The sequence below is a fragment of the Streptomyces sp. NPDC012510 genome (assembly GCF_042955065.1).
GTDB lineage: Bacteria > Actinomycetota > Actinomycetes > Streptomycetales > Streptomycetaceae > Streptomyces.
This window is the reverse complement of the sequence record NZ_JBIBEN010000001.1, coordinates 307,128-419,502: the sequence shown is the minus strand read 5'-3', so window position 1 is coordinate 419,502 and position 112,375 is coordinate 307,128. Positions and strand designations below refer to the sequence as shown.

109 protein-coding genes and 4 pseudogenes (2 of these 113 only partly in view) are annotated in these 112,375 nt (G+C 70.5%); 47 read left to right on the top strand and 66 right to left on the bottom strand.

The window, feature by feature from the left end:
- The 8 genes from ACFY9I_RS01855 to ACFY9I_RS01820 all read right to left on the bottom strand — a co-directional run.
- A protein-coding gene (locus ACFY9I_RS01855) for a phosphatidylserine decarboxylase (RefSeq protein WP_390995166.1) crosses the window boundary here: on the bottom strand, window positions 1-455 show its 5' portion. 202 nt of this gene lie to the left of the window's left edge; only the first 455 of its 657 coding nucleotides appear in the window; its start codon is at window positions 453-455; the stop codon falls past the left edge of the window.
- 191 nt (window positions 456-646) lie between these two features.
- Window positions 647-1,888 carry an acyl-CoA dehydrogenase family protein gene (locus ACFY9I_RS01850; RefSeq protein ID WP_390995163.1) on the bottom strand — a complete coding sequence of 414 codons (1,242 nt, stop codon included), beginning with the start codon at window positions 1,886-1,888 and terminating at the stop codon, window positions 647-649.
- Window positions 1,889-1,890: 2 nt separating this feature from the next.
- Entirely contained in the window at window positions 1,891-2,403 is a 513-nt protein-coding gene (locus ACFY9I_RS01845) for a MaoC/PaaZ C-terminal domain-containing protein (protein ID WP_390995161.1), read from the bottom strand.
- Between the two features lie 15 nt (window positions 2,404-2,418).
- Window positions 2,419-3,393 carry an aldolase/citrate lyase family protein gene (locus ACFY9I_RS01840; protein WP_390995158.1) on the bottom strand — a complete coding sequence of 325 codons (975 nt, stop codon included), beginning with the start codon at window positions 3,391-3,393 and terminating at the stop codon, window positions 2,419-2,421.
- Window positions 3,390-5,465, bottom strand: coding sequence for a methylmalonyl-CoA mutase family protein (locus ACFY9I_RS01835; RefSeq protein ID WP_390995720.1), 2,076 nt, complete (start codon window positions 5,463-5,465; stop codon window positions 3,390-3,392). Before ACFY9I_RS01835 ends, ACFY9I_RS01840 begins: the two co-directional genes overlap by 4 nt.
- Before the next feature lie 93 nt (window positions 5,466-5,558).
- Window positions 5,559-6,896 carry a crotonyl-CoA carboxylase/reductase gene (gene ccrA / locus ACFY9I_RS01830; protein ID WP_390995717.1) on the bottom strand — a complete coding sequence of 446 codons (1,338 nt, stop codon included), beginning with the start codon at window positions 6,894-6,896 and terminating at the stop codon, window positions 5,559-5,561.
- Between the two features lie 435 nt (window positions 6,897-7,331).
- Window positions 7,332-8,141, bottom strand: coding sequence for a TetR family transcriptional regulator (locus ACFY9I_RS01825; RefSeq protein WP_390995157.1), 810 nt, complete (start codon window positions 8,139-8,141; stop codon window positions 7,332-7,334).
- Window positions 8,142-8,601: 460 nt separating this feature from the next.
- Window positions 8,602-10,416 (bottom strand): 3-hydroxybutyryl-CoA dehydrogenase, encoded by a 1,815-nt coding sequence (locus ACFY9I_RS01820; protein ID WP_390995155.1) that lies wholly within the window; start codon window positions 10,414-10,416, stop codon window positions 8,602-8,604.
- A gap of 372 nt (window positions 10,417-10,788) precedes the next feature.
- On the opposite strand from ACFY9I_RS01820, the gene ACFY9I_RS01815 reads away from it, so the two are divergent.
- On the top strand, window positions 10,789-11,364 hold the full coding sequence (locus ACFY9I_RS01815) for an adenylosuccinate lyase (protein ID WP_390995152.1): 576 nt from the start codon (window positions 10,789-10,791) through the stop codon (window positions 11,362-11,364).
- A gap of 71 nt (window positions 11,365-11,435) precedes the next feature.
- On the opposite strand, the gene ACFY9I_RS01810 is transcribed toward ACFY9I_RS01815, so the two are convergent.
- The 3 genes from ACFY9I_RS01810 to ACFY9I_RS01800 all read right to left on the bottom strand — a co-directional run bounded on the left by ACFY9I_RS01810 (window position 11,436) and on the right by ACFY9I_RS01800 (window position 14,784).
- Window positions 11,436-11,957, bottom strand: a complete 522-nt coding sequence (locus ACFY9I_RS01810; RefSeq protein WP_390995149.1) for a GNAT family N-acetyltransferase — start codon at window positions 11,955-11,957, stop codon at window positions 11,436-11,438.
- Window positions 11,958-12,023: 66 nt separating this feature from the next.
- A complete protein-coding gene (locus ACFY9I_RS01805; RefSeq protein ID WP_390995147.1) occupies window positions 12,024-13,595 on the bottom strand; it encodes an alpha/beta fold hydrolase in 1,572 nt (523 codons plus the stop codon).
- A 145-nt stretch (window positions 13,596-13,740) separates the two neighbouring features.
- On the bottom strand, window positions 13,741-14,784 hold the full coding sequence (locus ACFY9I_RS01800; protein WP_390995145.1) for an Rv2578c family radical SAM protein: 1,044 nt from the start codon (window positions 14,782-14,784) through the stop codon (window positions 13,741-13,743).
- A 209-nt stretch (window positions 14,785-14,993) separates the two neighbouring features.
- Between ACFY9I_RS01800 and ACFY9I_RS01795 the strand changes: the two genes are divergently transcribed.
- The 8 genes from ACFY9I_RS01795 to ACFY9I_RS01760 all read left to right on the top strand — a co-directional run bounded on the left by ACFY9I_RS01795 (window position 14,994) and on the right by ACFY9I_RS01760 (window position 24,605).
- On the top strand, window positions 14,994-15,437 hold the full coding sequence (locus tag ACFY9I_RS01795; protein ID WP_390995143.1) for an SRPBCC family protein: 444 nt from the start codon (window positions 14,994-14,996) through the stop codon (window positions 15,435-15,437).
- A 220-nt stretch (window positions 15,438-15,657) separates the two neighbouring features.
- Window positions 15,658-18,021 (top strand): MFS transporter, encoded by a 2,364-nt coding sequence (locus tag ACFY9I_RS01790; RefSeq protein WP_390995141.1) that lies wholly within the window; start codon window positions 15,658-15,660, stop codon window positions 18,019-18,021.
- A gap of 402 nt (window positions 18,022-18,423) precedes the next feature.
- A complete protein-coding gene (locus ACFY9I_RS01785) occupies window positions 18,424-19,257 on the top strand; it encodes a M55 family metallopeptidase (protein WP_390995139.1) in 834 nt (277 codons plus the stop codon).
- Complete coding sequence (locus tag ACFY9I_RS01780; RefSeq protein ID WP_390995136.1) at window positions 19,250-20,599, top strand: M20/M25/M40 family metallo-hydrolase; 1,350 nt, start codon at window positions 19,250-19,252, stop codon at window positions 20,597-20,599. The genes ACFY9I_RS01785 and ACFY9I_RS01780 overlap by 8 nt, the downstream gene beginning before the upstream one ends.
- A gap of 3 nt (window positions 20,600-20,602) precedes the next feature.
- Complete coding sequence (locus ACFY9I_RS01775) at window positions 20,603-22,609, top strand: LpqB family beta-propeller domain-containing protein (protein WP_390995134.1); 2,007 nt, start codon at window positions 20,603-20,605, stop codon at window positions 22,607-22,609.
- The gene (locus ACFY9I_RS01770; RefSeq protein WP_390995131.1) at window positions 22,606-23,571 is read left to right on the top strand and encodes an LD-carboxypeptidase; all 966 of its coding nucleotides are present in this window, start codon (window positions 22,606-22,608) and stop codon (window positions 23,569-23,571) included. Before ACFY9I_RS01775 ends, ACFY9I_RS01770 begins: the two co-directional genes overlap by 4 nt.
- An 88-nt stretch (window positions 23,572-23,659) precedes the next feature.
- Window positions 23,660-23,911, top strand: coding sequence for a lipopolysaccharide assembly protein LapA domain-containing protein (locus ACFY9I_RS01765; protein WP_390995128.1), 252 nt, complete (start codon window positions 23,660-23,662; stop codon window positions 23,909-23,911).
- A gap of 130 nt (window positions 23,912-24,041) precedes the next feature.
- Window positions 24,042-24,605, top strand: a complete 564-nt coding sequence (locus ACFY9I_RS01760) for a GNAT family N-acetyltransferase (protein WP_390995126.1) — start codon at window positions 24,042-24,044, stop codon at window positions 24,603-24,605.
- 126 nt (window positions 24,606-24,731) lie between these two features.
- Here the strand turns inward: ACFY9I_RS01760 and ACFY9I_RS01755 are convergent, their stop codons facing one another.
- A complete protein-coding gene (locus ACFY9I_RS01755) occupies window positions 24,732-25,085 on the bottom strand; it encodes a VOC family protein (protein WP_390995124.1) in 354 nt (117 codons plus the stop codon).
- A gap of 92 nt (window positions 25,086-25,177) precedes the next feature.
- On the opposite strand from ACFY9I_RS01755, the gene ACFY9I_RS01750 reads away from it, so the two are divergent.
- Entirely contained in the window at window positions 25,178-25,705 is a 528-nt protein-coding gene (locus ACFY9I_RS01750; protein WP_390995121.1) for a phage holin family protein, read from the top strand.
- A 211-nt stretch (window positions 25,706-25,916) separates the two neighbouring features.
- Here the strand turns inward: ACFY9I_RS01750 and ACFY9I_RS01745 are convergent, their stop codons facing one another.
- Entirely contained in the window at window positions 25,917-26,870 is a 954-nt protein-coding gene (locus ACFY9I_RS01745) for a TIGR03557 family F420-dependent LLM class oxidoreductase (RefSeq protein WP_390995119.1), read from the bottom strand.
- A gap of 266 nt (window positions 26,871-27,136) precedes the next feature.
- Here ACFY9I_RS01745 and ACFY9I_RS01740 point away from each other — a divergent pair, with 266 nt between their 5' ends.
- The 13 genes from ACFY9I_RS01740 to ACFY9I_RS01680 all read left to right on the top strand — a co-directional run bounded on the left by ACFY9I_RS01740 (window position 27,137) and on the right by ACFY9I_RS01680 (window position 37,010).
- Window positions 27,137-28,651 carry an FAD-dependent oxidoreductase gene (locus ACFY9I_RS01740; protein ID WP_390995116.1) on the top strand — a complete coding sequence of 505 codons (1,515 nt, stop codon included), beginning with the start codon at window positions 27,137-27,139 and terminating at the stop codon, window positions 28,649-28,651.
- The gene (locus tag ACFY9I_RS01735) at window positions 28,648-30,495 is read left to right on the top strand and encodes a transketolase (RefSeq protein WP_390995113.1); all 1,848 of its coding nucleotides are present in this window, start codon (window positions 28,648-28,650) and stop codon (window positions 30,493-30,495) included. The genes ACFY9I_RS01740 and ACFY9I_RS01735 overlap by 4 nt, the downstream gene beginning before the upstream one ends.
- Window positions 30,496-30,592: 97 nt before the next feature.
- Complete coding sequence (gene ligD / locus ACFY9I_RS01730; protein WP_390995714.1) at window positions 30,593-31,516, top strand: non-homologous end-joining DNA ligase; 924 nt, start codon at window positions 30,593-30,595, stop codon at window positions 31,514-31,516.
- Window positions 31,517-31,568: 52 nt separating this feature from the next.
- The gene (locus ACFY9I_RS01725; RefSeq protein WP_390995110.1) at window positions 31,569-31,934 is read left to right on the top strand and encodes a gas vesicle protein GvpO; all 366 of its coding nucleotides are present in this window, start codon (window positions 31,569-31,571) and stop codon (window positions 31,932-31,934) included.
- 46 nt (window positions 31,935-31,980) lie between these two features.
- Entirely contained in the window at window positions 31,981-32,406 is a 426-nt protein-coding gene (locus ACFY9I_RS01720) for a gas vesicle protein GvpJ (protein ID WP_390995108.1), read from the top strand.
- The gene (locus ACFY9I_RS01715; protein ID WP_390995107.1) at window positions 32,403-33,152 is read left to right on the top strand and encodes a GvpL/GvpF family gas vesicle protein; all 750 of its coding nucleotides are present in this window, start codon (window positions 32,403-32,405) and stop codon (window positions 33,150-33,152) included. Before ACFY9I_RS01720 ends, ACFY9I_RS01715 begins: the two co-directional genes overlap by 4 nt.
- A gap of 82 nt (window positions 33,153-33,234) precedes the next feature.
- The gene (locus tag ACFY9I_RS01710; RefSeq protein WP_390995104.1) at window positions 33,235-33,498 is read left to right on the top strand and encodes a gas vesicle protein GvpG; all 264 of its coding nucleotides are present in this window, start codon (window positions 33,235-33,237) and stop codon (window positions 33,496-33,498) included.
- Window positions 33,495-34,169, top strand: a complete 675-nt coding sequence (locus tag ACFY9I_RS01705; protein WP_390995102.1) for a DNA primase — start codon at window positions 33,495-33,497, stop codon at window positions 34,167-34,169. Before ACFY9I_RS01710 ends, ACFY9I_RS01705 begins: the two co-directional genes overlap by 4 nt.
- Window positions 34,162-35,430, top strand: a complete 1,269-nt coding sequence (locus tag ACFY9I_RS01700) for an SRPBCC family protein (RefSeq protein WP_390995099.1) — start codon at window positions 34,162-34,164, stop codon at window positions 35,428-35,430. Before ACFY9I_RS01705 ends, ACFY9I_RS01700 begins: the two co-directional genes overlap by 8 nt.
- Complete coding sequence (locus tag ACFY9I_RS01695; RefSeq protein ID WP_390995096.1) at window positions 35,427-35,789, top strand: gas vesicle protein GvpJ; 363 nt, start codon at window positions 35,427-35,429, stop codon at window positions 35,787-35,789. The genes ACFY9I_RS01700 and ACFY9I_RS01695 overlap by 4 nt, the downstream gene beginning before the upstream one ends.
- Entirely contained in the window at window positions 35,786-36,547 is a 762-nt protein-coding gene (locus ACFY9I_RS01690) for a GvpL/GvpF family gas vesicle protein (protein ID WP_390995093.1), read from the top strand. The genes ACFY9I_RS01695 and ACFY9I_RS01690 overlap by 4 nt, the downstream gene beginning before the upstream one ends.
- Window positions 36,544-36,732 (top strand): gas vesicle protein, encoded by a 189-nt coding sequence (locus ACFY9I_RS01685; RefSeq protein ID WP_257537891.1) that lies wholly within the window; start codon window positions 36,544-36,546, stop codon window positions 36,730-36,732. Before ACFY9I_RS01690 ends, ACFY9I_RS01685 begins: the two co-directional genes overlap by 4 nt.
- Window positions 36,729-37,010 carry a gas vesicle protein GvpK gene (locus ACFY9I_RS01680; RefSeq protein WP_390995090.1) on the top strand — a complete coding sequence of 94 codons (282 nt, stop codon included), beginning with the start codon at window positions 36,729-36,731 and terminating at the stop codon, window positions 37,008-37,010. Before ACFY9I_RS01685 ends, ACFY9I_RS01680 begins: the two co-directional genes overlap by 4 nt.
- A gap of 66 nt (window positions 37,011-37,076) precedes the next feature.
- Here the strand turns inward: ACFY9I_RS01680 and ACFY9I_RS01675 are convergent, their stop codons facing one another.
- From ACFY9I_RS01675 to ACFY9I_RS01665, 3 genes are all read right to left on the bottom strand, one after another.
- The gene (locus tag ACFY9I_RS01675) at window positions 37,077-37,247 is read right to left on the bottom strand and encodes a hydrophobic protein (protein ID WP_390995088.1); all 171 of its coding nucleotides are present in this window, start codon (window positions 37,245-37,247) and stop codon (window positions 37,077-37,079) included.
- Window positions 37,248-37,290: 43 nt separating this feature from the next.
- Complete coding sequence (locus ACFY9I_RS01670) at window positions 37,291-38,127, bottom strand: methyltransferase domain-containing protein (RefSeq protein ID WP_390995085.1); 837 nt, start codon at window positions 38,125-38,127, stop codon at window positions 37,291-37,293.
- Window positions 38,128-38,239: 112 nt separating this feature from the next.
- A complete protein-coding gene (locus ACFY9I_RS01665) occupies window positions 38,240-39,733 on the bottom strand; it encodes a phosphatase PAP2 family protein (RefSeq protein WP_390995082.1) in 1,494 nt (497 codons plus the stop codon).
- Between the two features lie 203 nt (window positions 39,734-39,936).
- Between ACFY9I_RS01665 and ACFY9I_RS01660 the strand changes: the two genes are divergently transcribed.
- A complete protein-coding gene (locus ACFY9I_RS01660; RefSeq protein ID WP_390995079.1) occupies window positions 39,937-41,556 on the top strand; it encodes an ATP-binding cassette domain-containing protein in 1,620 nt (539 codons plus the stop codon).
- A 303-nt stretch (window positions 41,557-41,859) separates the two neighbouring features.
- Here the strand turns inward: ACFY9I_RS01660 and ACFY9I_RS01655 are convergent, their stop codons facing one another.
- Window positions 41,860-42,981, bottom strand: coding sequence for a Vms1/Ankzf1 family peptidyl-tRNA hydrolase (locus ACFY9I_RS01655; RefSeq protein ID WP_390995076.1), 1,122 nt, complete (start codon window positions 42,979-42,981; stop codon window positions 41,860-41,862).
- Between the two features lie 56 nt (window positions 42,982-43,037).
- On the opposite strand from ACFY9I_RS01655, the gene ACFY9I_RS01650 reads away from it, so the two are divergent.
- Together ACFY9I_RS01650 and ACFY9I_RS01645 are read left to right on the top strand one after the other, a co-directional pair.
- Complete coding sequence (locus ACFY9I_RS01650; protein WP_390995073.1) at window positions 43,038-43,295, top strand: DUF6158 family protein; 258 nt, start codon at window positions 43,038-43,040, stop codon at window positions 43,293-43,295.
- Window positions 43,292-43,879, top strand: coding sequence for a TIGR03086 family metal-binding protein (locus ACFY9I_RS01645; RefSeq protein ID WP_390995070.1), 588 nt, complete (start codon window positions 43,292-43,294; stop codon window positions 43,877-43,879). Before ACFY9I_RS01650 ends, ACFY9I_RS01645 begins: the two co-directional genes overlap by 4 nt.
- Window positions 43,880-43,985: 106 nt before the next feature.
- Here the strand turns inward: ACFY9I_RS01645 and ACFY9I_RS01640 are convergent, their stop codons facing one another.
- From ACFY9I_RS01640 to ACFY9I_RS01615, 6 genes and pseudogenes are all read right to left on the bottom strand, one after another.
- Window positions 43,986-46,091, bottom strand: coding sequence for a catalase (locus ACFY9I_RS01640; RefSeq protein WP_390995067.1), 2,106 nt, complete (start codon window positions 46,089-46,091; stop codon window positions 43,986-43,988).
- Complete coding sequence (locus tag ACFY9I_RS01635) at window positions 46,091-46,633, bottom strand: DJ-1/PfpI/YhbO family deglycase/protease (protein WP_390995064.1); 543 nt, start codon at window positions 46,631-46,633, stop codon at window positions 46,091-46,093. The genes ACFY9I_RS01640 and ACFY9I_RS01635 overlap by 1 nt, the downstream gene beginning before the upstream one ends.
- 75 nt (window positions 46,634-46,708) lie before the next feature.
- On the bottom strand, window positions 46,709-46,978 hold the full coding sequence (locus ACFY9I_RS01630) for a hypothetical protein (RefSeq protein ID WP_390995711.1): 270 nt from the start codon (window positions 46,976-46,978) through the stop codon (window positions 46,709-46,711).
- Between the two features lie 261 nt (window positions 46,979-47,239).
- Window positions 47,240-47,680, bottom strand: a complete 441-nt coding sequence (locus ACFY9I_RS01625; protein WP_390995062.1) for a CBS domain-containing protein — start codon at window positions 47,678-47,680, stop codon at window positions 47,240-47,242.
- A gap of 90 nt (window positions 47,681-47,770) precedes the next feature.
- Window positions 47,771-48,217 (bottom strand): DUF2795 domain-containing protein, encoded by a 447-nt coding sequence (locus ACFY9I_RS01620; protein WP_390995060.1) that lies wholly within the window; start codon window positions 48,215-48,217, stop codon window positions 47,771-47,773.
- 423 nt (window positions 48,218-48,640) lie between these two features.
- Window positions 48,641-49,120: pseudogene (locus ACFY9I_RS01615) on the bottom strand (IS110 family transposase); the annotation flags it as partial.
- 342 nt (window positions 49,121-49,462) lie between these two features.
- On the opposite strand from ACFY9I_RS01615, the gene ACFY9I_RS01610 reads away from it, so the two are divergent.
- On the top strand, window positions 49,463-49,861 hold the full coding sequence (locus ACFY9I_RS01610) for a transposase family protein (RefSeq protein WP_390995708.1): 399 nt from the start codon (window positions 49,463-49,465) through the stop codon (window positions 49,859-49,861).
- A gap of 87 nt (window positions 49,862-49,948) precedes the next feature.
- On the opposite strand, the gene ACFY9I_RS01605 is transcribed toward ACFY9I_RS01610, so the two are convergent.
- The 7 genes from ACFY9I_RS01605 to ACFY9I_RS01575 all read right to left on the bottom strand — a co-directional run bounded on the left by ACFY9I_RS01605 (window position 49,949) and on the right by ACFY9I_RS01575 (window position 56,634).
- The gene (locus ACFY9I_RS01605; protein WP_390995705.1) at window positions 49,949-52,060 is read right to left on the bottom strand and encodes a SpoIIE family protein phosphatase; all 2,112 of its coding nucleotides are present in this window, start codon (window positions 52,058-52,060) and stop codon (window positions 49,949-49,951) included.
- A 207-nt stretch (window positions 52,061-52,267) separates the two neighbouring features.
- Window positions 52,268-52,567, bottom strand: coding sequence for an alpha/beta hydrolase fold domain-containing protein (locus ACFY9I_RS01600; RefSeq protein WP_390995702.1), 300 nt, complete (start codon window positions 52,565-52,567; stop codon window positions 52,268-52,270).
- Window positions 52,568-52,910: 343 nt separating this feature from the next.
- Complete coding sequence (locus ACFY9I_RS01595) at window positions 52,911-53,210, bottom strand: alpha-L-rhamnosidase C-terminal domain-containing protein (RefSeq protein ID WP_229914557.1); 300 nt, start codon at window positions 53,208-53,210, stop codon at window positions 52,911-52,913.
- Between the two features lie 28 nt (window positions 53,211-53,238).
- The gene (locus tag ACFY9I_RS01590) at window positions 53,239-53,853 is read right to left on the bottom strand and encodes a TetR family transcriptional regulator (RefSeq protein ID WP_390995057.1); all 615 of its coding nucleotides are present in this window, start codon (window positions 53,851-53,853) and stop codon (window positions 53,239-53,241) included.
- A gap of 68 nt (window positions 53,854-53,921) precedes the next feature.
- Window positions 53,922-54,803, bottom strand: a complete 882-nt coding sequence (locus ACFY9I_RS01585) for an SDR family NAD(P)-dependent oxidoreductase (RefSeq protein ID WP_390995053.1) — start codon at window positions 54,801-54,803, stop codon at window positions 53,922-53,924.
- Between the two features lie 6 nt (window positions 54,804-54,809).
- The gene (locus tag ACFY9I_RS01580) at window positions 54,810-55,694 is read right to left on the bottom strand and encodes a short-chain dehydrogenase/reductase (RefSeq protein WP_390995050.1); all 885 of its coding nucleotides are present in this window, start codon (window positions 55,692-55,694) and stop codon (window positions 54,810-54,812) included.
- A 37-nt stretch (window positions 55,695-55,731) separates the two neighbouring features.
- The gene (locus ACFY9I_RS01575; protein WP_390995047.1) at window positions 55,732-56,634 is read right to left on the bottom strand and encodes an alpha/beta fold hydrolase; all 903 of its coding nucleotides are present in this window, start codon (window positions 56,632-56,634) and stop codon (window positions 55,732-55,734) included.
- Window positions 56,635-56,916: 282 nt separating this feature from the next.
- On the opposite strand from ACFY9I_RS01575, the gene ACFY9I_RS01570 reads away from it, so the two are divergent.
- Window positions 56,917-57,570, top strand: coding sequence for an aldehyde dehydrogenase family protein (locus ACFY9I_RS01570; protein WP_390995044.1), 654 nt, complete (start codon window positions 56,917-56,919; stop codon window positions 57,568-57,570).
- Between the two features lie 283 nt (window positions 57,571-57,853).
- On the opposite strand, the gene ACFY9I_RS01565 is transcribed toward ACFY9I_RS01570, so the two are convergent.
- Window positions 57,854-58,810 (bottom strand): helix-turn-helix domain-containing protein, encoded by a 957-nt coding sequence (locus ACFY9I_RS01565; protein ID WP_390995041.1) that lies wholly within the window; start codon window positions 58,808-58,810, stop codon window positions 57,854-57,856.
- Window positions 58,811-58,959: 149 nt separating this feature from the next.
- On the opposite strand from ACFY9I_RS01565, the gene ACFY9I_RS01560 reads away from it, so the two are divergent.
- The gene (locus ACFY9I_RS01560; protein WP_046915892.1) at window positions 58,960-59,472 is read left to right on the top strand and encodes a 2,4'-dihydroxyacetophenone dioxygenase family protein; all 513 of its coding nucleotides are present in this window, start codon (window positions 58,960-58,962) and stop codon (window positions 59,470-59,472) included.
- Window positions 59,473-59,514: 42 nt separating this feature from the next.
- Here ACFY9I_RS01560 and ACFY9I_RS01555 read toward each other — a convergent pair whose 3' ends face one another.
- Window positions 59,515-59,691 (bottom strand): helix-turn-helix domain-containing protein, encoded by a 177-nt coding sequence (locus ACFY9I_RS01555; protein ID WP_390995699.1) that lies wholly within the window; start codon window positions 59,689-59,691, stop codon window positions 59,515-59,517.
- A gap of 217 nt (window positions 59,692-59,908) precedes the next feature.
- Between ACFY9I_RS01555 and ACFY9I_RS01550 the strand changes: the two are divergent.
- Together ACFY9I_RS01550 and ACFY9I_RS01545 are read left to right on the top strand one after the other, a co-directional pair.
- Window positions 59,909-60,598: pseudogene (locus ACFY9I_RS01550) on the top strand (metallophosphoesterase); the annotation flags it as partial.
- 326 nt (window positions 60,599-60,924) lie between these two features.
- A complete protein-coding gene (locus tag ACFY9I_RS01545; RefSeq protein WP_229913816.1) occupies window positions 60,925-61,125 on the top strand; it encodes a tautomerase family protein in 201 nt (66 codons plus the stop codon).
- 82 nt (window positions 61,126-61,207) lie between these two features.
- On the opposite strand, the gene ACFY9I_RS01540 is transcribed toward ACFY9I_RS01545, so the two are convergent.
- The gene (locus ACFY9I_RS01540; RefSeq protein ID WP_390995038.1) at window positions 61,208-61,795 is read right to left on the bottom strand and encodes a TetR family transcriptional regulator; all 588 of its coding nucleotides are present in this window, start codon (window positions 61,793-61,795) and stop codon (window positions 61,208-61,210) included.
- Between the two features lie 58 nt (window positions 61,796-61,853).
- On the opposite strand from ACFY9I_RS01540, the gene ACFY9I_RS01535 reads away from it, so the two are divergent.
- From ACFY9I_RS01535 to ACFY9I_RS01525, 3 genes and pseudogenes are all read left to right on the top strand, one after another.
- Window positions 61,854-62,798 carry a patatin-like phospholipase family protein gene (locus ACFY9I_RS01535; RefSeq protein WP_390995035.1) on the top strand — a complete coding sequence of 315 codons (945 nt, stop codon included), beginning with the start codon at window positions 61,854-61,856 and terminating at the stop codon, window positions 62,796-62,798.
- The gene (locus tag ACFY9I_RS01530) at window positions 62,795-64,246 is read left to right on the top strand and encodes an NAD(P)-binding domain-containing protein (RefSeq protein ID WP_390995032.1); all 1,452 of its coding nucleotides are present in this window, start codon (window positions 62,795-62,797) and stop codon (window positions 64,244-64,246) included. The genes ACFY9I_RS01535 and ACFY9I_RS01530 overlap by 4 nt, the downstream gene beginning before the upstream one ends.
- A gap of 236 nt (window positions 64,247-64,482) precedes the next feature.
- Window positions 64,483-64,773: pseudogene (locus tag ACFY9I_RS01525) on the top strand (IS1380 family transposase); the annotation flags it as partial.
- Window positions 64,774-64,984: 211 nt separating this feature from the next.
- Here the strand turns inward: ACFY9I_RS01525 and ACFY9I_RS01520 are convergent.
- From ACFY9I_RS01520 to ACFY9I_RS01475, 10 genes are all read right to left on the bottom strand, one after another.
- Window positions 64,985-65,326, bottom strand: a complete 342-nt coding sequence (locus ACFY9I_RS01520) for a hypothetical protein (protein WP_390995030.1) — start codon at window positions 65,324-65,326, stop codon at window positions 64,985-64,987.
- 280 nt (window positions 65,327-65,606) lie between these two features.
- A complete protein-coding gene (locus ACFY9I_RS01515; protein ID WP_390995028.1) occupies window positions 65,607-65,777 on the bottom strand; it encodes a hypothetical protein in 171 nt (56 codons plus the stop codon).
- 401 nt (window positions 65,778-66,178) lie between these two features.
- A complete protein-coding gene (locus tag ACFY9I_RS01510; RefSeq protein ID WP_390995025.1) occupies window positions 66,179-66,787 on the bottom strand; it encodes a biotin transporter BioY in 609 nt (202 codons plus the stop codon).
- Complete coding sequence (locus tag ACFY9I_RS01505) at window positions 66,784-67,716, bottom strand: HAD family hydrolase (protein WP_390995022.1); 933 nt, start codon at window positions 67,714-67,716, stop codon at window positions 66,784-66,786. The genes ACFY9I_RS01510 and ACFY9I_RS01505 overlap by 4 nt, the downstream gene beginning before the upstream one ends.
- On the bottom strand, window positions 67,697-69,172 hold the full coding sequence (locus tag ACFY9I_RS01500; protein WP_390995019.1) for a biotin carboxyl carrier protein: 1,476 nt from the start codon (window positions 69,170-69,172) through the stop codon (window positions 67,697-67,699). Before ACFY9I_RS01500 ends, ACFY9I_RS01505 begins: the two co-directional genes overlap by 20 nt.
- Entirely contained in the window at window positions 69,165-70,529 is a 1,365-nt protein-coding gene (locus tag ACFY9I_RS01495; protein ID WP_390995018.1) for an acetyl-CoA carboxylase biotin carboxylase subunit, read from the bottom strand. Before ACFY9I_RS01495 ends, ACFY9I_RS01500 begins: the two co-directional genes overlap by 8 nt.
- On the bottom strand, window positions 70,526-71,020 hold the full coding sequence (locus tag ACFY9I_RS01490; RefSeq protein WP_390995016.1) for a biotin/lipoyl-containing protein: 495 nt from the start codon (window positions 71,018-71,020) through the stop codon (window positions 70,526-70,528). Before ACFY9I_RS01490 ends, ACFY9I_RS01495 begins: the two co-directional genes overlap by 4 nt.
- A complete protein-coding gene (locus ACFY9I_RS01485; protein ID WP_390995014.1) occupies window positions 71,017-72,117 on the bottom strand; it encodes a PEP/pyruvate-binding domain-containing protein in 1,101 nt (366 codons plus the stop codon). The genes ACFY9I_RS01490 and ACFY9I_RS01485 overlap by 4 nt, the downstream gene beginning before the upstream one ends.
- A 17-nt stretch (window positions 72,118-72,134) precedes the next feature.
- Window positions 72,135-73,955, bottom strand: a complete 1,821-nt coding sequence (locus ACFY9I_RS01480) for a PEP-utilizing enzyme (protein ID WP_390995012.1) — start codon at window positions 73,953-73,955, stop codon at window positions 72,135-72,137.
- 60 nt (window positions 73,956-74,015) lie between these two features.
- Entirely contained in the window at window positions 74,016-76,091 is a 2,076-nt protein-coding gene (locus tag ACFY9I_RS01475; protein WP_390995010.1) for an acetoacetate--CoA ligase, read from the bottom strand.
- Window positions 76,092-76,211: 120 nt separating this feature from the next.
- On the opposite strand from ACFY9I_RS01475, the gene ACFY9I_RS01470 reads away from it, so the two are divergent.
- Window positions 76,212-77,024 carry an IclR family transcriptional regulator C-terminal domain-containing protein gene (locus ACFY9I_RS01470; RefSeq protein WP_046915482.1) on the top strand — a complete coding sequence of 271 codons (813 nt, stop codon included), beginning with the start codon at window positions 76,212-76,214 and terminating at the stop codon, window positions 77,022-77,024.
- Between the two features lie 57 nt (window positions 77,025-77,081).
- Here ACFY9I_RS01470 and ACFY9I_RS01465 read toward each other — a convergent pair whose 3' ends face one another.
- From ACFY9I_RS01465 to ACFY9I_RS01455, 3 genes are all read right to left on the bottom strand, one after another.
- Window positions 77,082-77,297 (bottom strand): helix-turn-helix domain-containing protein, encoded by a 216-nt coding sequence (locus tag ACFY9I_RS01465; RefSeq protein WP_390995008.1) that lies wholly within the window; start codon window positions 77,295-77,297, stop codon window positions 77,082-77,084.
- Window positions 77,298-77,320: 23 nt separating this feature from the next.
- Entirely contained in the window at window positions 77,321-77,842 is a 522-nt protein-coding gene (locus tag ACFY9I_RS01460; protein WP_390995006.1) for a hypothetical protein, read from the bottom strand.
- Window positions 77,843-78,322: 480 nt separating this feature from the next.
- Window positions 78,323-79,174 (bottom strand): oxidoreductase, encoded by an 852-nt coding sequence (locus ACFY9I_RS01455; RefSeq protein WP_390995004.1) that lies wholly within the window; start codon window positions 79,172-79,174, stop codon window positions 78,323-78,325.
- A 186-nt stretch (window positions 79,175-79,360) separates the two neighbouring features.
- On the opposite strand from ACFY9I_RS01455, the gene ACFY9I_RS01450 reads away from it, so the two are divergent.
- Window positions 79,361-80,362 (top strand): AraC family transcriptional regulator ligand-binding domain-containing protein, encoded by a 1,002-nt coding sequence (locus tag ACFY9I_RS01450; RefSeq protein ID WP_390995002.1) that lies wholly within the window; start codon window positions 79,361-79,363, stop codon window positions 80,360-80,362.
- 183 nt (window positions 80,363-80,545) lie between these two features.
- Here ACFY9I_RS01450 and ACFY9I_RS01445 read toward each other — a convergent pair whose 3' ends face one another.
- The 12 genes from ACFY9I_RS01445 to ACFY9I_RS01390 form a co-directional block, all read right to left on the bottom strand.
- Window positions 80,546-81,124 (bottom strand): WHG domain-containing protein, encoded by a 579-nt coding sequence (locus tag ACFY9I_RS01445; RefSeq protein WP_390995000.1) that lies wholly within the window; start codon window positions 81,122-81,124, stop codon window positions 80,546-80,548.
- Between the two features lie 141 nt (window positions 81,125-81,265).
- Window positions 81,266-82,246: an aldo/keto reductase gene (locus tag ACFY9I_RS01440; RefSeq protein ID WP_390994998.1), complete on the bottom strand. Its 981-nt coding sequence runs from the start codon at window positions 82,244-82,246 to the stop codon at window positions 81,266-81,268.
- A gap of 22 nt (window positions 82,247-82,268) precedes the next feature.
- On the bottom strand, window positions 82,269-83,096 hold the full coding sequence (locus tag ACFY9I_RS01435; RefSeq protein ID WP_390994996.1) for an MBL fold metallo-hydrolase: 828 nt from the start codon (window positions 83,094-83,096) through the stop codon (window positions 82,269-82,271).
- Window positions 83,097-83,288: 192 nt separating this feature from the next.
- A complete protein-coding gene (locus ACFY9I_RS01430; protein ID WP_390994993.1) occupies window positions 83,289-84,080 on the bottom strand; it encodes a zinc-binding dehydrogenase in 792 nt (263 codons plus the stop codon).
- 59 nt (window positions 84,081-84,139) lie between these two features.
- On the bottom strand, window positions 84,140-84,394 hold the full coding sequence (locus tag ACFY9I_RS01425) for an alcohol dehydrogenase catalytic domain-containing protein (RefSeq protein ID WP_390994990.1): 255 nt from the start codon (window positions 84,392-84,394) through the stop codon (window positions 84,140-84,142).
- A 98-nt stretch (window positions 84,395-84,492) separates the two neighbouring features.
- Window positions 84,493-85,512 carry an alcohol dehydrogenase catalytic domain-containing protein gene (locus ACFY9I_RS01420; RefSeq protein ID WP_390994987.1) on the bottom strand — a complete coding sequence of 340 codons (1,020 nt, stop codon included), beginning with the start codon at window positions 85,510-85,512 and terminating at the stop codon, window positions 84,493-84,495.
- 52 nt (window positions 85,513-85,564) lie between these two features.
- A complete protein-coding gene (locus ACFY9I_RS01415) occupies window positions 85,565-86,641 on the bottom strand; it encodes a hypothetical protein (RefSeq protein ID WP_390994984.1) in 1,077 nt (358 codons plus the stop codon).
- Complete coding sequence (locus ACFY9I_RS01410) at window positions 86,638-87,156, bottom strand: HtaA domain-containing protein (RefSeq protein ID WP_390994981.1); 519 nt, start codon at window positions 87,154-87,156, stop codon at window positions 86,638-86,640. The genes ACFY9I_RS01415 and ACFY9I_RS01410 overlap by 4 nt, the downstream gene beginning before the upstream one ends.
- Window positions 87,153-88,445 carry an FAD-dependent oxidoreductase gene (locus ACFY9I_RS01405; RefSeq protein ID WP_390994978.1) on the bottom strand — a complete coding sequence of 431 codons (1,293 nt, stop codon included), beginning with the start codon at window positions 88,443-88,445 and terminating at the stop codon, window positions 87,153-87,155. The genes ACFY9I_RS01410 and ACFY9I_RS01405 overlap by 4 nt, the downstream gene beginning before the upstream one ends.
- Window positions 88,446-88,451: 6 nt before the next feature.
- The gene (locus ACFY9I_RS01400; RefSeq protein WP_037673461.1) at window positions 88,452-88,775 is read right to left on the bottom strand and encodes a 2Fe-2S iron-sulfur cluster-binding protein; all 324 of its coding nucleotides are present in this window, start codon (window positions 88,773-88,775) and stop codon (window positions 88,452-88,454) included.
- A 5-nt stretch (window positions 88,776-88,780) separates the two neighbouring features.
- Window positions 88,781-90,043, bottom strand: coding sequence for a cytochrome P450 (locus tag ACFY9I_RS01395; protein ID WP_390994974.1), 1,263 nt, complete (start codon window positions 90,041-90,043; stop codon window positions 88,781-88,783).
- 31 nt (window positions 90,044-90,074) lie between these two features.
- Window positions 90,075-91,370: an alpha/beta fold hydrolase gene (locus ACFY9I_RS01390; protein ID WP_390994972.1), complete on the bottom strand. Its 1,296-nt coding sequence runs from the start codon at window positions 91,368-91,370 to the stop codon at window positions 90,075-90,077.
- A gap of 212 nt (window positions 91,371-91,582) precedes the next feature.
- Between ACFY9I_RS01390 and ACFY9I_RS01385 the strand changes: the two genes are divergently transcribed.
- Window positions 91,583-92,284 carry a TetR/AcrR family transcriptional regulator gene (locus tag ACFY9I_RS01385; protein ID WP_020276842.1) on the top strand — a complete coding sequence of 234 codons (702 nt, stop codon included), beginning with the start codon at window positions 91,583-91,585 and terminating at the stop codon, window positions 92,282-92,284.
- A 16-nt stretch (window positions 92,285-92,300) separates the two neighbouring features.
- Here ACFY9I_RS01385 and ACFY9I_RS01380 read toward each other — a convergent pair whose 3' ends face one another.
- The 4 genes from ACFY9I_RS01380 to ACFY9I_RS01365 form a co-directional block, all read right to left on the bottom strand.
- Entirely contained in the window at window positions 92,301-92,936 is a 636-nt protein-coding gene (locus ACFY9I_RS01380; protein ID WP_020276841.1) for a TetR/AcrR family transcriptional regulator, read from the bottom strand.
- 189 nt (window positions 92,937-93,125) lie between these two features.
- Entirely contained in the window at window positions 93,126-94,664 is a 1,539-nt protein-coding gene (locus ACFY9I_RS01375; protein WP_390995696.1) for a DHA2 family efflux MFS transporter permease subunit, read from the bottom strand.
- 743 nt (window positions 94,665-95,407) lie between these two features.
- Window positions 95,408-95,779 carry a Helicase associated domain protein gene (locus ACFY9I_RS01370; RefSeq protein WP_390994970.1) on the bottom strand — a complete coding sequence of 124 codons (372 nt, stop codon included), beginning with the start codon at window positions 95,777-95,779 and terminating at the stop codon, window positions 95,408-95,410.
- A gap of 182 nt (window positions 95,780-95,961) precedes the next feature.
- Complete coding sequence (locus ACFY9I_RS01365) at window positions 95,962-97,779, bottom strand: thiamine pyrophosphate-requiring protein (protein ID WP_390994968.1); 1,818 nt, start codon at window positions 97,777-97,779, stop codon at window positions 95,962-95,964.
- Between the two features lie 230 nt (window positions 97,780-98,009).
- Between ACFY9I_RS01365 and ACFY9I_RS01360 the strand changes: the two genes are divergently transcribed.
- On the top strand, window positions 98,010-98,804 hold the full coding sequence (locus ACFY9I_RS01360) for a SigB/SigF/SigG family RNA polymerase sigma factor (protein ID WP_390994966.1): 795 nt from the start codon (window positions 98,010-98,012) through the stop codon (window positions 98,802-98,804).
- Window positions 98,805-98,868: 64 nt separating this feature from the next.
- Here ACFY9I_RS01360 and ACFY9I_RS01355 read toward each other — a convergent pair whose 3' ends face one another.
- The gene (locus ACFY9I_RS01355; RefSeq protein WP_390994963.1) at window positions 98,869-99,978 is read right to left on the bottom strand and encodes a PAS domain-containing protein; all 1,110 of its coding nucleotides are present in this window, start codon (window positions 99,976-99,978) and stop codon (window positions 98,869-98,871) included.
- 111 nt (window positions 99,979-100,089) lie between these two features.
- Between ACFY9I_RS01355 and ACFY9I_RS01350 the strand changes: the two genes are divergently transcribed.
- From ACFY9I_RS01350 to ACFY9I_RS01335, 4 genes are all read left to right on the top strand, one after another.
- A complete protein-coding gene (locus ACFY9I_RS01350) occupies window positions 100,090-100,806 on the top strand; it encodes an ANTAR domain-containing protein (protein ID WP_390994961.1) in 717 nt (238 codons plus the stop codon).
- A gap of 197 nt (window positions 100,807-101,003) precedes the next feature.
- Window positions 101,004-101,789, top strand: a complete 786-nt coding sequence (locus ACFY9I_RS01345; RefSeq protein WP_390994958.1) for a hypothetical protein — start codon at window positions 101,004-101,006, stop codon at window positions 101,787-101,789.
- 325 nt (window positions 101,790-102,114) lie between these two features.
- Window positions 102,115-103,332: an aminotransferase class I/II-fold pyridoxal phosphate-dependent enzyme gene (locus ACFY9I_RS01340; RefSeq protein WP_390994956.1), complete on the top strand. Its 1,218-nt coding sequence runs from the start codon at window positions 102,115-102,117 to the stop codon at window positions 103,330-103,332.
- A 239-nt stretch (window positions 103,333-103,571) separates the two neighbouring features.
- Entirely contained in the window at window positions 103,572-104,696 is a 1,125-nt protein-coding gene (locus tag ACFY9I_RS01335) for an MBL fold metallo-hydrolase (protein ID WP_390994953.1), read from the top strand.
- Window positions 104,697-104,873: 177 nt separating this feature from the next.
- On the opposite strand, the gene ACFY9I_RS01330 is transcribed toward ACFY9I_RS01335, so the two are convergent.
- Both ACFY9I_RS01330 and ACFY9I_RS01325 read right to left on the bottom strand, forming a co-directional pair.
- Window positions 104,874-105,485: a VTT domain-containing protein gene (locus tag ACFY9I_RS01330; RefSeq protein ID WP_390994951.1), complete on the bottom strand. Its 612-nt coding sequence runs from the start codon at window positions 105,483-105,485 to the stop codon at window positions 104,874-104,876.
- A gap of 118 nt (window positions 105,486-105,603) precedes the next feature.
- Window positions 105,604-106,377, bottom strand: a complete 774-nt coding sequence (locus ACFY9I_RS01325) for an MBL fold metallo-hydrolase (RefSeq protein WP_390994949.1) — start codon at window positions 106,375-106,377, stop codon at window positions 105,604-105,606.
- 84 nt (window positions 106,378-106,461) lie between these two features.
- Between ACFY9I_RS01325 and ACFY9I_RS01320 the strand changes: the two genes are divergently transcribed.
- The 5 genes and pseudogenes from ACFY9I_RS01320 to dnaK all read left to right on the top strand — a co-directional run bounded on the left by ACFY9I_RS01320 (window position 106,462) and on the right by dnaK (window position 112,161).
- A complete protein-coding gene (locus ACFY9I_RS01320) occupies window positions 106,462-106,947 on the top strand; it encodes a hypothetical protein (RefSeq protein ID WP_390994947.1) in 486 nt (161 codons plus the stop codon).
- A 260-nt stretch (window positions 106,948-107,207) separates the two neighbouring features.
- Window positions 107,208-109,367 (top strand): alkaline phosphatase family protein, encoded by a 2,160-nt coding sequence (locus ACFY9I_RS01315; RefSeq protein WP_390994944.1) that lies wholly within the window; start codon window positions 107,208-107,210, stop codon window positions 109,365-109,367.
- A 31-nt stretch (window positions 109,368-109,398) separates the two neighbouring features.
- Window positions 109,399-109,705, top strand: a pseudogene (locus tag ACFY9I_RS01310) (hypothetical protein); the annotation flags it as partial.
- 77 nt (window positions 109,706-109,782) lie between these two features.
- On the top strand, window positions 109,783-110,208 hold the full coding sequence (locus ACFY9I_RS01305; RefSeq protein WP_390994941.1) for an OsmC family peroxiredoxin: 426 nt from the start codon (window positions 109,783-109,785) through the stop codon (window positions 110,206-110,208).
- A 93-nt stretch (window positions 110,209-110,301) separates the two neighbouring features.
- Entirely contained in the window at window positions 110,302-112,161 is a 1,860-nt protein-coding gene (gene dnaK / locus ACFY9I_RS01300) for a molecular chaperone DnaK (protein ID WP_390994938.1), read from the top strand.
- 45 nt (window positions 112,162-112,206) lie between these two features.
- On the opposite strand, the gene ACFY9I_RS01295 is transcribed toward dnaK, so the two are convergent.
- Window positions 112,207-112,375: the final stretch of a Scr1 family TA system antitoxin-like transcriptional regulator gene (locus ACFY9I_RS01295; RefSeq protein WP_390994936.1), read on the bottom strand. Its footprint extends 695 nt past the window's final position; the window shows 169 of its 864 coding nt (coding positions 696-864); the start codon falls outside the window, past its right edge; the stop codon is at window positions 112,207-112,209.

Below are 112,375 nucleotides of genomic sequence, written 5' to 3'. Positions count from 1 at the left end.
ATGTCACCGAGTTCGGTGTCGAAGTGCCAGACGACGCGCTCGTTGTTCTCGCTCTCCTTGTTGAACGCCGGTACGAACCCACCCGGGATGTGCTCCACGGACGTCACCGTGCCGGAGAGCGGCGCGCGGTTGACGTGGACGTTGAGCGGGCTCATGAAGATCGCGACGCGGGTGCGGCCGTCCTTCCACGGCATGATGCTCTGCACCACTCCGTCGGCGGGCGAGATGACCCGGCCCTGGGCGATCTCACGCTCGGGGTCGCGGAAGAACCACAGCATGCCCGCCGCCAGCGCGGTGGCGGGTACGGCCACGGCCCGCGCGGCGCCGGAGCGGCGCGAGCGGACGAGGCTGAGTGCTGCGGTGGCGACGGTCGGGAGAAGCCACGGCGATGCTCCGCGCGCGAGCCGTACGCCGGCGAGGCTGTCGCGAGGTGCAGAGGTTTGGCTGTGGGGCATGGATGACCTTCGTAGCGGACGATGCCGCGCAGTGACTGGGGACGGCGGCTTTCCGGGGATCGTACCGGTCGCGGACCGCAACTGGGCAAGCCAGGAAGCCGAGTCGACGGCCAAAGAGTGCTGACGGGGTGTGATCTTCTTCTCGAAGAAAACACCCCGAAATAGACAACCGACCCTTGACCAGACCTTGGCTAGCCCTGGAATCGATACTCTTCGAGCAGCCGACGACCGATGATCATTTTCTGGATTTCGGCGGTACCTTCACCGATCAGCAGCATCGGTGCCTCACGGTAGAGGCGCTCGATCTCGTACTCCTTGGAGAAGCCGTAACCGCCGTGGATCCGGAAAGCGTCCTCGACGACCTCTTTGCAGTATTCGGAGGCGAGGTACTTCGCCATCCCTGCTTCGAGGTCGTTTCGTTCGCCCGAGTCCTTTTTGCGAGCTGCGTTGACCATCATCGCATGAGCGGCCTCGACCTTGGTAGCCATCTCGGCCAGCTTGAACTGGATCGCCTGGTGCTGGGCGATCTGCTTGCCGAAAGTGTGGCGCTGCTGGGCGTACCGGACACCGAGTTCGAACGCACGCTGAGCGACGCCACAGCCACGGGCGGCCACATTCACCCGGCCGACCTCGACACCGTCCATCATTTGGTAAAACCCTCGGCCGGTGACGCCACCCAGTACACGATTGGCCGGAATACGTAGTCCGTCCATGATGAGTTCGGTCGTGTCGACGCCCTTGTAGCCCATCTTGTCGATCTTCCCGGGGATGGTCAGGCCGGGGCGGACCTCTCCGAAGCCGGGCTCCTTCTCGACGAGGAAGGTCGTCATCGACTTGTGAGGGGCCGTCCCCTCGGGGTGTCCTTCGTCACTTCGTACGAGAACGGCGACCAAGGTTGACGTTCCGCCGTTCGTCAGCCACATCTTCTGACCGTTCAGGACGTACTCTCCCCCACTCTCGGCTGCGCTCGAGCGGGAGGTGCCCCCATCCTCCTTGACCGCCTTCGATGTGATCGCCGATACATCCGAGCCGAGTCCCGGCTCCGACATGGAGAAGGCGCCCCGCACGTCACCGGCCGCCATCCTCGGCAGGAAGTGGTCCTTCTGTTCCTGCGTGCCGTGCTGCTTGATCATGTACGCCACGATGAAGTGCGTGTTGATGATCCCGGACACGGACATCCAGCCACGGGCGATCTCCTCCACGCACAGCGCGTACGTGAGGAGGGACTCGCCCAGACCGCCGTACTCCTCGGGGATCATCAGGCCGAAGAGGCCGAGTTCCTTGAGCCCGTCGACGATCGCTTGCGGGTACTCGTCGCGGTGCTCCAGCTCGGTCGCGACCGGGATGATCTCCTTGTCCACGAAATCGCGGACGGTGGAGAGGATCTCCTGCTGGACGTCCGTGAGCCCGTGGGTCTGGGCGAGTCGTGCCATGGCTACTTCTCCTGCTCCCTGAGCTGGGGGCGGCCCGGCTGCTCGCCGCCGCGCTCCTTGATGTAGGTCTCGGTGGGCACCATGACCTTGCGGCGGAAGACGCAGACCAGCGTGCCGTCCTGCTTGTAACCCTTGGTCTCGACGTGGACGATGCCGCGGTCGTTCTTCGACTTCGACGGCCACTTGTCGAGCACGGTCGTCTCGCCGTAGATCGTGTCACCGTGGAAGGTCGGCGCCACGTGCTTGAGCGACTCGATCTCCAGATTGGCGATCGCCTTGCCGGAGACGTCCGGCACGGACATGCCCAACAGCAGCGAGTAGATGTAGTTCCCCACCACCACGTTCCTGCCGAAGTCGGTCGTCTTCTCGGCGTAGTTGCCGTCCATGTGGAGCGGGTGATGGTTCATGGTGAGGAGACAGAAGAGATGGTCGTCGTACTCCGTGACCGTCTTCCCGGGCCAGTGCTTGTACACCGCCCCGACCTCGAACTCCTCGTATGTGCGTCCGAACTGCATCGTGCTCAGGGCTCCTCAGTCGACGGGAATCTCGAACTTCGACGTACGGGTCATGCCCGCCGCACGCCCCTTGCCGGAGACGACCAGGGCCATCTTCCGGCTGGCCTCGTCGATCATCTCGTCGCCGAGCATCGCCGAGCCCTTCCTGCCGCCCGCCTCGGACGTGTAGTAGTCGTACGCGTCCAGGATCAGCTCGGCGTGGTCGTAGTCCTCCTGCGACGGCGAGAAGATCTCGTTGGACGCCTCGACCTGGCCCGGGTGCAGCACCCACTTGCCGTCGAAGCCGAGGGCGGCGGCGCGCCGGGCGACCTCGCGGTAGCCGTCGATGTTGCGGATCTGCAGGTAGGGACCGTCGATCGCCTGGAGGTTGTTGGCGCGGGCGGCCATCAGGATCTTCATCAGGATGTAGTGGTAGGCGTCCGCCGGGTAGCCGGGCGGCTGCTCACCCACGACCAGCGACTTCATGTTGATCGACGCCATGAAGTCGGCCGGGCCGAAGATGATCGTCTCCACGCGCTGGGAAGCCGTCGCGATCTCGTTGACGTTGTTCAGGCCCTGCGCGTTCTCGATCTGCGCCTCGATGCCGATCTTGCCGACCTCGAAGCCCATCGTCTTCTCGATCTGGGTGAGGAGGAGATCGAGAGCGACGATCTGCTCGGCCGTCTGCACCTTCGGCAGCATGATGCAGTCGAGGTTCTGGCCGGCGCCCTCGACGACAGTCACGACATCGCGGTACGTCCACTCCGTCGTCCAGTCGTTGACGCGCACGACCCGCGTCTTGCCGGTCCAGTCGCCCTCGTTGAGGAACTTCACGATGGTGTGCCGCGCCTCGGGCTTGGCGAGCGGGGCGCAGGCGTCCTCCAGGTCGAGGAAGACCTGGTCCGCCGGGAGGCCCTGGGCCTTCTCCAGGAAGCGGGGGTTGCTTCCCGGCACCGCGAGGCAGGAGCGCCGCGGCCGGAGGCGGTTCACCTGAGGGGCAGGGCTGGTCATGCGGGGACCTCCGTGCTGATGAGGGAGTTGAGCTTGTTGGCCTTGCGGATCTCGTCGACGATACGGCCGATGATCCCGGTGATGTCGAAGTCCTTCGGGGTGAACACGGCGGCCACTCCGGCGGCCCTGAGCTGCGCCGCGTCCGCGTTCGGGATGATTCCGCCGGCGATCACCGGGATATCGCCGGCACCCGCCTCGCGCAGCCGCTCCAGCACGTCCGGGACGAGCTGGGCGTGCGAGCCGGAGAGGATGGAGAGGCCGACCGCGTGCACGTCCTCGGCGAGGGCCGCGTCCACGATCTGCTCCGGGGTGAGCCGGATGCCCTGATAGACCACCTCGAAGCCCGCGTCACGGGCCCGCACGGCGATCTGCTCGGCCCCGTTGGAGTGCCCGTCCAGGCCGGGCTTGCCGACCAGGAAGCGGAGCTTGCCGACGCCCAGGTCCTTCGCCGTCAGGTCCACCTTGCGGCGCACCTCCGCCATGACCGAGCCCTCCTCGGCGGAGACGGCCACCGGCGCCGACGAGACCCCGGTCGGCGCCCGGAACTCACCGAACACCTCACGCAGCGCCCCGGCCCACTCGCCCGTCGTGACGCCGGCGCGGGCGCACTCCAGGGTGGCCTCCATGAGGTTGTCGGTGCCCTTCGCGGACTCCTTCAGCCGCTCCAGCGCCTTGCACGGGCGCGGGTGGTTGAACGGCGGCTGGTAGCGCGTGTCGCGCCAGTTCCGGAGCGACCTGACGACCCGCGCCTCGACGGCCGGGTCCACCGTCTGGATCGCCGCGTCCAGGTCGGCGGTGAGTGGGTTCGGCTCCGTCGACTCGAAGACGTTGACGCCGACGATCTTCTCCTGGCCCGACTCGATCCGGGCCCGGCGCTCGGCGTGCGAGGAGACGAGCTGCGACTTGAGGTAGCCGGACTCGACGGCGGCCATCGCGCCGCCCATCTCCTGGATCCGCTCGATCTCGGCGAAGGACTCCTCGACCAACGTGGCCACCTTCGCCTCGATGACGTGCGAGCCCTCGAAGATGTCCTCGTACTCCAGCAGATCGCTCTCGTGCGCCAGCACCTGCTGGATCCGCAGCGACCACTGCTGGTCCCACGGCCGGGGCAGGCCCAGGGCCTCGTTCCAGGCCGGAAGCTGCACCGCCCTGGCCCGAGCGTCCTTGGAGAGGGTCACGGCCAGCATCTCCAGGACGATCCGCTGGACGTTGTTCTCCGGCTGTGCCTCGGTCAGGCCGAGGGAGTTGACCTGGACGCCGTACCGGAAGCGCCGGTGCTTGGGGTTCTCGATGCCGTACCGCTCGCGTGTGATCTGGTCCCAGATCCGCCCGAACGCCCGCATCTTGCACATCTCCTCGATGAAGCGGACGCCCGCGTTCACGAAGAAGGAGATACGGCCGACGACGTCACCCATGCGCTCCTGAGGCACCTGACCGGAGTCACGCACCGCGTCCAGCACCGCGATGGCCGTCGACATCGCGTACGCGATCTCCTGGACCGGCGTGGCCCCCGCCTCCTGCAGGTGGTAGCTGCAGATGTTGATCGGGTTCCACCTGGGGATGTGCGAGACCGTGTACGCGATCATGTCCGTCGTCAGCCGGAGCGAGGGTCCCGGCGGGAACACATGCGTGCCCCGCGACAGGTACTCCTTGACGATGTCGTTCTGGGTCGTGCCCTGGAGCTGGGTGATGTCGGCGCCCTGCTCCTCCGCGACGACCTGGTAGAGCGCCAGCAGCCACATGGCGGTGGCGTTGATGGTCATCGATGTGTTCATCTGCTCCAGCGGGATGTCCTGGAACAGCCTGCGCATGTCACCGAGGTGGGCCACCGGGACGCCGACCCGGCCGACCTCGCCGCGGGCGAGGATGTGGTCGGAGTCGTAGCCGGTCTGGGTCGGCAGGTCGAACGCGACCGACAGACCCGTCTGCCCTTTGGCGAGGTTGCGCCGGTACAGCTCGTTGGACGCCTCGGCCGTGGAGTGACCGGCGTACGTGCGCATCAGCCACGGCCGGTCCCTTTCCTTCTGCGGCTGCGCCTGGGAGCGCTCGGTGCCCGCGTCGACGTTCTTCAGTCCGCGGTCGCCGCGCTCCCTTGCCTTCGTCTCTTTCGACACGGGCGCGCTCTCAGGCGCAGCCACGGGCTGACGCTCACTCATCTTTGGACCTCAGATGTTCCGGAAGCGGTTGATGGCGTCGATGTGCTGGGCGCGCTTGTCGTGGTCGCGCACGCCGAGCCCTTCCTCGGGGGCGAGTGCGAGCACGCCGACCTTCCCCTGGTGGAGGTTGCGGTGCACGTCGTACGCCGCCTGCCCGGTCTCCTCCAGGGAGTAGACCTTCGACAGCGTCGGGTGGATCCTGCCCTTGGCGATGAGGCGGTTGGCCTCCCAGGCCTCGCGGTAGTTGGCGAAGTGGGAGCCGATGATCCGCTTCAGCGACATCCACAGGTAGCGGTTGTCGTACTCGTGCATGTAGCCCGAGGTCGAGGCGCAGGTGGTGATGGTGCCGCCCTTGCGGGTGACGAAGACGCTCGCGCCGAAGGTCTCACGGCCGGGGTGCTCGAAGACGATGTCGATGTCCTCGCCGCCGGTGAGCTCACGGATGCGCTTGCCGAAGCGCTTCCACTCCTTCGGGTCCTGGGTCTGCTCGTCCTTCCAGAACTTGTAGCCCTCGGCGTTGCGGTCGATGATCGCGTCGGCGCCCATGGCCCGGCAGATGCCGGCCTTCTGCTCGCTGGAGACGACACAGATCGGATTGGCGCCGCCGGCGAGGGCGAACTGGGTGGCGTACGAGCCGAGTCCGCCGCTGGCGCCCCAGATCAGCACGTTGTCGCCCTGCTTCATGCCGGCGCCGTTGCGGGAGACCAGCTGCCGGTAGGCGGTGGAGTTCACCAGACCCGGGGCGGCGGCCTCCTCCCAGCTCAGGTGGTCGGGCTTCGGCATGAGCTGGTTGGACTTGACGAGTGCGATCTCCGCCAGTCCGCCGAAGTTGGTCTCGAAGCCCCAGATCCGCTGCTCGGGGTCGAGCATCGTGTCGTTGTGGCCGTCCGACGACTCCAGCTCGACGGAGAGGCAGTGCGCGACGACCTCGTCCCCGGGCTTCCAGGCGTTGACCCCGGGGCCGGTGCGCAGGACGACGCCCGCGAGGTCGGAGCCGATGATGTGGTACGGCAGGTCGTGGCGCTTGGTCAACTCGGAGAGCTTTCCGTAGCGCTCCAGGAACCCGAAGGTGGACAGCGGTTCGAAGATCGAGGTCCACACCGAGTTGTAGTTGACCGAGGAGGCCATGACGGCCACCAGGGCCTCGCCCGGGCCCAGTTCCGGGAGCGGCACCTCGTCGAGGTGGATCGACTTGCGGGGGTCCTTGTCACGGGTTTCGAGGCCCGCGAACATCTCCGTCTCGTCCTTGTGCACGGTGATCGCTCGGTAGGACTCGGGGAGCTGCAGAGCGGCGAAGTCGGCGGACGTGGACTCCGGCGACTGGATCGCGTCCAGGATTTCCTTCACGGTGGTGCCTCCGGCGACGTGCGTCCTCAAGGGAAGACGCTGTTGAGGGTTACGTCGGGTGCTGCTTGCGGTGTGGGTGATGCCGTCGGTTCGGCGGAGGTGGTGCTTCGGCGGCGCTGTGTGTGGCGCGGAAGGTGCCTGTGACGCAGGCGTCCGGGCGCGCAAACCGTGGCTTGCGGGGACAGCCGACGTACGAGAGTTCGCCGCACGCCGGCCGCCCGGACTCCCTTCAACGTATGGCACGCCGTGTCACCTCGCAAGGCACCGAGTGCCAGAAAGTCCGCTCAGGTGAAATCTTTACGTAACACCTGAGCGATGATCGATCAGGTGGGGGGCGAAAAGGGCCCCTGACGTGCCAAAACGGCCACCCCGCAGGGTGGCCGTTCTCACAGTTACCGATGAGTAGACGGTGGTTTCGGGTGGTGCTCGCCGGGGTCAGCGGTCACGGAGTGCCTCTTCGATGGTCCGCATGACCTCGTCGAGGGGTGCGTCGGTGCGGGCGACGGTCACCAGGACCTCGCCGTGGGTGGAGGCCGTGGCGGCGGCCGGCTCCGGGGCCATGGCGCGGCCCGCGCCGATGCCCGTGCCGAACGTCCTGCGGACGATGGCGAAGGCGTGGTCGAGCTGGCTCTCGACGTCGCCCTGCCCGTCGGATCTGAGCCAGCGCCGCAGCACATGGTTGTGCGCGGTGACGACCGCCGACGCGGCCACCTCCGCCAGCAGCGGGTCGTCGTTGCCGTCGTCGTCGTGGGCGTGCTCGTCGAAGTGGCCCAGCAGATAGCGGGTGAAGAGGCGCTCGTAGCGGGCCACGGAGGCGATCTCCGCCTCCCTGAGCGTGGGGACCTCACGGGTCAGCCTGTAGCGGGCGACCGAGATCTCCGGACGGGCCGCGTACATCTTCATGACCTCCTTGATCCCACGGCACACCGTGTCTAGCGGGTGCTCGTGCTGGGGCGCCGCGTTGAGCACCGCCTCGGCGCGGATGAGGGTGTCGTCGTGGTCCGGGAAGATCGCCTCTTCCTTGGAGCGGAAGTGGCGGAAGAAGGTGCGGCGGGCGACCCCGGCCGCCGCCGCGATCTCGTCGACGGTGGTCGCCTCGTACCCCTTGGTGGAGAACAGCTCCATGGCCGCGGCCGCCAGTTCCCGGCGCATCTTGAGGCGTTGGGCGGCGGCGCGACTTCCCGCGGCGCTCTCCGGAGCGTCGGGCGTAGCTGGTGTACGTGAGGACTTGGCGGGCTGGGACATGCCCCGAACGTACTGCATCCGTGCAGGAGAGTGCGCATGTCCCGCCATCTCCCCGCTCGGCCGGGACGGGGGCGCCACCAGGTCGGTGGCCGGAGAGGCGGAGGGCCGGCCGGGTGTGGAGACGGTGGAACGGGCCGACGCAGGGCGGCTGCCCGGGCCGAGCAGACCGCCCCAGCCCGCGTCGGTCGCCGACCGGCTGGAGTGGCTCGGGTCGGCTGCCGACCCGCCGGGACGGCTTGCGTCGGCTGCGGGTTTGGCGGGACGGCTTGCGCCGGCCGCCGGGCTGTTCGCGGGTTCGGGCTCCGCCGGGCGGCGCACCGGTTCGGTCCTCGCCTTCGGCCCCTCCAGCGGGTCACCCGACGCGGGTGGGGAAGTCGGGTTCGTCTCCGCCGCGCCCGACAGCCGGACCGACGGCGAGGACACCGGGCCCCCGGCCGTGCCGAACTCGTCGCCCGCCCCCTCAGCGCTTGGCATATTCGCGGAAGCCACGGCCCGTCTTGCGGCCGAGGCAGCCCGCGGCCACCAGGTGCTCCAGCAGCGGCGCCGGGGCCAGCCCCGGGTCGCGGAACTCGCGGTGCAGGACCTTCTCGATGGCCAGCGACACGTCCAGCCCGACCACGTCCAGCAGTTCGAACGGACCCATCGGGTAGCCGCCGCCCAGCTTCATGGCCGCGTCGATGTCGTCCAGGGTCGCGTAGTGCTCCTGAACCATCTTGATCGCGTTGTTCAGGTACGGGAACAGCAGCGCGTTCACGATGAATCCGGCCCGGTCGCCGCAGTCCACCGGGTGCTTGCGGACCTTCGCACACAACTCGCGCACGGTGGCGTGCACGTCGTCGCCGGTCAGGACCGTGCGCACCACCTCGACCAGCTTCATCGCCGGCGCCGGGTTGAAGAAGTGCATCCCGATCACGTCCTGCGGGCGCGAGGTGGCGCGGGCGCAGGCGACCACGGGCAGCGAGGAGGTGGTCGTGGCGAGGATCGCGCCCGGCTTGCAGACCTTGTCGAAGGTCGCGAACAACTGCCGCTTGACCTCCAGGTCCTCGGCCACCGCCTCCAGCGCCAGATCGACGTCCTCGAAGGCGTCGTAGGAACCCGCCGGGGTGATCCGGTCCAGCGTCTCGGCCGCCGCCTCGACCGTCATCCGGCCCTTGTCGACGGAGCGCGCGAGCGACTTGCCGATGCGGGCCTTCGCGGCCTGCGCCTTCTCCTCGCTGCGGGCGGCCAGCACCACCTCGTACCCGGCCTTCGCGAACACCTCGGCGATCCCGGACGCCATGGTCCCGGACCCCGCGACACCCACCGAGCGGACGGTGCGGCCGGGAGCCGTGGCGACCCCGTCCAGCGGCGTCAGCGCGTCCGGCACGACGGTGGCGGAGCCGGGGGCCTCGTAGGAGTAGAAGCCGCGCCCCGACTTGCGGCCGGTCAGACCCGCCTCGCTGAGCTGCCTGAGGATGGGCGCCGGCGCGTGCAGCCGGTCGTGCGAGGCCGCGTACATGGCCTCCAGAACCGTTCGCGCGGTGTCGATGCCGATCAGGTCCAGCAGGGCCAGCGGGCCCATCGGGAGACCGCAGCCGAGCCGCATCGCCGCGTCGATGTCCTCACGGGAGGCGTACTTGGCCTCGTACATCGCGGCGGCCTGGTTGAGGTAGCCGAACAGCAGCCCGTCGGCCACGAAACCGGGCCGGTCGCCGACGGCGACGGGCTCCTTGCCCAGATCGAGGGCGAGATCCGTGACCGAGGCGACGGCCTGGGGCGAGGTCAGCACCGAGGAGACGACCTCGACCAGCTTCATCGCGGGTGCCGGGTTGAAGAAGTGCAGCCCGAGGACCCGCTCCGGACGCGCCGACTCGGCGGCCAGCCGGGTCACCGACAGGGCGTTTGTGCCGGTGGCGAGGACGGCCTCCGGGCGCACGATCGCGTCCAGCTCGCGGAAGACCTGCTGCTTGATCTCGTACGACTCCGGAACCACCTCGATCACCAGGTCGGCGTCGGCCGCGGCCTGCAGATCCGTGAAGGTGCGGAAGCGGGCGAGGGCGTCACCGCGCTCCCGCTCGGTGATCCGCCCGCGCGCCACGGCACGTTCGGTGGTGGCCTCCAGCGCGGCGACGGCTCGCGAGGCCGCGGCCTCGCTGATGTCGATACCGATGACCTCACGGCCGGCCCGGGTCAGCACCTCGGTGATACCGGTGCCCATGGTGCCGAGGCCGACGACGGCGATCGTCCGGAACGGGGACTGCGGGGACAGCGACGAGTCGGAAAGGGGAGTGGCCATCGCGGGACTCCAGAAATGAGGGTGACGACGGGGAAGCGCTGCGGATACGCGAAGAGCGCGCGAACAGCGCGTGGAGTGCGGGTGCTGGTGGTGACCGGGCTGATGAACGCACACGCCCGGTGCCGTCACCGAGGACGTGCACACGCCCGGGGAAACGGCTGAACCGACCGGCCCTGTCCCGAGGCCGAGCCGTACTGGTACTCCAGGTACCGAACCGACTGCGCTCACAACGGCTGCGTCACCAAACCGCCGCGAGCGAACGCGAGGGGGTATCTCGCTCGTCTGAGCTTAACCGGTGGGTAACGAGCGCGCCAGCCCTCGGGTTTGTGATGTGCGTCCCCGAACCGCGCCCCCGCCCGTACGCTCGGGAGCATGGACGAGGAGTTGCGATCACTCACGGAGCGTGTGCGGGGCGAGTCGGGGGGCGCGGCGGAGTACGAGCGCCTCGTCACGACGGAGTCCACGGACGAGCTGGCGGCCGTCCTGACCGAGCCGGGGCAACCACTCTGGGCACGGGAGCTGGCGGCGTTCCGGTTGGGCGTCGCGGGGGACCACCGGGCCTTCGAGTCACTCGTCCTGCTGCTGAACCACCGGGATCCGCCGCGATGCGCCGCCGCGGCCCATGCGCTGGCCCGGCTCGGCGACCCCCGTACCGCGCGTGCGGCCGCCGCCCTGGCCACGAACGAACTGCGCGTCGCCTATGCCCTGCACCCCGTGCGGTTGCTCGTCGAACTCCGGGCGCCCGAGGCCGTGCCCGCCCTGATCACCACGCTCCGGCGGCGCCTCGGGCCGCACGACCCCTATCGGCGGGTGGCGCTCGCCTGTGTGGAGGGCCTGGGAGCTCTGGGGGACGCTCGGGCCGAGCCCGTGTTGCGGGACGCCCTCGCTCATCCGCGCCTCGCGGAGGCGGCGGTGCACGCGTTGGCTCGTATTCCCAGACAGGGGTAGTTCCGAGCGGGGAGGGCCGCTCGCCCGGCTGTGGGCCGGGTGGGCGGTGGTGGCGCCGTTCCCCGCGCCCTTCAGGGGACGCGTGTGTACCGCACCTCGGGGACTTCGACCCCGTCCACCTCGAAGGGCTCCTCCGCGCCGTCCGGTGTGAAGCCGTGATGTTCGTAGAAGCGGCGCGCCCGGGCGTTCTCCTTCAGGACCCACAGGAGTACGCGGCCTTGTCCGGCAGCCGCGCAGCGCTCGGTCGCGGCGCGCAGCAGTGCTTCACCGACCCCGTCGCCCCAGTGTCCCGGTCGCACGTAGAGCGCGTACAACTCGGCGTCTCCGGTGCGGACTTCGCCGTCGCGGTACGGGCCGTACGCCGCCCAGCCGACGACCTGCCCGGCCCGCTCGGCGATCAGGTTCCGCACCGGGCTGTCCGGGTTCGAGAGCATCGCGCGGCGCTTCTCGGCGTCCTCGTCCACGTCCATCGCGTCGAGGTACGAGCGCGGTACCAGCCCGGCGTAGGCGGTCCGCCAGCCCTCGACGCGGATCTCGGAGACGGGGTGGCAGTCGGCCAGGGTCATCGCGCGTATGCGCAGGTCGTCCTCCATGGCGGCACCCTAAGGGCACCGGTCGTGGTAGTCCCCCGAATTAGTGGGGGACCACCACGACGCTGCTCAGCCGCGGAAGCCCAGCAGCCCGTGCAGCATGGAACCTCGGGAGGAGGTGGACGAGGGCTTGGCGCTCAGGGGCTTGGGATCGGGGAGCTTCTCGCAGACGGCGTCCGCCTCGCCCTGGCCGCGCGGCACCGTGCCGTCGGACAGGTACCTCGCCAGGTGTCCGTCCAGGCAGGCGTTGCCGCTCAGCGTGATGCCGTGGTTGCCGCCGCCCTGCTCGACGACCAGGCTGGAGCCGCTCAGCAGGTGGTGGGTGACGACTCCGCCCTCGTACGGAGTGGCCGCGTCGTCCGTGGCCTGGAGGATCAGGACCGGCGGCAGCGCGGTGTTGGAGACGTCCACGGGGGTCAGGGACTTCGTGGGCCAGAACGCGCACGGTGCGTTGTACCAAGCGTTGTTCCAGGTCATGAACGGTGCCTTGTCGTACACCGCCCAGTTGTCGTCGCGCCACTGGTCCCAGTCGCGCGGCCAGGACGCGTCACGGCACTGCACCGAGGCGTAGACGCTGTAGCCGTTCTCGCCGGACGCGTCGACGGCACCGAAGTTCTCGTACGCCTCGACCAGCGGATCGTCGTCCTTCTTGTTGACGAAGGCCGCGAACGCCTCCGCGAGATGGGGCCAGTAGCCGTTGTAGTAGCCGCCGGGCATGAACGTGTCCTCCAGTTCGGAGGCGCCCACCTTGCCGTCCGCCGGCTTCCTGGCCAGCGCCGACCGCATCGCGTACCACTTGGCCTCGATCCTCTCCGGATCGTTGCCGAGCCTGTACGTCTTGTCGTTCTTGGCGATCCACGCCATCAGCGCCCGGTGGCGGTCGTTGAACGCGTGGTCCTGCTGGAGGTTGTCGTCGTGCCAGACCCCGGTGGGATCGACGACCGAGTCCAGCACCGCACGCCGCACCCGGTTCGGGAAGAGTTTGGCGTACACCGCGCCCAGATAGGTGCCGTAGGAGTACCCGAAGTAGTTGATCTTCCCGGCGCCGAGGGCCGCGCGGATGGCGTCCATGTCCTTGACCGCGCTGACCGTGTCGATGTACGGCAGCACGTCCGCGTACTTGCCGACGCAGGCCTCGACGAACGACTCGACGCGCTCGAGGTTGGCCCGCTCGGTCTTCGAGGTGGCCGGCAGGGAGTCGGGGCGCACCGGCGCGAAGTGGCCCGGCCGGCAGTTGAGCGCGGGCCTGCTGGCGCCGACCCCGCGCGGGTCGAAACCGATGACGTCGTACTGCGCCGCAACCTTCTTCGGTAGCGAGGACGCGACGAACCCGGCGAGGGTGAGCCCGCTGCCGCCGGGGCCGCCCGGGTTGACCAGCAGCGGTCCCTGATACGTCTTCGCGGTGTGCGGGACGCGGGAGAGGGCGAGCGTGATCTTCCTGCCGTTCGGCTCGCGGTGGTCCAACGGCACTTTCAGGGACGCGCACTGGAGCGTCGGATAGTCACCGGTGGCGCACTTCTTCCAAGCGAGCCCCACCACCGGAGCGGTGGCGGAACCGCCGCTCGCGCCGGCCGGGACCGCCGTGACCATCCCGGCCAACACCGCGGCGGCACCGCACAGAGCGGCTGCGCGTTTCTTCATCGTCATGCCTCCCAGGACGGAGGATTTCGGGCCGTGCACGCCACGGCCTTCGTCGCATCGTCCCGGACCGCGCCCGGAGAAGAACTCGTTCCGACGAGACTTGACCCGATCGGGCGGCGGAAGCGCCCGGATGCGCTCGGAGGGGTCAGAGAAGGGTCAGCTGGATCGGTTCGGTGGTCGGGACCGTCTCCGGCGCGGCCGGTTCACGCGCCGGTGCCCGCCTCGGCGGTTCGGCCCGCCTCGGTCCCATCCCGTACTCCTGTGCCAGTTCGTGGACCTGACGGGTGATATGGCGCTGGTACCACTTCGGGGCGTAGGCGCCCTCCGCGTACAGCCGCTCGTAACGCCGTACGAGGTGGGGGTGATGGCGCTCCAGCCAGGCCATGTACCACTCGCGCGCGCCGGGCCGCAGATGCAGCACCAGCGGGGTCACGGAGGTGGCGCCACAGGCCGCGACGGCCCGTACGGTGGCGCGCAGCCGGTCCGGGTGGTCGCTGAGGAAGGGGAGCACGGGGGCCATCAGTACCCCGCAGCCGATGCCCGCGTCGGTGAAGGCGCGCACCACGTCCAGTCGGCGCTCGGGGGCGGGAGTGCCCGGCTCCACCGTGCGCCACAACTCGTGCTCGGTGAAGCCGACGGAGACCGAGATGCCGACCTCGGTGACCTCCGCCGCCTGCCGGATCAGCTCCAGGTCGCGCAGGATCAGCGTGCCCTTGGTCAGGATCGAGAAGGGGTTCGCGTGGTCGCGCAGGGCGGCGATGATGCCCGGCATCAGGCGGTAGCGGCCCTCGGCGCGCTGGTAGCAGTCCACGTTGGTGCCCATGGCGATGTGCTCGCCTCGCCAGCGTGGCGAGGCCAGTTGGCGGCGCAGCAGCTCGGGCGCGTTGATCTTCACCACGATCTGGGAGTCGAAGTCGAGGCCCGTGTCGAGGTCCAGATAACCGTGGGTCTTGCGGGCGAAGCAGTAGACGCACGCGTGGGAGCACCCCCGGTAGGGGTTCACCGTCCACTCGAACGGCATGCGTGAGGCGCCAGGCACCCGGTTCACGATCGTCTTCGCCCGCACCTCGTGGAAGGTCATCCCGCGGAACTCCGGAGTGTCGAAGGTCCGGCTCGTCACCCTGTCCGCGCCGAACAGCGCGGCGTCACGGGCCGTGGCGGGGTTCTCGGCCAGATGGTCCCAGCGCATGGACGCCTCCTCGGTCGCTCTGGACCCAGAATAGAACACATGTTCCCTTGATCGTGCGAACTGGTTTTCGAACATCGTGTGGAGGTGTCGGCGAGGGCTGTCCGGGTGGCCCGCTCCCGCCCCTTGGGGCACCCCGATTTGGGCCGTCCGGCAGGGTGGTGGTTGGCTTTCCGCACATCCCCGAGTTACCAAGTGCTGGAGGAAGTGCAATGGCGCAGGTCGAGGCCACGACTGAACGAGTCGTCGCGGCGGACGCGGAGACGGTGTTCGACACCCTGGCCGAGTACAGCGGCGCACGCGAGAAGCTGATGCCGCAGCACTTCAGCGAGTACGAGGTGCGCGAGGGCGGTGACGGGGAGGGCACCCTCGTCCACTGGAAGCTCCAGGCCACCAGCAAGCGCGTCCGCGACTGCCTGCTGGAGGTCACCGAGCCCTCCGACGGCGAACTGGTCGAGAAGGACCGCAACTCCACCATGGTCACCGTCTGGCGGGTCACGCCGGCCGGCGAGGGCAAGTCCCGTGTCGTCGTCACCACCACCTGGCAGGGCGCGGGCGGCATCGGCGGATTCTTCGAGAAGACCTTCGCCCCCAAGGGCCTCGGCCGGATCTACGACGCCCTGCTCGCCAACCTCGCCGCCGAGGTCGAGAAGTAGCGTCGCCGGAGCGGGGGTGTGCCGGGTGACGCCACGGCCGGGGCGTAAATCCGGGACGGGGCCCTGTGCACCGGGGGCACCACCGGGACGCGTTGGCGTCCTCACCGGTTCGGGTGGATCTCCCCGATGCTTCCCGAAATGCCGTAACTCGCCGCACTTGCCGACAGTTGCCGCTTGACGCGGGAATTGTGCGGTAAGTGCGACGAGGGGAGCGGTACGCATGAGCGCGGTCACACTGGTGAAGGACGAACCGGCCACCACACCCGCGACACCGCCACCGGCGGACGGACCTCCCCCGCTCGGCCCGCGCCGCGTCCGGCTGGTCTTCTCCGCGCTCCTGCTCATCCTGCTCCTCGCCGCGCTGGAGCAGATGGTCGTCGCCACCGCGCTCCCCGAGATCGTCGGCGAGCTGCACGGCCTGCACCGGATGTCCTGGACCGTCACGGCGTATCTGCTCGCCGCCGGCGTCACCCTGCCGCTCCACGGCAGGCTGGGCGAGCTCCGCGGCCGCAAGGGCGCTCTCCAGCTCGCACTCGTGATCTTCGTGGCCGGTTCCGCCCTCGCCGGCCTCTCCCGGAGCATGGACCAGCTCATCGCCTTCCGCGCGCTTCAGGGCGTGGGCGCGGGCGGCCTCATGATCGGCGTGCAGGCGGTCCTGGCCGACATCGTGCCGGCGCGGAGCCGGGGCCGCTGTCTGGGCCTGGTCGGCGCCGTGTTCGGACTCGCCTCCGTCGCGGGCCCGCTCCTCGGCGGCTGGCTCACGGATCACTTCTCCTGGCGGTGGTGCTTCCACGTCAATATGCCCTTCGGGCTCATCGCCCTCGCCGTCGTCACCTTCGCGCTGAAACTGCCGAAGCCCACCGCCAAGGGACGTCTCGACGTGCCGGGTGCGCTGCTGCTCGCCGCCGCGTCGACCGGTCTGGTCCTGCTGGCCGGATGGGGCGGTACCACCTACGCGTGGAACTCGCGGACCGTCCTCTGGCTCGGCGCCGGCACGCTCGTGGCAACCCTCCTCTTCCTCCTCGCCGAGCGGTTCGCGTCCCAACCCCTCATTCCGCTGCGGCTGTTGAGGGACCCGGTCTTCGTGGTGACCGGGTGGGTGGGAGCGGCCATCGGCGTCGCCCTGTTCGGCGCGGCCAGTCACCTGCCGATCCAGCTCCGGATGGTGGGCGGGATCTCCGCGACCGAGTCGGGGCTGCTCATGCTGCCGATGATGGCCGGCCTCGTCGGCGCCTCCGTCGTCTGTGGCCAACTCATCAGCCGCACCGGCCACTACCGGGCGTACCCCGTCCTCGGCACGGCCCTGACCCTCCTCGGCATGTGGCTGCTGTCCGGCACGGAGACCGGCACACCTCGGCTGCACTTCGGCATCTGGACGGCCGTCCTCGGCGCGGGCATCGGCATGGTGATGCCCGTCCTGGTCCTCGCCGTTCAGAACTCCGTACGCCCCGCCGACGCCGGGGCCGCCACCGCCGCCCACACCTACCTCCGGCAGATCGGCGGCTGCGTGGGCGTGGCCGTGTTCGGCGCGCTCCTCCTGGACCGGCTCACCGACCGGCTGCCCACCCGCGCGGCCGCCGTCCTCCCCGACCCCGACGCACTCACCCCCGACCTCGTCCACGCCCTGCCCGCCCCGCTGCGCGACACCTACGTGGCGGCCTGGGCCGAGGCCGTGCCGGGAATCTTCCCGTACCTCATGCCGGTGCTCGTCCTCGGACTCCTCGTCGCATGCTTCCTCAAGGAGAGGCCACCGGTGGCCTCGGACGAGGCACCCGCCGAGCCCACGCCGTCCGTACGGATTCCGCAGGCCCGCGCGGCGTACGCCCCCGGAATCCCCGTCTGGGGCACGGTCCGGCATCCCGACGGCACCGTCGTGCCCCGGGCCGCGCTCACCCTCATCGACGCCTCCGGTCGGCAGACCGGGCGCGGCGGCAGCGGCGAGGACGGGCGGTACGCGCTGTCGACGCCGGGGCCCGGGGCGTACGTGCTGATCGCGGCTGCCGGCGGTCACCGGCCGCAGGCGGTGAGCGTCACCGTCGGAGAGCACCCCATCGACGTCGACATCGTGCTCGGCGGTGCGGGACGCCTGGTCGGGGCCGTACGGACCGCCGACGGCCGGGCGGTGAGCGACGCCACCCTCACGCTCACCGACGTCCACGGCGAGGTCGTGGTGACCACCCGCACCGGTGAGAAGGGCGAGTACCTCATCACCGAACTGGTCGCCGGGGAGTACACCCTCGCCGCCAGTTCCCACTCCTACCGGCCGGCCGCGCTGCCCGTCACCGTCCGGGCCGCCCGCGAGACCCGCCAGGACGTCGAGCTGACCGGGGGAGCCGTCCTGCGGGGCACGGTCCGCGCCGGGGGTGGGCGCCCGGTGGAGGACGCGCGCGTCACCCTCCTCGACGTCGGGGGCGACGTCGTGGACACCGTCACCACCGGCATCGACGGAAGGTTCCGGTTCGTCGACCTCCCGTCCGGCGAGTACACGGTCATCGCCACCGGATATCCCCCCGTCGCGACGGTGCTCCAGGTCGCCGCCGGCGGGCGGACCGAACGTGACCTGGAGTTGGGGTACGCCGACTGAGGGGTCTGTCGACCGGGGTGCGGCGTGGCCGGGTCCGGCGAGCTCGGCGGCCGGGGCCGGGGCCGGGAAGGGTGGTCCTGCGGGGACGTACGAGGCAATCGTGCGCCCCCGGGTGGCCTGCGTGCGCGCCGGAGGCTCCCAGCGGGCGAATCGCGTGACGCCACACCCCCGGGTACCTGCGCGCCGTCGGCCTCACCGTCCTCGCTGGCGGGGAACTACCGCTGCTCACCACCGACCACACGGCCGCGGGCACCCGGATCGAACTGTCGTCGCGGTGGTACGTGGAGGGGCGGACGACGTAGCGATGTTCACGAGTCGAACCGATGTGCGACTGTGGGCCGCGATGGTGGGAGTTATCCACAGGCGTGCCGCGCATCGTCACGAGCGCGTACGGTTCGAGGCATGAAGATCCTCATCAGCGCCGACATGGAGGGCGCCACCGGTGTCACCTGGCCGGCCGACGTGCTGCCGGGGACGCCGCAGTGGGAGCGGTGTCGTTCGATGTTCACCTCGGACGTGAACGCCGCCGTGCTCGGGTTCTTCGACGGCGGCGCGGACGAGGTGCTGATCAACGAGGCGCACTGGACGATGCGCAATCTGCTGCTGGAGCACCTGGACGAGCGGGCGCAGATGCTGACCGGCCGGCACAAGGCGCTGTCCATGGTGGAGGGCGTGCAGCACGGGGACGTGGACGGCATCGCGTTCGTCGGCTATCACGCGGGCGCCGGCATGGAGGGCGTCCTGGCCCACACCTACCTGGCGAACTCCATCACCGGGGTGTGGGTGAACGACGAGCGGGCCAGCGAGGGACTGCTCAACTCGCATGTGGTCGCGGAGTTCGGGGTACCGGTGGTGCTGGTGACCGGCGACGACGTGGCATGCGAGGACGCCCTGGGATATGCGCCCGGGGCGCTCAAAGTGGCGGTCAAGGACCATGTCTCGCGGTACGCGGCGGTGTGCCGCACGCCGGCGAGGACGGCCGCCGACATCCGTGCGGCCGCGAAGGAGGCCGCGTCGCTGGCGGTGCGTCACGAACCGGTCAGAGGCGGGCCGTTCACCGTGGCGCTGGAGTTCGATGCCGAGCATCTGGCGATGGCCGCGACCGTCGTGCCGGGTGCGTCCCGTATCGGTGAGCGCAAGGTCGCGTACACCAGCCCGACGATGTACGAGGCGATCCGCACCTTCAAGGCGGTCACCACGATCGTCTCGGCCGCCGTGGAGGAGACCTATGGCTGAGCAGGCACAGCCCGTGACCCCCGCCGGGCCCCCCGGACAGCAGGCGCTGGACGAGGTCGTGCGGTTCACCTCCGAGCTCATCCGCATCGACACCACCAACCGCGGCGGTGGGGACTGCCGGGAGCGGCCCGCCGCCGAGTACGCGGCCGCGCTGCTGGCCGAGGCGGGCCCGGAGCCCACACTGCTGGAGCGGACCGAGGGCCGGACCAACGTCGTCGCGCGGATCGAGGGCACCGACCCGTCGGCGGACGCGCTGCTCGTCCACGGCCATCTGGACGTGGTGCCCGCGCGGGCTGAGGACTGGAGCGTGCACCCGTTCTCCGGGGAGATCCGCGACGGCGTGGTCTGGGGCCGGGGCGCGGTCGACATGAAGAACATGGACGCGATGATCCTCGCCGTTGTCCGGCACTGGGCGCGCGCGGGCGTACGGCCCCGCAGGGACATCGTGATCGCCTTCACCGCCGACGAGGAGGCGAGCGCCGAGGACGGCTCCGGATTCCTCGCCGACGAACACCCCGGCCTCTTCGAGGGCTGCACCGAGGGCATCAGCGAGTCGGGGGCCTTCACCTTCCACGACGGCGCCGGACGACTGCTCTATCCGATCGCGGCAGGGGAGCGCGGCACGGGCTGGCTCAAGCTCACCGCGCGCGGACGGGCCGGCCACGGCTCCAAGGTGAACCGGGCCAACGCGGTGACCCGGCTGGCGGGAGCGATCGCCCGGATCGGCGCGCACGAGTGGCCCGTCCGGCTCACCCCGACCGTCCGCGCCGCCCTCACCGAACTCGCCGCGCTGTACGGCGTCGAGGCCGACCTCGACGCCCCCCAGGATCTCGACCGGCTGCTCGACAAGCTCGGCCCGGCCGCCGCCCTGGTCGAGGCGACCGTCCGCAACAGCGCCAACCCGACCATGCTGGAAGCCGGTTACAAGATCAACGTGATTCCGGGGGAAGCCGTCGCCCATGTAGACGGGCGGTATCTGCCCGGCGGCGAAGACGAGTTCCGCGAGACCCTCGACCGGCTCACCGGCCCCGACGTGCAGTGGGAGTTCGAGCACCGCGAGGTGGCCCTCCAGGCGCCGGTCGACTCGGTGACGTACGCCCGGATGAGGGCCGCCGTCGAGGAGTTCGCGCCCGAGGGACATGTGGTGCCCTACTGCATGTCGGGCGGCACGGACGCCAAGCAGTTCTCGCGTCTCGGTATCACCGGCTACGGCTTCGCGCCGCTGAAGCTCCCCGAGGGCTTCGACTACGCGGCGCTCTTCCACGGGGTCGACGAACGCGTCCCTGTGGAGGCGCTCCACTTCGGCGTCCGCGTACTCGACCGCTTTCTGCGGACGGCCTGAGACATGGCACACGGGGGACCTAGGGAAACGGGGAACAAGGTGCAGACCCTGGCGTACGGTTCATGGCCCTCGCCGATCGACGCGGCACTCGCCGCCGCGCACGACGGCCATCCCGAGTTCGTGGGCTTCGTCGGCGACGAGGTCTGGTGGACCGAACCACGGCCCACCGAAGGCGGCCGACGCACACTCGTGCGGCGCACGGCCGACGGCACGGAGGAACCGGTGCTGCCGGCGCCGTGGAACGTGCGCAGCCGGGTGATGGAGTACGGCGGCCTGCCGTGGGCCGGCGTCATGCGGGACGACGGCCCCCTGGTGGTCTTCGTGAACTTCGCCGACCAGCGCCTCTACCGGTACGAGCCGGGCGGTGAGCCCCGCCCCCTCACCCCGGTGTCGTCGGTGGGCGGCGGACTGCGCTGGGTGGACCTCCGGCCGCACCCGGAGCGCGCGGAGGTGTGGTGCGTCCTGGAGGAGTTCACCGGGGACGGGCCCACCGACGTACGGCGGGTCGTCGCCGCGGTGCCGCTGGACGGTTCGGCGGCCGAGGACCGGGGCGCCGTACGGGAACTCACCGACGACAGCCGGCGCTTCGTCACCGGCCCCCGGCTCTCGCCCGACGGGCGCCGCGCCGCCTGGCTCGCCTGGGACCATCCCCACATGCCCTGGGACGGCACGTCGCTGCTCGTCGCCGAGGTGACCGAGGACGGCCGGCTGGGCACACCCCGGGCCGTCGCCGGTGGCCCGGACGAATCCGTCGCCCAGGTCGAGTGGGCCGCCGACGGAACCCTCGTCCACTGCGGCGACAGCACCGGCTACTGGAACCTGTACCGCCTCGACCTCGACAGCGGCGAGCGTACGGCGCTGTGCGCCCGGGAGGAGGAGTTCGGCGGGCCGCTGTGGAAGGTGGGCTGGAACTGGTTCGCACTGCTGGAGGGCGGTCTCGCCGCGGTGGTGCACGGGCGGGGCGCCACCGCGCTCGGCATCCTCGACATCGAGACGGGCCAGGTCGTCGACGCGGCGGGACCGTGGACCGAGTTCGCCCCGTCCCTCGCGGTGGACGGCAGCCGGGTCGTGGGCATCGGGGCCAGCCCCCGCAGCGCCTACGAGGTGGTCGAACTGGACGCCGCCACCGGCGAAGCCCGTGTGATCGGGGCCGCGCACGACGACCCGGTGGACCCCTCCTACTACCCCGAGCCGCAGATCCGCACCTTCATCGGCCCCGCCGGACGCGAGATCCACGCGCACATCTACCCGCCGCACCACCCCGGCTGCGTCGCCTTCAGCACCGAGCTGCCGCCGTACGTGGTCTGGGCGCACGGCGGCCCCACCAGCCGGGCTCCCCTGGTCCTCGACCTGGCCATCGCGTACTTCACCTCACGAGGCATCGGGGTCGCCGAGGTCAACTACGGAGGGTCCACCGGGTACGGGCGGGAGTACCGCAACCGGCTGCGCGAGCAGTGGGGCGTGGTCGACGTCGAGGACTGTGCGGCCGTCGCGCTCGCCCTCGCCGACGAGGGCACCGCCGACCGCACCCGACTGGCGATCCGGGGCGGCAGCGCCGGCGGCTGGACCTCGGCCGTCTCGCTCACCACCACCGATGTCTACGCCTGCGGAACGATCCTGTATCCCATCCTCGACCTCACGAACTGGGGCTCGGGGGACACGCATGACTTCGAGTCCCAGTATCTGGAGAGTCTGGTCGGACCGCGGGCCGAGGATCCGATGCGGTACACGGAGCGGTCGCCCACCGAGCACGCCGACCGGATCACCACGCCCTTCCTGCTGCTCCAGGGCCTGGACGACGTGATCTGCCCGCCCGCGCAGTGCGAGCGGTTCCTGGCCGGTCTGAAGGGGCGGCGGGTGCCGCACGCGTACATCGCGTTCGAGGGGGAGGGGCACGGATTCCGTCGGGCGGAGACGACGGTGCGAGTCCTGGAGGCGGAGCTGTCGCTGTACGCGCAGGTCTTCGGGTTGAATCCACCGGGTATCCCTACCCTGGAGCTCACCAAGTGACGAAACCCGCCCGGACCGCCCCGGTTCGTACCGCAACCCCGCTGACCAGGCCCGCCCGTCTCACCCCCGGCGCCCGGGTGGCCGTCGTCGCCCCCAGCGGTCCGGTAGTCGAGGAGCGGCTCAGCGCCGGACTGGACCTCCTGCGCGGCTGGGACCTCGACCCCGTCGTCGCATCCCACACGCTCGACCGGCACCCCGGCTTCGACTACCTCGCGGGAACCGACGCCGACCGTGCCGCCGACTTCCAGGCCGCCTGGTGCGACCCGTCCGTGTCCGCCGTGCTCTGTGCCCGCGGCGGCTACGGCGTCCAGCGGATGGTCGACCTGCTCGACTGGGACGCGATACGGGCGGCGGGACCCAAGATCCTCGTCGGCTTCAGCGACATCACCGCCCTGCACGAGGCCTTCGCCACCCGCGCCGGACTGGTCACTCTGCACGGCCCCATGGCCGCGGGCGTCGACTTCCTCAAGAACAGCCGGGCCCAGGAGCACCTGAGAGCGACCCTGTTCGCCCCCGAGACGGTCCGCACGATCCGGGCCACCGGGGGAAGCGCAACGCTCGTACCCGGCCGCGCCCGGGGTGTCCTGCTCGGCGGCTGCCTGTGCCTCCTCGCCGCCGAACTCGGCCACCCCCATGCCCGCCCCTCCGCGCGTGGCGCCCTCCTCTGCCTGGAGGACGTCGGTGAGGAGACCTACCGCCTCGACCGCTATCTCACCCAGCTCCTCAGGGCCGGCTGGCTCGACGGCGTCAACGGGATCGTCCTCGGCTCCTGGGCGCAGTGCGCCCCGTACGAGCAGTTGAGGGCCCTTCTCGTCGACCGCCTCGGCGATCTCGGGGTACCGATGGTCGAGGAATTCGGTTTCGGCCACGGCGACGGCGCGCTGACCATCCCGTTCGGGGTTATGGCGGAGCTGGACACGCGGGCGCGGACGCTGACGCTGGACGGGCCGGCGCTGGTCTGATCGCGGTCCGAACCCCGGGACGCGACCGGGCGCACACGGTGGCCGCGCTCGCCGGGCATCGGCCGTCGATGGGGCTCATCCTGGTCGTATGAGCGCGAAGAGGACGACGACGGACAGGGTCAGGGGGCGCGGCGGCAGGCGGTGGAGTGAGGTGCTGACGCCCGGCAGGGTCCTGGTGGGGGCGCTGGCCGCGCTCGGGCTGGTGTTCATCTTCGAGAACACCCGCTCGACCGAGATCAGGGTGCTGTTCGCCGAGGTCACGATGCCGCTGTGGCTGGCGTTGCTGGGGACGGCGTTGATCGGGGCGGTGTGCGGGGCGTTCTTCATGAGGCGGCGCTGAGGTCTGGCGTCACATTCCCGTCGTCGCCCGCATGGCGTCGCGAGGGAGGCGGGAACGTGCTGACAGACCCTGGGAAGGTGGGGCCGGTGATCGGGCGGCGGGCGTCCGTGCCCCGGCGTACCGTGTCGAGGTGTCCGAGAACATCAGCAGGAGCTACCTCGCCGAGGGCCCGCGAGTGGGCCTACGGCACTACACCAGACAAGACGGTGCCGAGTTCACCGCACGGGTGCATGAGAGTAAGGACCTGCACCGTCCGTGGCTGTTTCCGCCGACCACAGCCGCCGCGTACGCCGCGTACGCGGGGCGGCTCATCGAGGATCCGACGAAGGCCGGGTTCCTGGTGTGCGAGAAGGACGGCGGCGGGATCGCCGGGTTCATCAACATCAACAACATCGTGGAGGGCGGCTTCCAGTGCGGCGTCCTCGGCTACGGGGCGTTCGCGCACGCCGCCGGGCGGGGGCTGATGCGGGAGGGCATCGGGCTGGTCGTCGAGTACGCGTTCGGGGCGCTGGGGCTGCACCGTCTGGAGATCAATGTGCAGCCCGGGAACGCCGCCTCCATCGCCCTCGCCCGCCGGTGCGGATTCCGTCTGGAGGGGTTCTCGCCGGACTTCCTGTTCATCGACGGCGCCTGGCGGGACCATCAGCGGTGGGCCCTCACGGTCGAGATGCGACGCGGCGATGCCCAGGGGTGAGCCGCCGGGACGAGCCGCACGAACAGGGCACCGGCACGACGTGCGGGACGGCGCGCCGGGACAGCGGGACGGCGGCGCGCCGGAAGAAGCGTCCGTCATGCCCGCGGCCGACAGCCCCGTCACCGACTAGCCGGCCGTCCGGCGGTCCGCGTACTCGTAGACCGAGCCGTCGGGGTGGACGGCGATGAGGTTGCGGCCCACCGGGGTGGGGATCGGGCCGGCCAGGACGTGGGCGCCGGAGGTGGTGAGGATCCGGTTCGCCTCGTCGACGTCCTCGACCGCGATGGTGGCCGTGACCTTCCGCAGGACCTCCAGCTCGGACTCGGGGCCGCTCATCAGCAGGAAACAGCCGACGGCGGCGACCTGGACGCCGCCGCGCTCGAAGCGCATCGCCGGTCCGCCCGCGAGTCTCTCGTAGAACGGGACCGCGGCTTCCAGGTCGTCGACGCAGATGCGGAGCGTGGTTCCGAGAATCTCCATGCGGCAAAGCCTAGTTGGGCCGGACGGAGAGGGAGATCGTTTCGGCCGGTGGCGCGCCGTTACGCGGGCGGTGCCGAGGGTACTCGGCCGCCATGGACCGCTTGGATCATCTGGAACATCTGGACAAGTATCTGGTCGACGAACTCGCGCTGGTGGCACGGGAGACCGTACGGGACGAGCTGCGCCGGCAGACCCGTGAGCAGCGCCGTAAGGCGGCGTTGTACGCCGCGTCCGGTGCGGTTGCCCTGTACGCGGGTGGCGCCGTGGCGGCGGCGCTCGGGCTGGGGCTCTCGCTGGTCCTGCCCGACTGGGTCGCCGCGTTGATCACGGCCGTGGTGCTGGGTGCGGTGGCCTACGCGCTGAGGAGCGCGGCCCGGCCTTCGGCGTCCCGGCCGACGGCCGAGCATGAAGGGGAACAGGCGGCGGGCCGTGACCATGTCGTCGGTGGTACGGCGCCGGGCACGCCTCCGGGCGGGACGGGACCGGCCGGGTATCCGCCGGTGCCGCCTGTCGCGCCGGGCGGTGGCACGGGGGCCGCGGGCGGGCCGGTGCCCGGTACGCCGCCCGGGGCGCCGTCCCCGCCGGCTGCCGCTCCTGAGACGCCGCGGCACAGGGCGTGACGCGCGGCGCCGACGCTCATCGCCGGAACTCATCTCACCGGAACTCAGCACCGGAAGTGGCTCCGCTGCCTCGAGGCAGCGGGGCCCGTCCATGTGTGGTGAGTGAACGCCGTTGCTCCGGGTTGCCCCGGGCATGCACTCGGCCCAGACGATGGGGAGAGGGAGCACCATCTGGGCCGAGAACCCCGGGGCGACGCGGGCCGGTGAGGCTCTACCGGAGTCGTGGCAACACCTTCGTGCGGTAGAAGTCGAAGAAGCCGCGCTGGTCGGGGCCGATCTGGCTGACGTAGACGCGGTCGAAACCCGCTTCGGCGAAGGCGGTCAGTTCGGCGACGTGTTCGTCGACATCGTCGCCGCAGACCGTGTTCTCACTGACCATCCGCTCGGTGACCAGCGGCTCCAACTGCTCGAAGTGGGCGGGCGTCGGGAGGATCTGGGCCATCTCGCCGGGCAGCAACTGGCTGGACCAGAGGTGGCGGACAAGACGGACGGCGGCGTCGCGGTCGGGCCCCCAGCACACCTTCGTGCCGCCGCTGACGAGGTTGGCGCCCCCACCGCCCTTGCGGTACTGGGTCACCAACTCCTCGTCGGGGGCCATGGTGATGAAGCCGTCACCGACCCGGGCGGCCAGTCCGGTGGCTTTGGGGCCGAACCCGGAGATGTCGATGGGGACGGGCTCGTCGGGGACCGTGTAGAGGCGGGCGTTCTCCACCGTGTAGTGGGGGCCGTGATGGGTGACCTCCTCGCCGGTGAACAGGCGCCGCATCACCTGCACGGACTCCTCCAGCATGTCCAGCCGGACGTCCGCCGGGGGCCAGCGGGTGCCCAGCACGTGCTCGTTGAGCGCCTCGCCCGAGCCGACGCCGAGACGGAAGCGGCCACCCGTCATCACCGCGCTGGTCGCCGCCGCCTGGGCCACCACCGCCGGGTTGATCCGGACCGTCGGGCAGGTCACCGCCGTCTCGATGGGCAGCGACACAGCCTCGGACAGCGCTCCGATGACCGACCACACGAACGGGCTCTGGCCCTGGGCACCGTTCCACGGATGGAAATGGTCGGAGATCCACAGGCACTCGAATCCGGCCTGCTCGGCCATCCTCGCCTGCTCGATCAGCTCCGCGGGACCGAACTCCTCGGTTGCCAGGAAGTAGCCGTACTCGGGCATGGGGGTACCTCCGCGACGGGTGCGGGTGCGGGTGGGTGCGGGTCCGGTGCGACCCGGGTCGGATCGGCCGGGTCGGCTCGGCCGGGTCGGCTCGGGTCGGACCGCGGTCCGGGTACCCGGGGCACACGCAGGAAACACTCGGACGTTCGGGGCCCTGCCGGTTTGGGCGCCCTGGCCAGGGGGACGCGGAAAGCTCGTACGCCACAGGACCCCTGTGCCTGAGGACGCTGAGGACCCTTTATGCACGACCCCGCCGGAGGCGAATCGTGAGTCGACCCCGCATCGTGATCGTCGGTGCCGGCTTCGCCGGCTACCGGACGGCCCGCACCCTGTCGAAGCTGAGCCGGGGCAAGGCCGACATCACTCTGCTCAACCCGACCGACTACTTCCTGTATCTGCCACTGCTGCCCCAGGTCGCCGCAGGCATCCTGGAACCACGCCGTGTCACCGTCTCCCTCTCCGGCACCCTGCCGCATGTGCGCCTCGTGCTGGGAGAGGCCGACGACATCGACCTCGACGCGCGCACCGTGCGCTACTCGGACCCCGAGGGCGGCGTCGGCACGCTCACCTACGACCGGCTGGTGCTCGCCGCCGGCAGCGTCAACAAACTGCTCCCCATCCCGGGCGTCGCCGAGCACGCCCATGGTTTCCGTGGGCTGCCCGAGGCGCTGTACCTCAGGGACCACGTGACGCGGCAGGTCGAGATGGCCGCGGGTGGTGACGACCCCAAGAGCTGTGGCGCGCGCTGCACCTTCGTGGTGGTCGGCGCCGGGTACACCGGGACCGAGGTCGCCGCCCACGGCCAGATGTTCACCGACGAACTGGTCCGCAAGCAGCCGTTGCGGGAGGGCATGCGCCCGCGCTGGATGCTGCTCGACATCGCGGACCGGGTCCTGCCCGAGATGGACGAGAAGCTGTCGCGGACCGCCGACCGGGTACTGCGGCAGCGTGGTGTCGACGTGCGGATGGGAACCTCCGTGAAGGAGGCGACCTCCACCGGAGTGCTGCTGAGCGACGGGGAGTTCGTCGACACCCGCACCCTGGTGTGGTGCGTGGGCGTACGGCCCGACCCGCTCGCCGAGTCGCTGGGGCTGCCGATGGAACGCGGCCGGCTGCTCGTCGAGCCCACGCTGCACGTGCCCGGCCGGCCCGAGGTGTTCGCCTGCGGGGACGCGGCCGCCGTGCCCGACCTGACCAAGCCGGGCCAGTACACACCGATGACCGCGCAGCACGCCTGGCGGCAGGGCGCGGTCGCCGGGTACAACGTCGCCGCCTCCCTGGGCCGGGGAGAGCCGAAGCCGTACCGCCACAGCGACCTGGGCTTCGTCGTCGACCTCGGCGGCGTCAAGGCCGCCGCCAACCCCCTGGGCGTACCGCTGTCCGGCCCTCTCGCCGGAGCCGTCACCCGTGGCTACCACCTCGCCGCCATGCCCGGCAACCGCGTTCGTGTCGCCGCCGACTGGCTCCTGGACGCCGTACTGCCCCGGCAGGGCGTCCAGTTGGGCCTCGTACGGTCCTGGTCGGTGCCCCTCGACACCTCGTCCCCGGAACTGGCCAGGACCCCGGGCGCACCGGAGAAGGCTGGGGCCGGCCGAGGGCCGGGAGCCGCGCACAAACGGGAGGACCTCGGTGAGCCGGGGCCCACGGCGGTGCCCGGCGCCCCCGAGGAACCGCGGCCCGCCGAGGAACCGGACTCGGCGCCCGCCACACCGCCCCCGTCGCGGGGCCCGGCGTCCGAAGAACCGCGAAAGCCCGCCAAGGGTTCGGAAGGAGACTCATGAACAGCCGCCAACTGACCGAGCTGGCCCAGCAGTTGCGGGTCGACAGCGTTCGCGCCTCGGGGGCCGCGGGGTCGGGGCACCCGACGTCGTCGATGTCGGCCGCCGAGCTGATGGCGGTGCTGCTCGCCGGACACCTGCGCTACGACTTCGACCGCCCCCAACACCCCGGCAACGACCGCTTCGTACTGTCGAAGGGACATGCCTCGCCCCTGCTGTACTCCGCGTACAAGGCGGCCGGCGCCATCAGCGAGACCGAGCTGATGACGTTCCGCAAGCTGGGCAGCCGCCTCGAAGGGCACCCGACACCGCGGCGGCTGCCGTGGGTGGAGACGGCCACCGGGTCGCTCGGCCAGGGGCTGCCCGTGGGCGTCGGCATCGCGCTGGCCGGGAAACGGCTGGACCGCACCGGCTACCGGGTGTGGGTCCTGTGCGGGGACAGCGAACTCGCCGAGGGCTCGGTCTGGGAGGCCGCCGAGCACGCCGCCTACGAGCATCTGGACAACCTCACCGCGATCGTCGACGTCAACCGGCTCGGCCAGCGCGGACCCACCCGCCACGGGCACGACCTGGACGCCTACGCCCGCCGCTTCGCGGCCTTCGGCTGGCACACGATCGAGATCGACGGGCACGACGTGGACGCCGTCGACCGCGCCTACGGCGAGGCCGAGTCCACCAAGGGCCAGCCCACCGTGATCCTCGCCCGCACCCTCAAGGGCAAGGGCGTCGAGGCCGTCCAGGACCGTGAGGGCCTGCACGGCAAGCCGCTCAAGGACGCCGACGAGGCGATCGCGGAACTCGGCGGCGTACGCGACCTCCGCGTGGAGGTCCGTCAGCCGCCCGCCGCGCGGATGCTGCACGCCGTACGCACCGGGCACCTGGAGCTGCCGCGCTACGAGATCGGCGACGAGATCGCGACCCGGAACGCCTACGGGCAGGCGCTCGCCGCGCTCGGCGCCGCGCGCGGTGACGTCGTCGCCCTGGACGGCGAGGTCAGCGACTCCACACGCGCGGAGTTCTTCGCCAAGGAGCACCCCGACCGGTTCTTCGAGTGCTACATCGCCGAACAGCAGCTCGTGGCCGCCGCGGTGGGGCTCGCGGCGCGCGACTGGGTGCCGTACGCCTCGACGTTCGCGGCGTTCCTCACCCGCGCTCACGACTTCATCCGCATGGCCTCGGTCAGCGGGGCCGGCCTCAACCTCGTCGGCTCGCACGCGGGCGTGGCCATCGGCCAGGACGGGCCCTCGCAGATGGGCCTGGAGGACCTGGCGATGATGCGCTCGGTGCACGGCTCGACGGTGCTGTACCCGTGCGACGCCAACCAGACCGCCAAGCTCGTCGCCGCGATGGCCGGCCTCGACGGCGTCCGCTATCTGCGCACCTCCAGGGGCGAAGCGCCGGTCCTCTACAGCCCGACCGAGGAGTTCCCGGTCGGCGGCAGCAAGGTGCTGCGTGCCTCGGACACGGACCGGCTGACGGTCGTCGCGGCCGGGGTCACCGTCCACGAGGCGCTGAAGGCCGCCGAGGCACTGGACGGCGAGGGCATCCAGGTCCGGGTGATCGACCTCTACTCGGTCAAGCCCGTCGACCGCCACACCCTGCGTGAGGCCGCCGAACGCACCGGCTGCATCCTCACCGTCGAGGACCACCACGAGGAGGGCGGCCTCGGCGACGCGGTCCTCGACGCCTTCCTCGACGGCCGCCCGGTGCCCCGCCTGGTCCGCCTCGCCGTCCGTACGATGCCGGGCTCGGCCTCCCCCGAGGAGCAGCTGCGCGCGGCGGGCATCGACGCGGAGGCGATCGCGGCGGCCGGACGGCTGCTGGTGGAGCACGCGATCGCGCCCTGACCGGGTCCGCTACGAACAGCCCGCCCGCAGGCAGGAGTTGGTGATGGGGGACACGCGCACGACGGGGGACACGCACACGACGGGGGACACGCACACGATGCGGGACACGCACACGATGCGCGTCGGCCGGCGCGGTGTCGAGATCCACCGGCCGGACAAGGTGCTGTTCCCCGCCGACGGGGACGGCGGCAAGGAATACACCAAGGGTGACCTCGTCGCCTACTACCGTGCCGTCGCCCCGTTCATGCTCCCCCATCTGCGTGGGCGTCCGCTGATGCTGGAACGGCACCCCGACGGGCTCGACGGGCCCATGTTCATGCAGAAGAACACTCCCGGGCACTACCCGGACTGGATCGAACGCGTCGAGGTCCCCAAGGAGGGCGGCACGGTCGTGCACCCGGTGTGCGAGGACGCCGCCACCCTCGTCTACCTCGCCGACCAGGCCTGTCTCACCCTGCACCGCTGGCTCTCCAAGGTGGGCGCCGCCGACCGGCCCGACCGGTTGGTCTTCGACCTCGACCCGGCGGTGGACGACTTCGAGCAGGTCCGCGAAGCGGCCGGGGACGTACGGGACTTGCTCGACCGGCTCGGACTGCCGTCCGTGCCGATGACCACCGGCTCCAAGGGGGTCCACGTCGTCGTACCGGTGCACGGGCACGACGACTTCGACGCGGTGCGCGACTTCGCCAAGGAGGTCGCCGAGGAACTGGCCCGGACCCACCCCGAGCGACTCACCACCGAGGCCCGCAAGAAGGCCCGCGGAAACCGGCTCTACCTCGACGTGCAGCGCAACGCCTACGCGCAGACCGCCGTCGCCCCGTTCACCGTGCGGGCCCGCCCCGGCGCGCCCGTGGCCACGCCCCTCACCTGGGACCAGCTCGACGACCCGGCCGTCGACGCCCGCCACTGGACACTCGCGGACGCCGTCGACCAGGCCCGCACCAACCCCTGGGCCGGTGCGATGAGCCGGGGCCGGGCGCTGGGCCCGGCTCGGCGGAGGCTCGCCGCGCTGCGCGGCTGAGACCGAGAGGTTTGGCCAACGGACGTGGGGCACTCGGTGTTCCGAGGTGGCCATGTCGAACACATCCAACACATCAAAAACACAGAGTTCACGTACATCACAAAAATCGGACGAAACCGACGACGTGCGGGAACCGGCGGACAACCGGCCCAGCCCCATGCAGGTGTTGCGTCACGCCCGGACCCAGCTCGCGGAGCTGACCGGTATGGCGCCGGAGTCCGTGTCGTCCTTCGAACAGAGCGAGGACGGCTGGACGTTGGAGGTCGAGGTCCTGGAGATCGCCCGGGTCCCCGACACCATGAGCCTGCTTGCGAGCTACCGGGTGGAGCTCGACCCCGACGGGGAGCTCACCGGCTACCGCCGCGTGCGCCGTTACGAACGCGGGAGGGCCGACCCACATCGCTCCGGCGGCCGGTAGGCCGGCGTCCCGCACCCGTACCCACAGACAAGGAGGATCGGCCGGCATGACCGTAGTCCCGGCACAGCAGTCCGGCGGTGGAGGCGGCAGCAGCGGCCTCTACGACGTCCTGGAACTCATTCTCGACAGGGGGCTCGTCATTGACGCGTTCGTCAGGGTCTCCCTGGTCGGTATCGAGATTTTGAAGATCGACGTCCGTGTGGTCGTCGCCAGCGTCGACACCTATCTGCGCTTCGCCGAGGCGTGCAACCGGCTCGACCTGGAGGCCGGGCCGCGCAAGAACCCCGGACTGCCGGACCTCGTCGGTGAGATCACCGAGTCCGGCGCACGCGGCAAGTCCAAGGGGGCGCTGTCCGGCGCCGCCGAGACGATCTCCGACGCGTTCAAGCAGTCCCGCGAGGAGAGCCAGTCCGAGTCGCGGCCGCGGGCCCGTAAGACCACGAGCTCGCGCAAGAGGGAGGAACAGGAGTGAGCACGTACGTCTACGGCATCACGGCGAGCTCACACCCCGCACTTCCCGAGGGCATGGGCGGAGTGGGCGACCCCGCGCGTCCGGTGCGCGTCCTCAAGGAGGGCGAGTTGGCGGCGATCGTCAGCGAGGCTCCCGAGGGGCTGCGCCCCAAACGCAAGGACCTGCTCGCCCACCAGAACGTCCTGAGCGAGGCGGGCGCGGGCGGCCCCTTGCTGCCCATGCGGTTCGGCAGCGTCGCACCCGACGACGAGGCCGTCACCGGGGTGCTCGCCGAACGAGCGGAGCACTATCTGGAGCGGCTCGGTTCCCTCGACGGCAAGGTCGAGTACAACGTCAAGGCCAGCCACGACGAAGAGGCCGTGCTGCACCGGGTGATGGGCGAGAACCCCGACCTCCGCGCGCTCACCGAGGCCAATCGGCAGGCGGGCGGGGGCACCTACGAGGACCGGCTCAAGCTCGGCGAGATGGTGGTCGCCGCGGTCCAGGCCCGCGAGGCCGAGGACGCGGCCGAGCTGCGGCGGGCGCTGGAGTCGGCCGCGGCCGCCGTCAGCCCGGGCCCCGAGTCCACCGGCTGGCTCGCCAACGTGTCGTTCCTCGTGGACCGGGAGTCGGCCGCGGTGTTCCTCGACGCCGTGGAGGAACTCCGCAAGAGCCATCCACACATCGAGGTACGCGTGAACGGGCCGCTGCCGCCTTACAGCTTCGTCGAACCGGGCCCCTCGGAGCCCGCGGAGGCGGCCCACTGACAGACGGCCCACTGACCGCACGCCCGACACGGCGCGTGCACGGCTCGCACGCACCGCGTGCCCAGGCCGAGGAGGCGAGTACATGGGACTGATCACCGAGGTGCTCCTGCTGCCGTTCGCACCGGTGCGCGGCAGCCTCTGGACGGTGAGACAAGTGCTCACCGAGGCCGAGCGCCAGTACTACGACCCGGCGGCCGTCCGCGCCGATCTCGCCCGCCTCGAGCAGCGGCTCGATGCGGGCGAGATCGATGAGGAGGAGTTCGACCGCCTGGAGGACGAGCTCCTCGACCGGCTGGAGATCAGCACGCGGAGAAGCACAGGAAACGGCGACGGGACGGCACGATGAACCGACTGGGACTGGGCCTCGCGGTAGGGGCCGGTTACGTCCTCGGACGGACCAAGAAGATGAAACTGGCGTTCGCGATCGGCACCATGGTGGCCGGCAAGCGGATGCATCTGAGCCCGCGGGCGCTCGCGGACCTGGTGTCGGAGCAGCTTCAGAACAACCCGCAGTTCAAGGAGCTGGGGGACCAGCTCCGCGAGGATCTGCGCGGTGCCGGCAAGGCGGCCACCGGGGCGCTGGTCGAACGGCAGATCGAAGGGCTCGCCGACCGGCTGCACGGGCGTACCTCCCAGGTGCGCGACGAGCTCGCCGGGGTGGCCCCGGACCTGCCGGGACGCGACCGGAAGGACCGTGACGAAGAGCACGCCGACGAGTACGACGAGGCCGAGGCCGAGTACGACGACTCGCGTGACGAGGACGACGAGGAGTCCGGGCGGGGGACCGGGGAGGAGTCTTCGAGCAGGCGGCCGGCGAAGGAGTCCCCGCCCGGGGCGGAGGGGAAGCAGGCCGCGAAGAAGGCCCCGGCCAAGAAGACCGCCCCCGCGCGGAAGCCCGCGGCGAAGAAGACGGCCGCCAAGAAGACCGCACCGGGCAAGGCTCAGGCTCCGGCCAAGAAGACGGCTCGCAAGGCCACCCGGACGCGGACCACGAGGGGAGGCGGTGGCGATGACTGACACCCTCGGTGCGGCGACCGGCCGCGCGACTGGCGGAGCGACGGACCGGGCGAAGGACACTGCGAAGAGCAACCCGCTCAGCGATGTGGCCCACAGCGAGGCCGTCGACCACCTCAAGGCCGAGGCCCGGGATTATCTGGCGGCCCAGGCCCAGCGGCTCCTCGTGGGCGCCGGCCGCAAGCTCGGCGAGTCGACCGCCAAACTCAACGACATCGCCGAGGGCAACAGCCCCGGCTTCGCGAAGCTCGCCCTCGAAGGCGGGCGCAAGCTCGCCGAGGGCAAGGGGCCGCTGCGCACCGCCCTGGAGCTGGGCGCGGGCCGCGCCAAGGACAACGTGCTCGCCGCGCTCAAGAACCTCGGCGGAGGCGGCAAGGGCAAGGGCGGCTCCGGCAGCAAGCCCACGGTGATCATCGAGTCCATCGACGTCGGGGTGCCGGTGCGCACCGCGTACGACCAGTGGACGCAGTTCCAGAGCTTCAGTGCCTTCGCCAAGGGTGTGAAGAGCGCGAGCCGCGCAGACGACACCCACTCCGACTGGCATCTGAAGGTCTTCTGGTCCAACCGTAGCTGGAAGGCCCACACCACCGAACAGGTGCCCGAAGACCGGATCACCTGGACCTCGGAGGGCGCCAAGGGCACCACCAAAGGGGTGGTCTCCTTCCACCGACTGGCGGACAACCTCACCCGGGTCCTGCTGGTCATGGAGTACTACCCGATGGGCCTGTTCGAGAAGACCGGCAACATCTGGCGCGCCCAGGGCCGCCGTGCCCGGCTGGACCTGAAGAACTTCGCCCGCTTCATCACCCTCCGTGGCGAGGCCGAGGACGGCTGGCGCGGTGAGATCCGCGACGGCGAGGTTGTCCTCAGCCATGAGGACGCCCTCGCGGAGGAGGAGCGGGAGGAGGAGCGGCCGGATGCTTCGGAGGACGAGGAGGCACCGGAGGACGAGGCCGCGCCGGAGGACGAGGACGCCGAGGCCGAGTACGAGGACGAGGACGAGCCCGCTCCGGACGAGGAGCCGGACGAGGAGCCCCGCGACTCCGACGAGACGGGCGAGACGGACGAGACGGACGAGGCCGACGACCCCGACGCGTACGCCGACGAGGACGTCGAGGGCGATGAGGAGGCCCCGGAGGACGGCTACGAGGAGGCTCCCGAGGCCGAGGACGACGCCGAGGGCGACGCCGGGGAGGACACCGACGAGGAACCGTACGAGGATGAGGACGAGGAACGTCCCGCCGCGGGCGGGAGCCGCCGATGACCTTTCCGAGCCGAGTCCCCGAACCGTACGGCCAGAACGGGAGCGCCAACCTCGCAGACATCCTGGAGCGTGTACTCGACAAAGGGCTGGTGATCGCGGGCGACATCCGGATCAATCTGCTCGACATCGAGCTGCTCACCATCAAGCTGCGCCTCATCGTCGCCTCCGTCGACAAGGCCAAGGAGATGGGGATCGACTGGTGGGAGACCGACCCGGCGCTGTCGTCCCACGCCCGCCGCGACGAACTCTCCCGCGAGAACGCCGAGTTGCGTGCCCGGCTCGCCGAGCTGGACGACGGAGGACACCGGCGGGAGCCGGAGCCCGTCGAGCGCGGCCGTGCCAGAGAGGAGCCCTCATGACCGGACTGCGTTATGTGTACGCCGTCTGCCGCCCCTTCGACGCGGCACTCCAGTCCCAGCTCACCGGGGTCGCGGGCGCGCCGCCCCGGCAGTTGCGCCATCACGACCTGATCGCCGTGGTCAGCGAGGTGCCGGAGAGCGACTTCGCGGAGCAGCCGCTCCGCGCCCATCTGGAGGACCTGGACTGGCTCACCGAGACCGCGCGGGCCCACCAGAGCGTGATCGACGCGCTCACCGTCGTCACCACGCCCCTGCCGCTGCGGCTCGGCACCGTGTTCCGCGACGACAGCGGCGTACGGGTCATGCTGGAGGCCCGCGAGGAGAGCTTCCTGCGGACCTTGGACCGGCTGGCGGGCCGGGTGGAGTGGGGCGTCAAGGTCTACGCGGAGTCCGGGGAGCCCCAGGAGCCGTCCCGGGAGCCCGCGAAGGTCACCAGCGGCCGGGACTATCTCCGGCAGCGACGCCGGAGCCACCGGGCCCATGAGGATATGTGGCAGACCGCCGAGCGGTTCGCGCGCCGACTGCACGACACCCTGTCGGAATTCGCCGAGGACACCCGGCTGCACGCACCCCAGAATTCGGCGCTCTCCGGCGTTCCCGGCCACAATGTGCTCAACGCGGCCTATTTGGTGCCGCGCGCCCATTCCGAAGAATTCGTGGAACTCGTGGACCGTACCAAGGGCGAGGAACCGGGATTGCGTGTGGAACTCACCGGGCCCTGGGCGGCATATTCCTTCAGCGGGGAGGAAAATCAGTGACCGTCGTCGAACGACGTGAAGTCGCCCTTGTCGATCTGCTCGACCGGTTGCTCGCCGGCGGCGTCGTCATCACCGGGGACCTCACGCTGCGGATCGCGGACGTCGATCTCGTCCGTATCGATCTGAACGCGTTGATCAGCTCTGTGAACGCGCAGGTGCCGTCACCCTGGGGAGGTATCGAGTGACCGGCCGCAACCGCCTCGAACTGGAGCCCGACACGGTCGAACGGGACCTGGTCAAGCTCGTCCTGACCGTCGTCGAACTGCTCCGTCAGCTGATGGAGCGGCAGGCGCTGCGCCGGTTCGACACCGGGGAACTCTCGGAGGAGCAGGAGGAGCGCATCGGGCTCACCCTGATGCTTCTCGACGACCGGATGGCCGAACTGCGCGAGCGCTACGGCCTGCGGCCCGAGGACCTCAATCTGGACCTCGGGCCGCTCGGGCCGTTGCTACCGAGGGAGTGAATGCGGGCGTGAATTCACCGCAGGAGTGAATTCACCACTGGCGATTCACCACTGGCGTCGGTAAATTCACCACCTGTACCAGCGGCCCCTTCCTCCGGCGGCGTTCGTGCCGCGCACCAGGAATCCGAGGAGCCATAGCACCAGAACGGCCAGTGCGATATACCAGAGAACCTTCACTGCGAATCCGGCACCGAAGAGAATGAGCACCAGAAGCAGTACCAGCAGGATGGGAACCATTATGCGAACCTCCTGTCGGTACGTGTTTCCAGAATTCTCTCTTTCAGGCCGACTCGTGCACGGAATTTTTACGGCAGAGGATTTCTCCGTGCAGTACGGCGAACCAGCCGTCCTCCTGGCGGCCCCATTCCCGCCAGGCCGCCGCGATGGCGTCGAGCTGCTCGGTCGTCGCGTGACCGCCCCGGATCGCCCGTTCGGCGTATGCGGAGGCGACCGTGCGGTCCGCCCACAGCCCGCTCCACCAGGACCGCTCCTCCGCCGTGGCGTAGGTCCAGGTGGCCGAGGTGGCCGTGATGTCGGTGAGCCCGGCGCGCAGGGCCCATGACTTCAGTCGGCGCCCCGCGTCGGGCTCACCGCCGTTGGCCCGGGCCACCCGGCGGTAGAGGTCCAGCCAGTGGTCCATGCCCGCGGACCCGGGGAACCAGGTCATCGCCGCGTAGTCGGAGTCACGGACCGCGATGAGGCCGCCCGGCCTGGTCACCCGCCGCATCTCGCGCAGCGCCCGCACCGGGTCGCCGACGTGCTGGAGCACCTGGTGGGCGTGGACCACGCAGAAGGTGTCGTCCGCGTAGTCCAGCGCATGGACGTCCGCGACCGCGAAATCCACGTTCTCCAGGCCCCGTTCGGCGGCCGTGGCCCGCGCCCGGTCCAGGATGCCGGGGGCGTGGTCGACGCCGGTGACGTGTCCGTCCGGGACCAGCGCGGCCAGGTCGGCGGTGATGGTGCCCGGACCGCACCCGATGTCCAGGACCTTCATGTGGGGCTTCAGTGAACCGAGGAGGTACGCAGCCGAGTTGGCGGCCGTGCGCCAGGTGTGCGAGCGCAGCACCGACTCGTGGTGTCCGTGCGTGTAGACGGCGGTCTCCCGTGCCTTCGACATGGTCGTTCCCCTTCGACGAGGTCCGCGGGGTCCGCGGGTCCGTGCTCGAACCGTACGCGAGCATGTCGAATATTGAGACCGCCGTCTTGAATTCTGGACTCGCTCGGTAGGGTCAGGTGAGCGGCACGGGCCGGTAGACCGTCAGCGCCTCCGGGAGCTTCCGGAGCGTCAGGTCACCCTGCGCCTCGGTCACTTCGCCGTCGTACGCGAGGAGGGTGCCCGGCGCGATGCCGTCCACCCGGAGTCGGCGTACCCGGACCGCCGCGTGCGCCGGGGTGCGGGTCAGCGGGCCGGCGACGGCCGCCGCCAGCAGGCGCAGGGCGGGGCGCCGGCCGCCGTGCACGACACGTACGTCCAGCAGCCCGTCGGCCAGATCGAACCGGCGGGCCGGGGCGAGGCCCAACCGGTGGTACGTGCCGTTGCCCGCGAAGAGCAGCCAGATCGGGCGCGGGCGGCCCTCGAAGGTGGCCTGGAGCGGATGCCGGTCCGAGCGCAGGACCCGCAGCGCCGCGATCACCCCGGCCGGCCAGCCGCCGACCAGCCGCTCCCAGCGCTCGCGGTCCCGCACCAGCTCCGGGTAGACGCCCAGACTGAAGGTGTTGACGAAGTGCCCCTCCGTGTCACCGGTCCTGAAGTGCCCCAGGTCCACCCGTACTGCCTCGCCCTGGCGGACGGCGCGAGCCAGGTCGCGCACGTCCTCCACGCCGAGGTCGTGCGCGAAGTGATTGAGGGTGCCGCCCGGGAGCACGGCGAGGGGGAGGCCGTGGCGCAGGGCCACCTCGGCGGCACAGTTCACCGTGCCGTCGCCGCCGCACACGCCGAGCACCCGGGCGCGGGCGGCCGCCTTCTCCAACTCGGCCTTCACGTCCTCCGGTTCGCACTCCACGGGCTCGGCGCCCGGCAGCATGTCCCGCAGCGCGCGCACCCGGTCCGCTGTGCCCGAGGCGCGGTTGGCGACCACGACCAGGCCGTCCCCGTCCGGGAGCGCGGGCGCGTCCACGTACGGCCGGCCGGGCGGCGGGAGCTGGTGGCGGGTCGGCACGATGCCCCGTACGGCGTAGGCGGCGCCCACGCCCAGGGCGGCGCCCACGAGGACGTCGCTCGGGAAGTGCACACCCGTGTACACACGGGACAGCGCCACGGCGGTCGCCAGCGGAGCGACCGCCGCGCCCCAGCCCCGGGACTCCAGGGCGACGCCGGTCGCGAAGGCGGCGGCGGAGGCGGAGTGGCCCGAGGGGAACGACGTGGTGATCGGCTGGCGCTTGAGCTGGCGCATCAGCGGGACGTTGTCCAGGACCGGGCGGGGGCGGCGGATCGAGCGCTTGCCGAGGGTGTTGATGGTCGCCGAGGCGAGGGCGAGCGAGGCGACGCCCCGGGCGGCCGCCCTGCGGGCCCGGGGGCTCCGGGTCGCCGCGATCGCCGCCGCCGTGGCGAACCACAGCACCCCGTGGTTCGCGGCACGGCTGAGCTTGGGCAGGAAGGGGTGGGCACCGGGCCAGTCACGGGTCGCCACCGCGTCGAACAGGCGGCTGTCCGCCGCGAGGAAACGGTCACGGAGGATGTGGTGGCCCGGGGGGCGGACGGTGAGGTCGACGTCTGGGGTCATGGTCCACGAGTACCCCATGGGGCGGGGATCGTGTCGGGCGGGGGTGGGGGGTGGGGGATGGGGACGGGGGTGGGGGCGGCAGGGCGCGGCCGCGGGTGACAGGGTGCCCTCCGCTGTCGCTGGACGGGGTGGGTCTCGCCCACCGGCGCTCGGGTCGGGAAAAGGATTTGCTCGGGGGTTCCCTGCCTCGGACAATGCGCCCCATGGGACACCTCGAAGCCGCTCATCTGGAGTACTACCTGCCGGACGGGAGGGCGTTGCTCGGCGATGTGTCGTTCCGGGTGGGGGAGGGGGCCGTCGTCGCCTTGGTCGGACCCAACGGGGCCGGGAAGACGACGTTGCTGCGGCTGATCTCCGGGGAGCTGAAGCCGCACGGGGGGTCGGTGACCGTCACCGGGGGCCTCGGTGTCATGCGGCAGTTCGTCGGGTCCGTGCGGGACGAGACGACGGTGCGGGACCTGCTGGTGTCCGTCGCGCAGCCACGGATCAGGGAGGCCGCGCAGGCGGTCGACACCGCCGAGCACGGGATCATGACCGTCGACGACGAGGCGGCCCAGTTGCGGTATGCCCAGGCCCTCTCCGACTGGGCCGAGGTGCGGGGCTACGAGGCGGAGACGCTGTGGGACATCTGCACCACGGCCGCGCTCGGCATGCCGTACGAGAAGGCGCAGTGGCGGCAGGTGCGGACGCTCTCCGGCGGTGAGCAGAAGCGGCTCGTCCTGGAGGCGCTGCTGCGCGGCACCGACCAGGTGCTCCTACTCGACGAGCCGGACAACTACCTCGACGTCCCCGGCAAGCGCTGGCTGGAGGAGCGGCTCAGGGAAACCCGCAAGACCGTGCTGTTCGTCTCGCACGACCGCGAACTGCTCTCCCGCGCCGCCGAGAAGCTCGTGAGCGTGGAGCCGGGCCCGGCGGGTGCCGACGCCTGGGTGCACGGCGGCGGGTTCGACACGTACCACGAGGCCCGCCGGCAGCGCTTCGAGCGCTTCGAGGAACTGCGCAGGCGCTGGGACGAGAAGCACGCCCAACTGAAGAAGCTGGTGCTGACCCTCCGTCAAGCGGCCGCCGTCAGCCATGAGATGGCCTCCCGGTACGCCGCCGCCCAGACGCGGCTGCGCAAGTTCGAGGAGGCCGGACCGCCGCCGGAGCCGCCGCGCGAACAGGACATCACCATGCGACTCAAGGGCGGCCGTACGGGCGTGCGGGCCGTCACCTGCGAGGGACTCGAGCTGACCGGCCTGATGAAGCCCTTCGACCTGGAGGTCTTCTACGGCGAACGCGTCGCCGTCCTCGGCTCCAACGGCTCGGGCAAGTCCCACTTCCTGCGTCTGCTCGCCGGCGACGAGGTGGCCCACACGGGGGAGTGGAAGCTCGGCGCCCGGGTCGTCCCCGGGCACTTCGCGCAGACGCACGCCCATCCGGAGCTCGAGGGGCGGCCGCTGCTCGACATCCTGTGGCAGGAACACGCCCAGGACCGGGGCGCCGCCATGTCCCGGCTCCGCCGCTACGAGCTGACCAAACAGGCCGAGCAGCCCTTCGACCGCCTCTCCGGAGGCCAGCAGGCCCGCTTCCAGATCCTGCTCCTGGAACTGCAGGGCGTCACCGCCCTCCTCCTCGACGAGCCCACCGACAACCTCGACCTGGAATCCGCCGAGGCCCTCCAGGAAGGCCTGGAGGCCTTCGACGGGACCGTCCTCGCGGTCACCCACGACCGCTGGTTCGCTCGCTCGTTCGACCGTTATCTCGTCTTCGGCTCCGACGGCCGCGTACGGGAGACACCGGAGCCGGTGTGGGACGAGCGGCGCGTGGAGCGCGCCCGCTAGGGCGTGTTTCAGAAGTCCCTTCTGCTCTGCGACGCCCGGCACGCACTCTCGCCGCACCGGACGAAAGGCCGAGTACGCCCAGTACGAGGCCTTTCGTCCGCCACGCCGAGAGCACGCACCGGACGCCGCAGAGCCGCCCTTCGGGCGACGAAGGGACTTCTGAAACACGCCCTAGGAGGCGGTGCGAAAGTCCTGTGCGGGACATTCGAAACGCCCCCTGAGGTCTGTCGTCGAATTCCCGCTGACTCGCGGCGACAGACCCCAGCCACACCGGCTCCGGCCGGAAGGGTCAACTGCGGCGGATCACTTCCAGCGCAGCAGCGCGCCCAGTCCGCCGACCGGTACCTCGCCCTCCGTGGCCCCGGCCGCCGCCGTCACGCAGAGCGCGGGGGCGCCGGTCGTCACGGCGGACCGCAGCAGCGCGTCGTCCGCCCGGGCCGACCGGGCACGGTCCTCGGCGAGCCCGAGCGCCCGCAGCTCCGTACGGCGTACGGCCAGCTGGTCGGGGTCCTCGCCGACCCACAGCGCACGGTGGGTGTCCGGCCCCTCGGGGCGGACGAGCAGTTCGTCGATACGGTGCTCGCGCGCCGCCTCCACCAGGTCGGCCACGTCCTCAACGGCCCCCCGGTGCCCCCCGGCGTCCGGGGCGCGCGCGGCCAGGAACCGCTCGACCTCGTCCGCGGCCCTGCGACGCACATGTTCGGCGCGCGCCCGCTCCACGTCCTCGTCGAGCAGCCTGCTGCCCGTCCCGTGGGGGGCCTCGACCACCTGGTTGAGCAGCGGCTGCGGAAGCCGGTCCCGCACAGCGTGCCGCTCACGGTCCTCACCGACGAGAATCAGCAGGTCGGCGCGGGTCTCCTCCTGGCACCCCGCGAGCGCCTCGGCGACCTCCGCCGCGTTGTGCTCCCAGGTGTTCTCGACCTTGAGCTGGAAGTGCCGCTCCGACCAGTCGGAGGTGCTCGTACGGTGCAGCGGCCACTGCCGCCCGGCCACCGCCCCCGCGTCCTCGCCGCCCAGGGCGCCGCGCAGCTCGAACCGCGCGCCGCGCCGGTCGACGTACGCCACCAGGCACACCGGGTCCTCCCCGGCCAGCTCCAGCAGCGGTGCCGTACGGGGCAGCGGGGCCCAGAAGGCCTGGTTCGCCGGGGGCGGCGTGGTGAGGGGCGGGTCCAGGACCACCTGGCCGTCGCGTGCGAAGAGTGCCCGGCCGTGCGGTTCGGTGTCGTGGCGCAGCTCCTCCACGGCCCGGTGCACGGCCCCGCAGGTCGCCTCGTCCGCTCCCTGGTCGGCCAGCTCACGGGAGACGGCCGCAGCCGTCAGTGACCGTTCGTGGGCCATGGACTCCGAGGGTGCGGACGAACCGACGTACACAGAGGCCCAGGGCCCGGGATGTTCGTACAGTGGATGGAGAAACGCGAGATCCATGGCTCCCTCCCGGATGCCGCTCGGGGTAACGCTTGCCGGGCGGGTACCCGGACCTCATGGAGGAACACGAAGATCGGGGTACCACCATGACCGGAGTGCAGCCGGACCAACTGGACGATCAGCAGTTGATGAAAGAGCTGGAGTCGATTCACCGCACACGCCACGACACGTTGCTGCACGGATCGAGCGAAGCGCTGCGCACCCACAACGAACGGATGGCGCAACTGGAGGGCGAGTACCTGCGCCGCCACCCGCGCCGGCCGGTCGTCTCGGGCCGCACGCGTGACGGCGCGCGGGAACGAGGGTCGGCATGACGTCGAGTAGGCGGGTAAGCGTACTGCTCACCCGGCACACCGAGGCACAGGACCTCTTCGGCGCACGCGTCCACGCGGTGCGCGACGACCAGTGGGGGGCGGGCACGCCCTGCGCCGAGTGGACGGTTCGTGACCTCGTCAACCACCTGGTGTCCGAGCAGCTGTGGGTGCCGTCGCTGGTGCGGGACGGCTGCATGATCGAGGAGGTCGGCGACACCTTCGAGGGGGACCTGCTGGGGCCGGACCCCGCGGCGTCCTGGGACACGGCGGCGCGTTCCGCGCGCGAGGCGTTCGCGGCGCCCGGGGCGCTCGTACGTACGGTTCACCTGTCGTACGGGGACACCCCGGCGACCGCGTACTGCTCGCAGATGGTGGCCGATCTCGTGGTGCACGCGTGGGATCTGTCGCGGGCGATCGGCTTCGAGGAGCGGTTGCCCGAGGGGCTGGTGGAGTTCGCCGTGGAGGAGATCACTCCGTACGCGGGTGATCTGGAGAAGAGCGGGTTGTTCGGGGCGCCGGTGGAGGCGCCGCCGGGTGCTGACGCGCAGACCGGGTTGTTGTGTCTGCTGGGGCGACAACCGTAGGTGTGCGCACGTCCCCATGCGCAGGACCCCATGCGCAGGACCCGCGCCTGCGACAGTACGAGAGCGAGGACGCCCCTCCGTCGAAGGGCGCCCCGTTTTCGGCTGGTCAGCAGGCGGCCGGTGGGCGGTCCCAGTGGCGGTGGGCCGCGATGGCCGTCACGAACTCCCGGGTGAACTCCGCGCTCGCCGTGCCCTGGGCCGTGTCCGTCACCACGCCTCGGTCGCTCACCACGTGGTGGAACTCGGAGGAGAGGCGGACCCCCTCGGGTCGTAGTGCTGCGACGAGGCCCACGCCGGAGCCGAGGGCGCCGACCGGTTTGCCGTGGCGGTAGGCGTCACGGACGAAACGCATGGCGTCGGGTTCGGTCGCCGGGGACGGCGTGCCGACGGGCCCGCCGGGCAGTAGCACCGCGTCGTACAGGACGGACGCGACCGTCGGCAGCGCCCGGTCCACGGTGTACTCGGCGCCGTCCGACCCGCGTACGGTGCCGTCCCGCGCGGCGAGGGCCTCGACGATCGCCCCCTCGGCGGCCAGCGCCTCCCGTACGCTCGTCACCTGCTCGGCGTCCACGCCGTCGGCCACGAGAACCGCGATCTGGCGGGTCCGGATGGAGCCGGGGCCGCGCTGGGACTCGAGGCTCAGGGCGGAGGAGGTGCGCTTGTACGCCACCGGCTCGGCGTCCGTCGGAACGGGGATACCGATGCCCTTCGCCACCTCGGTCGCCAACTCGCGGTCCACCTTGGCCAGTTGCTCGACCGTGCGGGCGCGAACGGAGAGTGCGCCGACCTTGCCGAGCTCGAAGCGGAAGGCGGCCACGATGTGCTGCTTCTCCCATGGGGCCATGCTGTTCCAGAACATGGCGGGCTGGCTGTGGTGGTCCTGGAAACTCTCGCTGCGGCGGCGGATCTTGGCGCCGTCGACCCGCTCGGCGTGGTGGGTGTAGGCGCGGGGGTCGACGCCCGCGTGGGCGGGACAGCCGCCGCCCAGGGAGTTCGGGAAGTAGTTCGTGCCCCGGTGGATCGCCGACTGGTGGTAACCGTCGCGGTGGTTGGTGCGTACCGGCGCCACCGGGCGGTTCACCGGCAGTTGCTGGAAGTTGGGTCCGCCGAGACGGATCAACTGGGTGTCCAGGTACGAGAAGTTGCGGGCCTGGAGCAACGGGTCGTTGGTGAAGTCGATGCCCGGGACGACGTTTCCTGTGTGGAAGGCGACCTGTTCCGTCTCCGCGAAGAAATTCTCGGGATTGCGGTCCAGCACCATATGGCCGATCGGCCGCACCGGCACCTGCTCCTCCGGGAGGAGCTTCGTGGGGTCGAGGAGATCGAAGTCGAAGGCGAACTCGTCCTCCTCGGGCACCAGTTGGACGCCCAGCTCCCACTCCGGGTACTCGCCCGCCTCGATGGCGTCCCACAGGTCCCGGCGGTTGAAGTCCGGGTCCCGGCCCTGGCACTCCTGCGCCTCGTCCCACACCAGCGAGTGTGTGCCCAGCTTCGGTTTCCAGTGGAACTTCACGAACGTGCCCCGCCCGTCGGCGGTCACGAAACGGAAGGTGTGCACGCCGAAGCCCTGCATCATGCGATAGCTGCGCGGGATCGCCCGGTCGGACATCAGCCACATGATCGCGTGCAGTGTCTCCGGTTGCAGTGAGACGAAGTCCCAGAGCGTGTCGTGTGCGGACGCGCCCGTCGGGATGTCGTTGTGCGGCTCCGGCTTCACCGCGTGCACGAAGTCGGGGAACTTGACGCCGTCCTGGATGAAGAAGACGGGGAAGTTGTTCCCGACCAGGTCGTAGTTGCCTTCCGACGTGTAGAACTTGGTCGCGAAGCCTCGTACGTCCCGCACGGTGTCCGCCGAACCTCGCGGCCCCTGCACCGTGGAGAAGCGGACGAAGACGGGGGTGCGGACGGCAGGGTCCTGGAGGAACGCGGCACGGGTGAACTCCGCGCAGGACTCGTACGGTTCGAAGTAGCCGTAGGCGCCGGCGCCCCGGGCGTGGACCACCCGCTCGGGGATCCGCTCGTGGTCGAAGTGGGTGAGTTTCTCCCGGAAGTGGAAGTCCTCCATCAGGGTCGGTCCGCGCTCGCCGACCGTCAGGGAGTCGTCGGTGTGGTCGACGGTCACGCCCTGATCGGTGGTGAGGGGCCCCGACGCCGGATCGTCCGGGTGGGCGGCCTCGCGGTGCTGCTGCTTGCGGTCGGTGGGGGAGTCCATCAGGTGGCGGCCTCCTGGAAGACGTCGAGGAAGGCTTCGCAGAACGCCTTCAGATCGTCGGGCTTACGGCTGGTGACCAGCTTGTTGGAGCCGTGGTCGCAGATCTTCACCTGCTCGTCGACCCATTCGCCGCCCGCGTTGCGGACGTCGGTGCGCAGGCTCGGCCACGAGGTCAGGACCCGGCCCCGGACCACGTCCGCCTCGACCAGCGTCCACGGGGCGTGACAGATCGCGGCGACCGGACGGCCCCGTTCGAAGAACTCCCGGACGAACGAGACCGCCCGCTCGTCCATGCGCAGGAAGTCCGGATTGGCCACCCCACCCGGCAGGACCAGCGCGTCGAACGACTCGGCCGGAGCCTCACCGACGACGGCGTCCACGGAGAAGGTGTCCGCCTTGTCGAGATGGTCGAAGGCCTGGACCCGACCCGGCTTCGTCGACACCAGCACGGGCTCATGGCCGGCGTTCGCCGCCGCCTGCCAGGGTTCCGTCAGCTCCACCTGCTCGACGCCCTCGGGCGCGGTCAGAAACGCGATGCGCATGGGGATCAGTCTCCTTTCCTCGACTTGCCTCGCCGGACCGGCCTCGCCGCCGCCGGCATCCGGCCCGGTGGCGGCTCATCGGGCCGCCACCCGCAGCGTGCGGATTTGCGGATCTGACGGGTCCGGTACGTACATGCCGTGTTCCACACCGGAGTGGAGGTACTCCATGACAGCCCGGTTGATCCGCTCACCCGGACAGACGACCGGCACCCCGGGCGGCTGCGGGAGTGGTCGGGATGCTGGTCCGGGGTCACCGTGGCGTCGTCCCTCATGGTCTCCGTGTGGTTTCCGTGGGGTCTCCGTTTGGTCGTTGTCCTGGCGCGTGAGGCCGGGGCGGTGCTCGATGTCGGCGTCGGCCCGGTGCCCTGCCCTGCCCGGTCTCGGTTCGCAGGGCCGGTGTCAGGCCCAGCATCGGTTTCGCAGGCCCGGCCCGCGCGCGGCGACGGATTGCCAGGCACCGCCCGTGCCGACGCCGACGCGTCGGTCCGAGTTCCGCCGACGTCGGCGCGTCGGCGCGCCGGTTGCGGTCTGGCCCGGGCCGGTCGGCCGGTCGGAAGCGGTGCCTGGCGCCGGTCGGCCGGTCGGAGCCGTGCCGGGGCCGGTCGGTCAGGTCGGGGAGCTGCCCGACCAGCCGTTCGGCTCGGCCCGGCTGATGTCGGCCAGTGCCGATCCCGGGTCCTGAGAGACCGCGAGATCGCCGAGGCTGACCATGCCCACCGGGTGCCCGTCCTCCATGACGGGGAGCCGGCGTATCGCGTGCCCGCGCATCAGCGCGACGGCGGCGGACACCGCGTCGTCCGGGCCGATCACCACCGGGTGCGGAGTGCAGACGGACTGGGCGCTCACCGTCAGCGGATCCGCGCCGTCGGCGACGGCGCGCAGGGTGATGTCGCGGTCGGTCAGGACCCCGATGACGTCCCCGTCCGACGCGACGAGGACATCGCCGACGTCCTGGGCGCGCATCAGCTGCGCCGCCTCGACGAGCGAGGCGTCCGGACGGACCGCCACCACACCCTGCGTCATGACTTCCCTCACGAACTCGGCCATGGGTCCCTGGGCCTTTCGTCGCTCCGCCCCGAGTGCGGGGGCACGCCCGCGTCGGCGTGACGTTGCCCGCAGTACCCGCCAGCTGGGCGCCTATGTGTCCCGGTCCTGTGCGGATTTCGTGCCGCCGGCCGGGGAGCGCCCGCCCTCGCCGTCGGACTGGTCCCGGGCCTGGACGGCCGCCTCCGCGAGCCGGTGCACCGAGTCGTAGCGCGCCTTCCGGGGCAGCCGCTCCAGGGGCTCCACGAGCGCGTCCGGGGCGTGTCGGTCCCGCAGTACGCGGATCAGCTCGGCGGGGCCCGCCGGGAACGACGTACGGCCCAGGACCCGCGCCAGCTCCAGCCGCAGCGCCTCGACCCGGGCGGGCGCGCGGCTCGGTGTCACGGGCCCGTACGCCACGTCGGGGTCGTCCTCGGCGTACGGCTCGGGGTCGTTCCACTCCTCCGTGCGGGTGGGGTGCCCCGAACGGAGCAGTCCCTGCAGTTCATGCTTCATCTCGTCGTCGCGGTGCACGTTCAGCCGGTCGCTGCCTCGCTGCATGACTCCCCTCCAGATCGGTCGTGGCCCCCCGCGTACCCGAAGACCCGGGGACCAACACGGACGCCGGGCGGCGGATGCCACGGGGCCGGTTCCGCCCGTCCGGAAGGGGTCCGTCCGGAAGAGGTCCGTCCCGGAAGGGGTCCGTGAAGAGGTTCGTCCGGACGGGGTCCGTCCGGGCGTCCGGGTTTGCCCGCCCGCCCGGGGGAGACCCGGCGAGACACCCCCCACCGCACATTCCCTGGGGAAGGACCGGGCTCATGGCGGCTGTCGCTGTGATCATTCCGCTGCTGATGCTCGGCGTCGTGCTGGCGCTGGGCCGCTACGAGGAGTTGTTGCTGTCACCCGTCGAGGACGCCGACCGGCCGGAACAGGCCGTGCCGATCCGCTGAACGGGTGACACGCGGGCAGCGCCCGGTGTCCAGGGCCACCGGGCGCTTCCGCATTCCAGGGGGTGCTTGCTCGGGTGCGGTCGGCGGCCAGGTCGTAGCGGAGGGCGGTGAGGATCCGCAGGTCGACGGCGATCTCGTCCCCCTCCTGCAGCGGCTGGAGGTCGCGGCGCATACGGGCCTGGTCGGCGATCACCCAGGCGTCCTTCGCGTCGGTCTTCCCGTCGCCGCGGTAGGAGCCGGAGGCGTGGTGCACCGTGCGGCCGGGGATGTAGAGCAGGCGCTGACCGTGGCTGGCCAGCAGGGCTATCAGCAGTGCGGCTCCTCCTGCGTTGAGGTCCACCGCCCAGGTCACTGGCGACCCGTCGGCCAACTCGAGCACATCCCCGATCAGTTCCAGCAGTTCGGGCTCGTTGTTCGGTACGCGTTGCGAGAGCACCTTCACCCCGTCGGCGTCGATGACCGTGCAGTGGTGCTCGGCCTTGCCCGCGTCCGTCCCCGCCCACAGCTCAGGCAACTTCTGCCTCCTCGAAGATCGCTGTCCTGGTCCCAGCAGACGACCACGCCAACGTGTCCCTACGAAGCGACTGAACCGCGTATCCCAATCAGTGGCCGTGTCGTCGCGGGGCCCGGGCGGCCAATCACTGAAAGCCACGACCTTCGGCATGAGTTTTTTGAGCCACACCCGGACCCCTGGGGACTCCCGATCCTACGAATGACCGGGACCGACCCCACCACCAAGGTAGGGAGCGTTTTCATGGCCACTGATCGGGTGACGCTGGTGGTGTGCGCAACGCACGAGGCTCCCGTGCCGTTGGGGGGGTGTTCGAAGTCTCAACCCAAAGGCATAGAAGCCGCGTTGGTTCCGTATTCTGCCGCGCTCGACCTGCCTCACGCCCTGGCCGAGTGGGTCACCGTCACCAGGCTCATCGTCACCCGCGAGGGTGACCGCCGCTGCAAACTCCCGCCGCACCAACGTGCCCTGCGGATCTGCGAACGCCAAGGCGTCCCAGTCCTCGCTGACCGGGCTTACATGGGCGCCGGCTCATGGGTGACGACACCCCTCAGGCGCCCGCCGGGCAGCGAGCTCACACCGACCCAGCAAACCGTCAACCGCGCGCTGTCCGCAGCCCGGGCCCCGGTCGAGCGCGGCGTCGCACGGCTGAAGTCCTGGCGCATCTTCCGCCGGTCCCGCTGCAGCCCGAATCGAATGACGTCAATCGCCGCTGCCGTCCTCACGCTGGAGCGGCAACGCTGAAAGAGCTGAATCACCCCGATCACAACCGACCGGCCAATTGCCCGTTACTGACCCACGCTCCTAGCCCTCGGCCTCGGCGGGGTACTCCTAGCCCAGCTCGGCCCAGACCGTCTTGCCTTGCCTGGCATGGCGCGTTCCCCAGCGCTCGGCAAGCTGGGCGACGAGGAACAGGCCGCGTCCTCCCTCGTCGAAGACCCGGGCCCGGCGCAGGTGGGGCGTGGTGCTGCTGGCGTCGGACACTTCACACAGCAGGGAGCGGTCACGGATGAGGCGCAGACGGATGGGAGGCTGACCGTAGCGGATGGCGTTGGTGACCAGTTCGCTGACCACCAGTTCGGTGGTGAAGTCGAGTTCCTCCAGTCCCCAGGCGGTCAGCTGCCGGGCAGCATTCGAACGGGCTCGGGTGACGGCTGCCGGGTCGGCGTCCACGTCCCAGGCTGCGACCTGGGTGTCCCCGAGGGTGCGGGTGCGGGCCAGCAGCAGGGCGACGTCGTCGTCGGCTCGGCCTGCGGGCAGCAGGGCTTCGAGCACGGTGTCGCACGCGGCCTCCAGCGAGGCGCAGGGCTGGGCCAGGGCGTGGCGCAGGAGGGTGAGGCCTGCCTCGACATCGCGGTCACGGGCTTCGATCAGGCCGTCGGTGTACAGGGCGAGGAGGCTGCCTTCGGGCAGGTCGACCTCCGCCGCCTCGAACGGCAGGCCACCCAGGCCCAGCGGCGGGCCGGGCGGGAGATCGAGGAGGTCGACGGTTGCGTCGCCGGTCACCACGGCGGGCAGCACGTGGCCCGCGCGTGCCAGGTAACAGCGGCCGTCCACGGGATCGTAGACGGCGTACAGACATGTGGCACCGATGTCCCCGGGCGCTTCCACGTCCGGGTCGGCCGAGACTTCGGAGGACAGCCGAATGACGACGTCGTCCAGATGTGTCAGCAGTTCCTCGGGAGGCAGGTCGATGTCGGCGAGGGTACGGACGGCGCTCCGCAGGCGCCCCATCGTGGCGGCGGCGTGGATACCGTGGCCCACCACGTCGCCCACCACCAGGGCGACCCGGGCGCCGGACAGCGGGATGACGTCGTACCAGTCGCCGCCCACACCGGCCTGGGCACCGGCGGGCAGGTAGCGGCAGGCAACGTCGACGGCGGACTGCTCCGCCGTACGACGTGGGAGGAGACTGCGCTGCAGGGTGACGGCCGTGGCATGGGCGTGCGTGTAGCGGCGGGCGTTGTCGATGGCAACGGCCGCCCTGGCCGCGATCTCCTGGGCGAGGATCAGGTCTTCGTCGTCGAACAGGTCGGGGTTGCTGTGACGGGAAAACCGCGCGACGCCAAGGGTGGCACCGCGGGCGCTCAGCGGCACCACCAGCATCGAGCGGGTGGGGTGGCTGACGAAGGCATCGGCCGGATCGGTCGGCGCCGCCGTGTGCCGGGACGGCTGACCGGTGGCCAGGGCGCGAGCCGAGGGCGATCCGCCCGGGCAGGTGTGGCGCTCCCCCAGCCGAATCGTCGGCTCCTGACCGCCCCACGCCGACGACGCCTGGGCAACCCGGTGCAGTACGAGCTGACCCGCCGCCGGACTGCCGCCCCCGTGGACCACGGGGTCGAGCAGGTCGACAGTGACGAGGTCGGCGAAGTGACCGATGGCGAGATCCGCCAGCTCCTGGGTGGTGCGAGCGATGTCCAGGGTGGTCCCGACGCGTTTGCCGGCCTCGTTCACCAGGGACAGCCGCCACTGCAGTCGCCGGTCCCGCTCCTCCTGGTACGCCGTGACGCCCTGCTCAGATGTGTGGTCGACGTATCCGCTTGTCGCCAGCAGCCAGCGCGACGCCGCACTGATCAGCTCCGCATTCTTCGTCAGTCGCGGCATTTCCGCGAGCAGTCTGTCGAGGACGATGCGCTGACCGAGCCGGTAGGCCCGCAGCATCACACTGACGGGCGTACCGCGCCGGGCCAGCCGGCGTGCGCGTTCCATCTCCGCGGCCGGCGGTTCGATCTCGCTCGGCTCGATGCCGTATTGCAGGCCCCGCAGCACGCCGACGACGTTTTCGGTGACGCCCTCGGAGGTCTTACGGGCGAGATCCGGGTCGTTCCACAGTTCGGGAACCTCATGCCGAAGGCACCGCACCACGTCGGCGATCAGCTCGTCCGCCTTCGGTCCGAGCTCGCCGGCGACCCGGGACACAAAGCTGGCGGCCGTGTACTCCAGCACACTGTCGACTCTACGCCGAGCGGGCGACCCGTGAGCGGTCCGGCGTGACGAGCTCCCGCGCGAGACGGCGCACGCCCCGGCCGTCAGCCGGACCGCGGCGTACGCCACCGCCGTCAGGGCCGGCACGGGCGGGCTGGGCCCGCACGGGCGAGCCGCTGTTACTCAGGTGGGCCACAGCGGCCGCGAAGCCGGACGCTTGCCAAGTCACCACAGAGCCGGGCGGACCATGCGGCGTTCACCACGGGCTTCCCGCATCTGCCGAAGCCGGGGGATCAAGCGGACCACGCCGGCGAGCCGACCGCCACCGAACCGCGGACGCACACACTCCCCGGCCACCACGATCCTCGGAGCCGTCTCGGCGGCCAGGTCGTAGGCCGCCAGGCAGTCATCCAGACCGGCGGGGAAGGGGTTCTCGGGCGCGAGACGGTATGCGCGGGAAGCAGCACGCGCGCGCCTGCGGCCAGCGCCACTTGAGCGCCCAGGGAGCGCGCCCCGGCAGCGGATCCGACCCGGAAGCCGCCCCCGTGCAGTTCGAGGATGACAAGGTCTTCGGGGCGCCTTGCGGTGTCAGGAGCCACGATCCGGGCCGGAGTTCCGCGACCTCCTCATGGGTGGGCGACTCCCGCCAATGGCTGGTACATGCCGGTGAACGCGTCCACCCCTCGCGTTCCGACGCGAGGCTCACGGGGCCGTTGGTCCGGGCCGACTCCTGATGCCACCCATCGATCAGGGCGAACGTGGCGCTGGGCATGGTCGTGCTCCTCACTGTCCCCCGAGGGGGCTTACGAGACGAGCAAGTCCTTGAAGACACGGACCGCATCTTCGCGGTCCATGAGTTCCCCCATCGTCATGTCCAGGGACAACGGTGCCTGCTCAACCGTGTGTGCCCCCAACGCCACTGTCCACGTGTGCCTCCCGGAGCCCACCTCGATGACGCCCCTGCCGTCCGGCAGGACAACGTCGGCCGTGGTGTTCGGAGGGACGACGTGGCCTCCACGGTGAGTTCACGCCCGGAGAGCGCCCAGGACACCTCGGCGGTGCCGTACGGCGTGTGCAGACGTGCTCCAGCCTGGGTGATACCGCCACCCGGAAGGGGAGCGATCCGCAGGCGGCGGTATCCCGGCGCGGCGGGAGCCAGGCCGGCCACCGTACGGTGGCACGGCCCCGGGCGGACTTCAGCGGGCGAGCAGCCCGTGGAGAACCACCCTTTCCACAGCTGCGACGAGTTCCCTCAAGTGGGAGGCGTCAGCGCGGAGTCGGTCCGCGCGCCAGGAGAGGCCGAGAACGCCGTTCATGGCAGCCCACAACGCGGTGGCGGTGGTGACGGGATCGAGGTCGGCGGCGAGCGAGCCGTCGGCCACCCCGTCGGCCAGGGCGGCGGCGAGTTTGGCGTTCTGCTCGTCGACGAGCGCGGCGACCCGTTCCAGGGCCGCGGGTTCGTCCGGCGGCTCGGCCAGCAGGCGGAACTGGTGTGGGCGCTCGGCGGCGAAGCGGACGTACGCGGCCGAGGCGGCCCTGATGCGTTCCACGGGGGTGCCCGGGGCAGCGTAGGCGTCGTCCATGTAGGTCCGGTTGTCCTCGAGTGCCCGCTCGGCAACCGCGATGAGAACGGCCGCGCGGCCGCCCACGCGGTTGTACACCGTCTGCACGGCGACATCCGCGCGTTCGGCGATGCCTTCCAAGGTGACCGCGTCGGGGCCTCCGGAGGCCAGCAGCTCCTCGGCGGCGTCGACGATGGCCGCACGGGTTGCGGCGGCCCGACGTGTCGTGCGTGTGACCTTGATTGTCATGGTCTCCGCTACTTTACGTGGTGCTTGAAACGGCCGGACCCCCTGGGCCGCTTCCTTCAGCCCGGAATTCAGCGGGAACCGGCCTGGTGGCGCTCATGCACCGCCGGGTCGTGCCAGCCCGACGCCGAGGCGAGGCCGTGGGCGCGCTGGACCGTCTGAGGGCGGAAACCGACACGTTCGAGTATCGGCCGGAACAGACCGGGAGCGTTCGCGGTCAGGGTGAGGGACCTGGGGACGACGACGCGGTCCGCACGGCGCTCGATGCCGCGGACGATACCGGCGATGACCTTCTCCAGCGGCACCATCTTCCACAACCCCTTGGAGTTGCCGCCCCACAGGGCGTGCCCGGCCGGGTCCGCGGTCACGTCGTCCATCATCGGAGTGCGGAAGAACGTGGGGTGGGCGCTGCCGACACCGACACCCAGGTGGCGAACCTCCAGGCGAAGGCTGTCGCACATCGCCCACACGCCGGCCTTGCTCGCGGTGTAGGAGATCTGGAGCGGAGAGTGCACGAAGGCGGCCATGGAGGAGATCGCGAGGAGATAGCCGCGTTGGGCCTCGACGTGGGGCAGAGCCGCACGGAAGGTGCGCCAGACCCCGTTGAGGTTGACGTCGATGACACGTTCGTAGGCCGACGGGTCGATGGTCGCCATCGGGGCCATGGTGTCGATCCCGGCGCCTGCGATGACGATGTCGAGGCGCCCGAAGTGCGAGGCGGCCTCGTCCATGGCTTGCTGCAGGCCGGCGAGGTCGCGTACGTCGGCGTGCCAGCCACGGGCGACCGTTTCGTCTCCCAGGTCCTGGGCTTGGGCCGTGGTGGCCGCGAGGCTGAGGTCGAGCAGCGCGAGGTTGGCGCCGCGCCCGCGCAGGGCCCGGGCGAGGGCGGCGCCCAGGCCGCCGGTGGAGCCAGTGAGGACGACGGTGCGCCCGGCCAGGTCGTAACGGGTCATGACTGCCTACCTCGGTGAGTCGGTCTGCGGGGACTTGCCTGTGGGGCCGGCGGATTCCTCGAGTCGGCGCAGAAGTCGGCGCAGTTCGGGGTGGCGTTCGGCGATGAGATCGGTGACGGGGTTAAGGACGCCGCGCAGGGCCGAAATCGGTACCCATCTGCGGGGGACCATGACACGGGCCGAGCGGTTCTCGATGCCGCGGACGACGGCGTCCGCGACGCGCGTGGGGGCGATGGCCTTGCCGAGCAGGGACGGGAAGGCGATCTCGCGCATGCGGGTGGTGATGTCGTTGCTTCCGAAGGCTGCTCCAGCGATGGGCGTGTGGACCCAGCCGGGGTAGAGGACCCCGGCGCTGGCGCCGTGGATGCCGAGTTCGGCGCGCAGGGCGCGGCCGAACTGCTCGACGCCGGCCTTCGACATGGCGTAGGGGGCGTTGGTCATACCGTTGAAGTAGGCGTACACCGAAGCGGTGACCAGGACGTGCCTGTGCGCCGCGATGACGTGCGGCAGTGCGGCGCGAACGGTGCGCCAGACGCCCAGCAGGTCCACTTCGACGACGCGCTCGAACATGGCCGGGTCGATGGTGGCGATCGTCGCCGGCGGATCGGCCGCGATCCCCGCGTTGGCGAAGACCACATCCAGGCCGCCGAACCGGTCGACCGTACGGTCCACCGCGTCGGCCAGTGCGGCGCTGTCGGTGACATCCACCGACAGCGCCAGTGTCCTGTCGCCGCCGAGGTCGCGGGCGAGGGCCGATGTGGCGTCGATGCCCCGGTCGGCGAGGACTACGTTGGCTCCGCGCGAGTGCAGCGTGCGGGCGGTGGCCGCACCGATGCCTCCGGCTGCGCCGGTGATGAAGACGGTCTTCCCCGCAATCGGGTAGGTGAGCATCTCGTACCTCTTTCAGGGTGTCGTGGGTCCCGGGGCTTCACCGGGTGCGGAGCCGATGGGGGACGTGCCGCGCCAGGAAGGCGAGCTGGTCCGTGACAACGCGTTCGAAGGGCTCGCCGAGGTAGATGTCGAAGTGGCCGTCGGGGTAGAGGCGGATCTCGCCGCGCGGGGCCCTGCGGGCATGGCGCAGGGTCGGCCGCGCGGGGGCCACGCTGTCGTGCTCGCATACGCAGAACAGCACCGGGCATGCGATCTTCGCGGTCCGGCGGCCCGGCCGGTAGCGGAGGATGTCCAGGGCGAACCGCGCCGCAACCTGGTTGGAGAAGGGCGCGTCGTTGGACACGAGGGCCAGGTAGCCGGGCTCGGCGTCCGCAGCGGTCATCAACGCGGCGGATCCGGGCGGCCCCGCCGTCGCGACCATGACGGGAGGGCGCCCAAGGCGGGCGCCGACCACGTCACGGACCGCGCGGGCCATCACCTTCACCGAGGTGTCCGGGCGCATCGCCAGGGCAGAGGCGACACCATCGGTGAACAGGCCCTGGGCGATGACGGCGGCGACGGCCGGGTCCTGGGCGGCTGTCGCCAGGACATGGCCGCCGCCGAAAGAGGTGCCCCACAGCACCACGCGCCGGGGATCGGTCTCCGGCCGGGAGCGCGCGTACGCCACGGCGGCCCGCCAGTCCTGGAGCTGTCGTCTGATGCTCAGGAGCTGTCGCGGCTGACCGCCGCTGGCCCCGAAGTGCCGGTAGTCGAACACCAGGCACGCGTAGCCGGCGGCGGCGAAACGCTCGGCGTAGGCGTCCAGCCGCATCTCGCGGACCCCACCGAGACCGTGTGCCATGACCACCACGGGGCGCCGCCCCCCGCCCTCGGGCAGGTACAGCCAGGCGTGACACTCGTCCGGCCCCGAAGGAAACGTCACATTCAATCGGTCGGTCATCGGACCTCCGTAACACGGCTCGCATCGTTGGGCTCGCGAATACTTGGAACTGCTTCCAATGTTGGAAGCTAATCCAACATTGCGGGGCTGTAAAGCAAACCGACGGCAACGAACCCGTCACGTCTCCGCTGGGTTCTGAGCCACGCCCTACTTCAGCGCCGCACCGGGCGAAGAACGGCCGACGGTTCGAGTGCGCGGGGTGTGTCCGACAGGTGATCGCTCGGGGCCAGGCCGAGCTGTGCCCTTTGACGTGCCGAGGGGGCGGCGCAAGCTCGCCCCCTATTGGGGGCGGACGAGGGTTTGTGGGACGCAGCCCGCGAGGCGCGCCTGATCCCGCCGACGCTGCTGATCGACGTCCCCGACGACGCGGAGATCACCCGCGAGGAGATCTTCGGACCGGTGCTGACCATCCACCCCTACGACGATCTGGCCGAGGCGATCGCGTTCATCAACGACCGTCCGGCCGCTCTGGCGGCGTATTGGTACGGCGAGGACGGCGACGACTTCCGCCGCTTCCTGCAGGACACCACCTCTGGCGGTGTCACCCGCAACGACGGCCTCCTGCATGCCTCCCTCAGCAACGCCCCGTTCGGCGGAGTGGGAGGCTCCGGCACAGGCGCCTACGGCGGCAAGGCCGGCTTCGACGAGTTCACCTACCGGCGCACCGTGGCCGCCCAGACCGGCCCCCAGGGGTTCACCGACGGGATGGTCGGCTCCGCGCTGCTGGCTCCGGAACTTACAGCCGGGATCGACCAGGCCATCACCGGGGTCGCCGTTGAAATTCGGACCCGACCGGGTCTGTGCCACCGGGATGCCGTGACTCGTCCATCCACCCGGTTTGCGGCCCTTCGCGAGGAAGGTCGACGACTCAGCAGGGGCGAACTCGTCCTTCCATGCGCCGCTACGGAATGCGAGGGCCGCGCAAGAGGACGGTGACCCGGGTAGACCCTGCGGTGGTGTTTGAGTTCGTCGACGGCCTCAACCCGGTTCTTGCCGGTCTCCGGCTTCTGTGCGGCCTTAGAAGCCATCCGCTTACCGATCAAGTCGGCGCATGAAGGCAGGGCCTCGCGGTAGCTCGGGGGTGTCGAAGCCAACCCCGGACCGGTCGCCGACCTGATCGAAGAGGCGGCCGAGGCAAGCGCCTGACAGCGGGTGGCCACCATGGTCATCACTGTCATCCGACCGTGCAAGCGCCGGCCGGCGATCGTTCCCACCTGGCTCAGCCCGCGAGCCTTCTGCGGTACTCGCGCGGGCTGAACCCGTGGCGGTCCTTGAAGGCGCGGGTGAAGTGCGAGGCGTCCTTGAAGCCGACGGCGTAGGCGATGTCCGTGACACTGCGGCCCGCCCGGCCCGGGTCGGCGAGCAGCCCGGCGGCCCTGTCGATCCGCTGTTGCAGGATCCAGCGAGACGGTGAGGTGTCCTCGGCTCTGAAGATCGCGTGCAGGTAGCGGACGGAGATTCCCAGCGCCCGGGCGACCATGGCGGGCGACAGGTCGGGGTCGGCGATGTGGTCGATGATGTACCGGCGGGCGCGGTCCATATGGGCTGCTCTGGGTACGCCGAGCCGGGCGCCTGAATCGGTTCGCTCGGACAGAGCTGTGGCCAGCAGATCCAGCAGCGTGGCACCGATCCGTGCCCTCGCGTCGGGAGACAGACCGGCGGAGTGGGCGGTCAGAGAGTGGAAGAAGGGCGCGAAGAGCGCGCCCACCCCGTGGTCGCCCGGCACCGTGGTCGCCATCGCGTCCCGCGCCAGCGGGCAGTGCGCGTCGAACAGCGGCCTGGGCACCTTCAGCACCAGCAGTTCGAACGGGTCGGCGCAGACGATACGGCAGGGCCGGGCACTGTCGTAGACGGTGAAGTCGCCTGGGCGCAAGACCGCGTCCCGCTCCTGCTGGGAGACCGTCACACAGCCCTGGACGGCCAGGTTGACCAGGAGGTCGTCCTCGCCCGATCTCCGGATCAGCGTCGGGGACCGGAACACCGTGTGGGGGTCGGAGACCACCCTCGCGACGCCCAGGTCTCCGAGCGTCTGGGCCGTGACCCTGCCCCGGAACCCGGCGGACGTGGGCTGCGGCACGTCCATCTCGTACTGGACGAACGTCGTGCAGACCACCTCACGCCAGTAGTCGAGCCGAGCTCGGCCTTCGAGTGGCGCCGTGGAGAAGTCGAGCGTCATACCGGTGCCACCTCACTGCGCACCTTCCGGGGACCCGGTCGTGGGTGCGCTCAGGTTCAAGTAACCGTGCGGCCTCAGTCAAGCCCCCGCCGCAGGTCGGACCGTACGTTCGCACCCACAGACCCACCCAGGCAATGAGGCAAGGTGACATGACTACGTCCGAAGAGATCATGGCGCAGTACGTCGCGACCGAGGCGCGCGTGGACCGCATGCGGGACAAGTACGCCTTGGAGGAGGGGTACATCAGCGAGGACAGCAGCCCGTGGGTGCCGTTCGTGCCCAACGTGTTCATCAAGCACCTCACCTTTGATGTCCGCGGCAGCAGCGCCGCCAACGTGCTGTGGGTGCAGGAGGGCGGCACGCTGGGCCGCCACCGGCATCGTGGCCCGGTCTCCGGCTACGTCCTCGAAGGCAGCTGGCGCTACCTGGAGTACGACTGGGTCGGGAAGCCCGGGGACTTCGTCCGGGAGAGCCCGGGGCGCAGCCATACCCTCTACTCCGAGCACGGGATGAAGACGATGTTCTGGCTCAACGGTCCGCTGGAGTTCCTCGACGAGGAGGACCGCGTGATGGAGACGGTGGACGTGTTCTGGTTCATCGATCACTACGAGAACTACTGCCGGGAGAACGGTCTGAAGATCAACGAACGTCTCTATCTCTAAGCACGCCGATGCTTTCCCGACCCTCGCCGACGACGCACCCGGTCAACCGCGCCAGCGGATCACTTCGGGGGCGGCGGCGACGGCGGTGACGTTGTCGGCAAGGCGGCGGGGCAGCAGGTCGTCGGCGGGGGTCAGGCGGCGCAGCACGGTGTTGCGGTGAGTGAAGAGCCGCTCGGCGGTGCGCGTAATGCTGCATTGCTCACGGAGGTAGGTGTCCAGGGTCTGGCGGGTCTCGGCATCGGCGTGCAGGAAGCATGCGCTGGGTGAGGCCCAGGTGGCTGCGGCGGAAGCCGTCGATGTCGTTTCCCGGTCGGCCCACCGATCAGCAAGTCACATGCCCGCAGGGGCAGGTCAGGGCGCGAGTTCGCCTCGCTGTCCGGTTGGCCCAGAAAGCTGGTTCGGCGAATCCCAGGCTGGCAGGCGCGCTCCTGGGCACCTCATCACCGACACCCACTACGGCCCACTCGATCGCGCTCGCTGGTCGGCACGCGTATGCGAGACGGTGAACACCCTGAAAGCCGACCTGGTCTGCCACACCAGCGACATCGCGGACGGCACGGCCGGACGCCGCTGTGCCCAGGCCACCCCACTCGGTACCGTGCGGGTCACCCGGGCCCGGGTGTACGTCACCGGCAACCACGAGTACTGCAGCGAGGCCCAGGGCTGGGTCGACCTGATGGACGAGCTGGGCTGGGAGCCACTCCGCAACCGTCATCTGCTGCTCGAACGCGGAGGCGACACCCTCGTGGTCGCCGGCGTGGACGACGTCACCGCCGAGTCCTCCGGCCTGGCATGCCACGGCGCTCACCTCGCCGGAGCCCTGCACGGCGCCGACCCCGATCTACCCGTCCTGCTCTTGGCGCACCAGCCCAAGTTAGTCGACCGGGCGGCAGCCGCAGGCATCGACCTTTTACTCTCCGGCCACACCCACGGCGGCCAGATCTGGCCCTTCCACCACCTGGTCCGCACCGACCAGCGCGCCCTCGCCGGCCTCAGTCACCACGGCACCCGCACCCTCTTCTACACCAGCCGCGGCACCGGCTTCTGGGGCCCGCCGTTCCGCGTCTTCGCCCCCAGCGAGATCACCCTGCTCGTGCTCCGCTCCCCACACCGGCCCACGCCGTAGCACCCAGGCGGCCCAACACATCCGCTGGGAGGTGTCCTCGAGCCGGGGTGCGGCGTCGACAGGTGACCAGGCTCGTCTCGCCGAGGACCTGGCGGAAGAGAGAGGAAGGGCTATGTCCCAGATCGATCTCACTGTGCCCGTGGGTGCGCTGACCGAGGAAGGCGCGGCGAGCATCCAACGGGACCTGGCGCGTGCCCTGCTCACGTGGGGAGGGCGCACCCGACCGGGAGATATTCCGTTCCCTGCTGTAGTCCTACCTGCAATGTTGCCTGCCGGGGCGCTGGCACCGCAGCCGATGACGCCCGCGCTTCCAGGTCGACGTCACCGTGCCGTTCGGGGTCCTCGATGACGAGCGGCGCCCAGGTCTGGTCGGAGAAGCGACGGAACTGGTGCTGGCCGCCGCGGGGCTCGGCGCGGACCAGGCGCTCCGGGTGTGGGTGCTCATCCATGAGCAGCCGGACGGGACCTGGGGAGCAGGCGGCACGATCATGCGCTACACCGAGGTCGCGGGACTCGCCACGGACTGAGGACATGAGTCCGCTGTCTCGGCGCACGCTCGCATCAGGCACCCGGCGCGAGCCCGGGTGCCTGCCCTGATCCGGGGCGGGGTCAGTCGGTCATGACCTGACGGAGCAGGTCCACGAGCGGCTGTACGGGGACGGTGGGGTCGAACGCGCGCTGGACGCCGATGCCGATCCCGAGACTGAGAAGGACGAAGGCGGCGGTGTCCGCGGGCATGTGGGGCGTGACGCCCAGTTCCTGCATCTGAGCCCGGATGAGGTCCGCGAGGGCCTCGGTGACGGCGCGCCGTCGGTGGGCGAGCTGTTCGCAGACGTGTGCGTCGCGGCGGTTGGCGGTGGCGAACTCGACTTCCAGTGCGGTCCACGAGCTGTCGCCAATGTGCTGCTCGGCCCACCGGGCGAAACCCGCGAGCCTGTCCTCCAGGCGGGGCGCGTCTCCCATCTCCGCGGCGATGTACGCCACTTGCCGCAGTGCAATGCGGTCCAGGACGGCCAGACAAAGCTCGTTCTTGGTCGCGAAGTTGGAGTACACCGCGCCCTTCGAGTAGCCGGCGGCCTCCGCGACCCGCTCGATGGATGTCTTCGTGAAGCCATCGTGCAGGAAGAGGTCGTGCGCGGTGTCGAGGACGTGGTCGCGGGTGCGGGCCTGGCTCTCGGCCCGGGTCAGTCTTGCCACGCCTGCAGAATACCGCTAGCTTCCAGATTCCATTGATATCTGAATTCCAGGGGGATCTGTGGCGCCACGGCGTGCACTGGTGGTCGGGTGCGGCGGCACGCTCGGCTTCGCCTGGACGGTCGCCGCGCTCACCGCGGTGGAAGCGGAGCTGGACTGGGACGTGCGGACCGCCGAGGTGTCGGTGGGGACGTCCGCCGGGGCAGAAGTCGTGTCCGCTCTCGGCTCCGGGCGGTCCGTGTCCGACCTGCTCGCGGCGGTACGGGGAGAGACTGGCGCGGACCCCTTGCTACTCGGACACGTCCACGCCCACCCGGGTGCACTGCCTCCCCTCCCGTGGCCCGGGCTGCCGGGGTCGGGGCTGGTGACCGCTGCCGTACGCGGCCGGGTCTCGCCGGGCTCGGGGCTGGTGGGGCTGCTGCCGCGCGGCCGGGGTGATGCGCGTTGGCTGCACCGATTCGGTGCCGCGCTGGCGGAGGGCCGCCCGTGGCCGGATTCCACGCACACCTGGCTGGTTGCGGCCGACGCGCGCTCGGGCCGGCGGGTCGCGTTCGGCGCGCCGGGAGCTCCGGCCGCGGACCTGGGCAGCGCGATCGCCGCGTCCTGGGCGATCCCGGGCTGGTTCCCGCCGGTGCGGATCGACGGGCGGACCTACCTCGACGGAGGCGCCGTGTCCCCCACCTCGGCGGACCTCCTCGTACCCCTAGGGCTGGACGAGGTGGTGATCGTCGCTCCCATGTCGACCTCCGGGGGCGCACCCGCCACCGGCCTGAGCCGTTTCGAACGGCTCCTGCGCCGCTGGATGACCCGGACCGTCGACGCCGAAGAACGCCTCTTGCGTGCGGCCGGATGCCGCGTCGTCCGGATCGAGCCCGGGGTGGAGGAACTGGCCGTGATGGGGGCCAACTTCATGGACCCGCGGCGGCGTGCGGCCACGCTCGACGTCTCCCTGCGCACCGCACCCGACCGCGTCAAGCGAGCCATCGACAGGAGCATTGCGGCATGAGCACACACGTCGAGGTCATCGTCGTCGGCGCCGGCATCTCCGGGGTTGGCGCCGGGGCCAGGCTCCGCGGCGCCGGTATCCGGGACTTCCTGATCATCGAGGCGGCCGACGACTTCGGCGGCACGTGGCGGGCGAACACCTATCCCGGCTGCCAGTGCGACGTACCGTCCCGCCTCTACAGCTACTCCTTCGCTCCGAACCCGGACTGGACGCGGGTGTACGCGCGCCAGCCGGAGATCCTCACGTACGTGAGGCGGGTCGCCGACACGTACCGGCTGCGCGAACACACCCGGTTCGGGGTGCGTATGACCGAAGCGCGATGGCAGCCCGGCCAGGCCCGCTGGCTCGTCCGTACCGACGCCGGTGAGTTCACCGCCCGGTTCCTGATCGCCGGCGCCGGCCCGTGGAACGAGCCTCTCGTCCCGGACGTCCCCGGCCTCGACGGTTTCCCCGGCGAGGTGTTCCACTCCGCGCGCTGGAACCACGACTACGACCTGCGCGGCAAGCGCGTCGCGGTGTTCGGCACCGGCGCCTCGGCCGTGCAGTTCGTCCCGGCGATCGCCCCCGACGTCGCCCGCTTGCATGTGTTCCAGCGCACCGCCCAGTGGGTGCTGCCCAAGCTGGACCATCACATACCGAAGGCCGAACGGTGGGCGATGCGCCACCTGCCGGGCGCGCGAGCCGCGGTGGCAGGGCTGGAGTACCGGGCCATGGAGGCGCTCGGACGTGGATTCCGGCGTCCCGGGCTGATGCGTGGCGTCCAGGCCATCGCACGGGCCCACCTGCGGGCCACGGTCCGCGACGCCGAACTGCGCCGCAAGCTGACCCCCGACTACACCATCGGCTGCAAGCGCATCCTGTTCTCCAACCACTACTACCCCGCGCTGAGGCGACCGAATGTCGATGTGCACGCCGCCGCGGTGCACGCCGTGGAAGGCAACACCGTGCACGGCGCCGACGGCAGCGCCGCCGAGGTGGACGCGATCATCCTCGGCACCGGCTTCCACATCCTCGACACGCCGCTCGCGGGCCTCGTCCGAGACGGAGCCGGCCACTCGCTCGCCGACCGCTGGCAGGGCTCTCCCGAGGCGTACCTCGGCACCGTAGTCGCGGGCTTCCCCAACGCCTTCCTGCTCCTCGGCCCCGGCCTGGGCACCGGGCACTCGTCGGCGTTCGCCATTCTGGAGGCACAGCTCGACCTCGTTCTGGGCGCCATCAAGGCCGCACGGGAGGAGAGTTGGGCGGTGCTGGAGGTACGCGGCGACGTGCAGGCCGCGCACAACGCCCGGCTGCAGACCGCGCTGGCCGGCACTGTCTACAACGCCGGTGGGTGCAGGAGCTACTACCTCGACGCCAACGGCCGCAACAGCTTCAGCTGGCCTTGGTCCACCGACCGGCTTCGCGCCGAGGTCGGTCGCTTTGAGCCGCAGGACTTCACCGCTTCCTGAGCCGAGAGAACTCATCGTGCCAACAGCGTCCGGAGGGGGCGGGGGCCTGCGCTGCGGTGTGGCTGGGGCCACTGATCTTCGTCTGCGTGTTCCGCGCCGTCCCGCGCGGGTCACCCCTGCTGTTTTCGCCCAGCAGGAGTCCTAACCTGCGCGTTTCGCCTGGGGTGGTGTCCGGATCTTGATCGGGAAAGCGAAAGTGCCTTCTGACCTGGGACGATAGGGCTTGTCTAAGGCTTCTGTCGTCCGCAGGGGAAGGCGCTTTCTGCGTGCTCGCTACCGCGTCACGTCCCCGACTTGCCGTCACGGCCGATGGGCGCGGGGTGGTCAGCCACGCCGGATCGCGTCTGCTGGCCGAAATCACTGATGCCACCGGCCTGACCAGCGCCTTCACCACCGCTCTGCGCAGGCTGCGCCCGCGCGGCACCGGCCACGACCCGGGCCGGGTTGCGGTCGATCTCGCCGTGATGCTCGCCGACGGCGGCGAGACCATCACCGAGCCGAAGGGCACGCGCGCAAAAGCTGGACTTCGACACACTGGCGTCTGATCTGCAAGCACAGGCGTTGCGTCTTTCTCAGACTGACTGAGTACACCTTCGTCGCATGGTGATCACCATTCCGCGACTGCGCAGACAAGGAGATCGCTGAGTCCGCGTTGTGCCTTTGCTACCCGCTCGGCTTGAGAGGACTGGCATCAAGATCGATTCCCCTGTCACAAGTGACTACCAGACTGACATGGTGTCAGTCTCCCCAGGCCCGGGTGGGGGTGACGAGCCCGGCGGCGAGCCCGAGTCCGGTGGCGGCCGTACCTCCCGAGCGGACGGTCCTCGCGAGGCGTTCGGCCTCCTCCTGCGTGCCGTCCGCGTCAGGCACAAGTTCCGGAAGAACCTGGTGCAGCGCATGCTGCGCACTGAGCGGGCGTCCGGCCGTCTCGTGCTTGATCGCCAGGTCGACGTAATTCCGGGCGGTACAGAGGCGCTTGTGCACCTCGGCGCGCGGCATGTTGAGCGGGATGGTTCCGGCCACGCCGGCCGGGTCCGGCGTGGGCCCCTTGTCGATCTCGTCCGCCGCGTCCCACGTCATGACCCGACGCCTCACCGGCGCGAACGCCCCCACCTGGCGCCCGGCGCAGGCGGCGGCAGCGTGAACATCCAGCCCCTGCTCGATGCCCTGGACCTCCAGGAAGACGCCGCCCGGGCCTGCTCAAGGGTCAGCCTCAGACTGGAGCGAGTGGTCACACAGGTGGCGATGCCGCCGGTTAGGGCGCCGAGGATCGCGCCAGACGTCGATGTTGCGTCGAGCATGTATTTTGCCGAGCGGCTTGAGGACGACGTCGGTGTGCGGCCGAGCGTCCGACGGGACATCAGCGCGAGGCCGTCGTGCATTCGTTGATGTGGTGGACGATGTCGAGCCGACGGTCCGGGACGCCGGCGATGGCCTCGATGATCGACATCAGCGGGAAGCCGTCGTGCACTGTGATCCACGGCTGGGCCGCCACGTCCCGCAGCGTAAGCAGCGGCTTGGACGCCAGCACATGGCCAGGAGATAAGGCGACATCGAGGGGCTCGCTCAGCAATGTGGCAGGGGTCCCTGTGCGCGGCCGTGGGAGCCGTGATCGAGCGGTGGGCGAGGACGAGTTCGTAGTGACGGGTAAGGGCCGGGACGCGGTCTTGGGCGAGGTCCTCGTCCGCGAGCGCCAGGCTGGGAGGGGGGCTTCTCGCGGAGGGTTACACCTTCTACCACGACCACTGGGCGCCGGGCATCGTCCGCCTCGTCACCTCCTTTTCTCACACCCCCGAAGACCTCGGCCAGCTCCTGGACGCGGTCCGTCGCCACACCCGCTGACCACCGGCCGGAACCGGCCAGGCGCCTTGCGCAGCGCGCGGCGGCCGCGGCTCTGGCCGCACCAGGAACCTCATACGAGCACCGGCGTTTTCACTCTTCAGAGGCCGCTGTCGACGCCACGCCTCGCCAGACGAGTGGCAGCAGTCCTGCCGCCAGGGCGGTCTTGAGCGCGTCGGTGATGAGGAACGGGGTGACTCCCAAAGCGATGGCCTGTTGGGCGCCGAGGTGCAGGTCCATGGCCAGCCACACGGTTCCCGCCAGGTAGATGACTGCATTGCCCAGCGTCATCATCCCGACGGTTCCCAGGATGCCTCGGTCGTTGCCGCGGCGGGCGAGTTCGCCGACGAGGGCGGCGGCGAGGACGAAACCGACGACATAGCCGAAGCTGGGGCCGCCCAGGCCATGGGTGTGGTTGGCGAACCAGGGCACTCCGGCGGCGCCGGCGGCGAGATAGACCAGCATGGCCGCCGCCCCGCGAACGGTACCGAGCGCGGTGCCGACCAGCAGGACCGCGAGGGTCTGCAGGGTGAAGGGCACGGGGCTGAGCGGGGTGTGCAGGGAGACCTGGGCGCAGAGGCCGGTGAGGCCCGCGCCGCCGACGACGAGAAGCGTGTTCCGCAGGAGGGCGGATCCGGGGACTAGGTCGGCAAGGACTCCGGGATGGGCGCTCGGTCGCAGGGAGGCGGTCGTGGTGGTCATGTCGGTACGGGTCCGTTCTCGATGGGGTGGGAGTTCAGGGCGGGCAACAGGGTGGTCAGCCCGCCCACACCCTCGACGGTGAGATGCGGGCGCTGCTCCGTCGGCAGAGTGGCGAAGTGGTTCGCCGTGTGGATGCCGGTGGTCACCGCGATGCCGAGAGCCCCGGCACGCCGGGCCATCGCCATCTCCAGTTCCGGGTCGTCTCCGACGACGGCGAGGTGTTGCGGGGCGACGCCCAGTCGGCGCGCGGCGCAGCGCAGGCCGGTGAGTGAGGGCTTGCCCACGACCTGTTCGGTCACGCCCGTGACACTGCTGATCATGGCGCAGATGGCCCGGGACGTGCCCAGTGCTCGACCGTCGGCGCTGGCGAAGAACACCGACTGTGAGCTGCTGTAGAGGGTGGCGCCTCCGAAGACGGCGTGGCAGGCGGCTTCCAGGTCGTCCATCGTGAACTCGCGGTACCAGCCGACGAGCACGGCGTCGGCTTCCGGCTTGCCCTTGGGCTCGACGATCTCGATGCCGGCTTGGCGAAGCGGCTCCTTCAGGCCGTCGCCGCCGAGCACCAGCGCGCTGCGGTGTCCCATGGCCAGGAAGTGGTCGACGGCGCTGGTCGCCGGAGTGAGCATGGCGTCGTCCGGCAGGTCGAACCCGATGCGGCGCAGCGTCTCGGCGTAGGCCGACGGAGTGCGCGTGGTGCCGTTGGTGAAGGTGACCCAGGGCAGGCCGCGGGCGGTGAGGTCGGCCGTGACTTCCAGGGCTCCGGGGAGGGGAGTGAGCCGGTGGTTGCGTCGGTCGCCCAGGACCAGCGTGCCATCCATGTCGAAGACGACGCCCCGGACGGCCCCCAGAGGGCCAGTCAGGTCGTCGATCTCATCAGCCGTTTCGGCGGTTGCGCAGGCGGCAGCCTCGTCAGACGGGTCGGCGGTCACGGTGCAGCTCCAGTCGGAAGTCGGGCCGGTCGATGATCAGTTCGGGTGTCGCCGGGCGTGTCCGTAGGCCTTGGAGCAGGTCGAGCACCGGTTTGACGTCGGGGTTGTAGTGCCGTCGGGCCGGACCGGCGGCCACCATGGCGTCCACCTGCTCGGCGGGCATGGTGGCCCGTAGGAGCAGTTCCTCGTCGCTGATGCCGCGGGGGAGGCGCCGGCGCAGTTCTGCGACGGTGGGCGGGGGCGGTTCGGCGGCGAGTTCCTTCGCTCGTGGCCGGCCCAGGATGCGGTCGGCGACCTGCGGGTCCACGGGGGCGGTGGGGCGGCCGAAACTGCCCAGCACGTACCGGATCACCGGGTCGGAGACGTTCTCGTAGCGTTCGGTGCCGATGACGTTGTAGAGGGCCTGGGTGCACACCATCTGCGGGAACGGGGTGACCATGATGGGGTGGCCGAGTTCGGCGCGGACGCGGGTCACCTCCTCGATGACCGCGTCGAAGCGGTCGCTGAAACCGAGTTCGTCGAGCTGCCGGTGCAGGGTGGTCATGACGCCGCCTGCGACCTGGTGGCGCATGAACGCGGCGTCGTAGTCCCGGGGGCCACCGACGGGCAGCCCCTCGGCCGCCGCCATGCCGTCGAAGTAGTCGGCGACCACGCTCAGCAGCCGGTCGTCGACGTCCACGGTGTGGCCGATTTCGCGCAGATTGGCCACGACCTGCTGGGCGTTGGGCAGGGACGTGCCGCCCGCAAGAGCCCCGCAGGCCACCTGAAGGGCCTGTACGCCCAGGTCGGCGGCCTTGAGGTAGGTCAGGCCCGGCAGACCGATCGTGCAGTGGGAGTGCAGCTCCAGCGGTGCGCCGACGAGCTTGCCCAGGACTGCCGGGATCAGTGTGGCGGCGCGTTCCGACGTCAGCAGCCCCCCAGGATCCTTGATGTAGACCCGGTCGATGTCCGGGCAGTCGGCCATCTGCGCCGCGAGCGAGGCGTAGTGGGCGTCGTCGTGGACGTCGCTGACAGTGAAGGTCAGTGCTCCGACGATCTCGGTGGCCCCAGCTGCTCGGATCATGCGGGCGGACTCGCGTACGGCGTCCATGTCGTGCATCGGGTCCAGGACGACGTAGCGGGTGACCCCGTTGGCCACCAGCCGGTCGTAGACCAGTTGCATGAACTCGGGGTGGGCGGCCTCCCAGGAGATGAAGCGCAGCCCGGTGCCGATGAACTGCAGAGGGGTGTTGGGCATGGCGCGGTGCGTCAGCCGTATCCGCTCCCATGGGTCCTCGCGGTGGGTGCGCACCGCCATGCCCATGTGGGTGCTGGAGGTGTAGTCGAGGGCGCGGAAGCCGACCCGGTCCAAGACTGGCGCGATCTGGAGGATCTTGCCGGTGTCGAGTCCGGTGGCGCTCCACAGGCTCTGGTTGCCGTCGCGCAGCGACACGTCGACGAGCTGGATGTCAGCCACGGCTGCTCCCTACTGGAAGGTCCCGCAGAAAGCGGGTGAACCAGGCGGTGTCCACGCCACCCTCGGCGAACTCGGCCTGTGCCAGCACCTCATGGTGCAGCGGGATGTTGGTGCTGACCCCGGCGACCGCACACCGGGCCAGTGCGGCGCGCAGCCGTGCCAGCGCGTCGGCGCGGTCCCGGCCGTGGACGATCAGTTTCGCGAGCAGCGAGTCGTAGTACGGCGGTACGCTCGCGCCCGCCTGGAGGTGTGTGTCGATCCGGATGCCGTCACCGAGTGGCCAGACCGCCTCGGTCACAGTGCCGGGGCTTGGCTGGAAGTCGCGGGCCCAGTCCTCGGCGTTGATCCGGCACTCGATGGCGTGTCCCGTGAAGCACACGTCCGCCTGTCCGAAGGAGAGCGATCGCCCCTCGGCGACGGCGAGTTGCTCCGCGACGAGATCGAGTCCGGTGATGGCCTCGGTGACCGGGTGCTCGACCTGGATGCGGGCGTTCATCTCCAGGAAGTAGAAGGTGCCCCGGTCGACGTCGACCAGGAACTCGACCGTGCCCAGGCCCCGGTACTCCAGATGCTTGCCGAGGGCCACCGCGGCACGGTGGATCTCCTCGCGCAGGACCGGGTCGAGAGCGGGCGCGGGCGCCTCTTCGATCAGCTTCTGGTAGCGGCGCTGCACGGAGCAGTCGCGGGTGCCGAGGTGGACGACGTTCTCGCCGTCCGCGATGAGCTGGACCTCCACATGCCGCCCGGTGGCGACGAAGCGTTCGAGGTAGACGCGGGGGTCACCGAAGGCGGCGCCCGCCTCGGCGACGGCCAGGTCGACGGTGGCGGCCAGGTCCGCCGGATCGTGCACCTGCTTCATGCCCCGGCCGCCGCCCCCGCCGACCGCCTTGATCAGCAGGGGGTAGCCGATCTCCGCGGCAAGCCGGGCCGCGTCGGCGGTGTCCTCCAGCGGCCCGCCGGGTACCACTGGCAGCCCGGCCGCCACGGCATGCCGACGGGCCTCCAACTTGTCGCCCACTGAGGCGAGTTGTTCCACCGTGGGGCCGATGAAGACGATGCCGGCCTCGGTGCAGGCCCGGGCCAGCCGCTGGTTCTCGGAGAGGAAGCCGTACCCGGGATGGATGGCGTCGGCGCCGGCGGTTTTCGCCGCCGTGAGGACGGCGTCCACGTCCAGGTAGCTGGCCGAGGGCGGGGCGGGGCCGAGGCGCACCACCCGGTCGGCCAGCCGTGCCGGTACGGAGTCGAGGTCGGCGTCGGAGGCGGCGAGCACCGCCTCGATGCCGAGCCGCCTGCACGTACGGATGATGCGCAGGGCGATCTCACCCCGGTTGGCGATCAGAACGCGTCGCAGGATCACGGCGCCACCCCTGTCGCCAGTGTGTCGATGAACATGAGCACGGCACCCTGCTCGGCGAACTCGCCGTCCCCCAAGACGATTTCGGCCACTGTGCCGGAGACCTCCGCGTACACGGAGTTCATCAGTTTCATCGTCTCGACGATCCCGACGACCGTGGTCTCGGTGACCTCGTCCCCGATCTCGACGAAGGGGGCCGCGCCGGGTTTCGGCGCCCGGTAGAAGGCACCGGGCAAAGGTGTACGGACCCCGGTCAGACCCTCGCGGGCGGGCTCAGTCTGCTCGTCCGCAGCTGCCACGCCCTGGACCGCGGGTACTTCACGGCCATCGACCAGCACCGGTTCGGCTGTCGTGCGCGCGGACTGTGTCCACGCGCCGTCGTCGCCACGGCAAAGCGACAGTTCGAACCGACCCGTGCGCAGATGGAGGCGGTCGACCTCCATGCCGTCGATGATCCGCAGGATGTCCTGGACGTCCTCGCCGGTCAGGTTCACTTCGTACTCCCACCGGGGCCGGAGCCCGCGCCGCCGAGCAGCGACAGTACGTGGTCGAACGCCCTGGCCTTCGGCGAGGCCACCGGGGCCTTCTCCCTGCTCGCCCAGACGGTCTCGGGGCGGCTTTGGAGCAGGTAGATGTTGTGGCCGGGGGCGAGGTTGCGGGAGATCGCCCACTCGATGTCCTGTGGTGCCCCGTAGTGGGACTCGACCTGGCGGCCGAGCGTCACGAGTTCGTGGATCTCCTCGTCGGACAGACAGGGTTCGTCCCGGAGGTATTCCGGTACGTCCTCCTCCAGCACCCCGGAGCCGCTCGGGTCCATCCGGTGCTGTCGCAGCTTCGCCGAGACGGTGCGGGAGCAGATGTCTCCGGTGACCTTGCCGACCACGTACTTGTCGGGTGTCACGTCACCGCTGACGAGAGCGGACCCCAGGCCCCAGGACGCTTCCAGGGCGACGACCGAGCGGTCGCCGGTGAGCGGGCTGCGGGTGAACATGACGCCGGCGCAGCGCGGGTCGATCATGCGCTGGACGACGACGGCCATGGCGAGGTCGTGTTCCGGCAGGCCGAGGCGACGCCGGTAGCTGACCGACTCGACGCTGTAGAGGCTGGCCCAGCAGCGGCGGACGTTCTCGACGAGGGCGTCCTCGCCGCGCACCCACAGGTAGGTGTCCTGGAGGCCGGCGAAGCTGGCGTCCTCCGCGTCTTCGCTGGTGGCGCTGGAGCGTACGGCGACGGGGGCGGGCTCACCCGGGGTGTCGGACTCGCTGTCCAGGTCGCGGTAGTGGCCGCGGATCGCCGCCGCCACCACTTCGGGCAGTTCGGCCGCCTCGATGCGCTCCCTGACAGGTGTGACCACGCGGGTGATCGCCTCGGTTTCCTCGGAGTCCAGCGCCTCGATGGCGGTGCGGATCTCGCCGTCCGGGTCGAGGGCGGCGAGGAAGGCCTCGAAGGCCGTGGTGGTGACGACGTAGCCGGGCGGTACGGGGGCGCCGGCGAAGGTGAGTTCACCGAGGCTGGCGCCCTTGCCGCCGACCGTGGGCCGGTCCGACAGCCGCAGTTCCGCGAACCGGCGGACATGGGGTGAGGTGTTCATTGTCGTGCTCCCCATGCTCAGTCGAGGATGGTGACGATGCCGCGGTCGCCGTCCACGCGCAGCCGCTGGCCGGTGGTGATCCGCTTGGTGGCGTGGCCGGTGCCGACGACGGCGGGCAGCCCGTACTCACGGGCCACGATCGCCGCGTGCGACATGGTGCCGCCGATGTCCGAGACGGCGGCCGCGATCTTGCCGAAGACCGGGCCCCAGCTGGGCGCGGTCACCGGACAGACCAGCACCTCGCCCTCCCGGACCTGGCCGATGTCGTTGGCGCTGAGCAGCACCCGGGCGGTGCCCTCGACGACGCCCGGCGAGGCGGCGAAGCCGCGCACCTCGTGATCGCCGTCCGCGGTCGGTGTGGACCAGGCCTGGATGGTCTCGGCGGTGATGCCCCACAGCATGCGGACCGCCGGGTCGTTGAGTACCTCGGGGACCGGTCCCAGCGCGGGCGGCGGGGACCAGCCCGCGAGGGCTTCCAGCATCCGCTTGCGCTCAGCGACCGTCTCGCGCACGTGTGCCGAGCCCACCGGCTTGCTCCCGGCCGCCCAGGCGAGCATCACGTCGGTCAGGGCCTGGCCGACCTCGGTGTGGTTCAGCTGGAAGACGTCCTCGGCGTCGGCCAGGACCCCGTGGTCATGGAGCAGCTCACCGAACTCGCGGACCTTGGCGAAGAACTTGGTGGTGAAGTAGTGCTCGCAGTAGAAGTTGTGGTCCTCGACGAAGGGGAAGACCACCCGGGCCAGGCCCAGCATCTGGTCGAAGGCGGCCTGCTCCTCCTCTCCGGCCAGCAGGGAGCGGTACTCCTGGGCGATGCGCTCGCGCTCGGCCGTGAGCTGTTCGGTGGGGCGGTCGAGCAGCTCGCCCCTCCTGGCCTGGTCGACATAGCCGGGCAGCGCCGCGAACGGCACCGTGAGGTCGTCGTTCCAGCTGCGGTGGTGATGGTAGAAACCGGCGCCGGTCGACATGTTGAACCACGGCTCGCGCACGGCGTCCATCGCCTCCAGCCAGCTCCGGCCGCCGTCCCCGCGGGCGGCGAGCGCGGCCAGCACCTTGTCCGGCTCGCAGCCCTCGACGAAGAGATCGTCGACGCCGTACTCGACCGCCAGCTTCGCCAGCTTCTTCAGCTCGTCGTCCGGGCGGTAGAGGATGACGTCGATCCCCGCGACCATGCGGGCCACGTCCTGGTCGGGGATCTCCGGGAACGACGTCTTGCAGAACTCGAAGAACACGACGTAGGCGCCGTAGCCGAGCATCAGGAACTCGGAGTGGTGGTGCCACATCTTGGAGTACAGGTCGATCAGCCGGTGGTAGTTCTCCCGGACGTAGTGGTTCTGGGCCACACCCTTGGCCTGGAACACGACCTCCGGGTCCTCGAACTCGGGCAGCCGGGGCACCTCGATCCGTTGCACCTCGTCGATCAGCGCGGTGATGCGCGCGACCCAGCCCTGGTAGAGCTCGTCCCAGTTCTCGTAGTAGTACCCCGCCCGCTCACTGAACTCCGCGAGCCTGTGCTGGATCTCCTCGGGGTCGGTGACCGGATTGGCGGTGATGTAGACCCGGCCGTTGACGATGCGGTGCTCGATGCCGAGCGTGGTGGGGAAGACGAACATGCGCGCGGTGTTCGCGCCGATAGCGGTGTAGGGCGCCTCGGCGGTGATGGCGTCGAACGCGGGCATCGGCTCGGGGAAGTGCATCGCGTTGTAGAACCAGAACCGCTGGTCGTCCCCGGGCTGGAACCGGGTGTAGTACGGGTACATCGACGCCCAGCCTTGGGCGCCCGCGACGTCGGTCAGTTCCGAGGGCAGTGGGAAGCGGGGGGCGGGTCTGGCATCGTTCACGGGGCTCTCCAGGGTGTGCGGCTCAGGCGGTAGGGAGCGGGGATCCGAGGGTGGTGCGGCTCAGACGGTGGCGGTGGCCAGGGGGTAGTCGCGCTGGGTACGGGCGTAGCGGGCGAGGGCGTCGAGCGCGCGCGGGTCGGCGACCGCGCTCGGGTCGGCCGCCTGTTCGACGGGGGTGCCGAGCAGGATGCGGCGCGCCGGCACCTCGAGCTTCTTGCCGGTCAGGGTGGTCGGGACGGCCGGGACCTGGATGATGCGGTCCGGTACGTGGCGGGGGCTGTACTCGCGGCGGAGTCGGTCCCGGATCGTCTGCCGGAGGCCGGCGTCGAGGGTGACACCGTCGGTCAGGGCGACGAACAGCGGCATGAAGAACTTCTCGTCCGGCAGGTCGAGGCTGACCACCAGGGCTCCCGTGACCTGGTCGAGGGCTTCGACGACCCGGTAGATCTCCGCGGTGCCGATGCGCACGCCCTGCCGGTTGAGGGTGGCGTCGGCGCGGCCGAGTACGAAGCAGCCGCCGCGAGCGTTGACCTTGAAGAAGTCGCCGTGTCGCCAGGCGCCCGGGAAGTCCTCGAAGTACGTACGGCGGTACCGCTCGTCCCCGTCCGGGCCCCAGAACGTGACCGGCATGGACGGCAGCGGCTCCGTGATCACCAGCTCGCCGACCTCGTCCACGACCTGGCGGCCGTGTTCGTCGTAGGCGTACGCGGCGACACCCAGCGAGCGGGCCTGCATTTCGCCGGCGTACACGGGCAGGGTGGGCACTCCGCCGACGAAGCCGGTGCAGCAGTCGGTGCCGCCGCTGCCGGTGGCGATCCACAGGTCCGCCTTGACGTTGCCGTAGAACCAGGCGGTGCACTGGGGCGACACTGGTGAGCCGGCGGGCATGACCGTGCGCAGGGCGGACAGGTCGTAGCGTTCGCCGGGGGCGATGCCGGCCTTGGTCATGAGGTCGACGTAGGCGGGGCTGGCGCCGAAGAAGGTGGTCCGGGTGTCCTGCGCGATCCGCCACAGCACGTCCGGCTCCGGGTGGGCGGGGTTGCCGTCGTAGAGCACTGGGCAGGCGCCGACCAGCAGGGAGCTGATCAGGAAGTTCCACATCATCCAGCCGGTGGTGGTGAAGAAGAGCGGCCGGTCGCCCTCGCGCAGGTCCATGTGGAAGGTCTGCAGCTTCAGCTGCTCCAGCAGGATGCCGCCGTGCCCGTGGATGATCGCCTTGGGCAGTCCCGTCGTACCGGAGGAGAAGAGCACCCACAGCGGGTGGTCGAAGGGAACGTGCTCGAATTCGAAGTCTTCGGCGGGAACGGGCGGGTGGTCGAGGACCTCGTCCCAGCGCAGGCCGCCGACGGCCGGCGGCTCGTCGTCCCCGTCGTCGAGGACGGGAAGGTGGATCACCTGCTCCAGGCCGGGAAGCGCGTCGGCGATGCGGCGCACCTCGTCCCGGCGGTCGAAGGTCTTTCCGCCGTAGCGGTAGCCGTCGACGCAGAAGAGGACCTTCGGCCTGAGCTGGCCGAACCGGTCGATGACGCCTCGCGACCCGAAGTCGGGGGAAGCGCTCGCCCATACGGCCCCGACGGCCGTTGTCGCGAGCATCGCGATCGCGGCCTGGGGCACGTTCGGCAGATATCCGCAGACCCGGTCGCCGGGGCGTACGCCGAGCGCGCGCAGCCGGGTCGCCAGGATGCGTACCCGGCCCGCGAAGTCCTCCCACGGAAGGCCGACGGGAGCGGCGCTCTCGGAGCCGAACACCACGGCGTCGGCACCCGACCGTTCGTTTCGCAGGACGTGCTCGGCGTAGTTCAGCCGCGCCCCGGGAAACCACCGCGCCCCCGGCATGTCCCGGCCGTCGAGCACGGAGGAGTACGGGGTCGTCGACCGAATGCCGAAGTAGTCCCACAGGGCGCCCCAGAATCCCCCCAGGTCGGTGACGGACCAGTTCCACAGCTCGTCGTAGCCGTCGAACCGCAGCCCCCGTTCCCGGGACAGCCAGTCCGCGAACCGCGTGACATTGGCCTCCGCGACCCGCCGCGGGCCGGGCGTCCACAGCAGCTCGCCTTCGGCCACCACGGCGGCCCTGCCGGCTGCGCCGTGTGCCCGACCAGTGGCAGGGAAGCCCCCTGCTGCCTCGACGGTCATGTCGCCTCCTCGCGTCAGTGGAGGAACGGTCCCCGACGAGCCGGGACGCGAGCAACAGTTCCCTGCTAGCTTTTCACCTGGTGAAATCCGCTCTCCATCTCCGCAGGTGAGGGTCGTCTCATGCGGCAGTACCAGGTGAAAACGATCAGCTCTCTCGAGCGTGGCCTACAGGTGCTGAAGGCCCTGGAGGAGATGCGTGCCGCCAGCCTGCACGACCTGCACCAGGTCACCGGCATCCCCAAAGCCACCCTGATCCGCATCCTCCATACCTGCAACCAGCAGGGCCTGGTCTGGCAGCGGCTCGCCGACGGGGCGTTCGTCGCAAGCCTCAGACCCCAGAGAGCCCCGTACAACGACGTCGAGTGGCTCGGCGAGCTGGCGTCGTCGGTCCTGGAGGAGCTGTGCGAGCGCGTGATGTGGCCGTCCGTGCTGACCGTGCCCCGGCTGGACTACATGGAGACGATCGACACCAACAGCCCCAAGGCGTACTTCGACGAGGTCGTCCCCGTCGCGCCCATCGGCTTCCGATCGCACATGCTGCTCGGCGCCTCGGGCCGGGCCTACATCGCCTTCTGCGCCGAGCGGGAGCGGGAGGCGGTCCTGCGCCGCCTGCGCGAGCACGACGCTCCGGGCAACGCATACGCCCACGACCCGGGCTGGCTGCGGCGTCTGCTGGCGACCACCCGGTCCCGCGGATACAGCGTGCGCGCACCGGAGTACGACTTCGACGGTCGCAACTCGATCGCCGTACCGATCCGCCTGCACGGGGAGGTCCTGGGATGCGTCAACGTGACCTGGCGCAAGACGGTCATGTCCGCGCAGGAAGTGGCGCGGCGCCACCTGGACGACCTGCGGGCCGCAGTGCACCGGATCGAAGAGCGGGCTTCGGCGGCCGTCCCGCAACGACACGGGCCCGGCGGCGACGAGATCTGAAGACGAGGAAAAAGAGACCATACGCCGTCTTCCATTCTCCACCAGCCACCGGAAAGGCTATGCGCCAGGCCCCTGTGGAGCAGCCGAGTGGTCCCTGCGATACTCACGCGGGCTGACGCAGTGGCGGCTCTTTGAGGCGCGGGCGAAGTGTGAGGCGTCCTTGACGCCGACCGCGTAGGCGATGTCCGTGACACTCCGGCCCGTCTGGACCGGGTCGGCGGGCAGCCTGGCGGCGATGTCGATCCGCTGCTGCGCCCCGAACAGCAGCAGCACCCTGTCACGGGCGCGGTCGTGGGTCAGTCGCTGTGCTCGACGGCACCGGCGGCGGTGGCATCTGCGCCCCAGCTCGCGAGCATGTGCATCGCTTCCGCACAGGGCGTGTGCGGCTCGGCGTGGAAAGTGATCAGCACCTGCCCGGAGTCACCTGCCGCGCGGAAGGACTCGAAGGACAAGGTGATCTCGCCGACCAGCGGGTGATGCATCCGCTTGACCCCGAAGCCCTTGTTCTGGACCTCATGCCGGGCCCATATGCGCCGGAACTCCTCGCTCTTGACCGAGAGCTCCCCCACCAGCGCCGACAGTTGCAGGTCTCCGGGGTGGCGCCCGGCATCCATCCACAGGTAGCTGACGACCTCCGACGCCTTGTGCTCCCAGTCGACGAACAAGTCCCGGTAGCCGGGGTCCAGGAAGATCAGGCGTGCCCAGTTGCGCTCGCGCGCGGGCAGCTGTGACCAGTCGCCGAAAAGTGCCGCCGCCATCCCGTTCCACGCCAGTATGTCGGCGTGGCTCCCGATGACACACGCGGGGACGCCTGTCATGGAGTCGAGCAAGTGGCACAGGCAGCTGCGCACTCTTTGCGGCCTGGTCGCAGGCCTCTTGCGGAAGGGCCTCTTCGGCCCGGCGAGATGGGTGAGGTAAGGCTTTCTGCCTCGCTCAGCTGAAGGACGCGTGCGATGGCATCGAGGATCTCCGGAGACGCATTGTGCACGTGTCCCTGTTCCACTGGTCGGCGCTTCCTGTCCCTGTCAGTGTCAGGAAGCGCTTACTCGTACGGTCCGGAGGCGGACCCGGCAGCTGTTGCTCCCATGCAACCTCACGCGCCAGGGCTGTACTCAAGCGCGGCGTGTCGATCATCATCAGGTTTCCGGCCGGCTGGCGCAGTAGGTAAAAGTTCGCGCCTGCGGTGCGCGGCGAGTTGTGCCCGCACAGTACACGTGCTCGGCAAGGCTAGGGGAAAGGGATCAAGTGCCGGGTGCGGTCCGCGCGTGCCGTGCCGGATCGATCGGGTGTGGCATACGTCAGTTGTTCGCGGGCACGTACTTCCCGGGCACGCTGGTGGCGCGGCGCATGAAGGCGTCGAAGGTGCGGTTGGGCAGCGTGTTGTGCAGGAAGATCATGGGCTTGGCGCCGAAGCCGACGGCGTAGCGCGTCTTGGGCCGGCGTGCCCGGACGGACTTGACGATGGTCTTGGCGATCAAGTCCGGCGAGGACAGGCGGCGTTCGTTGGCCTCCGAACTGAGCGAGTCGGCCACAGCGTTGGCCTGCGGGGCGTACGGGCCGGTGCCGGAGACGGCGCGGGCCTTCTGCGCGGCGATGCCGCCCCACTCGGACTTGACCCCGCCCGGTTCGATCACCACGACGTCGATCCCGAAGGGCTTGAGCTCCATGCGCAGGCAGTCGCTGAGCGCTTCCAGCGCGTACTTCGTGGCGTGGTACCAGGCTCCCAGTGAGGTGCACATGCGGCCACCCACCGAGGTGATGTTGACGATGGTTCCCGAGCGCTGCGCCCGCATGTGCGGCAGGACCAGCTGGGTCAGGCGCGCTGCGCCGAACACGTTGACCTCGAACTGTTCCCTGGCCTCCTGCAGGGGGACGTCCTCGACGGCGCCGTAGGAACCGTAGCCGGCGTTGTTGACGAGGACGTCGAGCCGGCCGGTGTCGGCGATGAGCTTCTCGACGCCTTCCCGCATGGAAGTGTCGTCGGTGACGTCCATGGCCAGCAGCCGGATCCCCAGCTCGGTCAGGTGTTGCATGCGCTGCACACGCCGCGCCGCGCCGTAGACGGTGTAGCCGGCCTCGCGCAGCCTGAGCGCGGTGGCCTCGCCGATCCCCGACGAAGCTCCGGTGACGAGTGCGACCTTGGTGGTCATGGTGGTGATCCTTTCGGTGGACGTGGTGACGTTTCGCTGTGAACGCTAGAAGTGGATCTGCGGCCTGGCACTAGCGTGGCGCGCCAACTCACTTGCGTATGACGCCAGCTTTCGATGGCGCGTTTGGCGAGAGGAATGGCGTCATCTGCTGGTGACAGGCATGCCGGCGGCCGTTACGCTCCCGTCGTGAGCACCGGACGATTCACCCTGGATCCCAGCATCAAAGCCCTGCTGAAGGACCTCGGCGTGTCATCCACCCGGGTGCTCCGGCGCGCCCAGCTGCCTGCCGACCTGTTCGGCCGCGGCCCGGTCGCCCTCCCCCTCGAGGAGTACTTCCGGCTGTGGGAGGCGCTCGAGGCCGAGAGCGGCGATCCGGACCTGGCTGTCGCGATCGGCCGGTCGATCTCGGTCGAGATGTTCAACCCGCCGATCTTCGCCGCCCTGTGCAGCCCCGATCTGCGGACGGCAGCTGAGCGCATCGCCATCCACAAGCCCCTCATCGGCCCCCTGCACCTGCGGCTCGACAACGGCGACGAAGGCTTGACGATCAGCTTCCGGTGGCCGCCGGACACGCCCCCGCCCCCGCCCCAGCTGGCCGCCGCCGAGATGGTGTTCTGGGTCGCTCTGGCCCGGATCGCGACCCGCCACGACGTCCGGCCGGTCCGGGCCGTCGATCCCTGGCTGCCTGCCGAGCACGCCGGCCTGGACGACTACCTCGGCGTAGAAGTCCACAAGGGACGGACGCACGCGATCACCTTCGCGCCCGCCGACGGGAGCCGCCCGTTCCTCACCGAGAACGAGCAACTCTGGCGGTTCTTCGCCCCGGAACTCCGCCGACGCCTGTCCGACCTGCAGGCGACGGCCAGCGTCGCCGAGCGGGTGCGGGCCGCGCTGCACGAAACACTTCCCGCCGGCGGAAGCTCCATGACCGCGGTCACCCGTCACCTCGCCGTCAGCAACCGCACCCTGCAACGACAACTGCAGCTCGAAGGAACCAGCTTCCAGGAAATCCTCGCCACGACCCGCGAAAACCTGGCCCGCCACTACCTCGGCAACAGCACCATGCGCATCGCCGAAATCGCCTACCTACTCGGTTACGACGACACCAACTCCTTCTACCGCGCCTTCCGCACCTGGACCGGAACCACCCCCGACGCCCTCCGGACCGCAGCAGTCGCCGGAGTCTGAATGGGCCGTCGCGGGACCTCGACCGGCTCGCTCATGCGGCCCATCGGATCGCGAGCGACGAGATGGCGGCGGAGTCATCGACGAGTACAGGCACGCCGCGTGAGGTGCCGCGATGACTTATCGAGCGGCGCATGATCGGGCGACCTCGTCCACCTTCCGGGAGCAGGGTGCCGATCTGGCCTGTCACTCCGCGGGGCTCGCAACCTCCGGTACCGGGAGCAGGCGTCGCAGCAAGGACTCCTCCAGTTCGATCAGGATGGCCTCGTTGCCGGCGGCGGAACTCGGCAGGGTGCGCCACAGAACGAGCTGACCGTGCGGGGCGGTCCACAGGTGGACACCCAGGTCCTGCGCCTCGGCCCGACGGCCGGGGACCACTTCGGCGAGGTAGGCGTCAGCCGTGTAGGTCCACGCGTGGAGCACGGTGCCGACGGGGTGGCCGGTGGTCGGTGGCCGGTCGGGCTCGTACTCCAGGCTGAACATCAGCCGGTAGCGGCGCGGCTTGTCGATGGCGAACCTGCGATAGGCCGTGACGGTGGCCCGCACGCGTTCCCACGGGCCCGCGCCCGCCGCGGCAGCCGACTTGCCAGCCTCGCTCATCACGACGGCCAGTGCGCGGTAGGTGACGTCGAGCACGGTGGTCACCAGCTCGGCCTTGTTCATGAAGTGCCGGTAGACGCTGGGTGCGGAAATGCCGACCTCGGTCAGCACCTGGCCATCGACCGGATCGAACACCGGAAATGTGCGTCCGTCGATGGCCGGCACCTGTTCACCACCGACCTACAGCCCGGTCGGAACCGATGCGATGACTGTGTCCCTGTCGGGCATATCTTCTTCTCCTGGTCGGATGATCACCGAATGGATGGTGTTGTCGTGCGCGGCCCGGCGGGGCAGCGGCGGGAGGACTCAGATAATTCCGTTGCGGACCAAGGTGTTCGCCGCTTCGAGCTTGGTGATCTCCTCGGTGGTGAGTTCGAGTTCGAGACCGGCGACGGCGTCGTCGATATGGCGTTCCTTCGTGGCACCCACAATCGGCGCGGCCACCGGGGATTTATTCGCCACCCAGGACACCGCGACCTGCGCCATCGGCACCCCGCGAGCCTCGGCGACTTCCTGCACAGCGGTCACGACCCGCTTGTGCGATTCCTCGTCGCGGGTATACAGCTGTGGAGACAGTGTGTCGTTGGCTTCACGCCCGGACCCTTCCGAGCCCCACGGCCGGGTGAGCCGTCCGCGTGCGAGCGGGCTCCAGGGCAGAATTCCCATGCCTGTGGCTTCGGCATAGGGCGCGACCTCGCGTTCCAGCTCCCGCGCCAGCAAGTTGTAGTGCAGCTGATTCGACACGAACTTGGTCCACCCGTGTCGGTCTGCCGCGTTCTGCATGAGCGCGAGCTGCCACATCAGGAGATTGCATGCGCCTATATAGCGGGCTTTGCCAGCCTTGACCACGTCGTGCAGTGCTTCCATCGTCTCTTCGATCGGTGTATTCGGATCGAAAGCATGGATCTGATAAAGGTCGACGTAGTCGGTACCGAGGCGGCGCAGCGAGGCGTCGATCTCGTGCATGATGGCGACCCTGCTCAGGCCGGAGCCGTTGCGAGACGGGCGCTGATGCCCGTACACCTTCGTCGCGATCTGGAACTCTTCGCGGGGACCCAACTCTCTGGTCAGCGTGCCCAGGATTTCCTCACTTGTGCCGCTGGAATATACGTTGGAGGTGTCGAAGGTCGTGATACCCGCCTCGTAGGCGCAGCGGACGAACGGACGGGCCTCATCGAGGCCGATGGTCCACGACGGGTAGCCCTGCTCGGGGTCACCGTAGGTCATCATGCCCAGGATGACGCCGCTCATCTCCAGGCCGCTCTTGCCCAGTCGGACAGTTTTCACCTGTGATTCCTTTCATGTGCGTTCAGTTCGTGTGGATTCGGTTGCTCGGGATCGGCTGCCACTGCCGTGAGCCCTGCTTGTCACGGATGATGCGGCCGTCCTGGGGCCCCGGGAAGTGTGCGCCGAGACCGATAGCTCCGGTACGTTCCATCTCTTGCGCGAGCCGGTCGCGGGCCCTGGCCGCCGCGGCGCGATCTTCGTCCAGGCGGTCGGTCCACCCATCCTCGACCAGGAGTACGGGGTGATGCGCGGTGTCCCCCAGCAGCAATACTCGCGCTTCGCCGGTCTCGATCTCGCCGACGCAGTTGCCGGGTGTGTGACCGGCGAACAGCCGCAGCGCGACCGAATCCGCGATCTCCGTTCGCTCCCCCTCGGCTAGGCGGAGAAGGTCGGAAACGGCATGGATGGTATCGGTCACCCGGGCCGTGGCAGGGTTGCTGCCGGGATCAGCACGCATCCAGTCGTAATCAGCGCGGTGGCAGTGGTGCCGGGCGTGAGTGAAGATCGGTTCACCCGCAGGAGCGACCCAGCCGACGTGGTCCAAGTGCAGGTGGGTGAGCACGACATCGGTGATCTGCTCGGGTGTGACGCCAAGATCGGCGAGCGAGTCGAACAGCTTTCCGCGCGTTTCGACGATATCGATGTTCGGTCCCAGTCCCGCGTCGACCAGGATCGTCCGGTCTCCCGATCGCAGCAGGAAACCGCCCATCGGCATGATCCAGCCCGCCCCGTCGAACCACGGCGGCGCGGTCTGCCAATCTTGGCCCGCGCCGGGCGGAGGGTCGAAGAATTCGCCCGGCGGTACGGGATGCTGAGCATCGAGTACGGGATCGATGCTGGTAACGACCACAAGGTCCTCCTCGGCGTTGTGTGGCGTGCACCGTGGGCGCCGGCAGTCGGCGGTGCAGCGGCGACGGCACGGGCTTGGACGGCCTCATCGGTTCGCAGATCGTCCCCGCGGTGATGTCGTCACGGTTTTGTCGGGTGCAGTGCTGCGGGACCTCCGTGCCCGCGAACGAGGGGTGAAGCCGGATGAGGGGGCTCAGAAGGTGAAGACGGTTCGCAGGCCGGTGCCCGACTTCAGGTCGGCGATGGCCTCGTTGATCTCGGCCAGGGGACGACGCCGGGTGATGAGCTCGTCGAGCTTGAGGGTCCCTTCGAGGTACTCGCGCACCAGAACGGGGAAGTCGCGGGCCGAGTAGCCGCTGCCCATCAGCGAGCCGGTGATCACCTTCTCCTGGAGGATGATGTCGGCGATGTTGTCAAGGGCGAGTGCGGAGGAGCTGGGCGCCATGCCCAGGAGGACCGCGGTTCCGCCCGGGCGGATTGCGGAGACGGCCTGCACCATGCAGTCCGTCAGACCGGTGCTCTCGAACGTGAAGTGGGCGCCGAAGGGGCCGGTGACGGCGCGGACGGCGTCGGGTACCTGCACGTGGCGGGCGTCGATGACGTGGGTCGCGCCGAACGCGGTCGCGGCCGCCAGCTTCTCCTCACTGACGTCGACCGCGATCACGCTGCCGGCGCCCGCCCGTCGTGCCGCCTGGACGATGTTCAGGCCCACTCCGCCGCAGCCGAGGACCGCGACGTGGTTGCCGGGCCGTACCGTGACCCGGTTGCGGACGGCACCCACTCCCGTGGAGACCGCGCAGCCGATGAGGCACGCGAGGTCCAGCGGCATGGCCTTGTCGATGGCGATGGCGCATTCCGCGGGCACGATCGTCTCCTCGGTGAACGTGCCGAGGGGGCCGAAGGGGGTCACCGGGGTGCCGTCGACCGACAGGGCGGGGCCGTTCCCCGTGCGCGGGTCCGCCAGCTGAAGGCTCCGCAGGCACAACGAGGGATGATCGTCCGTACAGAACTCGCACGTGCCATCGTGCCCCAAGGCGGAGAGGATCACGTGGTCGCCGACGGCGGGCCCAAGACGCCCGGGCCGACCTCGGTCACCACGCCGGCGCCCTCGTGTCCGGCGACCGCCGGTGGCGGCATGGTCATGCTGGCGACGCCGCCGTAGAGGGCCTGCACGTCCGTGTGGCACAGGCCGGCGGCGGCCATCCGGACACGGACTTCTCCAGGACCTGGCGGCCGGACGTCGACCTCGATGAATTCGACGGGGCCGTCTGCCTTTAATTGCACGGCTGCCTTGGTCATGTCTGTTTCCTTTCGTGTGGCTGATGTTGCTGGTGATCTCGTCGGCTGGAGTGCCCCGCTCCCGGCAGCGCGGGAGCGCGGGAGCGCGGCGGGAGGGTTCAGGGCCGCAGAACGGTCTTGACGAAGTCGCGTGCCATGAACGACTGGTAGGTCTCGGCGGCGGCGGACAGAGGGGCTTCGTGGTCGATGACGATGCCCGGCTCGATCCTCCCCGCGGTGATCATGGTGGTGAGGTTGTCGTTGGCCGCGTACGGGTTGCCGGTGACCGGCACGATGGTCACCTGGCGTCCGAACAGGTTCTGCGCGGTGACCGGCAGGTCGCCGTTGAGCAGGACACCGACGAGACCGACGGTGCCGCCGAGGGCCACACACGCCAGGGCGGTGCTGATCGCAGGGATGGCGCCGACGGCGTCGATGGCCACGTCGACGCCGTTCCCACCAGTCAGTTCGAGAACGCGTTCGGCGGCACCCTCACCGCCGGGCACCGGCACCGCGCCGAGCTTCTCCGCTTGCTTCAGGCGACGCTGGTCCAGGTCCACGAGGTAGACGGCGGCCGCGCCGCGGGCGAGGGCCAGTTGCGCGATGAGGAGGCCGACCGGGCCGGAGCCGACGACGCCCACGGTCGCACCGCTCTGGAAGCGGGTCTTGACGAGCGCCTCCCAGGCGGTGGGGAGGATGTCAGTGAGGACGAGCGCGTCCTGGTCGGACACGGAGGCGTCGAGTTCGCTGAGTGTGAAGTCGGCGCGCGGGACGCGGACGTACTCGGCCTGGCCTCCGTCGAGGATGCCTCCGCCGAAGAGCCGGTATTCGGCGCACCGGGGCTGGTTCGCGGTGCGGCAGGGTTTGCACCGTCCGCAGGCGACGAACATCTTCGACAGCACCCGCTGCCCCTCGGTCACATGGTGTACCTGGGTGCCCGTCTCGACGACGGTGCCGATGAACTCGTGCCCCAGCGTGAGGGTGGGCGGCAGGAACGGGCGCCGGACGAAGTGCAGATCCGTCCCGCACACGGCGGCCGCGCTCACCTTGACGATCACGTCATCGGGTTCCACGACAGTGGGCTTGGGAGCATCCGTCACTTCGACGGTGCCATTGCCCTGGGTAACGACAGCGAGCATTCCTGGTTCCTTTGCCGACGCACGTCCGTCTTTGGCCGTGCGAATCAATGCGTCAGGCGGGGGTGGTGCCGGCGCTCGTGGAGCGCAGGGCGTGCTCGATGTAGGACAGTTCCATCACGTGCTCGGCCGTCTTCCAGTACAGGTCGAGCATTCCGGGCCTCGGGGTCGCGAACGACGACGGTGCCCAGGCGCCGTCGTGGCGCTGGCGCTGTACGAACCACTCGCCCATCCGGACCGTCCAGGGGAGGTGGCCGCCGTCCGGGTCGGCCGTGAGCATGGCGGCGGCGCCCCAGCCGAACTTGCAGATCTGCACCGACGTCGGGTCGTCGTACTGCTCCTCGGTGCCGCCTGTGGTGAGGGCGAGGTACTCACGGCCCAGCCGGAGCGCGGAGGCGTCGCTGGTCTGTCGTGCGTATCCGGCGAGGAAGGCGGCGGCGATGCCGGGGTGGAAGTACGCCTGCCGGGGCGCCCGGAAGTCGACCACGCGGAGGAAGGCCGTCTCGTCCGGGAAGTCGGTGACCAGGGTGTCGCCGCGGCGGCTGGTGAACAGCCGGTGGGGCGCGTCGGGCTGGTCGGCGAGGTTGCGACTCAGCCACCGGTGGACGCCGTCGGCTGTGTCACGGTCACCGGTGACCAGCGCGGAGAAGCCCAGTTGGGCGGTCTTGAGGTTGTCCTCCAGGGGGTCCTGCGTGAAGTCGCGAAGGTCGTAGGCTCCGCCGGTGTCGGGGTTCTGGAAGCGCGCGAGCGTGGTGTTGATCGCGATCGCGGTGTCGTAGCGGCCGAGCAGCCAGGAGGCGATCGCGAGGGGGGAGAGGTGGTACACGGGGCTGCCGCCGCCGGGGGCGTCGTAGGGGCCGGAGCGGAGGTCGCCTTCGTCGGTGAGGGCCTCGCGTTCAGCCCAGCCCACCATCGCGGCGGCGGCGTCCGGGGCTCCGCCGACGCACAGGGCCCAAGGGGCGCGCCACCACGAGTTGGCGGTCTCGGCGCCTTCGGGGCGGCCGTCGTCGGCAATGCGGTCGCGCAGCCAGGCCACCCCTTTGGCCCGTGCCTGGCTGATGCGGGTCAGCAGGTCGGGGGTGGGTTCGGTCGGCCAGGGGGCCGTTTCCGTGTCCGACGCGAGGGTCGTCATGGTGTCTTCTCCAGGGCGGTTGTGGAGGACGGAGTGAGGAGGAGGGTCAGGTCGTCGAATGGTTCGTCCACGGGGTAGACCCCGTTGAAGAGTTCGGATCCCTGAGCCGTCAGCCGGACGTGCGTGCCGAGGCAAAAGCCGGTGCGGTCCGTCGGATCGGCGGTCCGCAGGTGGAGGGTGGTCAGAGGGATGCGCTCGGGTGACTGGCCGGGCGGTGCCGCGATGGTCAGGGTTCCCACGCCGCCGGTGACGGACAGCCAGGGGTCGGCGATGCGGGCGAAGAGCAGCCCGTAGTGGGCGGCGAAGCGTACGTCTCCCCGGAACTTCAGCAGGCCGGTGACCGTGTCGGCGTTGAATGCCGACGCATCGTCCGGGCTGAAGAGGAACATGTGCTCGTCGACGACCGAGGCGCCGTCGGTGACCGAGCAGCGGCCCTCTGGAGAGCGGGCGATGTAGCGCAGGAACGGGACTTTGACGCTCCATCGCAGTCCGGGCAGGGTGGCCGGGGCGGTCATGCCACTGCCTGCCGGGGACCGTCGGCGATGAGCTTCTTCAACGGCACCGTGGTGTCAGTGGCCGCTTCCGGCGGGATGGTCCGGCCCGCGGCCAAGGCGGAGCGTACGGCGAGGAAGTCGGCCGCCCGGTTGACGAAGTCACCGGCGACCAGATGTCCGCCGCGGTAGTAGAGGACGGCGAACTTCTCCGTGTCCGGCTCGCCGCGTACGACGTACCGGTCATGGCCGGTCGACAGGCCCGCGACCTGGAGCTTGAGGTCGTACTGGTCGGACCAGAACCAGGGCACGGCCCAGTAGGGGGCCGGCCTGTCGGCGAGCAGGGCGGCGGCGGTCTTCGCCTGTTCGATGGCGGTGTTCACCGACTCGAAGCGGATCCGGGCCGGGCCGTCGGGGAGGTCCACCGGCGGGGGGCAGGCGACGCAGTCGCCCGCGGCGACCGTGGTGCCGTCGGAGGCGAGGCCGTACTCGTTGACGACGATGCCGTTGTCGACGGTCAGTCCGAGCTGCTCGGCGAGTTCGGTGCGGGGCACGGCGCCGATCCCGACGACCACCAGGTCGGCCGTCAGCACGCTGCCGTCGGGGAGTTCGGCGCCACGGACGCGCCCGTGACCGTCGTCCAGGAGGCGTACGGGCGGCGCTGCGAGGTGCACCCTCACCCCGCGCCGGATGTGGGCGTCGAGGAAGAACTCGCTGGTCGGGACTCCTACGGCACGTTCGAGCAGTCGGTTGTCGGCGAGGGCGACGGTGACCTCGCAGCCGAGCCCCCGGGCACTGGCCGCGACTTCGAGTCCGATGAAGCCACCGCCGATGACCAGGACGTCGACCGCCTCTGCCAGGGCCGCACGCAGGGCGAGCGCGTCGTCGGCGTCCCGGAGGTAGTGGACGCCGGCCAGATCGGCGCCGGGGACGGGCAGTCGTCGCGGGCGGGCGCCCACGGTGAGCGCGAGCCGGTCGAACGCGAAGCTACGGCCGGAGTGCGCGTACGCGACCCCCGCACCGCCGTCGCCCCGGTCGACCCGGATGATGCGTTCCCCGAGCACCAACCGGATGCCGTGGTCGGCGTAGAACGCCTCCGAACGCAGTGCGATCGCGTCGGGCGACGTCGCCGCGTGGAGGAGGGTCTTGGATAGCGGTGGACGCTGGTACGGCGCGTGCTGTTCGGCGCCGACCACGGTGATCGGGGCTGTGTAGCCGTACTCGCGGAGGGAACAGGCCAGCTGGATGCCGGCCTGACAGGCGCCCACCACGAGCACGCCGGTGTCGCGCGGGGCGACGGCGGTGCTGTTCACGAGGTGCTACTCCTGGGCTTCCGGGGTGGTGACGCGCAGATCGCCGAGCTCTTCGGAGAGCTTGATCTGGCAGGACAGCCGGGAGTTGGGGCAGCGGTCGACGACCGTGCCGTCGAGCATCTCGTCCTCCAGGCCACTGACCGGTTCCAGCCGATCCAGGTCGGCTTCGTCCACGAAGACGTGACAGGTGGCGCAGGACAGGACGCCGCCGCATTCGCCGGTGATGCCGGGGACGCCGTTGCGGACTGCGGTCTGCATCACCGAGTCGCCGACCAAGCCGTCGACGACGCGGACCTCACCGGCGTCGGACACATAAGTGACCTTGGGCATGTTCGTCACACCTCCGTCGGGGTCGAAGTGGGAGTGAAGGTCGCGGGGACCGAGATGTAGCCGTGCGCGCCCCCGATGCTCGGGTAGCCGACCACGGCGTCCGGGTCGATGTGCAGGCCGGGCAGCCGGGTGAGGATCGTCTCCAGCATGGCGTCGAGTTCGGCCTTGGCCAGGGGCGAGCCGAGGCAGCGGTGGTGTCCGGTGCTGAAGGAGACGTGGTCGCGCGCGTTGTCCCGCTCCAGGTCGAGCCGGTCCGGGTCGGGGAACTTCAGCGGGTCGCGGTTGGCGCCGGCCAGCCACATGTAGACGCTCTCCCCACGGGCGATCGGCTGCCCGAGGATCTCGGTGTCCCGTACGGCGGTACGGGCGATGCCGGTCCCCGGTGGCCAGAACCGCAGGAATTCCTCGATGGCGTTCTTCCGGTACGCGGCGTCCGTGCGCACCCGCTCCGCCTGGTCCGGGTGCTGAGTGAGATGGATCAGCGCACTCGCGGTCGCGGCGGTAGTGGTGTCGAAGCCACCGAAGACCAGCGCGTTCACCATGCTCTCGGCCACCTCGAGACCGAGCGGTTCGCCCTGCACCGTACCGGTGGCCAGGGCCGAGAGGACGTCACCGGCCGGGTTCTGGCTGCGGGTGGCCAGCATGTCGCGGAAGCGGACCCGGAGCCGTGCCTGTGCCTCGTGCGGGTAGCGGGGATCGTCCGGCAGCAGGTACACACCCTCGTGCGCGGCGTAGGCGGCGTCGTGCCAGTCGTCGGCGTCGTATCCGAGGACGTAGAGCGTGGTGCGTGCCGTGGTCGGGATGATCACGTCGTCGATCAGCTCGGCTTGCCCCCGCCCCGCCACCTTGTCGAGGGCCTCGTCGAGGTACTGCCGGGCGACGGGAGCCCACTGGCGCAGGGCTTTCGGGGTGAAGAACGGCGCTTCGATGCGGCGGCGTTCGGTGTGCAGCGGCGGGTCGGACTCCCCGAGGTGCAGCCGGTAGGGCATCTGGGGGATGAGCTGGCCCTTGCCGCCGTTCTCGGTGCCGGTCAGGTCGTTGACGGAGGTGAAGGTCTCCCAGTCGGAGCCGATGCGCTGCACCTCCTCCCACGAGGCCACCACCCAGTAGCCGCCGTGGTGTTCGGTCCAGGCGATGGGGCTGCCGGTGGCGTGGAACCGGGCGGCGAGTTGCTTCCAGGTGTCGCGGTAGGCGGGCGAGTGGTGGTCGAAGTCGATGACCGGCCTGCCGGCGGCCGACCGCCGGACGAGGTCGTGGGTGACACTCATGTCGTACGGGCCTTTCTTCGTGGGAGCGGCATCAGGACTGGCCGGCGGAGGCAGCTTTGGCGATGACGTCGTCGAGGATCGGGACGATGGCGTCGCCGAACCCGATTGGGTCGTCGCAGGGGGCGAAGTGCCCGAGCCCGGCGACCTTGATGAACTTGGCGCCGGGGATGAACTTCTCCACGGCCGGGCCGCCGTTGACGTCGTCGTCGCTGGCCGGGTCGTACTCGCCGGTGACGACGTAGACGGGCTTCGCGTGGGCGTCGATCTTGTGCCCGTTCTCCTTGAGGTCGTGCTCGTAGGCGAAGTAGTCGTTGTCGCCCGCGTAGATGCCGGGGAACGCCGAGCGGTAGATCCAGTACGTCTCGTGCGCGTTCGGCTCGGGTGCCTGGGGCGCGGTCGCACCGAAGTTGAGCGCGGGGGCGTAGCTGTCGGCGATCGACGGGGTACGGAACATGTCGTTGGAGAAGCCGTCGAACAGCGGCGGGTTGCCGTACCAGCCGTTGAGGGAGATGAACGCGCCGAAGCGGTCGCCGCGTTCGGCCGCGAGGTCGAGGGCGAGCTGGCCGCCGACCGAGCAGCCCATGAAGTACGGGTTGTCCAGGCCCAGGGTGTCGGCGATCGCGACCACCCAGTTGATCAGGCCGTCGCGGCCGGGGCGGTAGGTCTCCTCCCACCAGCGCACCCCGATCGGAGGCAGCGACTTGCCGTGGTAGGGCAGGTCGTAGGCGTACATCGTGAAGCGTTCCTGCATCCGCGGGTCGGCCAGCAGGTGGCGGTACTGGCGGCCGTCGGCGCCTGCGGTCGCCTGCAGCAGCAGCGGGATCGGGCCGTGGCCGGAGGTCTCGTAGTAGATCCGTGCCTCCTGGCCGTTCGCGGAGACGTAGACGTACCGTCCGACGGCGTTGTCCGTCTCGCGGAAGGGGTCCTGGAAGGGCTTGCGGACCGGCGCGCCGGCCACCGTCTCGCGCACCACCTGGTACAGGCGGGCCCAGCCGCTCTGCCAGGGGGCGACGGTGCCGCCGAAGTCGCCGACGATCCTCAGACCGCGGGTCATGCCGACGACGCAGCTCTCGTAGCCGGCCGGGGGGACAGCAGCGGAGAACGCGGTCGACCAGAACTCGGCCGGCGCGGAGAAGGTCACATCGGCGGCGAGGTCCGCGTGCACCTCCTCGGCCCTGGCGGGGACACCGTCCTCGACCACCAGGTCGAACGCCCCCTCGGGCAGATCGAACCGGACGCGGCCGGAGTAGGTGCGCAGCTTGTAGGCCAGTTCCTTGTCGGAACCGGCCGCCGCGAGGATCTTCTGTCGATCGACGAGAGCAGTCATGGGAGCCCGCTTCCTTGCGTGCCGGGAGGGGAGAGAAGCGGCCGACGGGCCATGCCGTACGGCCGTCCATTTCGTGTCACACTGTGACTCGAAGTCGGTGTCACCGTATGACACGAACCTGGGTGTGGCAAGAGGTGGGGAAACGTGATGGAAATCAATGGCGGTCGAACGCCTGAACAGTCGCCTGTCGCCGGATTCGCTAGCCTGGCCCGGTGAGGGACGAGAGCTGGGCCACCGGAGCGAGCGCCGCGCTGCTCGCCGCCGTACAAGGAGTCGCGGCGGTCACCGAGGAGCGGCGCGGAACGACCCTGCGCGACACCAGGAGCATCGCGCGCAGGCTCGGCACGAGCGCAGTCGCGCTCTTCGCCCAACGGGGCTTCGACGACGTGAAGGTCAGCGAGATCGCCGCGCACGCGGGGGTCACGTCACGGACGTTCTTCCGGTACTTCCCGTCGAAGGAAACCGTGATCCTCGACATCTGGGACCAGACGAACGCACGTCTCATGGAGCTGATCGAGACGGTGGGGCAACCCGAGGCCGAGGTGCTGCCGACGCTCACCGAAGCCGTCGTGGCCTGGTGTCGCGAATACGGGGACCTCTTCCGCGCCCTGGCTCCGATGACCGAGCAGTCCGAGACCCTCATGGCGGCTGTCAACCTCCGCACTGTCGTCTGGGAGGACCATCTCGCGGACGCGCTGCGTGTGCGGTACCCGGAACTCGACGAGATGGACGCCAAGGTGTGGAGTTCCACGACGATGGCCCTGCTCCGCCTCTTCCAACGCAACGCCGTCGCCCACGGCCTCAGTTACGCGGAGGCCGCCCAGGACGTCTTCGACCGGCTCGCCGCCCTGACGTCAAGGAGCTCGTCGCATCGGATCACAGCCGGCTCCCGTCGCCCCAGCGACATCGCCTGACGCCTCGACTCCGAGCTCAGCCCTCCCGCCAGTGACGGTCGAGGGGCTCGTTCAAGATCTGCAGGGCCTGCTCACGCAGCCGGGCCAGATCCTCCGCCGTGCCCTGGGGAAGAGCCGCCCAGCGGTGATGGGCGGCGCGCAGGGCCGTGCCGACCGCGCCGACGGCGAGAAAGGGGCGCAGGTCGGTGTCCGGGTCCACACCCTCGCGCTCGGCGAGCTTGCGCGCGAGACGGTCCTCGATCGACAGGAGGCGCTGGAAATAGGCGGCTAGCAGCGGCGGGGAGTTCTCCAGCAGCCACACGATGCGCGTCCACAGTTCGCCGGTGCCGTCGTCGGCCTCCATCAGCTGCTCCACGACGGTACGGGCCGCGTTGGCGAACGCGGTAACCGGCGGCTCCTCGGCCGGGCGTGCCTCCAGGGCGGGAAAGATGGCCTCGTCGGCCTCGGTGATCAGGGCCAGGGCGACCTCGTCCTTGGTCGCGAAGTAGCGGAAGAAGGTGCGGGGAGCAACCTCGGCGGCTTCGGCGATCTCGGCGACGGTGGTCTCGTCGTAACCGCGTTCCACGAACAGGGTTACGGCGGTCGAGATGATCGCATACCGGGTGCGCATCTTCTTGCGCTCCCGCAGACCGGGCTTCGCCTCAGCCGTCATGTCGTCCTGCCTCCGCTCTTTCCGCTGGAAGTCTGCCACAGGGCAGAAGGAGAGGCCGGGGCCCGCCGTCCCCACGAGGGCCCCGGCCGAGCGGGGAGTGTTTCGTGGTCTTCCGTCCGGCTCCGCTCGATGCCGGGCGGCGCGCTCCCCGCGCCTGCGGGCGGACCGCCGGGTCCGCCTGTCAGGACGTCAGATGTGCACGGCGGCGCCTTCGACCTTGCGGCCCTCCTTGGTCAGCAGACCGATCGCGGCGCCCACGAGTGCGACGACGCCGGCGACGACGAACGCGAGATGCATGCCGTCCATGAAGGCGCTGTGCGTGATGTTCGTGATGACCTCGGCGACGGGCGCCGGTGTCTTCGGGGCGACCGGGGCGACGCCGACGGAGACCGCCTCCTTGGCCTGGGCGAGCTGCTCGCCGCTGAGGGGCGGCAGGTGGGCGGCCGACCAGCGTTCGGCGAAGACGTCGTTGAGCTTGGCCGTCATCACCGCGCCCAGGACCGCGGTGCCGAGGGTACCGCCGACCTGCATGGCGGTGGACTGCAGACCGCCGGCCACACCGGCCAGCTCGACCTCGGCGTTGCCGACGATGACCTCGGTGGCGCCGACCATGATCGGGGCCAGGCCGAGGCCCAGCATGCCGAACCACACCAGGGTGTCGTTGGCGCCCGAACCGGTGTTGAGGCCGGCGAGACCGAACAGGGCTCCGGCCGTCAGGAGCATGCCGGCGACCATCGGCGGCCGCGGACCGAACCGATTGATGAGCGCGCCGGCCAGCGGTGCGCCGACAACCATCAGGCCCGTGAGGGGAAGCATCCGCACGGCGGCGTCGACGGCGCTCATGCCGTGCACGTTCTGCAGGTAGAAGGTCATGTAGAACATGGCCCCGAACAGACAGAACGACAGCATCAGCATCAGTACGACGCCCGCCGACAGGGGCAGGGAGCGGAACAGTCGCAGCGGCAGAAGTGGCTCCTTCGTGCGGCGCTCACGCAGCACGAACAGCAGGCCCACGACCAGGGTGGCGCCGAGGAATCCAAGGGTCCTGGTGTCGCCCCAGCCGTAGTCGGGGGCCTTGATGAGGGCCCACACCAGCAGGAACAGGGTGCCGGACAGCAGCACGATCCCGGGGACGTCGAAGGACTTGGAGTTCTGGTCGCGCTCGGTGTCCTTCAGGAACAGCAGACCCATGACGACGGCGACGATGCCGACGGGCACGTTGATGTAGAAGCAGGACTCCCAGTTCACGTGCTCGACCAGCAGACCGCCGACGATCGGGCCGGCCGCGGTGGACGCGGCGACCACCGCGCCCCAGATGCCGATCGCGGAGTTCAGCTTCTCGGCCGGGAACGTGGAGCGGATGATGCCGAGCGCGGTCGGCTGGAGCATCGCGCCGAACAAGCCCTGCACCACGCGCAGGCCGATCATGACCTTGATGTCGTCGGTCAGGCCGATGCCGGCGGAGGAGGCGACGAAGCCGACCGCACCTATCAGGAAGATCTTCGTGTGCCCGAAGCGGTCGCCGAGCTTGCCGACGGTGATCAGGCTGACCGCGAGGGCCAGCAGGTAGGCGTTGGTCACCCACTGGATGTCGGAGAGTGAGGCGTCCAGGTCCTTCTGGATGGCCGGGCTGGCGATGGCGACGATCGTCCCGTCCAGTGCGACGAGCATCACGCCGAGCGCGACGGCCAGCAGCGAGAGCCACGGATGGCCGCGCAGTCGGCGAATGCCCGAGGCGGCTGGGACCGGCTTCTGGACGGGAGCTTCGGCAACGGTGGACTTGCTCACGGTGAGGGTTCTCCTGAACTCACGGTTCGATCGGATGAACCCACGTTATGGCATCAAGTGCCATGTGGCAGTCAAGTGCCAAGTTAATTCCAAGTGACATATGGCACGTGGCGTCGGCAACTGGTAGGAGGCTCGGCGGCTGTCCGCGGCCCGTGCCCCGACTCCAGCCCGGCAGTTGTCGGAGTGGAGCTCTCAAGCCGGATTAGCCGGATTAACGGATGTCGAACCGGCCTGGTCTGCCCGCTCAGAGGTATCCGGCGCAGTCGGGAGAACCGCTGTGCGGCGGATGGGGTGGAGGGGGTCGTTGGTGTGCTGGGCTTCGTTGAGGATGCGGTCCAGGCGCAGGCGGCCGGTCTGGTGGCCGTAGGGGCGCAGGGTTTTGGTGATCGCTTGGATCGACACCAGGCTGGGTGGAGGGCAGCGGGCTGGAGGGGCCAGTGCCCCGTGGTGAACGCGTCGTCTCGGGGCGGCACGGCGGAACTGGGCCGGCCCCGCATGCAGGCGGCTACGGCCGTAGACGCGTGAACTCGCTTGGCAGCGGCCACAGTTCCCCAAGCGGCCCATGTGCACCCGCCGCGCGTGCACTGCCACGGCCCGGGCTGACTCCCCGCTGACTCAGGCCCGTCCGTTCACCGTGTGCGAGGCCGACGCCCACCACGGCCCAGCTGACCCCTTTCCCCGACTCACTGCCAGCGCATACCAACAGCGGACAGCTCCTCCACTCGTTCGGGAGCAAGACTCGCTTTGCGAGTACGGGCGTTGGCGATGAACACACCGAGGGCCAGCTCCGCCCCGTCAACAGTTTCGATGTGCGATCGAGGTACGTTCAGATGCCCCTCCCGGGTGCGGTACTGGCGGGACGCCGCCAAGTTCGCCTCCCATTTCTGCGCCCGGCTGCGCCGCGGAGAGACCGCGGGGACGGGCGGTCGCTCCGGAAGAGGCTCGATGCCCAGCACCTCGCCGAGCAGCCACTGCTGCTCACCGCTGGGGACTGTGGTCGGCGCGGTGCACCGCAGGGAGAAACAGGATGTGCGTGGTGTGAGGCCATTCGCCACTGCTCCTCGGGCCGCAAGCCGGATCTGGGGTGCGCTGCAGCGCTGCTGGCCGGGGACAGCTGACTCGGACACGTGGCGGGACGTTGGGACCTTCAGCCACACCACGATGCTAGGTATGGCACTGAACAGTTCACCGCGCTACTGAACTGACCGCTGAACTGTTTCGTGCGCAACTGAACTCTTCAGTGCCGTTCAACACCGCCTTTGCCCTTCTCCCTCGCGCCCGGCAGGAACTCCTGCATCTTCGCCTTGAAGCCCTGCTTGACCATCGACGCCCGGTCGGCGTCGCCCTTGAGGATCGAGGCGGCCGTGGACTCCATCTGCTCCCAGGTGGCGTGCGGCGGGATCGGTGGCACCGCCGGATCGGTGAGGAACTCGACCACCGCGGGCCCGTCGGCGGCCAGCGCCGCGCGCCAGCCCGCCTCGACGTCCTCGGGCTTCTCCACGCGGATGCCGGTCAGCCCCAGAGAGCGCGCGAAGGCCGCGTACTGCACGTCCGGCAGCTCCTGCGAGGGCAGGAAGGACGGCTCGCCGCCCATCGCCCGCAGCTCCCAGGTCACCTGGTTGAGATCGTGGTTGTTCCAGACGGCCACCACCAGCCGCGGATCCTCCCAGCGGTCCTTGTACTTGGCCGCCGTGATCAGTTCCGCCATGCCGTTCATCTGCATCGCCCCGTCCCCGACCAGGGCGATCGCCGGCCGGTCCGGGTGGGCGAACTTCGCACCGATCGCGTACGGCACCCCGCACCCCATCGTCGCCAGCGTGCCCGACAGGGAGCCGCGCATGCCGTCGCGCATGGTGATGTGCCGTGCGTACCAGTTGGCCGCCGAACCGGAGTCCGAGGAGATCATCGCGTCGGCCGGCAGCAGCGGATCGAGGGCGTGGGCCACCAGCTCCGGATTGATCGGGTCGGCCGACAGCTCCGCCCGCCGCGCCGTCACCTCACGCCAGCGCGCCACGCCCGCGCACACCTCGTCGAACCACTCGCGGCCCCGCTCCGGGTCGATCAGCGGGATCAGCCGCTCCAGCGTCGCCTTCGCGTCGCCGACCAGGTTCACCTCGTACGGGTAGCGCATCCCGACCATGTGCGGGTCGATGTCGACCTGCACGGCCCGCGCCTTGCCGAAGTCCGGCAGGAACTGCGAGTACGGGAAGGACGAGCCGATGGTCAGCAGCGTGTCGCAGTCGCGCATCAGCTCGTACGAGGGGCGGGTGCCCAGCAGACCGATCGAGCCGGTGACGTACGGCAGTTCGTCGCTCAGCACGTCCTTGCCGAGCAGTGCCTTGGCGACCCCCGCGCCGAGCAGCTCGGCGATCCGCGCCACCTCGGCACGCGCCCCGGCGGCGCCCTGCCCGACGAGGATCGCGACCTTGTCCCCGGCGTTCAGGATCTCGGCGGCCTGCTCCACCGACTCCGTCGAGGGCACCGCCGTCCAGGCGCCGCCGCCCAGACTGGAGGGGACCATCTTGAAATCGTGGGTCGGCGCCGAGTACTCCAGCTCCTGCACGTCACCGGGGACGATGACGGCCGTCGGCGCCCGCCGGGCGTACGCGGTGCGGATCGCCCGGTCCAGGACGTTCGGCAACTGCTCGGGCACGGTCACGGTCTCGACGAAGTCCGAGGCCACGTCCTTGAACAGGGTGTGCAGGTCGACCTCCTGCTGGTACGAGCCGCCCATCGCGCTGCGGTGCGTCTGGCCGACGATCGCGAGCACGGGCACATGGTCCAGCTTGGCGTCGTACAGCCCGTTGAGCAGGTGGATCGCACCCGGGCCCGAGGTCGCCGCGCACACGCCGAGCCGACCGGAGAACTTGGCGTACCCGACCGCCTGGAACGCCGACATCTCCTCGTGCCGCGACTGGATGAACCGTGGCCGGTCCTCCGCCCGGCCCCAGGCCGCGAGCAGACCGTTGATTCCGTCGCCCGGATACCCGAATACCTGTTCGACTTCCCATGCGCGCAGCCGCTGCAAGATGTGATCGCCGACGGTGGTGCTCATACTGGAACCTCCCGGGTGTGATTCTCCGAGCGAGTCACCCGCCGGGGACGGGAAAAACCTGTAGGTGTTTGCCCGGCATGATCCGGGGCAGGCGCATTAACAGTGCTTCGGACAGGAGGCACGTCCGTGGAAGAGGCGATGTTTCCATCACGGGTGTGCTGTCCGCCGTGCACGTCCGCGCCCCCACGGTGACCGTCCATCCCAGCACCAATAGGGAGTTGCGACGCACCATGCGTACTCAGGTGAACGCGAAGCACCACCCCCACGACGACGCCCCCGACACCGCGGAAGCATTCCGCAAGCTGGCCACGCTTCCCCCCGGTCAGCAGCGGGACACCCTGCGTGAACAGATCATCGAAGCATGGCTGCCCATGGCCGAACGGCTCGCGGGCCGGTTCCGCAGCCGTGGCGAGAGCTACGAGGACCTCCGCCAGGTCGCCTCGCTCGGTCTGGTCAAGGCCGTCGACCGGTACGACCCCGAGCGCGGCAACGCGTTCGAGAGCTATGCGGTACCCACCGTGACCGGTGAGATCAAGCGGCACTTCCGGGACCATATGTGGACCCTGCACGTGCCGCGCCGGGTCCAGGACCTGCGCAACCGTGTGCGGTTCGCCAGCCAGGACCTGTCCCAGACGATCTCCGGGCGGCGGCCCACCGTCGCGGAGATCGCGGCGCACGCGAACATGAGCGAGGAGGACGTCCAGGTCGGCCTGGAGGCCCTGGAGAGCTTCACCGCCCTGTCACTGGACGCGGAGCTGCCCGGGAGCGAGGACGGGTACTCGCTGAGCGACGCACTCGGAGCGATCGATCCCGCACTCGACACCGTGGTGGACCGGGAGGCCGTGAAGCCCCGGCTGGCCGCGTTGCCGGAGCGTGAGCGGGCCATTCTGTACATGCGGTTCTTCGGGGACATGACGCAGAGCCGGATCGCCGAGCAGTTGGGGATCTCCCAGATGCATGTGTCGCGGTTGATCAGCCGGTGCTGCGACCGGTTGCGCGACCAGGTGATGAGGGATGTCGCCTAGCTTTCGCCTAGCTTGCTCTTCGACGTCCGACGTCGAATGTTGCGTCCGGGGCCGCACGGACCCCTCAGGGGGCCCGTCTGTCCATGGCCAGGGCTATGTGGCGGGACAACGTGTCCATGGTCCGGGCCTCCGCCATCGAGAAGGCCAGGCGGGCCCCGGAGCGGAAGAGGGTCAGGACGCCCTTGATCCGGCCGTCCGGGGCCGGCAGGGGAACGGTCAGCAGGGATGTCACGTCGGCTCTGACCAGGACAGAGGCTCCGGTGCCGTCCCGGCCGAAGGCGTCGGGGTCGGCGGGGCGGACCTGGAGGGCGGGGGAACCGCCTCGGGCGGCGTCGACGACGAGGGGGCAGGTGGCGGGGTCCTGAGCCGTCAGCAGCTTCGCCTCCCCCTCCGAGGGCGCCAGGACCGTCGTACGGGTGAGGCCGGCGCTCACCGTGTCGGCGACCACCCAGTCGGCGAAGCGGCCGTGCAGGACGTGGGCCGCGCGGTCGAGGGCGGCATCGGCGGAGGTGCTGAGCAGGGCCGTGGTCATGGCGTCGACGAGGTCCATGAGGGCCGCGTGACGGGTGGTCTCGGCGAGGTTGGGCAGGGGGCGCAGCGGCTCGACGACGGGCAACCGCTCACCCACGGGCTGGAGGGCGACGAGAACGGTGCTGCGCGGCTCGCTGCTGGGGCGCAACGCGGTGAGTGTGGCTCGGACCGGTATCGAGGGGCGCTGCTGGAGATGGACGACGAGGCTCCGGTCGCCCTCGCCACGGGCCACGGCCGCCGCCTGCGAGCGGAAGGCGACCCGGTCGGCGTGGGCCAGGAAACCACTGAGCGGACGGCCCGCCGCATAGCCCGACCGTACGCCCGTGAAGGCGGTCGCCGCCTGGTTGAGGCGGCGCACCACCGTCTCCCGGTCCATCAACACCACGGGAAGCGGCAGACGCTGGAAGACGGCGTTCAGCAACTGGTGCTCCTGGGCGGCGGATGAGAGACCACCGCCCGGGCCCGAGGTGGTCAACCGCTCGTACCAGGGCCACAACCGGTCGGCGACATGGTCGAGTTCGAAGATCGCGGCGTCCAGCACCGTCGGGAGATCATCGGCCGGTACCGAGCGTGCCGCCTTGAGTTCCGCGACACGGCGGACGAAATCCGCGAGTTCCTCACCGAATTCGTCCGTCTGCGTCATGCGACGAACGTAATGCCTGGGAGGCGTCGAGGGGACGGCCGGACCGAAAGCGCGAACGTCGTTTTCCCCGAAGGCGCACGGGAAGGCGATCGGGAAGAGGAGGCGTGCGAGATGCCGGAAACCGAACAGCTCGGCCTGCTGGGCGTGGAATCGCCGGAATCGGCACATCCGGGCCGAAGGCTCTCCGAACTCGTCGAACAGGCCGCCCGTTGCACCGACGACTGCTGCGGCGCCAGCGGCATGGTGTCCGACAGCGGGAGCGAGTACCCCGCCGCGGTCACCCACCCCGACCTCGCCGGACTGGTCGCCGTCCAGTTGCGCTCGGGCGACGGGCCGATCCCGACCGCACTGGAGCGCGGTGAGCCCGTCGACTCCGCCGATCTGCTGTGTGAGGAACGCTGGCCGGAGTACCGGGCCGTGGCCCTCGACGCGGGCGTACGGTCCAGCGTCACGCTCCCCTTCCGGCGCTCGGGTCTCACCGTGACCCTCAGCCTGTACAGCTTCCGTGCCCACACCTTGGACGACGCCCCGCGCGGCCCCGCCCGCGCCCTCGGCGACCTCGCCACGACCTGCATCGTCCGCGACCGCTCCTACCGGGCCGCCCTCACCGAACTCGACCAACTCGGCGCCGCCCTGCGCTCCCGTCCCGTCGTCGACCAGGCCTGCGGCATGGTCATGCACGTCCTCGGCTGCGATGCCGACGCCGCCTTCACCGTCCTGCGCCGCATCTCCCAGTGCACCAACCGCAAGCTGTCCGACGTCGCGTCGGCGGTGGTGGAGAAGCGGGGCAGGGGCCTGGAGAAGGAATTGGTCCCGCTCTCCGGCTGAGCGGTTCCGGGGGCTTTCGAGGGGCGCGGGCGCTCACCGGCTGAACCCGGGCGGAGCGGACCTTCACCCACTCGGCCGCCCCACGTCCCGCGAATGGTGCCCGGCGACGCGCGCCCCGCAGGGCACGGCGCTCTGATGGACCACGGGGCACGGCGGTCGTGCCCCGTCCGTCGGAGCCGGCCGAAGGAGCCCCGCCCATGCGCCGCACTGCCCGTGTCCTGTCCGCCACCGCCCTGATCGGTGCCGTCCTGGGCGCCGCCGCCCCGGCCGCGTACGCGGAACCGGCGCCCGACGTGAGCCCCCTCACCCCCGCACCGGGCGGCACCCTCACCATCTCCGTGGCCTGCGACCCCACCGGCGGCCCCGCGCCCGAGACCATCGACGCCGGCTCGGACGCCTTCGAACAGGGCACCGTCACGCTCCAGCGCGTCCCCGGCGACGACTCGGCGGGGCCCTCCTACCAGGGCACCGCCAAGATCGCGCCCGCCGCGGACTTCGATATCGCCTCCGACGCGAAGGGCGCCTCCTCCGAGTGGGGAGTGGACGGCACCTGCCCGGCGCCGGCGGGCGGTGAGGAGAAGCAGTGGAGCACCACCTTCGACGTCTCCCTCGGCGGCGACCAGCACCCCACGACGGACCCGCCGTCCGACCCGCAGCCGTACCCGTCGGCTGACCAGGAGCTGCACTCGCCGACCGAGAAGGAGTCGTACCCGCCGACCGAGACGGAGTCCCACCAACCGTCCGGGAAGGGGTCGTACCAGCCGACGGACAAGGAGCCGTACCCGCCCGGCGACCCACAGTCGTACCAGCCCACGCACCACGCCACCCAGCACACCGCTCCGGTCCAGCGCGGTGTCCACGCGGGTGACGGCGGTGCCTTCACCGACTCCGTCCCGGCCCTCGTCGCCGGCGGCCTCCTCATCGCGGGAGCGCTCGGCGCCGCCGTGCACCGACTGCGCCACCGGGACCGGTGGATGTCATGACGTGGCTGTCATGACGGCTGATCTCATGACGGCGACGGTCGTGACGGCGGACGTCGTGACGGCGGACGTCGTGACAGCGTGGACGCCGGATGACAGGGGACGTCATGACAAGAGGCGGCCCCCACCCGCGGAACCCGTCGCCGCTGTGACCGGCGCAACCCTCGCGGGGACCCATGGGACGCGTGGGCCGGGGTACTGAGAGGCCGAGGGTGGGTACGGCGCCTTCCCGCGGTACCACGGCGCACAGCCGCGGTACGGGAGAGCGCCGACGACATCCCGGAGCGCGGAGCGCCGAACAACGCAACACGACTGCGCGGAGGCACACATGCGGCGGACGGATCCGGAAGGGCACGGACCAGTCCGCTTCGGCCCGCCGCCTCCCGCTCAGGGACTGCCCGTCCTGCCCGAACTGGCCGCCGTCCTCTCCGCCGCGGCGGGCCACTCCCACGCCGTACCCCCCGGCGGCTCCTCCTCGCTCCTGGACGCCGCATGCGGCTACTGGGACCGGCGCGGACTGCCCACCGCACCGGACAGGGCCGTCGCGGCCCCCGGTGCCCCCGCCCTGCTCCTCGCGCTGACCGCCGCCATCGGCGGTGACGTCCTGCTCCCCAGGCCGTGTGCCGCGTGGTGGGAGCCGCAGGCGAGAGCGTTGGGCAGATCGGTGTTCCATGTGGCCACGCCCGCCGAATGCGGGGGCGTGCCGGACCCGTACGCGCTCCTGGAGACCGTGCGCAGGATCCGGGCCGAGGGCGGTGATCCCCGGCTGCTCGTCCTGTGCGTCGCGGACGACCCGACCGCCACCGTGGCCCCGCCCGAACTGATGCACGAAGCGATGGAGGCGGCCCTGGGGGAGGGGCTGTACCTGGTCAGCGACGAGACATGGCGCGACACCCTGCACGACCCGCACGACACCGTGCTGCTCAGCCCCGCCGAGATGCTGCCCGACCGGGTCACCGTCGTCACCGACCTCGCCGGGCCCTTCCTGCCGCCCGGCTGGCCCGCGGCGGTCGCCCGCTTCCCCGGCGACGGGGCGGGTGCGGGGCTGCGGGACCGGGTCCTCGACGTGCTCACCGCGCTGGGTGCCCGCGTCGCCACACCGGTCGCCGCGGCCGCCACCTACGCCCTCGACGAGCCCGCCCCCGTCACCGAACGGCTCGCGGCCACCGTACGCCTGCACGCGCGGGTCGCCGTCGCCGTGCACCGGGCCGTGGTCGCCGCCGGGGCGTTCGCCCTGCCACCGCGCGCCGGACGGCATGTGTACGCCGACCTCGCCCCCCTGCGTTCGGCGCTCGCCGCGCACGGTGTCGGCGATGCCCAGGAGGCGGAGGACTTCCTCACCGTCCGGCTCGGGATGCCCGCGCCGGGCGGGCACCGGTTCGGGGACGAACTCGGGGCGCTGCGCGTCCGGCTGTCCACCGCCCCGTTCCTCGGCGCCACCGACGCGGAGCGGGCGCGGGTGCTCACCGCGACGGACCCCCTGGAACTGCCCCATGTGGAGCGCGCGTTGAGGGCCCTCGGCACGGCACTCGAGGATCTTCGATGACGAGGGCTCCGTGCTCCCGCAAGCTTCGGCCGCTCTTCGGCGACGTCCGCGTGGACGACCCATAGCGACGACGCCCACCAACGCCCCCGATGACCCCAACGCCCCAACGGGCCTCACCGGCCACCACGGCCACCAGCGGCCTCCGACACCGCCTCGGAGACTTCCGGAGACCTCCGGAGACCTTGGCGATCCTCAGCGACGACGATCCGTGACGACGCTCAGCGACGGGAGACTCCTCGATGACGCAGCAGTCCGAGTCGACCACCTCGACGACAACCTCATCGGTCACCACCACGACGACCGCTGAGGACACCGACGATCCGGCGTCCACGCCACCGGTCATGCCACCGGTCACGCCACCGTCCAATTCGGCCTTCGCCCACCCCCTCACGCCCCCGCCGCTCGTCGAACCCCGCCCCATCGGCGAGCGGCGCCGCTGGCCACGATCCTTCGCCGACCGGCTGACCACACCCCTGCCCGGCCTGAAGGCCTTCGCCCGGTTCGCCCGCGAAGGTTCGGTCCGGCCGGGAGCCGACGGCCTCGCCGACATCCCGCGACTGCCGTACGAGCCGGGGCCGTTGCCCCGGGTGGACACCCGGACCGTCGCCGTCTCCTGGGCCGGGCACGCGAGTTGGGTGGTGCGGATCGGCGGACTCACCGTGCTCACCGATCCCGTCTGGTCCCGCCGGATCCTCGGCACCCCCGCCCGGATCACCCCCGTGGGCATCCCCTGGGACGCCCTGCCCCGCGTGGACGCGGTCGTCATCAGCCACAACCACTACGACCACCTCGACGCCCCCACGCTGGCCGAACTCCCGCACGACACCGCGGTCTTCGTCCCCGCCGGGCTCGGCCGCTGGTTCCGGCGGCGCCGTTTCAGCCGGGTCACCGAGCTGGACTGGTGGGAGGCGGCCGAACTCGACGGCATCCGCTTCGACTTCGTGCCGGCCCACCACTGGTCCAAGCGCACGCTTACCGACACCTGCCGCTCGCTCTGGGGCGGCTGGGTACTCACCGCACCCGACGGCAAGCGCCTCTACTTCGCCGGCGACACCGGCTACGGCCACTGGTTCTCCCTCATCGGCCGCCGCTACCCCGGCATCGACCTCGCCCTCCTGCCGATCGGCGCCTACGACCCCCGCTGGTGGCTCAGCGACGTCCACTGCGACCCGGAGGAAGCGGTCCGCGCCTTCCAGGACCTGGGCGCCCACCGTATGGCCCCCATGCACTGGGCCACGTTCGTCCTGTCGGCGGAGCCGGTCCTGGAACCCTTGAGGAGGGTGAGGACGGCCTGGCAGACGGCCGGACTGCCGCGCGAGAAGCTGTGGGACCTGCCGATCGGCGGCTCCCGAGTGCTGGACTGACCCGGCGGCGGCGCACCCGCGCCCCTGAAGGGGGCACAGCCCACCCTTCAGGGGCGCGGGGAACAGCGCGAACGACCACGACGCAGCCGTAGACCACGACGCGCCCTTGGCTCGCGACGCGCCCTTGGCTCGCGACGCACCCGTAGCCCGCGACGCACCCGAAGCCACTGCGAGACCTCACCGGACAACCCGGCGCCACACACTCGGCACCACACTGAGCAGCACCGTCAACACGACCGCCGCGAGCACCCCTTCCCACGGCTCCTTGAACAACGACCCACCCAGAATGCCGATCAACTGATACGTCACGGCCCACGCCAGGCACGCCGGAAGGTTGCCCCGCGCGAACCGCCGCAACGGCATCTTCGCCAGCAGACAGGCAAGCATCACCGGAATGCGCCCGGCCGGCATCAGCCGGGACAGCACCAGCACGGCCACCCCGTGGTCGTCGAGCTTCGCCTGTGCCTGGGCCAGCCGGTCCTCAGGAGCCCGGCGGCGGAGCGCCTCCAGCCAGCGCGAACCGTTCTTGGAGCCCATCCCTCGCCGTCCCAGCCAGTACAGCGCGATGTCCCCGAGGAACGCGGCGACCGACGCCACCACGAACACCAGCAGCAGTGAGAACGGCGCCGTCTGATGGAACGCCACCACGGCCGCCGAACTGACCAGCGCCCCGGTCGGCACCACCGGCACCAGCGCCCCGACCAGGACCAGCAGAAACAGCGTGGGGTAGCCGATCGCCTGCTGAGTGGACGCGTACGGCACAGTGCTCACAGTGGCCAGGACGATCACCGGGCCTCCTCCAAGACCCCTGGGACCGCTGGGACCCCTGGGACAGCTGGGACCCCTGGGACCGCGGCGACCGCGGCGACCGCGGCGGCTCCCGCCGCGGCCTCTGCCGACGGACGTCTCATCGCGTCACCCCCGGCCGAACGCTCTCCCCGTGCCCCAGTCGGTGCACGGCCACGTCGGGCGCGCGTGCGGCGGCGAGACGTACGAACTCCTCGCCGGGGGCGTGGAATTCATGGGGGCGCACGGCGTCCATTCCGATCGGCCAGTACGTGCCGTAGTGCACCGGCACCGCGCTCCGGGGCGCGAGCAGCGCAAGCGCCTGGGCCGCGCGCCCCGCGTCCAGATGCCCCTCCCCGAGGTAAGGCCCCCAGCCGCCGACCGGCAGCAGCGCCACATCGACCGGTCCCACCTCCTTGGCCATCGACTCGAACAGCCCGGTGTCCCCGGCGAAGTAGGTCCGCGCGCAGCCCTCGACGACGAAGCCGAGCGCCGGCGAACGATGCGGTCCGACCGGCAGCCGCCGCCCGTCGTGCCGGGCGGGCACGGCACGTACGACCAGGTCATGGACCCTGACCTCGTCCCCGGGCGCCACCTCGCAGAGCCGTAGGTGTGCCAGTTTGCGCAGCCCCGGCACCTGCCGCGACGCGCCCCTCGGCACCACCAGCCGCGTACCCGGCGCTAGCCGGGCCAGCGACGGGACATGCAGATGGTCGGCGTGCAGATGCGACACCAGTGCCACATCCGCGACCGCCGCCTCCGGCGGGGGAGGCGCACCACGGCGCCTGCGCAGATGCGCGAGCCGGCGCGTGAAAAGGGGGTCGGTGAGCACGCGCGTGCCCGAGTCCTCCACGGTGCAGGTCGCGTGACCCCACCAGGTGATCTCCACCGGCACTCCGTTCGCCTCCTTCGCGCTACTCCCCCGAGCCTACGGGCTGGAGTAGGGTCTGCGGCTGAACCCGGAGGTGAGGGGGACACCATGGGAGACAAGGGAGACAAGGGCGCCGTCTCCGGCACGGCATGCCCGGATGCGGCTCGTGGGGGTGGGGCGGCCGGTCGCACCGCCGTGGTGCGGGTCACGGCCATAGCGAGCCTGACGCCGCTGGAGGAACTGGAGGCGGATCCCTTCCTGGTCGACTCCCGCAGCCAGCACGCCATGTGCGCCCGCTGGGCCGCCGAGCGCGGCTATGTGGTGACGCGCGAACTGCTCGTCCGCGGGCTGCGCCCCGACCACGGCGCCCTGTGGGCCGACGCCGACGCCGGTCTCGTCGACCTCTTCGTCGCCCCCAGCCGCCGCGTCCTCGAAGGCGCACTCGCCTCCGTCGACGACTTCACCGCCGAATGCGCCCGCCGAGGCATCCGCGTGGAAACCGTCGGTCACGCCGAACCCGCCTACGACGCCCAGATGAAGGCCCAGGTGCACCGCCGCCTGTCGATGCCGACAGCGGGCTACGACGGCCGCTGAGCGCAAGCGGGGTGACGCGCCCCGCAGGGGCGCGGGCCACCGGGCGATCAGCCACACACGACCCGGGGAAGTGTCCCGGAGGTGAGGCGGTCCTCGGCCGGGCCGAGGTCCTCCTTGCGCCGCCCCGCCGTTCACCGGGACTCCCGAACCCTTGCCGGGCCGTACCCCGTTCCTGCCCCCGTGCCACCCCGAAATGCCACCCCGGCGCCCCCACCCCGTGTGACAGTCTGGGCGCACGAACGGGACGTGAGGTGGCCGGCGTGGACGGTGGTCGTTGGCGGAGGGTGCTCAGCGGGATCTGGCGGATGCTCACCGTATGGGCGGTGTCCACGCTGACGATGCTGGCGCTCGCGGGCGCGCTGCCCGACTTCCGGCTGCAGTCCGCGTCCGGCGAGAGCGCCACCCGGATCGGCGTGACCGCTGCCCTGGGCGCCGGCGCGTTCGGTCTGCTCTCCTCACTGGTGTGGCCGCTGCTGGTGCGGGCGTTGCTGCTCGTACCCGCCCTCGTCCTCGGTCTGCTCGTCTTCTTCCTCAACGGCTCCCTGCTCCTTCTCGCCCTGCGGATCAGTCCCTTCGGGCAGGGCGAGGCGGCACCCGAGACCGCCGTGGTGGTCGCCGCCGTGATGTCCGCCGTCGCCTCCGCCACCGGCGGCGCCCTCGCCGTCCGGGACGACGACGCGTACCGGCGCCGCCTGTACCGTCTGGCCGACCGCCGCCGCAGACGGTCCGACGGGGTACCGGGGCCCGCCGGACCCGGCACCGTCTTCCTCCAGCTCGACGGCGTGGGCCACGACGTACTGGAGGCGGCGACCGAGAAGGGCCTGATGCCCACCGTGGCCGGCTGGCTGGGCCGGTCGGCGGACGAGACCCCGAGGCCCCGGCCGACCCACCGGCTCACCCCCTGGCGCACCGACTGGCCCAGCCAGACCGGCGCCAGCCAGCTCGGCATCCTGCACGGCACCAACCACGACGTGCCGGCCTTCCGCTGGTACGAGAAAGACACCCGGGAGGTGATGGTCTGCAATCGGCCCTCCAGCGCAGCCGAACTGCAGCGCCGGGCCATCGACCGCACCGGGGACGGCGGTCTGCTCACCGTCGACGGCGCCAGCCGGGGCAACCTCTTCAGCGGCGGCGCCGAGCAGCTCGCGCTCGTCCTGTCGATCGCGGCCCGCCGGGGGCGGCGGAACCGGTCCCGCGCCGGGTACTTCGCCTACTTCTCCGACCCCGCCAACGCCGTCCGCACCGCCATGTCCTTCGCCGCCGACGTCCTGCGGGAGATCGGCCAGTCCACGCGCGCCCGGTTCGCCGAGCAGCGGCCCCGCGTCAAGCGCGGCGGTCTCTACCCGTTCATCCGCGCCTTCGCGACCGTCGTCGAGCGCGACGTCGTCGTCGCCGCGGTCATCGGGGACATGCTCGCGGGCCGCGCGGCGATCTACGCGGACCTGGTGGCCTACGACGAGGTCGCCCACCACTCCGGCCCGCACAGCCGGGACGCCGCGAAGATCCTCGAACGCCTCGACCGTTCCCTCGCGTTGATCGCCCAGGTCGCCGAACACGCCCCGCGCGCCTACCGGATCGTGCTCCTCTCCGACCACGGCCAGAGCCCCGGCGAGACCTTCCTCGGCCGCTTCGGCCTCACCCTCGGCGACCTGGTCCGCGCCGGCTGCGGCCTGCCCGTACCGCGCCGCGCCCAGCGCACCCACAGCGGCGCCGAGGCCAGGGCCGCGGTACGGGCGGCGCTGCGCATCCCCGTCGAGGAGGGCATCGAGGAGCACCGGCCGACGCGTCGCTCCGAGCCGATCGTCCTCGCCTCCGGCAACCTCGGCCTCGTCTCCTTCCCGGACGTCCCCCACCGGATGAGCCGCGAGGAGATCGACGCCCGGCACCCGGCCCTGCTCTCCACGCTCGCCAACCACCCCGGCATCGGCTTCGTCCTCGTCCGCAGCGAGGAGCACGGCGGTGTCGTCCTCGGCGCGCACGGCGCGGAGATCCCGATCGAGGAGCTGAGCGACGAACTTCCCGGCCCCCTCGCCGACTTCGGACCGGGCACCGCCGACGCCGTACGCCGCACGCACGGCTTCCCGCACACCGCCGACATCATGGTCAACTCCTGGTACGACCCCGCCGAGGGCGAGGTCCTCGCCTTCGAGGAACAGATCGGCTCCCACGGCGGTCTCGGCGGCTGCCAGTCCCGCCCCTTCCTGATGTCTCCGCTGGCCCTCTCCGAGCCGGTGGAGGAGGACGAGGATCTGGTCGGGGCGGAGCATGTCCACCGGGTGCTGAGGCGATGGCTGCGGGAATCGAACGGCCCCCAAGTACCTCTGGACCACGAGAGCGCAACCCTCAGGGGCGCGGGGACCCGCGCGACCGGCCACGACGAACCCGCGCCCGCCCACGAACAGAACCCGGCGGACGCATAGGCACCCGCCCCACGAAGACCGGCTGCGCTAGGCGGCGGCCCGCGACGTACCGGCCGCGCGGGTCGTCTTCTGCGACGCGGCCCCGCACGACGCGGGGTACCTGCCGGTCACCGAGATCGCCGGACGGGCGCGGGCACGCGGACGCGGCGGTACGGAACCGCAGCCGGGCGTCGACCTGCCGCACCGCGCGGACGACTTCCCGCCGGGCGCGCCGGTCCTCGTCATTACCGACGGCTGGTGCGATGTGCCGAGGGCGCGGCGTGCGCACGCGTATCTGATCCCGCAAGGCGCTCGCCTGCCGTTCACCGTACGGGGAGCCGGTGTTCAGGGTGCGGTGAGCGCCGAAGGCACCGGGATGTGATCGAATACGGGCCAACGGAACCCGGCAACGGGACCCCCTCAGAAAGGACTCATCGTGGCAACCACGCGCACCGCACACACGGTCTGGGAAGGCGAGCTTCTCAAGGGCAGCGGCACCGTCACCTTCGACTCCTCCGGCATCGGTTCGCAGCCGGTGTCGTGGCCGTCGCGCGCGGAGCAGGCGAACGGCAAGACCAGCCCCGAGGAGCTGATCGCGGCCGCCCACTCCAGCTGCTTCTCCATGGCCCTCTCCCACGGTCTCACCGGCGCGGGCACCCCGCCCACCCGGCTGGAGACCAAGGCCGACGTGACCTTCCAGCCCGGCGAGGGCATCACCGGCATCCACATCACCGTCCGCGGCGAGGTCCCCGGCCTCGACGCGGCCGGCTTCCAGGAGGCGGCCGAGGGCGCCAAGAAGAACTGCCCGGTCAGCCAGGCCCTGACCGGCACGACCATCACGCTGACGGCCGAGCTGGCCTGACGTACCGCTTCGCACGCCCCATTGACAAGAGCCCGCTCAAGTTTTGTGCTGGTGAGGGGGGCATCCGGCGGAACCTTGAGGAAGGGGACGGCGATGGGGCGTGCGGTCGGGATCGATCTCGGGACGACGAACTCGGTGGTGGCCGTGCTGGAGGGCGGCGAGTCCACCGTCGTGGCCAACGCGGAGGGTGGGCGGACGACACCGTCCGTGGTGGCCTTCGCCAAGAACGGCGAGGTCCTCGTGGGTGAGGTCGCCAAGCGGCAGACCGTGACCAACGTGGAGCGCACCGCCCGCTCCGTCAAACGGCACATGGGGGACGGGAGTTGGCGGTTCCCCGAACGGGGCTCGGTGGACGGCACCCGCTACCGGGCCCAGGAGCTGTCCGCGCGCGTCCTGCAGAAGCTGAAGCGGGACACCGAGTCGTACCTCGGTGAGGACGTCACCGACGCCGTCATCACCGTGCCGGCGTACTTCGACGACGCCCAGCGGCAGGCCACCAAGGAAGCGGGGGAGATCGCGGGCCTGAAGGTCCTGCGGATCATCAACGAGCCCACGGCCGCGGCCCTCGCCTACGGCCTGGACCGGGGCGAGGAGCAGACCGTCCTGGTCTTCGACCTCGGCGGCGGCACCTTCGACGTCTCCCTCCTGGAGATCGGCGACGGCGTCATCGAGGTCAAGGCCACCAACGGTGACACGCACCTCGGGGGCGACGACTGGGACCAGCGGGTCGTCGAGCACCTCGTGAAACGCTTCCAGGGGCAGTACGGCATCGACCTCGGCAACGACAAGATGGCGATCCAGCGGCTGCGCGAAGGCGCTGAGAAAGCCAAGATCGAACTGTCCAGCTCCTCCGAGACGAGCATCAACCTGCCCTACATCACCGCCTCCGCGGAGGGCCCGCTGCACCTGGACGAGAAACTGACCCGGACGCGGTTCCAGGAGCTGACGGCCGACCTGCTGGACCGCTGCAGGACACCGTTCCACCAGGCCGTCAAGGACGCCGGGGTCAAGCTGGCCGCGATCGACCATGTCATCCTGGTCGGGGGCTCGACGCGGATGCCCGCCGTGACCGACCTGGTGAAGGAACTCACCGGCAAGGACCCGCACAAGGGAGTGAACCCCGACGAGGTGGTGGCCGTCGGCGCCGCGCTCCAGGCGGGCGTCATCCGCGGCGACGTCAAGGACGTGCTGCTGCTCGACGTCACCCCGCTGTCCCTGGGCATCGAGACCAAGGGCGGCATCATGACCAGGCTCATCGAGCGCAACACGACGATCCCCACCCGCCGTGCGGAGATCTTCACGACGGCGGTCGACAACCAGCCGTCGGTCGGCATCCAGGTGTACCAGGGTGAACGCGAGATCGCCGCGTACAACAAGAAGCTGGGCGTCTTCGACCTCACCGGGCTGCCGCCCTCGCCCCGAGGCGTCCCGCAGATCGAGGTCGCCTTCGACATCGACGCGGACGGGATCATGCACGTCTCGGCGAAGGACCTGGCCACCGGCCGCGAACAGAAGATGACCGTCACCGGGGGATCCGCCCTCCCCAAGGACGACATCGACCGGATGATGCGGGAGGCCGAGCAGTACGCCGACGAGGACCGCCGGCGCCGGGAGGCCGCCGAGACCCGCAACCAGGCGGAGCAACTCGTCTACCAGACCGAGAAGTTCCTCCGCGACAACACAGAACGCGTCCCCGCCGACAGCCGTGACGAGGTGGAGTCCGCGATCGCCGACGTGAAACAGCGTCTGGAGACCCCGGAGGACACCGCCGCCCTGCGCACCGCCACCGAGAACCTGGCCACCGTCAGCCAGCGCATGGGCCAGGCCATGTACGCGTCGTCCGCGGCCGGTGCCTCGACCGACGAGCCGCCGCCCGGCCCCGCCGAGGAGGAGGGCGTGGTCGACGCGGAGATCGTGGACGACGAGAAGGGCGCGAAGGGAGGAGCGGCGTAGGCCTCGAGGGCGGCGAGACCCCGCGAGACGAGCGCCTCGCTCCCGTCAGTACTTGTCCCGGTACCGCTCCAGGATCTCCTTCGTCTCCTCGGTGGACGCCGCGTGCGCGGCCATGTGGTCGAGGACTTCGAGGTGGGCGGCTACCTCGACACGGGAGTCGAGGTAGAGGGCACCGGTGAGGTATTCGGTGTAGACCATGTCCGGGAGCTCCGGT

Coding starts and splice junctions, on each gene's coding strand:
- ACFY9I_RS01820 (WP_390995155.1), bottom strand. CDS start 10,416: ATGGCCACTCCCCTTTCCGACTCGTCGCTGTCCCCGCAGTCCCCGTTC.
- ACFY9I_RS01475 (WP_390995010.1), bottom strand. CDS start 76,091: ATGACCGTCGAGGCAGCAGGGGGCTTCCCTGCCACTGGTCGGGCACAC.
- ACFY9I_RS01565 (WP_390995041.1), bottom strand. CDS start 58,810: ATGACGCTCGACTTCTCCACGGCGCCACTCGAAGGCCGAGCTCGGCTC.
- ACFY9I_RS01380 (WP_020276841.1), bottom strand. CDS start 92,936: ATGACGGCTGAGGCGAAGCCCGGTCTGCGGGAGCGCAAGAAGATGCGC.
- ACFY9I_RS01510 (WP_390995025.1), bottom strand. CDS start 66,787: ATGACCACCACGACCGCCTCCCTGCGACCGAGCGCCCATCCCGGAGTC.
- ACFY9I_RS01360 (WP_390994966.1), top strand. CDS start 98,010: ATGCGTACTCAGGTGAACGCGAAGCACCACCCCCACGACGACGCCCCC.
- ACFY9I_RS01650 (WP_390995073.1), top strand. CDS start 43,038: ATGGAGGAACACGAAGATCGGGGTACCACCATGACCGGAGTGCAGCCG.
- ACFY9I_RS01485 (WP_390995014.1), bottom strand. CDS start 72,117: ATGAACACCTCACCCCATGTCCGCCGGTTCGCGGAACTGCGGCTGTCG.
- ACFY9I_RS01520 (WP_390995030.1), bottom strand. CDS start 65,326: ATGACGTGGGACGCGGCGGACGAGATCGACAAGGGGCCCACGCCGGAC.
- ACFY9I_RS01460 (WP_390995006.1), bottom strand. CDS start 77,842: ATGACAGGCGTCCCCGCGTGTGTCATCGGGAGCCACGCCGACATACTG.
- ACFY9I_RS01575 (WP_390995047.1), bottom strand. CDS start 56,634: ATGACCGACCGATTGAATGTGACGTTTCCTTCGGGGCCGGACGAGTGT.
- ACFY9I_RS01845 (WP_390995161.1), bottom strand. CDS start 2,403: ATGCAGTTCGGACGCACATACGAGGAGTTCGAGGTCGGGGCGGTGTAC.
- ACFY9I_RS01640 (WP_390995067.1), bottom strand. CDS start 46,091: ATGGACTCCCCCACCGACCGCAAGCAGCAGCACCGCGAGGCCGCCCAC.
- ACFY9I_RS01750 (WP_390995121.1), top strand. CDS start 25,178: ATGGACCGCTTGGATCATCTGGAACATCTGGACAAGTATCTGGTCGAC.
- ACFY9I_RS01790 (WP_390995141.1), top strand. CDS start 15,658: ATGAGCGCGGTCACACTGGTGAAGGACGAACCGGCCACCACACCCGCG.
- ACFY9I_RS01815 (WP_390995152.1), top strand. CDS start 10,789: ATGGACGAGGAGTTGCGATCACTCACGGAGCGTGTGCGGGGCGAGTCG.
- ACFY9I_RS01720 (WP_390995108.1), top strand. CDS start 31,981: ATGACCGTAGTCCCGGCACAGCAGTCCGGCGGTGGAGGCGGCAGCAGC.
- ACFY9I_RS01530 (WP_390995032.1), top strand. CDS start 62,795: ATGAGCACACACGTCGAGGTCATCGTCGTCGGCGCCGGCATCTCCGGG.
- ACFY9I_RS01345 (WP_390994958.1), top strand. CDS start 101,004: ATGCGCCGCACTGCCCGTGTCCTGTCCGCCACCGCCCTGATCGGTGCC.
- ACFY9I_RS01745 (WP_390995119.1), bottom strand. CDS start 26,870: ATGCCCGAGTACGGCTACTTCCTGGCAACCGAGGAGTTCGGTCCCGCG.
- ACFY9I_RS01690 (WP_390995093.1), top strand. CDS start 35,786: ATGACCGGACTGCGTTATGTGTACGCCGTCTGCCGCCCCTTCGACGCG.
- ACFY9I_RS01635 (WP_390995064.1), bottom strand. CDS start 46,633: ATGCGCATCGCGTTTCTGACCGCGCCCGAGGGCGTCGAGCAGGTGGAG.
- dnaK (WP_390994938.1), top strand. CDS start 110,302: ATGGGGCGTGCGGTCGGGATCGATCTCGGGACGACGAACTCGGTGGTG.
- ACFY9I_RS01810 (WP_390995149.1), bottom strand. CDS start 11,957: ATGGAGGACGACCTGCGCATACGCGCGATGACCCTGGCCGACTGCCAC.
- ACFY9I_RS01320 (WP_390994947.1), top strand. CDS start 106,462: ATGGGAGACAAGGGAGACAAGGGCGCCGTCTCCGGCACGGCATGCCCG.
- ACFY9I_RS01800 (WP_390995145.1), bottom strand. CDS start 14,784: ATGCGCTGGGACCATCTGGCCGAGAACCCCGCCACGGCCCGTGACGCC.
- ACFY9I_RS01620 (WP_390995060.1), bottom strand. CDS start 48,217: ATGCAGCGAGGCAGCGACCGGCTGAACGTGCACCGCGACGACGAGATG.
- ACFY9I_RS01625 (WP_390995062.1), bottom strand. CDS start 47,680: ATGGCCGAGTTCGTGAGGGAAGTCATGACGCAGGGTGTGGTGGCGGTC.
- ACFY9I_RS01805 (WP_390995147.1), bottom strand. CDS start 13,595: ATGAAGAAACGCGCAGCCGCTCTGTGCGGTGCCGCCGCGGTGTTGGCC.
- ACFY9I_RS01560 (WP_046915892.1), top strand. CDS start 58,960: ATGACTACGTCCGAAGAGATCATGGCGCAGTACGTCGCGACCGAGGCG.
- ACFY9I_RS01825 (WP_390995157.1), bottom strand. CDS start 8,141: ATGTCCCAGCCCGCCAAGTCCTCACGTACACCAGCTACGCCCGACGCT.
- ACFY9I_RS01580 (WP_390995050.1), bottom strand. CDS start 55,694: ATGCTCACCTACCCGATTGCGGGGAAGACCGTCTTCATCACCGGCGCA.
- ACFY9I_RS01355 (WP_390994963.1), bottom strand. CDS start 99,978: ATGACGCAGACGGACGAATTCGGTGAGGAACTCGCGGATTTCGTCCGC.
- ACFY9I_RS01470 (WP_046915482.1), top strand. CDS start 76,212: ATGCGGCAGTACCAGGTGAAAACGATCAGCTCTCTCGAGCGTGGCCTA.
- ACFY9I_RS01400 (WP_037673461.1), bottom strand. CDS start 88,775: ATGCCCAAGGTCACTTATGTGTCCGACGCCGGTGAGGTCCGCGTCGTC.
- ACFY9I_RS01705 (WP_390995102.1), top strand. CDS start 33,495: ATGAACCGACTGGGACTGGGCCTCGCGGTAGGGGCCGGTTACGTCCTC.
- ACFY9I_RS01410 (WP_390994981.1), bottom strand. CDS start 87,156: ATGACCGCCCCGGCCACCCTGCCCGGACTGCGATGGAGCGTCAAAGTC.
- ACFY9I_RS01775 (WP_390995134.1), top strand. CDS start 20,603: ATGGCACACGGGGGACCTAGGGAAACGGGGAACAAGGTGCAGACCCTG.
- ACFY9I_RS01590 (WP_390995057.1), bottom strand. CDS start 53,853: ATGACAATCAAGGTCACACGCACGACACGTCGGGCCGCCGCAACCCGT.
- ACFY9I_RS01340 (WP_390994956.1), top strand. CDS start 102,115: ATGCGGCGGACGGATCCGGAAGGGCACGGACCAGTCCGCTTCGGCCCG.
- ACFY9I_RS01350 (WP_390994961.1), top strand. CDS start 100,090: ATGCCGGAAACCGAACAGCTCGGCCTGCTGGGCGTGGAATCGCCGGAA.
- ACFY9I_RS01795 (WP_390995143.1), top strand. CDS start 14,994: ATGGCGCAGGTCGAGGCCACGACTGAACGAGTCGTCGCGGCGGACGCG.
- ACFY9I_RS01420 (WP_390994987.1), bottom strand. CDS start 85,512: ATGCTCGCTGTCGTTACCCAGGGCAATGGCACCGTCGAAGTGACGGAT.
- ACFY9I_RS01665 (WP_390995082.1), bottom strand. CDS start 39,733: ATGACCCCAGACGTCGACCTCACCGTCCGCCCCCCGGGCCACCACATC.
- ACFY9I_RS01695 (WP_390995096.1), top strand. CDS start 35,427: ATGACCTTTCCGAGCCGAGTCCCCGAACCGTACGGCCAGAACGGGAGC.
- ACFY9I_RS01765 (WP_390995128.1), top strand. CDS start 23,660: ATGAGCGCGAAGAGGACGACGACGGACAGGGTCAGGGGGCGCGGCGGC.
- ACFY9I_RS01335 (WP_390994953.1), top strand. CDS start 103,572: ATGACGCAGCAGTCCGAGTCGACCACCTCGACGACAACCTCATCGGTC.
- ACFY9I_RS01415 (WP_390994984.1), bottom strand. CDS start 86,641: ATGACGACCCTCGCGTCGGACACGGAAACGGCCCCCTGGCCGACCGAA.
- ACFY9I_RS01645 (WP_390995070.1), top strand. CDS start 43,292: ATGACGTCGAGTAGGCGGGTAAGCGTACTGCTCACCCGGCACACCGAG.
- ACFY9I_RS01735 (WP_390995113.1), top strand. CDS start 28,648: ATGAACAGCCGCCAACTGACCGAGCTGGCCCAGCAGTTGCGGGTCGAC.
- ACFY9I_RS01710 (WP_390995104.1), top strand. CDS start 33,235: ATGGGACTGATCACCGAGGTGCTCCTGCTGCCGTTCGCACCGGTGCGC.
- ACFY9I_RS01660 (WP_390995079.1), top strand. CDS start 39,937: ATGGGACACCTCGAAGCCGCTCATCTGGAGTACTACCTGCCGGACGGG.
- ACFY9I_RS01655 (WP_390995076.1), bottom strand. CDS start 42,981: ATGGATCTCGCGTTTCTCCATCCACTGTACGAACATCCCGGGCCCTGG.
- ACFY9I_RS01755 (WP_390995124.1), bottom strand. CDS start 25,085: ATGGAGATTCTCGGAACCACGCTCCGCATCTGCGTCGACGACCTGGAA.
- ACFY9I_RS01365 (WP_390994968.1), bottom strand. CDS start 97,779: ATGAGCACCACCGTCGGCGATCACATCTTGCAGCGGCTGCGCGCATGG.
- ligD (WP_390995714.1), top strand. CDS start 30,593: ATGCGGGACACGCACACGATGCGCGTCGGCCGGCGCGGTGTCGAGATC.
- ACFY9I_RS01425 (WP_390994990.1), bottom strand. CDS start 84,394: ATGACCAAGGCAGCCGTGCAATTAAAGGCAGACGGCCCCGTCGAATTC.
- ACFY9I_RS01455 (WP_390995004.1), bottom strand. CDS start 79,174: ATGACCACCAAGGTCGCACTCGTCACCGGAGCTTCGTCGGGGATCGGC.
- ACFY9I_RS01780 (WP_390995136.1), top strand. CDS start 19,250: ATGGCTGAGCAGGCACAGCCCGTGACCCCCGCCGGGCCCCCCGGACAG.
- ACFY9I_RS01785 (WP_390995139.1), top strand. CDS start 18,424: ATGAAGATCCTCATCAGCGCCGACATGGAGGGCGCCACCGGTGTCACC.
- ACFY9I_RS01675 (WP_390995088.1), bottom strand. CDS start 37,247: ATGGTTCCCATCCTGCTGGTACTGCTTCTGGTGCTCATTCTCTTCGGT.
- ACFY9I_RS01850 (WP_390995163.1), bottom strand. CDS start 1,888: ATGGCACGACTCGCCCAGACCCACGGGCTCACGGACGTCCAGCAGGAG.
- ACFY9I_RS01840 (WP_390995158.1), bottom strand. CDS start 3,393: ATGACCAGCCCTGCCCCTCAGGTGAACCGCCTCCGGCCGCGGCGCTCC.
- ACFY9I_RS01390 (WP_390994972.1), bottom strand. CDS start 91,370: ATGACTGCTCTCGTCGATCGACAGAAGATCCTCGCGGCGGCCGGTTCC.
- ACFY9I_RS01700 (WP_390995099.1), top strand. CDS start 34,162: ATGACTGACACCCTCGGTGCGGCGACCGGCCGCGCGACTGGCGGAGCG.
- ACFY9I_RS01585 (WP_390995053.1), bottom strand. CDS start 54,803: ATGACCCGTTACGACCTGGCCGGGCGCACCGTCGTCCTCACTGGCTCC.
- ACFY9I_RS01725 (WP_390995110.1), top strand. CDS start 31,569: ATGTCGAACACATCCAACACATCAAAAACACAGAGTTCACGTACATCA.
- ACFY9I_RS01395 (WP_390994974.1), bottom strand. CDS start 90,043: ATGAGTGTCACCCACGACCTCGTCCGGCGGTCGGCCGCCGGCAGGCCG.
- ACFY9I_RS01670 (WP_390995085.1), bottom strand. CDS start 38,127: ATGTCGAAGGCACGGGAGACCGCCGTCTACACGCACGGACACCACGAG.